Annotated in this window: 102 protein-coding genes and 3 tRNA genes (2 of these 105 only partly in view); 63 read left to right on the top strand and 42 right to left on the bottom strand. The window is 63.1% G+C overall.

Annotation, left to right across the window (positions count from 1 at the left end; translation table 11 throughout):
* Together serS and ACFZAI_RS08890 are read left to right on the top strand one after the other, a co-directional pair.
* On the top strand, nt 1-728 hold the 3' portion of the coding sequence (gene serS, locus ACFZAI_RS08885) for a serine--tRNA ligase (RefSeq protein WP_391566576.1). It extends 619 nt beyond the left edge of the window; the window shows 728 of its 1,347 coding nt (coding positions 620-1,347); the start codon falls outside the window, past its left edge; it ends in the stop codon at nt 726-728.
* 242 nt (nt 729-970) lie between these two features.
* Nucleotides 971-1,219, top strand: coding sequence for a hypothetical protein (locus tag ACFZAI_RS08890; protein WP_082387111.1), 249 nt, complete (start codon nt 971-973; stop codon nt 1,217-1,219).
* 254 nt (nt 1,220-1,473) lie between these two features.
* Here the strand turns inward: ACFZAI_RS08890 and ACFZAI_RS08895 are convergent, their stop codons facing one another.
* Nucleotides 1,474-1,815, bottom strand: coding sequence for a virulence factor (locus ACFZAI_RS08895; RefSeq protein ID WP_391566577.1), 342 nt, complete (start codon nt 1,813-1,815; stop codon nt 1,474-1,476).
* Between the two features lie 279 nt (nt 1,816-2,094).
* The gene (locus tag ACFZAI_RS08900; RefSeq protein WP_391566578.1) at nt 2,095-2,592 is read right to left on the bottom strand and encodes a hypothetical protein; all 498 of its coding nucleotides are present in this window, start codon (nt 2,590-2,592) and stop codon (nt 2,095-2,097) included.
* 191 nt (nt 2,593-2,783) lie between these two features.
* Between ACFZAI_RS08900 and ACFZAI_RS08905 the strand changes: the two genes are divergently transcribed.
* Nucleotides 2,784-2,981 (top strand): hypothetical protein, encoded by a 198-nt coding sequence (locus ACFZAI_RS08905; protein ID WP_054424350.1) that lies wholly within the window; start codon nt 2,784-2,786, stop codon nt 2,979-2,981.
* A gap of 63 nt (nt 2,982-3,044) precedes the next feature.
* Complete coding sequence (locus ACFZAI_RS08910) at nt 3,045-4,235, top strand: amidohydrolase family protein (RefSeq protein ID WP_391566579.1); 1,191 nt, start codon at nt 3,045-3,047, stop codon at nt 4,233-4,235.
* Nucleotides 4,236-4,252: 17 nt separating this feature from the next.
* Here the strand turns inward: ACFZAI_RS08910 and ACFZAI_RS08915 are convergent, their stop codons facing one another.
* Entirely contained in the window at nt 4,253-5,137 is an 885-nt protein-coding gene (locus ACFZAI_RS08915) for a LysR family transcriptional regulator (protein ID WP_391566580.1), read from the bottom strand.
* Nucleotides 5,138-5,299: 162 nt separating this feature from the next.
* Between ACFZAI_RS08915 and ACFZAI_RS08920 the strand changes: the two genes are divergently transcribed.
* Nucleotides 5,300-6,427, top strand: a complete 1,128-nt coding sequence (locus tag ACFZAI_RS08920; protein ID WP_391566581.1) for a mandelate racemase/muconate lactonizing enzyme family protein — start codon at nt 5,300-5,302, stop codon at nt 6,425-6,427.
* A gap of 138 nt (nt 6,428-6,565) precedes the next feature.
* Nucleotides 6,566-7,549, top strand: a complete 984-nt coding sequence (locus tag ACFZAI_RS08925) for a Bug family tripartite tricarboxylate transporter substrate binding protein (RefSeq protein WP_391566582.1) — start codon at nt 6,566-6,568, stop codon at nt 7,547-7,549.
* A 26-nt stretch (nt 7,550-7,575) separates the two neighbouring features.
* On the opposite strand, the gene ACFZAI_RS08930 is transcribed toward ACFZAI_RS08925, so the two are convergent.
* The gene (locus ACFZAI_RS08930) at nt 7,576-8,436 is read right to left on the bottom strand and encodes an IclR family transcriptional regulator (RefSeq protein ID WP_391566583.1); all 861 of its coding nucleotides are present in this window, start codon (nt 8,434-8,436) and stop codon (nt 7,576-7,578) included.
* Nucleotides 8,437-8,607: 171 nt separating this feature from the next.
* Between ACFZAI_RS08930 and ACFZAI_RS08935 the strand changes: the two genes are divergently transcribed.
* From ACFZAI_RS08935 to ACFZAI_RS08950, 4 genes are all read left to right on the top strand, one after another.
* Complete coding sequence (locus tag ACFZAI_RS08935; protein ID WP_391566584.1) at nt 8,608-10,260, top strand: MFS transporter; 1,653 nt, start codon at nt 8,608-8,610, stop codon at nt 10,258-10,260.
* Nucleotides 10,261-10,276: 16 nt separating this feature from the next.
* The gene (locus ACFZAI_RS08940) at nt 10,277-11,236 is read left to right on the top strand and encodes a carbon-nitrogen hydrolase family protein (protein ID WP_175171677.1); all 960 of its coding nucleotides are present in this window, start codon (nt 10,277-10,279) and stop codon (nt 11,234-11,236) included.
* 3 nt (nt 11,237-11,239) lie between these two features.
* A complete protein-coding gene (locus ACFZAI_RS08945) occupies nt 11,240-11,857 on the top strand; it encodes a flavin reductase family protein (protein ID WP_391566585.1) in 618 nt (205 codons plus the stop codon).
* A gap of 331 nt (nt 11,858-12,188) precedes the next feature.
* Nucleotides 12,189-13,808, top strand: coding sequence for a methyl-accepting chemotaxis protein (locus tag ACFZAI_RS08950; protein ID WP_391566586.1), 1,620 nt, complete (start codon nt 12,189-12,191; stop codon nt 13,806-13,808).
* Nucleotides 13,809-13,933: 125 nt separating this feature from the next.
* On the opposite strand, the gene ACFZAI_RS08955 is transcribed toward ACFZAI_RS08950, so the two are convergent.
* Nucleotides 13,934-14,024 (bottom strand) — tRNA-Ser (locus tag ACFZAI_RS08955).
* 211 nt (nt 14,025-14,235) lie between these two features.
* On the opposite strand from ACFZAI_RS08955, the gene ACFZAI_RS08960 reads away from it, so the two are divergent.
* From ACFZAI_RS08960 to yaaA, 3 genes are all read left to right on the top strand, one after another.
* On the top strand, nt 14,236-15,534 hold the full coding sequence (locus ACFZAI_RS08960) for a cation:proton antiporter (protein ID WP_391566587.1): 1,299 nt from the start codon (nt 14,236-14,238) through the stop codon (nt 15,532-15,534).
* A gap of 103 nt (nt 15,535-15,637) precedes the next feature.
* On the top strand, nt 15,638-16,420 hold the full coding sequence (locus ACFZAI_RS08965; RefSeq protein WP_391566588.1) for a 3-hydroxybutyrate dehydrogenase: 783 nt from the start codon (nt 15,638-15,640) through the stop codon (nt 16,418-16,420).
* A gap of 15 nt (nt 16,421-16,435) precedes the next feature.
* Nucleotides 16,436-17,212, top strand: a complete 777-nt coding sequence (gene yaaA, locus ACFZAI_RS08970) for a peroxide stress protein YaaA (RefSeq protein ID WP_391566589.1) — start codon at nt 16,436-16,438, stop codon at nt 17,210-17,212.
* Between the two features lie 88 nt (nt 17,213-17,300).
* Here the strand turns inward: yaaA and ACFZAI_RS08975 are convergent, their stop codons facing one another.
* Nucleotides 17,301-19,523, bottom strand: a complete 2,223-nt coding sequence (locus ACFZAI_RS08975) for an FUSC family membrane protein (protein ID WP_391566590.1) — start codon at nt 19,521-19,523, stop codon at nt 17,301-17,303.
* 532 nt (nt 19,524-20,055) lie between these two features.
* Between ACFZAI_RS08975 and ACFZAI_RS08980 the strand changes: the two genes are divergently transcribed.
* The 4 genes from ACFZAI_RS08980 to pssA all read left to right on the top strand — a co-directional run bounded on the left by ACFZAI_RS08980 (nt 20,056) and on the right by pssA (nt 24,368).
* Complete coding sequence (locus ACFZAI_RS08980; RefSeq protein WP_255221298.1) at nt 20,056-21,825, top strand: acetolactate synthase 3 catalytic subunit; 1,770 nt, start codon at nt 20,056-20,058, stop codon at nt 21,823-21,825.
* A 10-nt stretch (nt 21,826-21,835) separates the two neighbouring features.
* On the top strand, nt 21,836-22,327 hold the full coding sequence (ilvN, locus tag ACFZAI_RS08985) for an acetolactate synthase small subunit (RefSeq protein ID WP_006223608.1): 492 nt from the start codon (nt 21,836-21,838) through the stop codon (nt 22,325-22,327).
* A gap of 76 nt (nt 22,328-22,403) precedes the next feature.
* Entirely contained in the window at nt 22,404-23,420 is a 1,017-nt protein-coding gene (gene ilvC, locus ACFZAI_RS08990; RefSeq protein WP_054424317.1) for a ketol-acid reductoisomerase, read from the top strand.
* A 174-nt stretch (nt 23,421-23,594) separates the two neighbouring features.
* The gene (gene pssA, locus ACFZAI_RS08995) at nt 23,595-24,368 is read left to right on the top strand and encodes a CDP-diacylglycerol--serine O-phosphatidyltransferase (RefSeq protein ID WP_054424315.1); all 774 of its coding nucleotides are present in this window, start codon (nt 23,595-23,597) and stop codon (nt 24,366-24,368) included.
* Between the two features lie 179 nt (nt 24,369-24,547).
* On the opposite strand, the gene ACFZAI_RS09000 is transcribed toward pssA, so the two are convergent.
* Nucleotides 24,548-25,075 (bottom strand): hypothetical protein, encoded by a 528-nt coding sequence (locus ACFZAI_RS09000; protein ID WP_391566591.1) that lies wholly within the window; start codon nt 25,073-25,075, stop codon nt 24,548-24,550.
* Nucleotides 25,076-25,406: 331 nt separating this feature from the next.
* On the opposite strand from ACFZAI_RS09000, the gene rpsO reads away from it, so the two are divergent.
* The 4 genes from rpsO (at nt 25,407) to ACFZAI_RS09020 (ending at nt 30,073) form a co-directional block, all read left to right on the top strand.
* On the top strand, nt 25,407-25,676 hold the full coding sequence (rpsO, locus tag ACFZAI_RS09005) for a 30S ribosomal protein S15 (RefSeq protein WP_006223612.1): 270 nt from the start codon (nt 25,407-25,409) through the stop codon (nt 25,674-25,676).
* Nucleotides 25,677-25,770: 94 nt separating this feature from the next.
* Nucleotides 25,771-27,933 (top strand): polyribonucleotide nucleotidyltransferase, encoded by a 2,163-nt coding sequence (gene pnp / locus ACFZAI_RS09010; RefSeq protein WP_391566592.1) that lies wholly within the window; start codon nt 25,771-25,773, stop codon nt 27,931-27,933.
* Nucleotides 27,934-28,114: 181 nt separating this feature from the next.
* A complete protein-coding gene (locus tag ACFZAI_RS09015; protein ID WP_391566593.1) occupies nt 28,115-28,840 on the top strand; it encodes a hypothetical protein in 726 nt (241 codons plus the stop codon).
* Nucleotides 28,841-28,855: 15 nt separating this feature from the next.
* Nucleotides 28,856-30,073 (top strand): threonine ammonia-lyase, encoded by a 1,218-nt coding sequence (locus ACFZAI_RS09020; RefSeq protein WP_391566594.1) that lies wholly within the window; start codon nt 28,856-28,858, stop codon nt 30,071-30,073.
* Nucleotides 30,074-30,134: 61 nt separating this feature from the next.
* Here ACFZAI_RS09020 and ACFZAI_RS09025 read toward each other — a convergent pair whose 3' ends face one another.
* Nucleotides 30,135-30,692: a PIN domain-containing protein gene (locus tag ACFZAI_RS09025; RefSeq protein ID WP_391566595.1), complete on the bottom strand. Its 558-nt coding sequence runs from the start codon at nt 30,690-30,692 to the stop codon at nt 30,135-30,137.
* Nucleotides 30,693-31,219: 527 nt separating this feature from the next.
* Complete coding sequence (locus ACFZAI_RS09030; RefSeq protein ID WP_391566596.1) at nt 31,220-32,143, bottom strand: carbon-nitrogen hydrolase family protein; 924 nt, start codon at nt 32,141-32,143, stop codon at nt 31,220-31,222.
* Nucleotides 32,144-32,225: 82 nt separating this feature from the next.
* On the opposite strand from ACFZAI_RS09030, the gene ACFZAI_RS09035 reads away from it, so the two are divergent.
* On the top strand, nt 32,226-33,155 hold the full coding sequence (locus ACFZAI_RS09035) for a LysR substrate-binding domain-containing protein (RefSeq protein WP_391566597.1): 930 nt from the start codon (nt 32,226-32,228) through the stop codon (nt 33,153-33,155).
* An 85-nt stretch (nt 33,156-33,240) separates the two neighbouring features.
* Here the strand turns inward: ACFZAI_RS09035 and ACFZAI_RS09040 are convergent, their stop codons facing one another.
* The 4 genes from ACFZAI_RS09040 to ACFZAI_RS09055 form a co-directional block, all read right to left on the bottom strand.
* Nucleotides 33,241-34,776, bottom strand: coding sequence for a tetratricopeptide repeat protein (locus ACFZAI_RS09040; RefSeq protein WP_391566598.1), 1,536 nt, complete (start codon nt 34,774-34,776; stop codon nt 33,241-33,243).
* 28 nt (nt 34,777-34,804) lie between these two features.
* Complete coding sequence (locus ACFZAI_RS09045) at nt 34,805-35,818, bottom strand: RDD family protein (RefSeq protein WP_391566599.1); 1,014 nt, start codon at nt 35,816-35,818, stop codon at nt 34,805-34,807.
* A gap of 197 nt (nt 35,819-36,015) precedes the next feature.
* Nucleotides 36,016-36,453, bottom strand: coding sequence for a universal stress protein (locus ACFZAI_RS09050; RefSeq protein ID WP_391566600.1), 438 nt, complete (start codon nt 36,451-36,453; stop codon nt 36,016-36,018).
* Nucleotides 36,454-36,615: 162 nt separating this feature from the next.
* A tRNA-Ser gene (locus tag ACFZAI_RS09055) sits at nt 36,616-36,703 on the bottom strand.
* A 107-nt stretch (nt 36,704-36,810) separates the two neighbouring features.
* Between ACFZAI_RS09055 and ACFZAI_RS09060 the strand changes: the two genes are divergently transcribed.
* The 7 genes from ACFZAI_RS09060 (at nt 36,811) to ACFZAI_RS09090 (ending at nt 43,783) form a co-directional block, all read left to right on the top strand.
* Nucleotides 36,811-37,788, top strand: coding sequence for an NAD(P)H-quinone oxidoreductase (locus ACFZAI_RS09060; RefSeq protein ID WP_054424291.1), 978 nt, complete (start codon nt 36,811-36,813; stop codon nt 37,786-37,788).
* Between the two features lie 130 nt (nt 37,789-37,918).
* Complete coding sequence (gene tpiA, locus ACFZAI_RS09065) at nt 37,919-38,665, top strand: triose-phosphate isomerase (RefSeq protein ID WP_391566601.1); 747 nt, start codon at nt 37,919-37,921, stop codon at nt 38,663-38,665.
* Between the two features lie 21 nt (nt 38,666-38,686).
* Nucleotides 38,687-39,172: a preprotein translocase subunit SecG gene (gene secG, locus ACFZAI_RS09070; RefSeq protein WP_391566602.1), complete on the top strand. Its 486-nt coding sequence runs from the start codon at nt 38,687-38,689 to the stop codon at nt 39,170-39,172.
* A 254-nt stretch (nt 39,173-39,426) separates the two neighbouring features.
* Entirely contained in the window at nt 39,427-39,987 is a 561-nt protein-coding gene (locus tag ACFZAI_RS09075; RefSeq protein ID WP_391566603.1) for a sigma-70 family RNA polymerase sigma factor, read from the top strand.
* 24 nt (nt 39,988-40,011) lie between these two features.
* Nucleotides 40,012-41,034: a FecR domain-containing protein gene (locus tag ACFZAI_RS09080; RefSeq protein ID WP_391566604.1), complete on the top strand. Its 1,023-nt coding sequence runs from the start codon at nt 40,012-40,014 to the stop codon at nt 41,032-41,034.
* 96 nt (nt 41,035-41,130) lie between these two features.
* Entirely contained in the window at nt 41,131-43,587 is a 2,457-nt protein-coding gene (locus ACFZAI_RS09085) for a TonB-dependent siderophore receptor (RefSeq protein ID WP_391566605.1), read from the top strand.
* Nucleotides 43,588-43,698: 111 nt separating this feature from the next.
* A tRNA-Leu gene (locus tag ACFZAI_RS09090) sits at nt 43,699-43,783 on the top strand.
* 157 nt (nt 43,784-43,940) lie between these two features.
* On the opposite strand, the gene ACFZAI_RS09095 is transcribed toward ACFZAI_RS09090, so the two are convergent.
* The gene (locus ACFZAI_RS09095) at nt 43,941-44,246 is read right to left on the bottom strand and encodes a hypothetical protein (RefSeq protein ID WP_391566606.1); all 306 of its coding nucleotides are present in this window, start codon (nt 44,244-44,246) and stop codon (nt 43,941-43,943) included.
* A gap of 106 nt (nt 44,247-44,352) precedes the next feature.
* On the opposite strand from ACFZAI_RS09095, the gene ACFZAI_RS09100 reads away from it, so the two are divergent.
* Nucleotides 44,353-44,580 (top strand): hypothetical protein, encoded by a 228-nt coding sequence (locus ACFZAI_RS09100; protein ID WP_082387107.1) that lies wholly within the window; start codon nt 44,353-44,355, stop codon nt 44,578-44,580.
* A 28-nt stretch (nt 44,581-44,608) separates the two neighbouring features.
* On the opposite strand, the gene ACFZAI_RS09105 is transcribed toward ACFZAI_RS09100, so the two are convergent.
* On the bottom strand, nt 44,609-45,400 hold the full coding sequence (locus tag ACFZAI_RS09105) for a tyrosine-protein phosphatase (protein ID WP_391566607.1): 792 nt from the start codon (nt 45,398-45,400) through the stop codon (nt 44,609-44,611).
* Nucleotides 45,401-45,545: 145 nt separating this feature from the next.
* Complete coding sequence (locus ACFZAI_RS09110) at nt 45,546-46,040, bottom strand: MarR family winged helix-turn-helix transcriptional regulator (RefSeq protein ID WP_391566608.1); 495 nt, start codon at nt 46,038-46,040, stop codon at nt 45,546-45,548.
* Nucleotides 46,041-46,177: 137 nt separating this feature from the next.
* Here ACFZAI_RS09110 and ACFZAI_RS09115 point away from each other — a divergent pair, with 137 nt between their 5' ends.
* From ACFZAI_RS09115 to ACFZAI_RS09125, 3 genes are read left to right on the top strand one after another with little or no spacing between them, the layout of a single operon-like run.
* Nucleotides 46,178-47,443, top strand: coding sequence for a flavin-dependent oxidoreductase (locus ACFZAI_RS09115; protein WP_391566609.1), 1,266 nt, complete (start codon nt 46,178-46,180; stop codon nt 47,441-47,443).
* On the top strand, nt 47,440-47,925 hold the full coding sequence (locus tag ACFZAI_RS09120; protein ID WP_054424271.1) for a DUF3237 domain-containing protein: 486 nt from the start codon (nt 47,440-47,442) through the stop codon (nt 47,923-47,925). The genes ACFZAI_RS09115 and ACFZAI_RS09120 overlap by 4 nt, the downstream gene beginning before the upstream one ends.
* Before the next feature lie 50 nt (nt 47,926-47,975).
* On the top strand, nt 47,976-48,941 hold the full coding sequence (locus ACFZAI_RS09125; protein ID WP_391566610.1) for a Bug family tripartite tricarboxylate transporter substrate binding protein: 966 nt from the start codon (nt 47,976-47,978) through the stop codon (nt 48,939-48,941).
* A 44-nt stretch (nt 48,942-48,985) separates the two neighbouring features.
* Here ACFZAI_RS09125 and ACFZAI_RS09130 read toward each other — a convergent pair whose 3' ends face one another.
* A complete protein-coding gene (locus ACFZAI_RS09130; protein ID WP_391566611.1) occupies nt 48,986-49,801 on the bottom strand; it encodes an aminotransferase class IV family protein in 816 nt (271 codons plus the stop codon).
* 105 nt (nt 49,802-49,906) lie between these two features.
* On the opposite strand from ACFZAI_RS09130, the gene ACFZAI_RS09135 reads away from it, so the two are divergent.
* From ACFZAI_RS09135 to ACFZAI_RS09145, 3 genes are all read left to right on the top strand, one after another.
* Nucleotides 49,907-50,839, top strand: coding sequence for a LysR substrate-binding domain-containing protein (locus ACFZAI_RS09135; RefSeq protein WP_391566612.1), 933 nt, complete (start codon nt 49,907-49,909; stop codon nt 50,837-50,839).
* A gap of 159 nt (nt 50,840-50,998) precedes the next feature.
* A complete protein-coding gene (locus ACFZAI_RS09140; protein WP_391566613.1) occupies nt 50,999-51,598 on the top strand; it encodes a nitroreductase family protein in 600 nt (199 codons plus the stop codon).
* A 184-nt stretch (nt 51,599-51,782) separates the two neighbouring features.
* The gene (locus tag ACFZAI_RS09145; RefSeq protein ID WP_391566614.1) at nt 51,783-52,838 is read left to right on the top strand and encodes a diguanylate cyclase; all 1,056 of its coding nucleotides are present in this window, start codon (nt 51,783-51,785) and stop codon (nt 52,836-52,838) included.
* A 164-nt stretch (nt 52,839-53,002) separates the two neighbouring features.
* On the opposite strand, the gene ACFZAI_RS09150 is transcribed toward ACFZAI_RS09145, so the two are convergent.
* Both ACFZAI_RS09150 and ACFZAI_RS09155 read right to left on the bottom strand, forming a co-directional pair.
* Complete coding sequence (locus tag ACFZAI_RS09150; RefSeq protein WP_391566615.1) at nt 53,003-53,836, bottom strand: DUF3800 domain-containing protein; 834 nt, start codon at nt 53,834-53,836, stop codon at nt 53,003-53,005.
* A gap of 163 nt (nt 53,837-53,999) precedes the next feature.
* Nucleotides 54,000-54,911: a hypothetical protein gene (locus tag ACFZAI_RS09155; RefSeq protein WP_391566616.1), complete on the bottom strand. Its 912-nt coding sequence runs from the start codon at nt 54,909-54,911 to the stop codon at nt 54,000-54,002.
* Between the two features lie 244 nt (nt 54,912-55,155).
* On the opposite strand from ACFZAI_RS09155, the gene ACFZAI_RS09160 reads away from it, so the two are divergent.
* From ACFZAI_RS09160 to ACFZAI_RS09175, 4 genes are all read left to right on the top strand, one after another.
* Nucleotides 55,156-56,424: a hypothetical protein gene (locus ACFZAI_RS09160; protein WP_391566617.1), complete on the top strand. Its 1,269-nt coding sequence runs from the start codon at nt 55,156-55,158 to the stop codon at nt 56,422-56,424.
* A 36-nt stretch (nt 56,425-56,460) separates the two neighbouring features.
* Entirely contained in the window at nt 56,461-57,291 is an 831-nt protein-coding gene (locus tag ACFZAI_RS09165) for a lysozyme inhibitor LprI family protein (RefSeq protein ID WP_391566618.1), read from the top strand.
* A gap of 166 nt (nt 57,292-57,457) precedes the next feature.
* Complete coding sequence (locus ACFZAI_RS09170) at nt 57,458-63,574, top strand: DUF3320 domain-containing protein (RefSeq protein ID WP_391566619.1); 6,117 nt, start codon at nt 57,458-57,460, stop codon at nt 63,572-63,574.
* Nucleotides 63,575-63,828: 254 nt separating this feature from the next.
* A complete protein-coding gene (locus ACFZAI_RS09175) occupies nt 63,829-64,551 on the top strand; it encodes a DUF4377 domain-containing protein (protein WP_391566620.1) in 723 nt (240 codons plus the stop codon).
* Between the two features lie 95 nt (nt 64,552-64,646).
* Here ACFZAI_RS09175 and ACFZAI_RS09180 read toward each other — a convergent pair whose 3' ends face one another.
* Nucleotides 64,647-67,109, bottom strand: a complete 2,463-nt coding sequence (locus tag ACFZAI_RS09180; RefSeq protein WP_391566621.1) for a penicillin acylase family protein — start codon at nt 67,107-67,109, stop codon at nt 64,647-64,649.
* A 383-nt stretch (nt 67,110-67,492) separates the two neighbouring features.
* On the opposite strand from ACFZAI_RS09180, the gene ACFZAI_RS09185 reads away from it, so the two are divergent.
* Both ACFZAI_RS09185 and ACFZAI_RS09190 read left to right on the top strand, forming a co-directional pair.
* Nucleotides 67,493-69,085, top strand: a complete 1,593-nt coding sequence (locus ACFZAI_RS09185) for a sulfatase (protein WP_391566622.1) — start codon at nt 67,493-67,495, stop codon at nt 69,083-69,085.
* 49 nt (nt 69,086-69,134) lie between these two features.
* Entirely contained in the window at nt 69,135-70,118 is a 984-nt protein-coding gene (locus tag ACFZAI_RS09190) for a Bug family tripartite tricarboxylate transporter substrate binding protein (protein WP_391566623.1), read from the top strand.
* Between the two features lie 110 nt (nt 70,119-70,228).
* On the opposite strand, the gene ACFZAI_RS09195 is transcribed toward ACFZAI_RS09190, so the two are convergent.
* From ACFZAI_RS09195 to hxsB, 4 genes are all read right to left on the bottom strand, one after another.
* Nucleotides 70,229-71,761, bottom strand: coding sequence for an NCS1 family nucleobase:cation symporter-1 (locus ACFZAI_RS09195; RefSeq protein WP_391566624.1), 1,533 nt, complete (start codon nt 71,759-71,761; stop codon nt 70,229-70,231).
* Nucleotides 71,762-71,951: 190 nt separating this feature from the next.
* The gene (gene hxsA / locus ACFZAI_RS09200) at nt 71,952-72,599 is read right to left on the bottom strand and encodes a His-Xaa-Ser repeat protein HxsA (protein WP_391566625.1); all 648 of its coding nucleotides are present in this window, start codon (nt 72,597-72,599) and stop codon (nt 71,952-71,954) included.
* Entirely contained in the window at nt 72,596-73,624 is a 1,029-nt protein-coding gene (gene hxsC, locus ACFZAI_RS09205; protein ID WP_391566626.1) for a His-Xaa-Ser system radical SAM maturase HxsC, read from the bottom strand. The genes hxsA and hxsC overlap by 4 nt, the downstream gene beginning before the upstream one ends.
* A gap of 95 nt (nt 73,625-73,719) precedes the next feature.
* Nucleotides 73,720-75,174, bottom strand: a complete 1,455-nt coding sequence (gene hxsB / locus ACFZAI_RS09210; protein WP_391566627.1) for a His-Xaa-Ser system radical SAM maturase HxsB — start codon at nt 75,172-75,174, stop codon at nt 73,720-73,722.
* A 168-nt stretch (nt 75,175-75,342) separates the two neighbouring features.
* On the opposite strand from hxsB, the gene ACFZAI_RS09215 reads away from it, so the two are divergent.
* From ACFZAI_RS09215 to ACFZAI_RS09225, 3 genes are all read left to right on the top strand, one after another.
* Nucleotides 75,343-76,500: a hypothetical protein gene (locus ACFZAI_RS09215; RefSeq protein WP_391566628.1), complete on the top strand. Its 1,158-nt coding sequence runs from the start codon at nt 75,343-75,345 to the stop codon at nt 76,498-76,500.
* Between the two features lie 118 nt (nt 76,501-76,618).
* Nucleotides 76,619-78,028, top strand: a complete 1,410-nt coding sequence (locus tag ACFZAI_RS09220) for a hypothetical protein (protein WP_391566629.1) — start codon at nt 76,619-76,621, stop codon at nt 78,026-78,028.
* Nucleotides 78,029-78,191: 163 nt separating this feature from the next.
* On the top strand, nt 78,192-78,620 hold the full coding sequence (locus ACFZAI_RS09225; RefSeq protein WP_391566630.1) for a VOC family protein: 429 nt from the start codon (nt 78,192-78,194) through the stop codon (nt 78,618-78,620).
* Between the two features lie 114 nt (nt 78,621-78,734).
* On the opposite strand, the gene ACFZAI_RS09230 is transcribed toward ACFZAI_RS09225, so the two are convergent.
* From ACFZAI_RS09230 to ACFZAI_RS09255, 6 genes are all read right to left on the bottom strand, one after another.
* The gene (locus ACFZAI_RS09230; protein WP_391566631.1) at nt 78,735-79,058 is read right to left on the bottom strand and encodes a DUF4148 domain-containing protein; all 324 of its coding nucleotides are present in this window, start codon (nt 79,056-79,058) and stop codon (nt 78,735-78,737) included.
* 133 nt (nt 79,059-79,191) lie between these two features.
* A complete protein-coding gene (locus ACFZAI_RS09235) occupies nt 79,192-79,920 on the bottom strand; it encodes a LuxR C-terminal-related transcriptional regulator (RefSeq protein WP_391566632.1) in 729 nt (242 codons plus the stop codon).
* Nucleotides 79,921-80,169: 249 nt separating this feature from the next.
* A complete protein-coding gene (locus ACFZAI_RS09240; protein WP_391566633.1) occupies nt 80,170-81,870 on the bottom strand; it encodes a DUF6138 family protein in 1,701 nt (566 codons plus the stop codon).
* Between the two features lie 93 nt (nt 81,871-81,963).
* Complete coding sequence (locus ACFZAI_RS09245) at nt 81,964-83,136, bottom strand: ABC transporter substrate-binding protein (RefSeq protein WP_391566634.1); 1,173 nt, start codon at nt 83,134-83,136, stop codon at nt 81,964-81,966.
* Nucleotides 83,129-84,664: a sensor histidine kinase N-terminal domain-containing protein gene (locus ACFZAI_RS09250; RefSeq protein WP_391566635.1), complete on the bottom strand. Its 1,536-nt coding sequence runs from the start codon at nt 84,662-84,664 to the stop codon at nt 83,129-83,131. The genes ACFZAI_RS09245 and ACFZAI_RS09250 overlap by 8 nt, the downstream gene beginning before the upstream one ends.
* Nucleotides 84,621-85,349, bottom strand: coding sequence for a response regulator (locus ACFZAI_RS09255; RefSeq protein WP_391566636.1), 729 nt, complete (start codon nt 85,347-85,349; stop codon nt 84,621-84,623). Before ACFZAI_RS09255 ends, ACFZAI_RS09250 begins: the two co-directional genes overlap by 44 nt.
* Between ACFZAI_RS09255 and ACFZAI_RS09260 the strand changes: the two genes are divergently transcribed.
* Together ACFZAI_RS09260 and ACFZAI_RS09265 are read left to right on the top strand one after the other, a co-directional pair.
* Nucleotides 85,275-86,825 (top strand): CitMHS family transporter, encoded by a 1,551-nt coding sequence (locus ACFZAI_RS09260; protein ID WP_391566637.1) that lies wholly within the window; start codon nt 85,275-85,277, stop codon nt 86,823-86,825. The genes ACFZAI_RS09255 and ACFZAI_RS09260 overlap by 75 nt on opposite strands.
* Nucleotides 86,826-86,896: 71 nt before the next feature.
* Nucleotides 86,897-87,637, top strand: coding sequence for an SDR family oxidoreductase (locus ACFZAI_RS09265; RefSeq protein ID WP_391566638.1), 741 nt, complete (start codon nt 86,897-86,899; stop codon nt 87,635-87,637).
* A 78-nt stretch (nt 87,638-87,715) separates the two neighbouring features.
* On the opposite strand, the gene ACFZAI_RS09270 is transcribed toward ACFZAI_RS09265, so the two are convergent.
* The 3 genes from ACFZAI_RS09270 to ACFZAI_RS09280 all read right to left on the bottom strand — a co-directional run bounded on the left by ACFZAI_RS09270 (nt 87,716) and on the right by ACFZAI_RS09280 (nt 88,818).
* A complete protein-coding gene (locus tag ACFZAI_RS09270) occupies nt 87,716-88,120 on the bottom strand; it encodes a GCN5 family acetyltransferase (protein ID WP_391566639.1) in 405 nt (134 codons plus the stop codon).
* A gap of 61 nt (nt 88,121-88,181) precedes the next feature.
* On the bottom strand, nt 88,182-88,580 hold the full coding sequence (locus ACFZAI_RS09275; RefSeq protein WP_391566640.1) for a helix-turn-helix transcriptional regulator: 399 nt from the start codon (nt 88,578-88,580) through the stop codon (nt 88,182-88,184).
* Nucleotides 88,564-88,818, bottom strand: a complete 255-nt coding sequence (locus tag ACFZAI_RS09280) for a type II toxin-antitoxin system RelE/ParE family toxin (protein ID WP_391566641.1) — start codon at nt 88,816-88,818, stop codon at nt 88,564-88,566. Before ACFZAI_RS09280 ends, ACFZAI_RS09275 begins: the two co-directional genes overlap by 17 nt.
* Before the next feature lie 230 nt (nt 88,819-89,048).
* On the opposite strand from ACFZAI_RS09280, the gene ACFZAI_RS09285 reads away from it, so the two are divergent.
* Together ACFZAI_RS09285 and ACFZAI_RS09290 are read left to right on the top strand one after the other, a co-directional pair.
* Nucleotides 89,049-89,399, top strand: a complete 351-nt coding sequence (locus tag ACFZAI_RS09285) for a hypothetical protein (RefSeq protein WP_391566642.1) — start codon at nt 89,049-89,051, stop codon at nt 89,397-89,399.
* A gap of 7 nt (nt 89,400-89,406) precedes the next feature.
* The gene (locus tag ACFZAI_RS09290; protein ID WP_391566643.1) at nt 89,407-89,652 is read left to right on the top strand and encodes a hypothetical protein; all 246 of its coding nucleotides are present in this window, start codon (nt 89,407-89,409) and stop codon (nt 89,650-89,652) included.
* Here ACFZAI_RS09290 and ACFZAI_RS09295 read toward each other — a convergent pair.
* Nucleotides 89,595-90,962 (bottom strand): hypothetical protein, encoded by a 1,368-nt coding sequence (locus ACFZAI_RS09295; RefSeq protein WP_391566644.1) that lies wholly within the window; start codon nt 90,960-90,962, stop codon nt 89,595-89,597. The two genes, ACFZAI_RS09290 and ACFZAI_RS09295, sit on opposite strands and share 58 nt — an antisense overlap.
* Before the next feature lie 521 nt (nt 90,963-91,483).
* On the opposite strand from ACFZAI_RS09295, the gene ACFZAI_RS09300 reads away from it, so the two are divergent.
* A complete protein-coding gene (locus ACFZAI_RS09300; protein ID WP_175171720.1) occupies nt 91,484-91,645 on the top strand; it encodes an RcnB family protein in 162 nt (53 codons plus the stop codon).
* Between the two features lie 18 nt (nt 91,646-91,663).
* Here the strand turns inward: ACFZAI_RS09300 and ACFZAI_RS09305 are convergent, their stop codons facing one another.
* Nucleotides 91,664-92,101, bottom strand: coding sequence for a hypothetical protein (locus tag ACFZAI_RS09305; RefSeq protein ID WP_391566645.1), 438 nt, complete (start codon nt 92,099-92,101; stop codon nt 91,664-91,666).
* A gap of 463 nt (nt 92,102-92,564) precedes the next feature.
* On the opposite strand from ACFZAI_RS09305, the gene ACFZAI_RS09310 reads away from it, so the two are divergent.
* The 4 genes from ACFZAI_RS09310 (at nt 92,565) to ACFZAI_RS09325 (ending at nt 94,143) form a co-directional block, all read left to right on the top strand.
* Nucleotides 92,565-92,768 (top strand): cold-shock protein, encoded by a 204-nt coding sequence (locus ACFZAI_RS09310; protein ID WP_391566646.1) that lies wholly within the window; start codon nt 92,565-92,567, stop codon nt 92,766-92,768.
* Between the two features lie 41 nt (nt 92,769-92,809).
* Nucleotides 92,810-93,067 (top strand): hypothetical protein, encoded by a 258-nt coding sequence (locus ACFZAI_RS09315; protein ID WP_054424217.1) that lies wholly within the window; start codon nt 92,810-92,812, stop codon nt 93,065-93,067.
* Between the two features lie 102 nt (nt 93,068-93,169).
* On the top strand, nt 93,170-93,700 hold the full coding sequence (locus ACFZAI_RS09320) for a hypothetical protein (protein WP_391566647.1): 531 nt from the start codon (nt 93,170-93,172) through the stop codon (nt 93,698-93,700).
* A gap of 89 nt (nt 93,701-93,789) precedes the next feature.
* Nucleotides 93,790-94,143 carry a gamma-glutamylcyclotransferase family protein gene (locus tag ACFZAI_RS09325; RefSeq protein WP_391566648.1) on the top strand — a complete coding sequence of 118 codons (354 nt, stop codon included), beginning with the start codon at nt 93,790-93,792 and terminating at the stop codon, nt 94,141-94,143.
* A 34-nt stretch (nt 94,144-94,177) separates the two neighbouring features.
* On the opposite strand, the gene ACFZAI_RS09330 is transcribed toward ACFZAI_RS09325, so the two are convergent.
* Complete coding sequence (locus tag ACFZAI_RS09330) at nt 94,178-94,486, bottom strand: DUF1272 domain-containing protein (protein WP_391566649.1); 309 nt, start codon at nt 94,484-94,486, stop codon at nt 94,178-94,180.
* A gap of 168 nt (nt 94,487-94,654) precedes the next feature.
* Here ACFZAI_RS09330 and ACFZAI_RS09335 point away from each other — a divergent pair, with 168 nt between their 5' ends.
* The 7 genes from ACFZAI_RS09335 (at nt 94,655) to ACFZAI_RS09365 (ending at nt 102,591) form a co-directional block, all read left to right on the top strand.
* Complete coding sequence (locus tag ACFZAI_RS09335; protein WP_391566650.1) at nt 94,655-95,572, top strand: DUF808 domain-containing protein; 918 nt, start codon at nt 94,655-94,657, stop codon at nt 95,570-95,572.
* Nucleotides 95,573-95,778: 206 nt separating this feature from the next.
* On the top strand, nt 95,779-96,648 hold the full coding sequence (locus tag ACFZAI_RS09340; protein WP_391566651.1) for an alpha/beta hydrolase: 870 nt from the start codon (nt 95,779-95,781) through the stop codon (nt 96,646-96,648).
* A 61-nt stretch (nt 96,649-96,709) separates the two neighbouring features.
* Nucleotides 96,710-97,654, top strand: a complete 945-nt coding sequence (locus ACFZAI_RS09345) for an ABC transporter permease (protein WP_006223711.1) — start codon at nt 96,710-96,712, stop codon at nt 97,652-97,654.
* Nucleotides 97,651-98,472 (top strand): ABC transporter permease, encoded by an 822-nt coding sequence (locus ACFZAI_RS09350; protein ID WP_054424205.1) that lies wholly within the window; start codon nt 97,651-97,653, stop codon nt 98,470-98,472. The genes ACFZAI_RS09345 and ACFZAI_RS09350 overlap by 4 nt, the downstream gene beginning before the upstream one ends.
* Nucleotides 98,469-100,124, top strand: a complete 1,656-nt coding sequence (locus ACFZAI_RS09355; protein WP_391566652.1) for an ABC transporter ATP-binding protein — start codon at nt 98,469-98,471, stop codon at nt 100,122-100,124. Before ACFZAI_RS09350 ends, ACFZAI_RS09355 begins: the two co-directional genes overlap by 4 nt.
* 82 nt (nt 100,125-100,206) lie before the next feature.
* Nucleotides 100,207-100,827 (top strand): GntR family transcriptional regulator, encoded by a 621-nt coding sequence (locus tag ACFZAI_RS09360; RefSeq protein ID WP_391566653.1) that lies wholly within the window; start codon nt 100,207-100,209, stop codon nt 100,825-100,827.
* A 210-nt stretch (nt 100,828-101,037) separates the two neighbouring features.
* Nucleotides 101,038-102,591 (top strand): ABC transporter substrate-binding protein, encoded by a 1,554-nt coding sequence (locus ACFZAI_RS09365; protein ID WP_391566654.1) that lies wholly within the window; start codon nt 101,038-101,040, stop codon nt 102,589-102,591.
* An 832-nt stretch (nt 102,592-103,423) separates the two neighbouring features.
* Here ACFZAI_RS09365 and ACFZAI_RS09370 read toward each other — a convergent pair.
* From ACFZAI_RS09370 to ACFZAI_RS09390, 5 genes are all read right to left on the bottom strand, one after another.
* Nucleotides 103,424-104,986 carry an ABC transporter substrate-binding protein gene (locus ACFZAI_RS09370; protein ID WP_391566655.1) on the bottom strand — a complete coding sequence of 521 codons (1,563 nt, stop codon included), beginning with the start codon at nt 104,984-104,986 and terminating at the stop codon, nt 103,424-103,426.
* A 35-nt stretch (nt 104,987-105,021) separates the two neighbouring features.
* Nucleotides 105,022-106,158 (bottom strand): C45 family autoproteolytic acyltransferase/hydolase, encoded by a 1,137-nt coding sequence (locus tag ACFZAI_RS09375; protein WP_391566656.1) that lies wholly within the window; start codon nt 106,156-106,158, stop codon nt 105,022-105,024.
* A 294-nt stretch (nt 106,159-106,452) separates the two neighbouring features.
* On the bottom strand, nt 106,453-107,925 hold the full coding sequence (locus tag ACFZAI_RS09380; RefSeq protein ID WP_391567096.1) for an efflux transporter outer membrane subunit: 1,473 nt from the start codon (nt 107,923-107,925) through the stop codon (nt 106,453-106,455).
* Nucleotides 107,926-107,927: 2 nt separating this feature from the next.
* Nucleotides 107,928-111,092: an efflux RND transporter permease subunit gene (locus ACFZAI_RS09385; RefSeq protein ID WP_391566657.1), complete on the bottom strand. Its 3,165-nt coding sequence runs from the start codon at nt 111,090-111,092 to the stop codon at nt 107,928-107,930.
* Complete coding sequence (locus ACFZAI_RS09390) at nt 111,089-112,219, bottom strand: efflux RND transporter periplasmic adaptor subunit (protein ID WP_391566658.1); 1,131 nt, start codon at nt 112,217-112,219, stop codon at nt 111,089-111,091. Before ACFZAI_RS09390 ends, ACFZAI_RS09385 begins: the two co-directional genes overlap by 4 nt.
* 139 nt (nt 112,220-112,358) lie before the next feature.
* Between ACFZAI_RS09390 and ACFZAI_RS09395 the strand changes: the two genes are divergently transcribed.
* The gene (locus tag ACFZAI_RS09395) at nt 112,359-113,024 is read left to right on the top strand and encodes a TetR/AcrR family transcriptional regulator (RefSeq protein ID WP_391566659.1); all 666 of its coding nucleotides are present in this window, start codon (nt 112,359-112,361) and stop codon (nt 113,022-113,024) included.
* Nucleotides 113,025-113,089: 65 nt separating this feature from the next.
* Here ACFZAI_RS09395 and ACFZAI_RS09400 read toward each other — a convergent pair whose 3' ends face one another.
* Nucleotides 113,090-113,470, bottom strand: a complete 381-nt coding sequence (locus ACFZAI_RS09400) for a VOC family protein (RefSeq protein ID WP_391566660.1) — start codon at nt 113,468-113,470, stop codon at nt 113,090-113,092.
* A gap of 125 nt (nt 113,471-113,595) precedes the next feature.
* Here ACFZAI_RS09400 and betT point away from each other — a divergent pair, with 125 nt between their 5' ends.
* Nucleotides 113,596-113,765, top strand: the start of a protein-coding gene (betT, locus tag ACFZAI_RS09405) for a choline BCCT transporter BetT (RefSeq protein WP_391566661.1). It continues 1,801 nt past the right edge of the window; 170 of the gene's 1,971 nt are visible here — the first part of the coding sequence; the start codon lies at nt 113,596-113,598; the stop codon falls past the right edge of the window.

Raw genomic sequence — 113,765 nt, forward strand, 5'->3', positions numbered from 1 at the left:
ACGCGTCCACCCTGTACGGCACGGGGCAGCTGCCCAAGTTCAAGGACGACATGTTCGCCGTGTCCAAGGGCGGCGGCGACGACGATCCCAAGGTGGATGCCGCTGGCAACCCTTACGTGCGTGAAGATCAATACCTGATCTCCACGTCGGAAATCACCTTGACCAGCGTGGCGCGCGACACCATCCTGGCCGCCGCCGACCTGCCGCTGAAACTCACCGCGCATACGCCGTGCTTCCGTTCTGAAGCGGGCAGCGGCGGCCGCGACACGCGCGGCATGATCCGCCAGCATCAGTTCGACAAGGTCGAAATGGTGCAGATCACGCAGCCCGAGCAGTCGTATGAAGCGCTGGAAGACATGGTCGGCCATGCCGAACGCGTACTGCAATTGCTGGGCCTGCCGTATCGCGTGGTGCTGCTGTGCACGGGCGACATGGGCTTTGGTTCGGCCAAGACCTATGACCTGGAAGTGTGGCTGCCGGCGCAAAACACGTGGCGCGAGATTTCGTCGGTGTCCAACTGCGAAACCTTCCAGGCCCGCCGCATGCAGGCGCGCTTCCGCAACGCCCAGGGCAAGCCGGAATACGTGCACACGCTCAACGGGTCTGGCCTGGCGGTTGGCCGTGCGCTGGTGGCTGTGCTGGAAAACCACCAGCAAGCCGATGGCAGCGTGCTCATCCCCGAAGCCTTGCAGCCTTACATGGGCGGCTTGACGGTGCTGAAGCCGTAAAGAAAAGCGATAGGTATATCGCGTCTATCGGCCATTTGGCGGATAAGAAAACGGAGCCTGCGGGCTCCGTTTTTTTTTATCATGTCGACATATTCTTGTCGTTTTTGCTATTTAAGATCTCGGGGTGAGTGCTTGATTTTGATGTGAGCAATTGTGTATTTCTAATAAAAGGGCCGGATAGTTGCGGCACAATACACCCGCGTTCTACACGCTTCATTCACTTATATAACAAGGAGTTGTCCATGACTTCAAGAATGATTGGAGATTTTCGTGTGAGATGCTCTGTCGCTCGTGAAGACGAACAGGGCTACCGCGTGCAGATATGGACCCGCCGAGTCGGCGGAACCGCACCGGAAAAATGCTGGACAGTGCCGGGACAGGCGCCGTTCTCAGACTTGCACGAAGCAGAACAGGAAAGCCGTCAATTGTTCCAAGATATCAATGGTGTGCGTTTCAACGGTGAACCGGAGTTTGCTCATGCGTCCGCATAATGGTTGGTGGCGGGCGTCCAGTGCGCCTCGCCGATGGATTGATCTTGTTCAAGAATCGCCGCGTTGGGCCGATAACAAGGCCAACCCGGTTTCGCAGACGCCCGCCGTCATGGCTGGCAAACCTGTGCAGGCCCCTGCGGCCTGAATCCTTTCCAACGGGTCACCGGACAATGTCCCGGCGGAAAAAAGGCCACTCTTTCGAGTGGCCTTTGCTTTTGGCCGCGGTTTTTTACACCGCGGTTAAGGGGTAGCGTTTAGCGGCGCCAGTCACCCCGGCCGTCGCCATGTCCGTGCCCGCGGTAGTAGCCGGGGCCCGGGCCGTAGTAGCGCGGGGGCGGGCCGCCGCGCCAATGAGGGCCGCCGCGGTAATAGACCGGGGCTGGGTAGACCACCGGGGGCGCCACGTACACGGGCGCCGGGCGGTAATACACGGGCGGGGGCGGCGCCACGTAGACCGGGGCGGGGGCGACATACACCGGCGCCGGATACACCACACCGGGTACGCCAATGGAAATTCCCACATCCACACGAGCCAAGGCCACGCTAGAGATCAGCAGACCTGCGGCACCCACACCAGCGATAAGCCATTTTTTCATGTTGCACCTGCCTGCTGCGCGACACAGCAAAGTTGAGTATTCGACGCCCCTATTTTCGGGCTTTTCCGCCCGCTTTTCGTAAGCGCCGCCTCCTCAATAGCGACAATCCGCAACTGTCCCCGTGTTCGAAATCGCCTGGGTGCTGCACTGCGGCGTAGTGCGTCCGCTCTGGTAAACCCGGACTTGAAATCGATTGAAATCGAGTGGAATGAGATGAAGTTAATAGGCCGCGTTACACGTCGTCACCATCGGCGGGCGGCTTGAGGCGCATCCGCCACGTCAGTCGCCATGCGTGCGCCGGAACTCCACCACCCATACCCACGGATTGGCCGCCCACGCGTGCGCGCCGTAGCGTTCGCACCACGTCAACGCAAACGCTGTTTGAAGCGGCACCCCTGGCAGCAGCGCAGACGATTCATACAGCGCTTGCGTGCCTTCGGCGCGCGCGTCCGCTTCGGTCAGATTCTGCAAGCGCTGGATGCGCACGCCGACGACAAGCGCCGTGGCGAATGGCGTGCCGGCTTCGTCCGTCAAGATAATGCTCTCGCCAGATTTGCCATACGGACATCGCACCCAGCTTGAGGTCTTGCGTAGTTCAGTAGGGTTGTCGCGATTGGGGCCCATGGCGACCCATCTGCCGGAATCGGCAGCATCCGCATACCAAACCGTGGTCGGCTTGGTTGGCTGTGGCTTCACGATGCGGCGGCTTTGCACTTTTGAGCCGTTTAAAACGGCCTGTTTAAGCGGCTCGCTGAATTGAAGTGACTGCCTTTTCATGCGCTCGCTATTCTCCTCTCGATGAACGGCACCGCGTTGGTCGCTGAGGTGCCGAAATCGATGCGTGACAACTGCACCAGCTATTTCAGCCTAGGAGCAGGCAGTATGACTTGTCGGGTTCATGATGTCAGGCACGGTTTGTATTTGTGTTGTCTTTTTGTACTAAGCATCGATGTTTGTATACTCAGGGAATGAACACAGACCTGCACAATCTCAAGCCCGGTTACTACTGGTACACCATGGCCAACGACCCGCTGGCCGTCATCCACATCCATGAAGACGGTGGCGCTTCGCTTATGGGTTCGGACTATCGCATCGGCGCCGAAGGCGTTGCCGATATGGTCCGCCAAGGCGAACGCTTCTTCTGGATCGAACCCCCGCAAGTTTGATGCCGCAAGGCCTCTGACGGCCGGCCCACGTGGCCGGCCGCTTGCGTTTGTCCCGGACTCACCATGACTGACCTGTTGCTAAAGAATGTCCGCGTGTCCCCCAGCGATGCCGTGGACGTGTTGATGCGCGGTGGCCGCATTGCGCAAATCAGCCCGCAGATTCCCGCCACGCCCGACACGCTGACGGAAGACGGCGGCGGGGCGTTGCTGCTTCCCGGTCTGGTGGAAGGGCATACCCATTTGGACAAGACCAACTGGGAATCGCCCTGGTACGTGAACGAGGTGGGTTCGGCGCTGACCGACCGCATCGATAACGAACGCGCCTGGCGCGCCAGCACCGGGCATGACGCGGCCAGCCACGCGCGTGCGCTGGCGCTGGCTTTCCTGCGCGAAGGCGCCACCCGCATCCGCAGCCATGTCGATGTGGACACCGATGCCGGCCTGCGCCATCTGCATGGCGTTCACGCCACGCGCGCGGAACTGGCGGGCCGCGTGGAAATTCAAACGGTGGCGTTTCCGCAATCGGGTTTGCTCATCCGTCCTGGCACGGCCGAGCTGCTCGACCAGGCGTTGGCGGATGGCGCCGATGTGCTGGGCGGGCTCGACCCCTCCGCCATTGATCGTGATCCGGCGCGGTCGCTGGATGTGCTGTTCGGCCTGGCCGACAAGCACGGCAAGCCTGTGGATATCCACTTGCACGAGCCCGGCGAATTGGGCGCCTTCACGCTGGACCTGACGCTGGACCGCGTGGCGGCCTTGGGCATGAGCGGCAAGGTAGTCATCAGCCACGCGTTCTGTCTGGGCGGTGTGGACGCCAAGCGCCTGGACGGTTTGCTGAAGCGGCTGGCTGCGCTCGACGTGGCCGTGCTGACCACCGCGCCGCCGTCGCGTCCCGTGCCGGCCGTGCGCGCCTGTCGCGAAGCGGGCGTCACGATTTTCGGCGGCAACGACGGCATTCGCGATACCTGGACGCCCTACGGCAGCCCCGACATGCTGGCGCGCGCCATGATGATCGGGCTGCGCAACGATCTGCGGCGCGATGATGAAGTCGAATGGGCGTTTGATTGCGTCACGGGTGCTGCCGCCCGTGCCTGCGGTTTCGCGGACTACGGCCTGACGGCCGGCGCGCGCGCCGACCTGGTGTTGGTCGACGCCAGCTGCGTGGCCGAAGCCGTTGTTACGCGCAAGCCGCGCCGCCTGGTGGTGTCGGGCGGCGTGGTCGTGGCGCGCAATGGGCAGGACGCCATCGCCTAAGGGCGGGACGCCATCGCCTAAGGGCGGGACAGGCCGAGCTGCGACTCGGTCAACTCCACAAACGCCCGCATCAATTCCGAACGCACGCCGGCACGCAGCCAGATGGCGCCGACGGTTCGCACGGGGCAGGGCGCTGGCAACGGCCAGCGTTTGACGCGCGCCATCGCCTCGCCGGTTGTCGCCCAGTCTGGCAGCAGCGCCACCCCCAATCCTTCCGCCACCAGCTTGGCGATGGAATCGATGCCATCCAGTTCAAACCGCACGTGCGGCCGCAGATTGCGCGCCCGCAGATAGTCGTCGGCCATCTTGCCTCCGACCACGCTGCGGTCGTAGCAGATGTAGGGCTCGCGCGCGAGTACTGCCAGCGGATCGCGCACCTTCATGTCGGCAGGTGTCACCAGCACCAGCGGTTCGTGGCGCAGGTCACGCCAGTCGCAAGTCTTGGGCAGCGTAAAAAGAGGATGCACCAGCAGCGCGCCATCCAGTTCGCTCGACAGCACCTTGCTGTACAGCAGCGTCGTGGGCGCGGGTTCGATATAGATCTCGATGTGGGGATGGCGCGCCACCCAGGTGCGCAGCACGGGCGGCATGATGCCCGTCAGCGCCGTGGGCGTGGCGCCCAGCCGCAGCGGCCCGGCGGGCAGCTCGGTGTCGCTGGCGGCGGATCGCAAATCGCGCACGTCGCGCAGGATGTGGCGCGCGCGTTCCAGGATGCGGATGCCGGCAGGCGTGGGCTTGACGGTGCGGCCCGACCGGGCGATCAGCGCGCTGCCCACGTCCGCCTCCAGGGCGCGCAAGCGCTGCTGAACGGTGGCGGGCGTCAGCCCCTGGTGCCGAGCCGCCTGGGCGATGGAACCCAGCTCCACCACATGCACATAGGTTTGCAGAAAGCGCGAGTCCACGGTGGCGAGCCTTTTGGGAAGATGGTTTTTTCGTATTCTAAAGATGGATGACGATAATTGTTGTTTTCTTTGGCGGCGGGAAGAATACGTCCAGAGCGTGTAGCCCGCCGCACGTTGCGCCGGCGCCGCCTTCAGCATCTTCCCGCTACCAAGGAGCCCCCTGTGCCCATCATTGAATCCATCGACGTTTGCGCCGCTGCCGTCCCGCTGGACAAAGTCACCTCGTTTTCCAACCGTACGGTGTCCACGCGCCACTACGGTCTGGTGAAAGTCCGATCCACCGACGGCGTCGAAGGCATCGGTTTTTGCTATGTGGGCAGCGCGGGCGGGGCCATCTTCGAAGCGGCCGTGCAAAGCCTGCTGGGTCCCGTGCTGCTGGGCAAGGACTCGCATGCCGTGGAAGGGCTGTGGCAGTCCATGTACCAAGAGGCTTTGCTGCAAGGCCGCCAAGGCACGGTGATGCGCGCGCTTAGTGCGCTGGACATCGCGCTGTGGGATTTGAACGCCAAGACGGCAAACCTGCCGCTGCACAAATTCCTGGGCGCGGTTGAACTGGAAACCGTGCCGGCCTACGCCAGCGGCGGCTATTACCTGGACGGCAAGACCCCGCAGCATCTGGGCGAGGAAATGGCCAGCTATGTGGACAAGGGCTTTCGCGCCGTCAAGATGAAGACGGGCCGCCTGTCGCCGCGCGAGGAAGAGGCGCGTCTGAAGGCCGCGCGCGAGGCCGTGGGCCCCGACGTGGAACTGATGATGGACTGCAACAACGCCTGGCAGGACGTCACGCAAGCCATGCAATACATCCGCCGCTTTGAACAGTACGAGCCGTACTTCATCGAAGAGCCCTTTGGCCCGGACGATATCGACAGCCACGCCAAGCTGGCGCGCCTGACGCACTTGCCCATCGCCACCGCTGAAATTGGCTATGGCCGCTGGTATCACAAGGAACTGCTGGACAAGGGCGCGGCCGGCATCTTACAAACGGACGCCGCCGTGTGCGGCGGCATCACCGAATGGAAGCGCATTGCCGCCACCGCCGCCAGCTACGGCGTGGTGGTGTGCCCGCACTGGTTCCACGACGTGCATGCGCCGCTGGTCGCGGCGACGCCAAACGCGCGCTACGTGGAATTCTTCTGGGATGACCAGGTGCTGAATTTCCGCAAGCTGGTTGATCGCCAGCTGACGCACAAGCAAGGCCGCGTGGTGCTGCATCAAGACCCGGGCCTGGGCTTCGGTTTCGATGAGCGCATGGTGGAGCGCTACGGCAAGTGGACGCGTGTTGCCCGATAAGGGCGGGGCGGCATCCGTATGCAAGCGTAGCTAAAGGAGGGCGGCATCCCGGCCGCGTCAGATGGCCGGATGCCGTAGAAGCAGACAATGCTTCCATAACCAGCCGCCGTCCACGGACGCCGGCGCGAGGAGACAAGCATGCAACGCAGGCAATTCATGACCGGCGCCGCCGCGCTGGGCGTAGGACTCGTCCTGCCCATCGCGGCGCGGGCGCAGCAGGACCTGCCGTCAGGGCCGGTGAAGATCGTGGTGGGGTTTCCGGCGGGCGGCGGTACGGACGTGCTGGCGCGTCTGCTTGGGCAGAAGCTGGGCGTCATGTGGAACATTCCCGTCATCGTGGAAAACCGCGCGGGCGCGGCGGGAATCATCGCGGCCGAGCAGGTGGCCCGCCAGCCCAACGACGGCAACACGCTGTTGATGGCGCATGTGAATAGCCACGGCATCGCGCCGGGCTTGCAACCCAAACTGGCGTACGCGGTGGACCGCGATTTCTCGCCGATTGCGCTGGTGGGCAAGACGCCCACCATCCTGATCGGCGGCGCGTCGCAGCCCGCCAAGACCTTGCCTGATCTGGTCAAGCTATGCCGCGCACAGCCCGGCAAGATCGTGTTCGGGTCGGCGGGGGCGGGGTCGGCGCAGCATCTGGCGCTGGAAATCTTCAAGGCGCGCGCCGGAATCGATGTGCTGCACGTGCCGTACAAGGGGTCGGCGCCGTTGATGAACGATCTGCTGGGCGGCCACGTGCAGTATTGCTTTGAAGGCATGACGACGGCCACGCCCCTGCTGCAATCGGGCAAGGTGATTGCGTTGGCGCAGACGCTGCAACAGCGTTCCAAAAGCCAGCCGAATGTGCCGACCGTGGCCGAGCAGGGCTACCCCGGATTCGAGGCCAGCATCTGGTTTGGCATGGTGGGGCCGGGCAAGATGCCGGCCGCTATCGTTCAGCGCATGAACCGCGATATCGACCAGGTTCTGGCCATGGCGGACGTGCAGGAAAAGCTGGCGCAGGTGGGGGCGGAAGACGGCGGCGGCAGCGTGCAGCGTTTTGCCGACTTCATGTCGCAGGAACAGCAGAAGTACGCCAAGACCATCAAAGACGCGAAGATCGTCGTCGAAAGCTGACGCCCGCATGCGCTGGCGCGGGCAGATCAGCCCGCCTGCGCCTCTCCGTCAGGCTCCACCCAGCCCGCCATCGCCGAGATCGAGCGGGCTTTTTCACGCAGCAAGCGCGCGGTGCCGGATTCCAGTTCATCGTCAATCGCGCCTACCGGCCCCATCAGCGTGATGGCCGCGGTCATCTCGCCCAGCATGTCGAAGATGGGCGCCGACAGCGACGTGAAGTGCGGCAGCAGCGCGTGGCGGCAGCGGCTGATGTGGTGCTTTTGCACTTCATCGCGTATCGCCTGCACGTCTTTCAGCGTGTAGGAATTGCCCGGCGCGCCGCCGTGGCTTTCGGGCTGGGATGACGATAGCTCTTGCTCGAGCAGGTCGCGCGTCAGGGCCTCGGGCAGATGGGCCAGAAAGTTGCGCCCCAGCGCGGACGACAGCAGCGGCATGACGCTGCCCACGCGCAATTCCAGCAGAGGGCGGCTGCGGCTGCCTTCCACGCGGTAGACGATCGTCGGGCCCTTGTTGCCCCACACGCCCAGGAACACCGTGTGCCCGGTAACGGCGGCGACTTCGGCCATGATGGGCCGAGCGGCCGTGAAGACATCGAATTGCTCCAGCGCCGCCAAGCCCAGCCGCAGGGCGTAGGGGCCCAAGCCGTAATGGCCGGTGTCGGCATGCTGCTGCACCACGCCCACCTTCTGAAAGCTCACCAGGTAGTAGTGCACGTTAGGCACCGTCAATTCACAGGCGTCGGCGATTTCCTTCAAGGGCATCGGCCGGCCGGTCTTGCGGATCACGTCCAGTATCCGGAACCCCACTTCAATCGACTGGATGCCTCTGCGCGCAGCGGCTGGCGCCTTGTCCGTGTTCTTTTCAACCTTGCCGGCGGGCCTTGCCATCACTGCCTCCACTGTGTGTTTGGCGGCAGTGTAGCAGCGGCCCGGGCGCGTTCCAGCAGGCGGCCGCCGCCGTTTTCCGGGTTTCCCCCAGCTTTGAGACGCCCGGTTTTAAGTTTGATAATAGTTAATGCGTACAGCAGTATCAATTAAAAACACCAGGGGAAAGCAAGCATGGAAGCAAACATCGCAATGCCGCAGGCCGGGGCCGGGCCAACGCTAAGCCGCAAAGAAGAACGCCAGGTCGTCGTGGCGTCGACGCTGGGCACCTTGTTCGAGTGGTATGACTTTTTCATCTACGGAACGCTGGCTGTCTTCATGAGCCAGGTGCTGTTTCCGCAGGACAACCCCACGGTCGCGCTGCTGGCCGCCTTGGGCGCGCTGGCGGTGGGCTTCATCATCCGGCCGCTGGGCGCGGTGATGTTCGGCTATCTGGGCGACAAGTGGGGCCGCAAGTACACCTTCCTGATCACGGTGGTGATGATGGGCGGCGCCACCGTGTTGATCGGCTGCCTGCCCACCTATGAGTCGGCGGGGCACCTGTCGTGGATTCTGTTGCTGACGCTGCGCGTGGTGCAAGGCCTGGCGGTGGGCGGCGAATACGGCGGCGCCGTGATCTATGTGGCCGAACACTGCGAGCCCAAGCGCCGCGGGCTGCTGACGGGCTGGATTCAGATCACGTCATCCGCTGGGCTGATTCTGTCGCTGATCGTCATTTTGTGCACACAGGCGTCCATGAGCGCCGACGACTTCCGCCAGTGGGGCTGGCGCCTGCCGTTCATTCTGTCGATCGTGATGCTGGCCATTTCGATCTACGTGCGCGCCAAGCTGCATGAGTCGCCCGTCTTCACGCGGATGAAGCAGCAGAACCGCCTGTCGAAGAATCCCATCAAGGAAACGTTTGGCCAGTGGTCCAGCCTGCGCCTGGTGTTGCTGGCGCTGATTGGCGTGACGGCGGGCCAAGGCGCCACCTATTTCACCGGCCAGTTCTACGTGATGATCTTTCTGCAGCAAGCGGTGCAGATCGACCAGACCAGCGTCTACACGCTGATTCTGATCGGCTTCATCATCGGCGCGCCGGCCTTCGTGCTGTTTGGCTGGCTGTCTGACCGCATCGGCCGCAAGTGGATCATGATGGCGGGCCTGTTCATCGCCGCCATCGGGTATCACTCGATGTTCGACGTGCTGCTCAAGGCCGGCAACCCGGCCCTTGCGCAAGCCATGCAATCGACGCCGGTACGTGTGCATGCCGACACCAGCGGCGGCGCGTGCGACTTCGGTTTGCAAGCCGCCATGATCGGTAGCCATGCCGACCATAAGAAGGTATGCGTGCAGGCCAAGAAATTCCTGGTCGGCAAGGGCATCAACTTTGAATACGCCGCGCCCCTGCCGGGGCAGGACATCGCCATGAGCGTGGGCGGCGTCACGGTTAATGGTTTCGACCGCGCCGGCTACGCCAAGGCATTGGCCGCCGCCGGCTACCCGGACCGCGCCGACCCCGCCCGCGTGGACCGCGCCACCATCATCCTGATCCTGGTGCTGATGACGGCCGTGGTGGCCATGGTCTACGGGCCGGTTGCGTCCTATCTGGTCGAGCTGTTCCCCGCGCGCATCCGCTACACCGCGCTATCCTTCCCGTATCACATCGGCGCCGGCATCTTCGGCGGCATCGTGCCCTTTACCGCCACCTACCTGGCGCAAGCCAGCGGCAATATTTTTGGCGGCTTGATGTACCCGGTCGTCGTGATGGTGATCGTAGGCGTCATCGGCAGCCTGTTCCTGCCGAACACCCGCGCCCAGGCCATTGATGAAGACCCCACCCACTAAAACCGCGAGGAGAGACATGTCCGTGCCATCGCAATTCAAGGCTGCCGTCATCCAGGCAGCGTCCATCCCGACCGACAGCGTTGCGTGCGCCCACAAGGCGGCCTCGCTGATCCGCCAGGCGGCGGAGCAGGGCGCCCGGGTGCTGGTGTTCCCCGAGGCCTTTCTTGGCGGCTACCCCAAGGGCAATTCATTTGGCGCGCCCATCGGCATGCGCAAACCCGAAGGCCGTGACGCCTTCGCTAGCTACCACGAGCAGGCCATCCGGCTGGACGGCGAGGAAGTCGCCGTGGTGGCGCAGGCCGCAGCCGATACCGGCAGCTTCGTGGTCATGGGCTGCATCGAAGCCGACGGCGGCACGCTGTACTGCACCGTGCTGTACTTCAACGGCGACGCCGGGCTGATCGGCAAGCATCGCAAGCTGATGCCCACCGCGGGCGAACGGCTGATCTGGGGCTTTGGCGACGGCTCGACGATGCCCGTCTTCGACACCCCTTACGGCAAGATCGGCGCCGTCATCTGCTGGGAAAACTACATGCCCATGCTGCGCATGTATATGTACAGCCAGGGCGTGGCGCTGTACTGCGCGCCCACCGCAGACGACCGCGACAGCTGGATTCCCAGCATGCGCCACATCGCGCTGGAAGGCCGCTGCTACGTGCTGACCGCTTGCCAGCATCTGCGCCGCAACGCGTATCCGGAAGACTTCGAATGCGCGCTGGGTGATGCGCCCGACACCGTGCTGATGCGCGGCGGCAGCGCCATCATCGACCCCCTGGGCGAAGTGCTGGCCGGCCCGGATTTTTCGGACGAAACCATCTTGTACGCCGACATCAACCCCAACCAGATCCTGCGCGGCAAGTACGACTTTGATGTGTCGGGCCACTACGCGCGGCCGGACGTGTTCCAGCTACAGGTCGATACCCGCGAGAAGCGGGCCGTCTCCGCTATCGGCGCGGGCGGCCAGCAGGAGCCTTGAGCCATGCATTTTGATTTCAGCGCCTTGCCTTCGCAGACGGTCTACAAGCTGTTGACCTCGACCGTCACCCCCCGCCCGATCGCGTGGGTTACCACGGTGTCGGGCGACGGGTGCGTCAACGCGGCGCCGTTCAGCTTCTTCAACGTGATGGGCCATGAGCCGCCCACGGTCGCCATCGGCCTGATGCGCCGCGCCAATGGCGACTTGAAGGACACCAGCGCCAACATCATCGAGAACGGCGAGTTCGTGGTGAACCTGGTGCCGGAATCGCTGATGCAGCAAATGAACCAGACCTGCGCCGACTACCCACCGGGCGTGGACGAGCTGGCCAAGGCTGGGTTGACGGGGCTGCCGGCCGCGCATGTGCGCCCGCCGTTGATCCAGGGCAGCCCGGTGTCGCTGGAATGCGTCAGCCAGGCCACGATCGTGACCGGCCCGCATCAGGTTGTGGTCATCGGCCGGGTGCTGGGCGCGCATGTCGACGACGCCTTTGTGGAGGACGCCGAACGCGGTTACGTGAAAACCGCCGAGATGGGGCTGGTTGCCCGCATGCACGGCAGCGGTTGGTACGCCCGCAGTACAGACTTGTTCCAGCTTGCGCGGCCAACGGTCGCGGACTGAAACCCGAAGCGGCCATGCAGGCCGCTTTTTTTTGCCTTCGCATTGGCGGCAAGGCCCGGTTATGCAAACGCGGGAGCTTGTGCCAAAACACTCCCCATTTCGCCCCTTGCCGGTCAAATCCGGGCTGCTAGCATTTCCCGGACCGTTGAGAGAATCCTCGAATCCGACTTCTCGGGCGGCGCTTTTTTGACACAACGAACACCAATATTTTGGGGGCGGATCATCCAGGGGCTTACGGGCGTCTGGCTTGCACGGGGCGGCGGCTTTGGTCCGGCGCTCTCGCAACTGCCGAAGCCCGCATTCAAGCGCCTGGTTGGATGCTGGAGGCAGTATGAAGAATATGAAGCTTGGGACCCGTCTTGCGGGTGGCTTTTCCGTCTTGCTCGCCATGATCATCATCATGAGCATCGTCGGGCTGGTCAGCCTGGCGAACATCAACGACTCGGTTGAAACCGTGACCCAGCGGTCGCTGATCAAGGAACGCCTGATCAGCGATTGGGCGCGCAACATCCAGACCGGCGTCACCCGAACCACCGCCATCGCCAAAAGCGCAGACGCCAGCTTGGCGGGCTTCTTCACCGAAGAGGCCGCGACGTCCACGAAAAATTCCTCGGCGTTGCAGCAAAAGATTGAACCGCTGATCGAGTCCGACGAAGAAAAACAATTGTGGGAAGGCATCCGCAAATCCCGCGGCGACTACCTGCGTACGCGCGACGCCATCTTCAAGGCCAAGCAAGACGGCGATGTGGACGCCGCCAACCGGGTTTTCACGCAGGAATTTTTGCCCGCCACGCGCCAGTTCATAGATCAGATCACCAAGCTGACGAACTTGCAGCGCGCGGAAATCGACGCGAGCGCGGCAGATATCCAAAGCGCTTATGGCGTGGCGAATTTCTGGATGATCGCGATTGGGTCTATCGCGCTGATCAGCGGCTTGCTGCTGGCCATTCTGCTGACCCGCAGCATCACCCGGCCCTTGTCCGACGCGGTGCGTGTCGCCCGTACGGTGGCCGCCAATGACCTGACCAGCACCATCACCGTGCGCTCGCGCGACGAGATCGGCCAGCTGATGCAGGCGCTGGAATCCATGAACGCCAACCTGGCCGGCACGGTCGCCAGCATCCGCACGGGCGTGGACAGCATGGCGTCCGCCTCGGGCGAGATTGCGGCGGGCAATACCGATTTGTCGTCGCGCACCGAGCAGCAGGCGGCGTCGCTGGAAGAAACGGCGGCGTCGATGGAGCAGCTGTCATCCACCGTGAAGCAGAACGCCGACAGCGCGCGCCAGGCCAACCAGCTGGCCGCCGCCGCGTCCGATACCGCTTCCCGGGGCGGCGCCACGGTGTCTGAAGTAGTCAGCACCATGAGCGCCATCTCGTCCAGCTCGGTCAAGATCGCCGACATCGTGTCGGTGATCGACGGCATCGCTTTCCAGACCAACATCCTGGCGCTGAACGCCGCCGTTGAAGCCGCCCGCGCAGGTGAGCAGGGCAAGGGCTTCGCTGTCGTCGCGGCCGAAGTCCGCACGCTTGCGCAACGCAGCGCGCAAGCCGCCAAGGAAATCAAGACGTTGATCGAAGACACGGTGCGGAAGATCAGCCAGGGCTCGGTCAGCGCCGAACGCGCCGGCGCCACGATGCAGGAAATCGTCAGCTCGGTGCAGCGCGTGACCGACATCATGGGCGAAATCGCCGCCGCGTCCGCCGAGCAAGCCGACGGCATCGAACAAGTCAACCGCGCGGTGTCGCAGATGGATGAAGTAACCCAACAGAACGCCGCGCTGGTCGAAGAAGCCGCCGCCGCCGCCGGTTCGATGCAGGATCAGGCAGCAGAACTGACGCGCGCGGTCAGTGCGTTCAAGTTGCCGGGGGCTGTGCGGGTGACGGCCGGTGGTGCCGCCGCGCGCGCGGTGCCTATGGTGGCATCTACGCGCCAGATTGCGAGCTATTAACCAGCCAGACGATTCAGGTGGCGTTCGTTTGCGAACGCCACCCGTGGCGGGTTCCCATTGCGGAACACATCCGGCCGCACAAAGAAAAAAGCCCCTGATTTCTCAGGGGCTTCGTTCTTGAATACTGGCGGAGAGGGTGGGATTCGAACCCACGGTACGGGGATACCGTACGCCTGATTTCGAGTCAGGTACATTCGACCACTCTGCCACCTCTCCGTGGCTGGGTTCCAAAACGGCGAATTCTCTCGATTTCTTTATAAGAGACTTCGCGGAAAGATCCCTGGTCGGAAGGATCTTCGTTGTTGGAGCAGCGAAGCCCGCAATTCTACAGGAATTTTTTCGCTTGTGTAAAGGGGGTGCGAAAAAATCTTCACAAGGGCTTATCCCGATCTTCCGGCGGCATGGATCTTTGCCCAGAATCGCGTCCATGGACCTGATCCTTATCCTTCTGCTTGCCGCGGTGCTTTGCGTGCCGATCACCCAGCGCCTGGGGCTGGGCGCCATCCCTGGCTATCTGATTGCGGGGGTGCTGATCGGGCCGTCCTGCCTGAAGCTCGTGACCAATGTGGAGACCATGATCGACGTCTCACAGTGGGGCGTGGTGATGATGCTGTTCATCATCGGGCTGGAGCTGTCGCCCAAACGTTTGTGGGCCATGCGCAGCGAGGTCTTTCTGTTGGGGTCTTTGCAGATGCTCGTGTGCGGGCTGCTGCTGGGGCTGGTGTTTGGCGCCGCCCTGCGCCATTTGGCGGGGATGGAATGGCAGGCGGCGGTGTTGTGCGGGCTGTCGCTGGCCTTGTCGTCGACGGCGGTGGCGTTGCGCTTGCTGGACGAACGCACGTTGACCCGCACGCCGCTGGGCCGTTCGGCGCTAGGGGTCTTGCTGTTTCAGGACATGGCGGCGATTCCGATGCTGGTGGCGGCCGGCCTGCTGGGGGCGGACGGCACCTCCGCGCCGTCATTCAAGGAAGCGCTGATTGCCGTGGTGGTCGTGGCGGTGGCGCACCGCCTGCGCTTGCTGGGCTGGGCCGCCAAGGCGCAGTTGAATGAACTGTTTACCGCCGCCGCCTTGTTGATGGTGGTGGGGGCGGCGCAACTGTTCGACTATGCCGGCTTGTCGGCAGGCCTGGGCGGCTTTTTGGTGGGCGTGTTGATGGCCGAGTCGCGCTACCGTGACGATCTGGAAAAAGCCATCGACCCGTTCAAGGGTTTGCTGCTGGGCCTGTTCTTTTTGGCCATCGGCATGTCGATCAACCTGAAGGTCGTGGCCGATCACTGGTCGTTCATCATTGCTGGCGTCACGGCCTTGCTGGCCGTCAAGGCGCTAGTGCTGTACGGTTTCGCACGCGCCCTGGGCTTGCCGCGCTACCACCGATTGCTGTTCGCCGTGGTGCTGGCGCAAGGCGGGGAATTCAGCTTCGCGATCTTCAACGAAGCCTGGGACAACCATCTGGTGAACATCGAGCAACGCGATGTGCTGTCCGTTGTGGTCGCGGTGTCGATGGGCGTGGTGCCGGTGCTGATCAAGCTGCTGGAACGCGTGCCGGAGCGTCGGGGCGGCATGGCGGACCTGCCTGTGGCCGAGCCGGTTGCCGAGCCGCTTGCCGAGCCGCTTGCCGAGCCGGTTCGCGACCCGGTTGCCAAAGCCGTGGCCGACCGCGTTGTCGAGTCCATCGATACCCGTATTTCGCCTGCGTCCCCCGCCCAAGACAAGCCGCCCGTTTGACCCCGCGCCGCGTGGGGGCATGGCATGATTGCCGTCTTGCCGGGCGGCTACACTTGAACCCGCTTTGCTACCCGCCTACCTGCCAGATCACAGGAGAATGCTCATGCTCAAAGGAAAAGTCGCCCTTGTCACCGGTTCCACCAGCGGCATCGGTTTGGGTATCGCCACGGCCTTCGCCCAACAAGGCGCCGATATCGTCTTGAACGGTTTTGGCGATGCGGCCGAGATCGAAAAAGTGCGCGCCGGCTTGGCCGACAAGCATGGCGTGAAGGTGATCTACGATGGCGCCGACCTGTCCAAAGGCGCCGCCGTGCGCGAGCTTATCGAGAACACCGTGCGCCAGATGGGCCGCATCGACATCCTGGTCAACAACGCCGGCATTCAGCACACCGCGCTGATCGAAGACTTTCCCGCCGAGAAGTGGGACGCCATTCTGGCGCTGAACCTGTCGGCCGTGTTCCATGGCACCGCCGCCGCCTTGCCGCACATGAAGAAGCAGGGTTTCGGCCGCATCATCAATATCGCGTCGGCACACGGCCTGGTGGCGTCTGCCAACAAGTCGGCCTATGTGGCGGCCAAGCATGGCGTGGTGGGCTTCACCAAGGTGACGGCGCTGGAGACGGCCGGCCAGGGCATCACCGCCAACGCGATCTGCCCAGGCTGGGTTCGCACCCCGCTGGTGGAAAAGCAGATCACCGCGCTGGCCGAAAAGAATGGCGTTGATCAGGAAACCGCCGCGCGCGACCTGCTCAGCGAAAAACAACCGTCGCTGCAATTCGTGACGCCGGAACAACTGGGCGGCACCGCCGTGTTCCTGGCCTCGGATGCGGCGGCGCAAATCACTGGAACGTCTGTCTCCGTCGATGGCGGCTGGACGGCGCGTTAATAAAGGAATCCCCGAATGTTGTTGTTGCTTTCTCCCGCCAAGAAGCTGGACTACGACTCGCCGCTGCACATCGAGACGCACACCCAGCCGCTGTTTGTGGATCAGGCCGCCGGCCTGATCAAGGTGCTGAAGACCAAGACCGCGGAAGATATTTCCGACCTGATGAGCCTGAGCCCGGCCTTGTCCGAGCTGAACGTGCAGCGCTACGCGCACTGGAAGCGCACGTTCACGCAGACCAATTCGCGCCAGGCCGTGCTGGCCTTCAATGGGGATGTGTACGAAGGGCTGGACGCGTCGACGCTGTCGGCCAAGCAGCTGGAATGGGCGCAGGAACACGTGGCCATCCTGAGCGGCTTGTACGGCGTGTTGCGCCCGCTGGACCTGATGCAGCCGTATCGCCTGGAAATGGGCACGCGGCTGGAAACGCCCAAGGGCAAGAACCTGTACGAGTACTGGGGGTCGGCCATCGCCAATTACCTGAACGAGCGTCAGGAAGGCAAGAAGTCGCCGGTCATCGTCAACCTGGCGTCCGAAGAGTATTTCAAGTCAGTCGACCTGAAGACGCTGAAGGCGCGCGTGGTGCAGTGCGTGTTCCAGGATTGGAAGAACGGCGCGTGGAAGATCATCAGCTTTCACGCCAAGCGCGCGCGCGGCCTGATGGCCCGCTATGCGATTCAGCACAAGGTTGCGAAGCCTGAAGGCTTGCAAGGCTTTGATCTGGAAGGCTATGCGTACGACGCGTCGGCGTCGACGGAAGATAAGCTGGTGTTCCGCCGGAAATTGGCGGATTGATGACGTGATGGGTTGCGCGCGGCTGGCGTGGCTTTTTTCTCCATGCCGGCGCGCGCTGTACCCAACCTGCGCGCGCGGTGCCTGCGCGCTACGCGGTGGCGGCAACCGGCGGCGCGTGCGTCGGGTCAGCCAGCGCCTGCAATTCCTGGCGGATCATGTGTGACGCCTTCAACATCTGTTTCAGCGGATAGGCCAGCGCGGCTTGTTCGCCTTCCGTGTCGAATTGCGTGGGCAGCGTCGTGGCGATTTGCGGGCGCTTTTCGTCCAGCAGATCAACCATGCCATTCAGGGCAAGCTGCACGGCTTCGGGCGTCTTGGGCAACGCCGCCAGGATGGGAATTGCCGCCGTGATCTGCGAGGCCAGCACGTGGTTCTGGATCAGCAGGTTGTTCAGCTCGGGCACGCTCAGCTGGTGCGACTTCGGTTCGCTCATCATCCGGTAGAACGCTTCGGCAAAGTTGCTGAACGCAATGTGCACGTTCTTGCGCGCCAGGCGCCATGCCAGATCGGCGTCGATGACGGCAGGCACATCAGACGCAGGCCCCGTCGCGGCCACCCCGTTTGATTGCATCGCTTCCACATAGCGCAGGCCCGCCAGCAGGTATTCGCGATTGGCGCGCGTGGCGGCAGCCGCCAGCGGCTTCAGATAGCGCGCTTCCCACCATGGCAGGATGTAGCTGCAAACAAGCGCCAGCGCGCAGCCCAGCAGGGTGTCGATGGCGCGTTCGCCAATCACTGCCATGGACACCGTGCCGGGCGACACGAAGTGGAACACCAGCACCACGAACAGCGTGTTGAAAATGGCGCTGGCCATGTAATTCAGCTGCACCAGGCTGTTGCCCATGACGCAGGCGCCCAAGAGCACGGCGAACAGGATCTCGGGCCGGTCGGTGATGTTGAACAACAGCAGCGCGCAGATGCAGCCGATCAGCGTGCCGCCCAGACGCCAGCCGTTGCGCTGGCGCGTCAATGCAAAGCCCGGCTTCATGATGATCACGATGGTCAGCATGATCCAGTAGTTGTGCGCCGAAAACGCGGGCGACAGCCAGCGGCTGGCCAGCGTCATGGCGATGGCGGCCGCCGCCGTCACGCGCAGCGCATAACGGAAGTGCGGCGAGTCCAGCCGCAGGTTGCTGGTCAAGAGGCCAAAGCGGAATTCCTGGCGTGAGATGAATCGCGTCAAGGACTTATTGATGCGCAGGGCGTCAGTGGGCTTGGCGTCCGGCGAGGCCGCCGTGTGGTCCGCCAGCCGGTCGACGATGCGGGCCGAATTGCGCAGCCGGCGCAGCACCTGGATGATCAGCGCCAGCATTTCGGGTTCGCGTTCGCCCAGCCCTTGCTGCTTGAGCTGTTCGATCTCGTATTCGATGGCGCGCAGTTCGGCCTTGGCGCTGCTGCGGTACTGCACCTGCCGGCCGCGCGACACATCCAGCGCGATGCGGTTCAGTTCCAGCGACATCTTCACCAGCGCGTCGCGCATGAACAACAGGCAGTCGTTGCCGGCCAGCGTGCGGCGCAAGGTGGCGTAGTCGGTGTGGGTGGCGACCAGCGTGTCCAGCAACTGAAGCATGTCGACGAACATATTCCAGATCATCACGCGCTGCCGGTCGCCCAGGCCTTTGCCGCGGGGCAGGGCGCGCAACACCATGTCGCGCGCGGCCTGGTGCTTTTCCGTCATGACGGACTGGCGCTGGATCAGCGTGCGGTAGGCTTCATCCAAATCAGACGTTTCATCGTAGAAGGCGGCGCGGGCGGCCACGTAATCGGCCGTGGCGAATAGCGCTACCGACATGGCCTGCTGCTCTTCGCGCAGCCAGAACAGGCGGGAAAAGCCCAGGCTGAAGACCACGTAGAACAGGGCGCCGCCCAAGGTGGCGGCGGCGTGCGCCAGAACTTCGTGCGGTTCCAGCGGCGAATGCATCGTCAAGGTCATCAGCAGCAGGCCGGCAAAGCCGATCAGCCCGCCGCGTTTGCCGAACACCGTGAACATCGAATAGACAAAGCACTGCGCAATGACCACCAGCCAGATCAGGATGGGATGCGTGGACGCCAGGCCCGTGATGATGACGGTGATGGTTCCCAGCGCCGCGCCGCCCAGCATTTCGTTCGTGCGATGGCGCTGCGGCCCGCCCGGCTGGTCGATGATGGCCAGGCACTGCGCGCCGAAGGTGGCGACCAGGCCCGTCGTGTAGTTGCCAAAGAGGCCGCCCAGCACCAGCACGGGCAAGAGCATGCCGACCCCCTGGCGCACCCCTCCGAAGAAGTAATGGCTGTAGAGGAAACGGCGAATGCTGGCAATGCGCAAATCCATGGGGCGGTGGGCTCGTTTTCGCGATGCGGCAAGTATATAGATGTGCCCCAGGCTTAGGGCCTTTCCCGGCGGGGTTGACCCAAGGGAAAAGCGCTTTCTCCGCGGGCGGCAAGCGCCCGAAGGGCGGCGGCGTGCGGGGCGATGCATCTGGGGCCAGATGGCTGCCGGGCGTTCGCTGGCAGCGCCACTGCGTCGCCCGTGCAACGGTCCCGAAACATCGATTTGCTACCTTTGACGCAACGCGGTAAATTCCATCTCTTGCGTCGGTCTGCCTATCCGATACCGGCGCGTTGAGGCAAGTTGGCCAGGGTCACCTCCCAGCCATCCTGCCGCAGTGATACCTGCTGTTGGCCGCGCCACAAGCGTGTGTTGCCAAAGCTTCCATTTCGACCTCCAGCGTCCCCAAGGGGCGTTTGCACTGCGTTCTGTCGAGCGTGTGCCGGGTCGGCAAGGTGTCCGGGTGGCGTGGCTCCGTGAGCCGCTAAGCGCCGGATCATGTTGTCGTAGCCGGTATGGGTTCCGTTGCCGCCGTATCCGGGCGAGCAGCAGTCAGGGTTGCAGGGCCGGTACTGAAAGGAAATACAACATGGAAATGAATGGCGCCGATATCGTCGTGCGCTGCCTGGCCGATGAGGGCGTGGAACACGTTTTCGGCTATCCCGGCGGCGCAGTGCTTTACATCTACGACGCGATCTTCAAGCAAGACAAATTTCAGCATATCCTGGTTCGTCACGAGCAAGCCGCCGTGCACGCCGCCGATGCCTATTCGCGCTCGTCGCAAAAGGTTGGCGTCTGCCTCGTGACCAGCGGCCCGGGCGTGACCAATGCCGTCACCGGCATCGCCACCGCCTATATGGATTCCATCCCCATGGTCATCATCAGCGGGCAAGTGCCCACTGCGGCCATAGGCGAGGACGCCTTCCAGGAGTGCGACACCGTCGGCATCACGCGTCCCTGCGTCAAGCACAACTTCCTGGTGCGTGACGTCAAGGACCTGGCCGAAACCATGCGCCGCGCGTTCTATATTGCGCGCACGGGCCGTCCGGGCCCGGTGCTGGTGGATATCCCCAAAGACATCACCGTCGCGCAGTGCAAATACACGCCGCCCAAGGGCGAGATCTCGATGCGTTCCTACGCGCCCGTCAACAAGGGCCACCAGGGGCAAATCAAGAAAGCCGTGCAGATGCTGCTGGCCGCCGAGCGGCCGATGATCTACACGGGCGGCGGGGTCATCCTGTCGAACGCCGCGCCCGAGCTCAACAAGCTTGTGTCGCAGTTGGGCGCGCCCTGCACCAGCACCCTGATGGGTCTGGGCGGCTACCCGGCCAGCAGCGGCCAGTTCGTGGGCATGCCCGGCATGCACGGCACGTACGAAGCCAACATGGCCATGCAGCACTGCGACGTCCTGCTGGCCATTGGCGCCCGTTTCGATGACCGCGTGATTGGCAACCCCAAGCACTTCGCACAGAACGCCCGCAAGATCATCCATATTGATATTGATCCGTCGTCGATCTCCAAGCGCGTGCGCGTGGACGTCCCGATCGTGGGCAACGTCAAGGATGTGCTGGCCGACCTGTCCGCCCAATATGAAGTGGCGGCCGCCGAGCACAAGCCCGCGTCCATCACCAAGTGGTGGGAGCAGGTCGAGACCTGGCGTGGCAAGGAATGCCTGAAGTTCGCCAACTCTGACGAAGTCATCAAGCCGCAGTACGTGGTGGAAAAGCTCTGGGAAGTGACGGGCGGCGACGCCTTCGTCACGTCCGACGTGGGCCAGCACCAGATGTGGGCGGCTCAATACTACAAGTTCGACAAGCCGCGCCGCTGGATCAACTCCGGCGGTCTGGGCACCATGGGTGTGGGGCTGCCGTACGCGATGGGCGTGCAGATGGCCAACCCTGGACACGACGTTGCCGTTATCACCGGCGAAGCGTCGATCCAGATGAACATCCAGGAACTGTCGACCTGCCATCAATACCGCCTGACGCCGAAGATCGTCTGCCTGAACAACCGTTTTCTGGGCATGGTCCGGCAATGGCAGCAGATCGATTACGGCTCGCGCTATTCCGAGTCCTACATGGATTCGCTGCCGGATTTCGTCAAGGTGGCCGAGGCCTATGGCCACGTGGGTCTGCGCATCGAGCGTCCGGCGGATGTCGAACCCGCGCTGCGCGAAGCCTTCGGCAAGCACAAGGAACGCCTGGTCTTTTTGGACTTCATCACCGACCGCACGGAAAACGTGTGGCCGATGGTCAAGGCCGGCCGCGGGCTGACCGAAATGCTGCTTGGCTCTGAAGACCTGTAAGGAGGCCACCATGAAGCACGTGATTTCCGTCCTCCTCGAGAACGAACCCGGCGCGCTGTCGCGCGTGGTGGGGCTGTTTTCGGCGCGGGGCTACAACATCGAAACCCTGACCGTGGCGCCCACCGAGGACTCCACGCTGTCGCGCATGACGATCGTGACGACCGGTTCCGATGAGGTCATCGAACAGATCACCAAGCACCTGAACCGCCTGGTGGATGTCGTTAAAGTGGTGGACCTGACCGAAGGCGCCCACATCGAGCGCGAGCTGATGCTCGTGAAGGTGCGCGCCGTTGGCAAGGAACGCGAAGAGATGAAGCGCATGGCGGATATTTTCCGCGGCCGCATCATCGACGTGACCGACAAGTCCTACACCATCGAATTGACCGGGGTGCAGGAAAAAGTACAGGCCTTCCTGGAGGCCCTGGACCGCAGTGCCATCCTTGAAACCGTGCGCACCGGCGTGTCCGGCATCGGACGCGGTGAACGGATTTTGAAGATTTGACCGGCCTTCCAGGCCAAGCCGCACCCTACATCTGAATTAATCGAATATCCAAAATACTGGAATCTGGAGCACAACCATGAAAGTTTTCTACGACAAAGACTGCGATCTGTCCCTCATCAAAGGCAAGACCGTCGCCATCATCGGCTACGGTTCGCAAGGTCACGCCCACGCGCTGAACCTGCATGAGTCGGGCGTGAAGGTCATCGTCGGCCTGCGCAAGGGCGGCGCTTCGTGGAACAAGGCCGCCAACGCTGGCCTGGAAGTCAAGGAAGTGGCTGAAGCCGTCAAGTCCGCCGACATCGTCATGATGTTGCTGCCCGACGAAAACATCGCTTCGGTCTACAACAACGAAGTGCACGCCAACATCAAGGCCGGCGCTGCCCTGGCTTTCGCTCACGGCTTCAACGTTCACTATGGCCAGGTCGTGCCGCGTGAAGACATCGACGTCATCATGATCGCCCCGAAGGCCCCGGGCCACACGGTGCGCAACACGTACAAGCAAGGTGGCGGCGTGCCCCACCTGGTGGCCGTGTACCAAGACAAGTCGGGCGCCGCGCGTGACGTGGCCCTGTCGTACGCCAGCGCCAACGGCGGCGGCCGTGCCGGCATCATCGAAACCAACTTCCGCGAAGAAACCGAAACCGACCTGTTCGGCGAACAAGCCGTGCTGTGCGGCGGTACCGTCGAACTGATCAAGGCCGGTTTCGACACGCTGGTGGAAGCTGGCTACGCGCCTGAAATGGCGTACTTCGAATGCCTGCACGAACTGAAGCTGATCGTCGACCTGATCTATGAAGGCGGCATCGCCAACATGAACTACTCGATCTCGAACAACGCTGAGTTCGGCGAGTACGAAACGGGCCCGAAGATCGTCACCGACGAAACCCGCAAGGCCATGCGCCAGTGCCTGACGGACATCCAGACCGGCGAATACGCCAAGAAGTTCATCCTGGAAAACACCGCCGGCGCCCCGACGCTGACCTCGCGCCGCCGCATCAATGCGGAATCGCAGATCGAGCAAGTGGGCGGCAAGCTGCGCGCCATGATGCCCTGGATCGCCGCCAACAAGCTGGTGGACAAGTCCAAGAACTGATCGATGCGCCCAGGCGCGGGGCCATGCTCCGCGCCGCGCCGGTCAAAAGCGGCATGCCTGCGAGGGCATGCCGCTTTTTTCTTGGCCTTTTTGCGCAGGCACGCGGCTTGCTCTGTCCCGCAAGCGGGGCCAGATGGGTTAACCTTTCACAGTCCGTTGTAAGTTATTGAGACTATGCCCAATTTTTCCATGCGCGATTCCGAGAACCGCCACCGAAGCATCTACCTGCTTCCCAACGCATTCACCACCGCCGCGCTGTTCGCGGGGTTCTATGCCGTTGTGCAAGCCATGAACGACCGCTTCGAAGTCGCCGCCATCGCCATTTTCGTGGCCATGGTGCTGGACGGCATGGACGGCCGGGTCGCCCGGTTGACCAACACGCAGTCCGCTTTTGGTGAGCAATACGACTCGCTGTCCGACATGACGTCGTTTGGTGTCGCGCCTGCGCTGGTCATGTACGAATGGATTTTGAACGATCTGGGCCGCTGGGGCTGGTTGGCGGCCTTTGTGTATGTGGCGGGTGCGGCGCTGCGTCTTGCGCGCTTCAACACCAACATTGCCGTCGTCGACAAACGTTATTTCCAGGGCTTGCCCAGCCCGGCCGCAGCCGCGCTGGTGGCGGGTTTTGTGTGGCTGGCGGTGGACAACAAGCTGCCCATCCATGACAGTCTGATGGCCTGGGTGGCGTTCACGCTGACCATGTACGCAGGCATCACGATGGTGTCGAACGCGCCGTTCTTCAGCGGCAAGAGTTTCGCGCTGGGCCGCAGCGTGCCGTTCTGGGGCATCTTGCTGGTGGTGGCCGTGTTCGTGTTCGTGTCCAGCGACCCCCCAGTCGTGCTGTTCGGCCTGTTCGTGCTGTATGGCCTGTCGGGCTGGGTGATGTGGGCGTGGCGCTGGAACAAGGCGCGCCGCCTGACGCAAGAGCGCCGCGGCCATTCTTCCTGATTCAAATTTGTGATGTCGCTGCGCTGCTGCTGCTTCTACAGCAGCAGCTAAAACAAAACCCGCCTGCTGGCGGGTTTTGTGTTTTGCGGCGCCGGCCGCTCAGCTTGGCCGCAGGCGGGACCGGAATACGTGGCCGGGATACGTGGCAGGAATACGTGGCAGCAATACTTGGCAGAAACTTAACGCCACATAAACCTTTCGTCGTCGTACATGGGGTCGGGGCCGGGGTGGAAGTGCGTCAGCTTGCTGCCGTCGCGGCTCATGTAGACGTACATCAGCGAATTCCAGACGCCGTTTTCCTTGTACCGGTACGACCACACGACTTCGCGCTTTTCGCCCAGGCCCGCTTCTTCGATGCGCGCTGGCGGCCCGAATTCGCAACGCACGCGGTCCGGCCCCCATTCGCCCACTTCCAGCACCTTGAAGTGCTGGTCGGTCAGCAGCGGCACCACCGGGCCCACGCGGCCGTCGGTGCCCACATTGGTGCCCCAGGCGAATTGGCCCATGGGCTGTTGCGTCCAGATCACGCGTTGGCCGCCGCCGGCTTGCGGGCAGGTAAAGTTGGGTTTGCCGAATTGCGTCAGCACGTCCGCGTAAGGCGTGCCGGGCTGAACTTGCGCCAGATTGGCGCAGGCCGCCAGCCCGGTCAGGGCTAACGAGGTGAGGGCAATGCGAGCGATGCGGGCTGTTCTGTAATATTTAGACATGTTCTGCTCCTCGTGGACGCCCGTCGGGCGCCTGCCGGTCTCTGCCGAAAGGGCGAAACCGTCTCTGGGGTAATTCTAGCGAATCAGCTATAATCATCGAGCTTTATCAAATGTATTGATTTTGCAAGATGCTTTGCGCCGGCAGTCCGGCTGCAAAAGTGACCCCAAAAGCGGGCCCGGATTCCAAATGAATGCGTGTGCTGTGTGGGTACCTTGGCAGCTATTGAAGCAGCAGTGAGAAAGCAAAAACGCTTATCGCCGGGTCTACGCAAATTTTTTCCAAACCACGTCAGGGCACCTCGGCCCTGTCGCATGTCCGAAGAGGTCATCAATGTCTGTAGCTGACATCAAGAAATCCGATATCGTTGCGCAATTCCAACGCGCTCAAGGCGATACCGGCTCCCCCGAAGTTCAGGTAGCTCTGCTCACCGCCCGTATCAACGAACTGACCGGTCACTTCAAAGAACACATGAAGGACCATCACTCGCGTCGCGGTCTGCTGCGTATGGTCAGCCGTCGCCGCAAGCTGCTCGACTATCTCAAGGGCCGCAATCCCGATTCGTACCGCGCTCTGATCGAAAAGCTCGGTCTGCGCAAGTGATCGACGGGGCTGGCTCCCCATGACGCAATAACCGTGGTCGGTGCGACGTATTGTCGCGACGGCCACGGTTTTTCATTTGTAAGGAATAATCGTCATGTTCAACAAAGTGACAAAATCGTTCCAGTACGGCCAGCACACGGTCGTCCTGGAAACTGGCGAGATCGCTCGCCAGGCCTCCGGCGCCGTTGTGGTGTCGATCGAGGACACCGTTGTTCTGGCCACTGTTGTGGCTTCCAAGAAGGCCAAGCCGGGTCAAACGTTTTTCCCGCTGACCGTCGACTACATCGAGAAGACCTACGCTGCCGGCCGTATTCCGGGTGGGTTCTTCAAGCGTGAAGGCAAGCCGTCCGAAAAGGAAACGCTGACCTCGCGCCTGATCGACCGTCCGCTGCGTCCGCTGTTCCCCGAAGACTTCTACAACGAAGTCCAAGTGGTCATCCACACGCTGTCGGTCAACCCCGAGATCGACCCCGACATCGCCGCCATGATCGGCGCGTCGGCTGCGCTGGCTATCTCCGGTATCCCGTTCAACGGCCCGATCGGCGCCGCTCGCGTGGGCTACATCGACGGCCAATACGCGCTGAACCCGACCGCTACGCAACTGAAGTCGTCCAAGCTGGACCTGGTGGTTGCCGGTACGGAAAACGCCGTGCTGATGGTGGAATCGGAAGCGCAACAGCTGTCCGAAGAAATCATGCTGGGCGGCGTGGTCTACGGCCACGAGCAGATGCAGGCCGTCATCAACGCCATTCACGAACTGGTGAAAGACGCTGGCAAGCCCGATTGGGACTGGCAAGCACCGGCCAAGGACGAAGCCCTGATCGCCGCCGTGACCTCGGCTGCTCAAGAAGGCCTGAACGCCGCCTACCAGATCCGCGAGAAGCAAGCCCGCACCGCCAAGCTGCGTGAAGTGTCGGCTGACGTGTCGGCCAAGCTGGCTGCCGCCGCCGCCGAAAAGGGCGAACCGCTGCCCGACGCCGTGACCGTCGACAACATCATGTTCTCGCTGGAATCGGCCATTGTCCGCGGCCAGATCCTGAACGGCGAACCGCGTATCGACGGCCGCGACACCCGCACCGTGCGCCCCATCAGCGTGCGTCTGGGCGTGCTGCCCCGCGCACACGGCAGCGCGCTGTTCACCCGTGGTGAAACGCAAGCGCTGGTCGTGGCCACGCTGGGCACGAAGCAAGACGAACAAATCATCGACGCGCTCATGGGTGAATACCGCGACCGCTTCATGATGCACTACAACATGCCTCCGTTCGCCACTGGCGAAACGGGCCGCATCGGTGTGCCCAAGCGCCGCGAAATCGGCCACGGCCGTCTGGCCAAGCGCTCGCTGATCCCGCTGCTGCCGGCCCCGGAAGATTTCCAATACACGATCCGTATCGTGTCGGAAATCACCGAGTCCAACGGCTCGTCGTCGATGGCTTCGGTCTGCGGCGGCTCGCTGGCCATGATGGACGCTGGCGTGCCGGTCAAGGATCACGTGGCCGGTGTGGCCATGGGCCTGATCCTGGACGGCGGCAAGTTCGCCGTGCTGACCGACATTCTGGGTGACGAAGATCACCTGGGCGACATGGACTTCAAGGTTGCGGGCACCGAAAACGGCGTCACCGCACTGCAGATGGACATCAAGATCCAGGGCATCACCAAGGAAATCATGCAAGTGGCGCTGGCGCAAGCCCGCGAAGGCCGCCTGCACATCCTGACCAAGATGAAGGAAGCGCTGGACGGTTCGCGTGGCGAGCTCTCGGCTTTCGCCCCGCGCATGCTGACCATCAAGATCAACCCCGAGAAGATCCGCGACGTGATCGGCAAGGGCGGCGCCACCATCCGCGCGCTGACCGAAGAAACCGGCACGCAGATCGACATCTCCGACGACGGCACGATCGTGATCGCCAGCGTCGACGAAGCGCAGGCCAAAGAAGCCCAGCGCCGCATCGTCGAACTGACCGCCGACGTCGAAGTGGGCCAGATCTACGAAGGCTCGGTCCTGCGTCTGCTGGACTTCGGCGCCATCGTGCAAGTGCTGCCGGGCCGCGACGGTCTGCTGCACATCTCGGAAATCGCCAACTACCGCATCGCGAACATCAACGATGTGCTGAAGGTCGGCCAGCAAGTCCGCGTCAAGGTCATCGAGGCCGACGACAAGGGCCGCCTGCGCCTGTCCATCAAGGCAATTGGCGGTATCGAAGCGCAGCAACCCGCTGCCGCTGCCGAAGCTGCCCCCCAATCGGAACCGCAAGCTGAATAAGCTTGACGTCTGATTGAACGAAGAACGGCGCCGCAAGGCGCCGTTTTTTATTGCTGCGCCACAAAAGCGCGCGGGCGCACTGATTCATCTTCTTGCGACTTCAGGCTCCTGACGTCTCCCAACTTCGCCGACCTTGCTGTAAAGTCTTGCGCGAGGAAAGGGGGGATTGGATGAGCCAAGCATGATGAACTGGCCGGCCGTTGCGACGGCCGCGGCGCTGCTCGCCGCGCTCTTGACCGGCTGCATGAGCGGCCCCGGTCCAGGCCAGCGCGGACCCAATAGCGAAGCCATGACCGCCGACCAGTTCGGCCAGACTGACTTCAACCGCACCGTCACGCTGGAAGTGCGCGACAACCTGGCGAGCCTCTATTCCCTGCTCGACAAGCTCTACCGCCGCAACCCGCGCGAATGGCGCAAGACGGGCGTGGCCGATCAAAAAACCGCCGTCAACCGCGTCAAGCACGCCATCGAAGTCCGCATTCCGCCTAGCGACTTATCCGGCTTGCGCGACATCCAGATCCTGGCCGTGTCGCTGGACCCGAACTATTCCGGCGACCGCGTCGGCGCCTTCATCTACGGCATGGCCGACACCATCATCGCCGCGCACAACGGCAAGACCCGCCTGTACGCCACCGACGCGTTGGACGGCCAGCGGGTCTACAATGCCGCTCGGAACGTCGAGGCCGCCGCCTGGTTGCTGGCGTCGCGACGCAACAACCAGGGCGAGCTGCTTTTGCTGGCCAACGAAATATCTCCCAACGCCACGAACCTCAGCTTTGAGCGCGAGTTCGGCGCCATCATCGGCCGGCTGGACTTGATCGCCAACCTGCTCGGCGAGAATTCGCGGCGTATCGGGATCAACTATGCGCAAGGCTTGCTGCTGTTTAATTTTCTGCCTGTGCGCTAACCGGATCTACCCATCGTGATCGATATCGCCTCTATCCAGACCGCCCGCGAAAACTTGCGCGGCCAGGTGCTGAAGACCCCGTTTACGTTGTCGCGTACGCTGTCCGACATCTTTGGCGCCGAGATCTGGCTGAAGTTCGAGAACCTGCAATTCACGGCGTCGTTCAAGGAACGTGGCGCGCTGAACCGCATGCTGACCTTGTCCGACGAGGAACGCGCCAAGGGCGTGATCGCCGTGTCGGCCGGCAACCACGCGCAGGGCGTGGCCTACCATGCGCAGCGCATGGGCGTGCCGGCCGTGATCGTGATGCCGCGCTTCACGCCTACCGTCAAAGTCGCCAACACGCGTCGTTTTGGCGCGGAGGTGGTGCTGGCGGGCGACACGTTCGATGACGCCAAGGCGCACGGCTACGAGCTCGCGCAAGCGCGCGGCCTGATCATGATCCACCCGTACGACGACGAAGCCGTCATCTCGGGGCAGGGCACCGTGGCGCTGGAAATGCTGGAAGACCAGCCGCAACTGGACACGCTGGTCATCGCCATTGGCGGCGGCGGGCTGATCTCGGGGATGGCCACCGCGGCCAAGGCCTTAAAGCCCGGCATCGAAATCGTGGGCGTGCAGACCGAGCGCTTCCCGTCGATGTACGCCGCCGTCAAGGGCGTCACCATGCCGCAAGGCCAGTACACGATCGCCGAAGGCATCGCGGTGAAGTCGCCCGGCGCACTGACCCAGCCCGTCGTGACGCAGCTGGTGGACCACATCGAACTGGTCAGCGAAGCCGATATCGAACACGCCATCGTCGTGCTGCTGGAAATTGAAAAGACCGTCGTCGAAGGCGCGGGCGCTGCCGGGCTGGCCGCGCTGCTGCGCGCGCAGGAAGCGGGCAGCGACCGCTTCAAGGGCAAGCGGATTGGCCTGGTGCTGACGGGCGGCAACATCGACCCGCTGATGCTGGGCGAACTGATTGAACGCGGCATGGTGCGCGCCGGCCGGCTGGCCCGCATCCGCGTCGACTTGCGCGACTTGCCGGGCGCCTTGGCGCACGCCACCAAGCTCATTGCCGACGCCCAGGCGAACATCACCGAAGTGCATCACCAGCGCGCTTTCACGTCATTGCCGGTGCGCAATGTAGAGGTGGATTTCGTGCTGCAAACGCGCGGCCCCGAGCACATTCTGGAAGTGATCGACATCCTGAACGCAGCGGGTTTCGCGGCCAGCAATCACGATCATTAAGGATGGAAAGGCATCGCGGCGGCTGACGGCTGCCGCGGCTTTGTGATGGGCGGCTGGCGCCTCAGGCGGCCTGCGCCGCGTCGCGCGCCACCAGGCTTTTCAAGCCGTACAGACGTTCGCGGTGCAAGGTCGCGGCCAGCGGCTCGGGCTCGCGGCCCAGCGCGACGTAGTCGTCGGGAATCTGCGCAATCGCCGCGCGCATCGCATCCGCATTGGCTTGCCACCACTGCACCAACATGCGGTCCGGGTTGTACACATCCAACCCCTGGCGCCGCAATTCCGAACGATTGAAATCCTTCAGGTTCCACGTCAGCACCTGCACAACGGGCGGCTGCTGCAAGCCGCAGCGCGCACGCCGCGCAAGACCCGCGGCAATCACATGGAAATCTTTCGGATCGCTGTAGCGCAGCGAAGCCTCGTAGACCTGCGTGTCGGCCTCGTTCGCGTCGGGAAAGCGCGCATTCATCTCCGCCCAGAACTCCGCCAGCACTTCCGGCGGAATATCCCAGATGCGCGACGCATTGCGCCGCCATTCCTCGCCGATACGTTCCGTCCAGACCGGCGTGAATACGCCAGCGTCCGCCAGGCGTAACAACAGCCGGCGCAGGATGCCGGACATGAGGACGCAGGCATCCAGGACGATGAAGGGGGGCGGGGCGGCGGGGGCGGTCAAGAGGGCGAGGGGAAAGGGGGGAAGCCAGGCGCAAGGTCAGCGGCCAGAAAGGCCGATGCCTTTTGACCGCAAAAATGGTGCCCGAGACCGGAATCGAACCGGTACGACCGCGAAGTCGAGGGATTTTCTTACCACTTCGGCTTTCGCCGCCAGCACAGGGCTGTTCGTGGTCTGGAGCACGCCTTCACCATAGCCTTGCGGCCGTAGGTGCCCGCCGTCTGCTCTCTACACCTTCCCCGATTTTTCAATCGGGGCTTGGCTCGGCGTTGGCTCGGAACAGGTCCAGGGCATTCGCCGAGTTTGACGGGCTACACCTCTGGAGTTTCCCCCAAAGGGCTCAAATTAGTTTTAAGTCCCTTGTGTCTACCAATTTCACCACTCGGGCGTGCGCGGCCCATGCAGGGCCGGCAGCGGGCGAGACTATACCATCTTGCGCGCAGGGGCATTCACGCGTCCGGCGCGTATTGGGGTAATCACGAGATGAAATGCACCGGCGGGCGGGGGCGTTCGTCCACGGTCAGCGAGAAGATATCGGGCCGCGAATAATGGCCGACCACGTCAAAATCGTATCGGGCGCGCACCAATTCATCGGTATCGATCTGCGCTGTGAGCAGGCCCGTCTGGCCTTTCATCGGCCCGGCCAGCACGTCACCCAGCGGGCCGACGATGACCGAGCCGCCATTGATGAGCGGGCGCTGCGGGTCCCAGCCGGGCACGTCCTGGCCCAGGTCGCCGGGCGAGGGCTGCACCTGGCAGGCGCTGACGACAAAGCAGCGGCCTTCGTGGGCGATGTGGCGCATCGAGCATTGCCAGATGTCGCGTTCGTCGACAGTGGGTGCGCACCATATTTCGACCCCTTTGGCGTACATGGCGGTGCGCAGCAGCGGCATGTGATTTTCCCAGCAGATGGCCCCGCCGATGCGGCCTGCGGCGGCGTCGATCACGGGCAGGGTGGAGCCGTCGCCCTGGCCCCAGATCAGGCGCTCGGTGCCGGTGGGCATCAGCTTGCGGTGCTTGGCCGCCAGGCCGACGCCGGGTTCGAAGAACAGCGCCGTGCAGTACAGCGTATTGCCGCCGCGTTCGATCACGCCAACGACCAGGCTGGCGCCGGTGCGCTGCGACAGGCCGGCGAGCGCGTCGGTTTCCGGGCCGGGCACGTCGATGGCGTTGTCGTAATAGCGGGCGTAGGCGTCACGGCCTTCAGGCAGGCGGTAGCCCAGCCGGGTGCCAAAAATCTCGCCCTTGGGGTAGCCGCCCAGCACGGCTTCGGGCATGACCACGAGCGATGCGCCCGAGGCGATGATCTCGGACTCGTAGGCGAGGATCTGTTCCAGGGTCTTGGCGCGGCCTTCCGGCGCGGCGCCGATCTGCAGGGCGGCGACTGTCGTTGTGGTCATGGGAATTCCTGTTGGGGGTAGGACAGGCGCCTAGTGTCTGGCTCGCCCTAAAATCAATCAATCCCGGCCAGCGATAAATGATATGAACCCAATTGATATCGAGTCCACGGACTTGAACCTGCTCAAAGTGTTCGAAGCCATCTACGACGAGGGCGGTGCGGGCCGGGCGGCGCTGCGGCTGGGCGTCACGCAATCGGCGGTTAGCGCGGCGCTGGGCCGGCTGCGCAACCTGTATGGCGACCCCTTGTTCACGCGGACGGGGCGGGGGCTTACGCCCAGCCTGCGCGCCCGCGAACTGCGGCCCATCATCGGTGAAGCGCTGGACAAGTGCCGGCAGAGCCTGCAACTGGTGCGGCCGGGCGCGGCGGGGTTTGCGGGGCGCTCGGTCACGCTGGGGCTATCGGACGATTTCGAGATTGCGCTGGGCCGCGCCGTGATCCATGCGCTGGCCGGCAGCGCGCCGGGCCTGCGCATTATTTTCCGGCAGACGCACAGCCGCCTGGCCGCCGACATGTTGATGGCGCGCGAGGTGGATCTGGTGATTGCATCAGGCGGGCTGATTGCCCCGGCGTTGCAGCGCGTGACGGTCGGGCAGGGCGGCTATGCCTGTCTGTTGGACCCGGCATCGCTCAAGCCGGGGCAGGCGCAGTTGTCGGTGCAGGAATTCACGCAGCGCCAACATGTGCTGGTGTCGTCCGGCGGCTTTATCGGCGTGGTGGACGAAGTGCTGCATGGGTTGGGGCTGACGCGCCGGGTGCAGGCGGCCACCACGCATTTTTCGGCGTTGGCGTTCCTGCTGCAAGGCGGCGATGCGCTGGCGACGCTGCCAGCGCACGCCGCACGCGGCCTGGCTGCGGCATCCGGCTTGCGCATGCTGCCTTGCCCCGTCGCGATGCCCGGCTACGCCATCGAGGTGGGATGGCGGGCCGATGCGCTGCGGGACGAGGCCGTGGCGGCCGTCAGGCGCAGCGTGTTGGGCCTGCTGGAAGGGTATGACTGGACGGGCGGCTAAGCGGGTTGCAACGTGCATGCACCGCCCGTTTGGATCTGAACTACTTTCCTCCGAACTACTAGCCCCCGAAATACTAGCCTCCGAACTACTTGCGTCCGAACAGCCGGCTCAGAAAACCGCGCGGGGCGGCGGCGGCTTCTTCGGCGGCTTGCGCGCGGCGCAATGACAGGTCCTGGTAATTGGCCTTGCCGTTCTGCTGGTACGACGCGGCCGCCTGACGATACGCCATGGCCGATTCCGCATGGCGCTTCATATGGCCGTAAATCTCGCCCCGCGAAAACAGCGCCCAGTTGCGGTAGTCCGGGTCCAGCCCGATCAGCCGGTCACACGCCGCCAGGGCTTCTTCGAACCGCTTGGCGCCAATCAGCGCGTTGATGCGCTCGGCGTGCAGGGGGCCGCTGTCTGGCCACTTTTCCAGCGCGCGGTCGGCATCGGCCACGGCTTCGGCGCCGCGGCCCAGGTGCGTCAAGGCATCGATGCGCACGCGGCGCCATTTCAACCAGTCGGGGTCCAGCGAAATCGCCACTTCCGACAAGGGCAGCGCTTCGTCGTAGCGCTCAAGGCGGGTCAGTGCATCGGCGGCATTGCCCGGCAGAAAGTCGTTGTTGGGGGCAATTTCGTAGCCGCGCAGGTAGTACGCAAGCGCCTGTTCCCAGTTGCTTTGATCGCGTTGGGCGTTGCCGGCCACGAACAGCAATTGCGCATCGCCGCTGGTCATCGGGTCCAGCCCTTGCAGCGCCTGTTCGGCGAGTTCAGGGTCGCCGCTACGGACAAATTCGCGCGCCTGTTCCTTGCGGCCTTCCCAGCCCGAATCCGACAGCGCGTCCAGGTGCCGCCATATCGGCGCCGCTTCGTCGGCGCGCCCCAAACGGTGCAGGGACCGCGCCTTGCCCTCCAGCGGCCAGTCCCAGTCGGGCTCGCGGCGCAGCAGGCTGGTCCATTCTTCCACGGCGTCGGCGTGACGCTCCAGCGCTTGCAGGCAAGACGCGCGGTTGTGCTGGATGGCGTTCTGCTCACCCAGGATGGCGCGGGCGCGGTCGAACATCGCGATGGCGTTTTGCAGATCGCCCAGGCGGCGGTAGTTATTGCCGGCGTCGTACAGAAAGCCGCCATTGTTGGGCGCCAGTGCGACGGCGCGCTGGTGGTAGGGCCGCGCGTCTTCGTAGCGGCCGGCGTTGTGCAGGTTCGAGCCAATGTAGCAATGAGGCGCTGCGGCGGACGGGCGCATCTGCGCGGCGCGCGTCCAGCTGGCGATGGCGTCTTCCAGCCGGCGGTCATTGATCAGCAAGTAGCCTTCGGCCATCAACAGCCCATAGTGCGCGGGTGCGCGCTGGCGGGCTTCGCGCAGCAGCGACCACGCTTCTTGCTTCTCGTCGGCGTCATACAGCGCGATGGCGCGCACGCTCAGCGCTTCGCTGCATTGGGGGTCAAGCGACAGCGCGCGGGCCAGGTCGGCGTCGCGCGCCGCGTAGGCGTCGCGCCGGGCGTGATAGCGGGCGCGCAACGCCCACATGACGGATGACGCGGGCTGTTCGCGCAGCCCTTGTTCGCACAGGGACTGCATTTGCGTCAGGTCGCTGCCGTCGTCGGCGCGGAGAATGGCTTCAATCAGTTGAGACATGCGGGTGTTCCGGATTCAGCAGGGCGGGCTAGCGCGCAAAGGCGCTGGTGTCGTGGCGGCAGCGGTAGATGCGGTCGTCGGGCGCAATGTCGTCGCTGCCGCAATCCCAACGGCGGATGCCGCCGCCTTTCTTTTCCGATCGCATCTCGGGCACATAGGCCAGGTGCTTGCCGGCCAGGCTGGGCGAGCCATCGGTGGGGGGCGTGCCAGCAATGGTGAATCGCAGCACGCCGTTCACCGGGTTCATCTCCAGCTTGGAAAAACCGCTGCCCAGCAACGATTCCTGAGTCACGCCAAGATCCGCAAGCGTTGCGGGAAACGCCCGCGTGCGCTGGTAATGGTTTTCCGCCAGCCGGCGCACGGGGTCCGACACGAGGTCCAGGCGCGTGATCTCGGCGTGCAGCGGGTTGTCGGGCTTGTCTGAATCTTTGATGGTCAGGCCGATGATCACGCCGCCCACGATCAACGTCAGCACGCCGAACACGATGAACAAAAATTTCCCCGCGCTGGTGACGGCGCGCGCCTTGGCCACCGCAGGCGCGATGGCGCGGGCGTCTGCCGTGCTGGACACCACATGCGTGCCGGCCAGCGAATTGTGCATGGCGCGTTCGCCGAAAATCATCTGCTGGATGTGATGGAAGATGCCGGGCAGCACGACGTTCAGCGTGTACTTCAGCTGATGGCGCCAGATTGACCGCAGCAGCCCGGGCGCTTGGCCCTGGCCATTCACGACGCGCATTTTCAGCAGCCGCTTGCCGGGCGAGCCATTGCCCCAGGCGTCCATGAAGGCGGGCAGCAGCCAGCCCAGCAGCCCCGCGGCGATGGTCAGCAGAATGGGGCTGGGCGTACCCGCCAGCCCTTCATAGGTGTACGAGGCCGCGTTGATCAGCACGATGATCGCCACCGCCATGAACATGCCATCAATCGCGGTGGCGCCCAACCGCGCCCAGATGCTGGGAAAGAGTGAAGCTTGTTGCGCGTGGGAGGGGGCCGTCTTGGCTTTGGCGGCAGCGGGTTTGGCCGCCGCGGGTTTGACGGGCAAGGCCGCCTGGCAGCTGAAACAACGCGTATTGGACGCCGGGTTCTGCCAATTACATTTCGGGCACTGCATGGTTGATGTCTTGTTCTGGATGCTGCCGCCCCGCGATGCCGGTGCGGCTGAAGTGCGGCAGTGTATCGAAAACCCGCCGCTTCACCCGCAAGACGTCGTGCTGTTGGGTCGTGCCCGAATGACAAAGGCTAGCGGTACACCAGCACCGGCAACGTGGAATGGGCCAGCACTTTTTGGGTTTGGCTGCCCAGCAGCAGGGCCGCCATGCCGCTGCGCCCATGGGACGACATTGCGATCAGATCGCAGCCTTGCGTCATCGCAATGTCGATGATCACCTGATACGGGGTATCGCTTTCGCGCATTTCGGTGCTGCATGGCACGCCAGCCGCTTTGGCTTTGGCCTCGGCGTCGGCCAGATAGGAACGGGCCAATTCGCTGGCCTGTTTCTCGTAGGAGGCGCGCACGCCTTCCAGTTGCACGGTTTCCATGGACGGCGCGTGAAAGGTGGCGTAGGCCGTCACGACCGTCACGCGGGCGCCCAGTGCGTGGGCCAGGCCCAGCCCGAGCTCCAGGCCGGCGTTGGACAGGCTGGAACCGTCGATAGGAATGAGTATGTGCTTGTACATGGCAACCTCCAGTAGGGGCGGAGGGCGGCCGTGTGTCGTGGCCGCCAGTCAAGGGCGAGAACAACACTGGACATACTACGCTTGCCGCGCGCAGCGGGAACGGCGCGGGGGAGGGGGGCCTGCTGATCCGCGGGCGATTAGCCGGCGGTTGCCATGGATATCTGGCGGAAGCGGTGAGATTCGAACTCACGAACGGTTGCCCGTTGCCGGTTTTCAAGACCGGTGCAATCGACCACTCTGCCACGCTTCCGGAAAGGTCTGGCGATTCGGCCGTCAGGCAAACATTCTGCCCGAACGGAAACGCGATATGCCGTAAAGGGCGCAATAATAATCGATTTGCTGCAAAGGAGGCACGCGATGCACGCTGTAGAAATCTCCCGCCCCGGCGGCCCCGAGGTTCTGGTCCCCGTAGAACGCCCCACGCCCGAGCCCGGCGCGGGTGAAGTTTTGATCAAAGTCAGCGCCGCGGGCATCAACCGCCCCGACGTTTTTCAGCGCAAAGGCAACTACGCGCCGCCAAAGGGCGCATCCGATCTGCCGGGCCTGGAAGTGGCCGGTGAAATCGTCGGCGGCGACGTCGCTGGCAGCGGTTTTGCCGTGGGCGACAAGGTCTGCGCGCTGGTGGCAGGCGGGGGTTACGCCGAATACTGCGTCGCACCCGTGGCGCAATGCCTGCCGATCCCCAAGGGCTTGTCCGACATCGAAGCGGCCGGCTTGCCGGAAACGTACTTCACCGTCTGGAGCAACGTGTTCGACCGCGGCCAGTTGTCCGGCGACGAAATTCTGCTGGTGCACGGCGGCGCAAGCGGCATCGGCACCACCGCCATCCAGCTGGCTCGCGCCATGGGCCACAAGGTCTACGCGACCGTCGGCAGTGACGACCGGGCTCGCGCCGTCGAAGCGCTGGGCGCTGAAAAAGGCATCAACTACAAGACGCAGGACTTCGTGAAGGAAGTCATGGACGCCACCGGCGGGCGTGGCGTGGACGTGATCCTGGACATGGTGGCAGGCGACTACATCGCCCGCGACATGCAGTGCCTGGCCGATGACGGCCGCATCGTCATCATTGCGCAACTGGGCGGATCGACGGCCAGCGTGGATACCTCGCAAGTCATGCGCCGCCGCCTGACCATCACGGGTTCCACCCTGCGTCCCCGTTCGGTCGAGTTCAAGGGCGCCATCGCGCGCGCCCTGCGCAACCACGCCTGGCCCCTGTTGGAAAAAGGGGACATCAAGCCGATCGTGCACGCGACCTTCCCGCTGGCCGAGGCCTCCAAGGCGCACGCCATGATGGAAGGCGGCGAAAATATCGGCAAAATTGTGCTGACGATGTAAGAAACGCGCGGCGTTCGGCGTATCGCCGCGCAACAGGATACAATCTCGGGTTTCGCCTGGAATTTTTTCCAGGCAGGCCCGTGGGCGGTTGCCGCATCCCTCGGGGCTCACCCCACTCTGACACCTCGCCATGACTTCAGTCGAAAACCGCGCCCGCCTCGTGCTGGGCAACTGGAAGATGCACGGCAACCTGGCCGAGAACGCCGCGTTGCTGACCGAGCTGCGCGCCGCGGATGCTGCGAGCCACTGCGAAATCGGCATCTGTGTTCCGTTTCCCTATCTGGCGCAAGCCGGCTCGGCCCTGACCGGAAGCAGCGTGTCCTGGGGCGCGCAAGATGTCAGCGCGCACGAAAAGGGCGCGTACACCGGTGAAGTCTCCGGCGCCATGTTGAAAGAATTCGGCTGCCGCTGGGCGCTGGCCGGCCACTCCGAGCGCCGTGTGCTGCACGGTGAAACCGACGAAATCGTCGCCGCCAAGGCGCAAGCGGCGCTGGCTGCCGGCCTGACGCCGGTGGTGTGCGTAGGCGAATCGCTGGCCGATCGCGAAGCCGGCAATACGCTGGCCGTTATCGAACGCCAGTTGAAACCTGTGCTGGCGCTGGGCGCTGAAGCCGTCTCGCGCATGGTTCTGGCCTATGAGCCCGTGTGGGCCATCGGCACCGGCCGCACCGCCAGCCCCGAGCAGGCGCAGGAAGTTCACGGCGCCATCCGCGCCGCCTTGCGCGCGCTGGGCGCGGCGCAGGTGCAAGTTTTGTACGGCGGCAGCGTGAAAGCTGCCAACGCCGCCAGTTTGTTCGCCATGACTGATATCGACGGAGCCCTGGTCGGCGGCGCGTCGCTTGTGGCTGAAGAATTTTTGCGTATTGCCGCCATCTAAGTTTCCGTTCCGGAGTCTGTAATGCCCTTGATGCTTAAACTTTTGCTGGCCGTCCAAGTTATTTCGGCGCTGGCTATCATCGTTCTGGTCCTGCTGCAGCAGGGCAAGGGCGCCGACATGGGGTCCGCTTTCGGTAGCGGCTCGTCCGGCAGCCTGTTCGGTGCCACCGGCGCCGCGAACTTCCTGTCGCGCGCCACGAAGTGGGCCGCCGTCGTCTTCTTCGCGTCCACCGCTGGCCTGGCATATGTCAGCCATAAGGGCACCAGCGGCCCGGCCGTGGATTCCGGCGTGATGCAAAGCTTCCCGTCCGACCGTTCCGTGCCGCAAGTGCCGGGCGCCGCTCCGGCCGCCCCGGGCGCTGGCAGCTCGTCCGTGCCGGGCGCGGCTTCGGTTCCGGCAGCGCCTGCTGCGCCGGCCAAGCCTGACGCATCGGTGCCGTCGGCCCCGGCTCCGGCCGCTGCCGCACCGGCTGCTGGTGACAAGCCGGCCGAGACGCCCGCCAAGTAAGCAGTCAGCTCGAGTCAGTGCAAGAAGGCCGGCGTCATGCCGGCCTTTTTCTTTTTGCGTGGCAAGCGGGGCAGGGCTGGGGGTTTGGGCTGGGGAATAGGACCAGGAGCTGGGACAAGAGGCCAGGATTAGGGGCCAGGACTAGGGGCGAAGGCCAGCGGCTAGCGGAAAAGATATTGAGAATGGTTCTCATGATTGATATAATCCGCCCGCTTCTTCCCCCGCCCAACTGACCTTTCCCGCGCCCGCCTCTCATGCCCCTTCTGACTGACGACGCTCAAGCCGCCCGTCCGGCCATCGCGCCCACGCGTGCAATGGCCGTGCTGGAAAGCTGGTTCCGGGGGCATCACGGCTGGTTGCTGGATCGGGTGCAGCGGCATTTGCGCAATCGGGCGGAAGCCGAAGATGTGGCCGCCGAAACGTTTTCGCAGGCGGTCGCCATCCAGGCACACAACCAGGGCTTGAACGCGGTGCGCGAGCCGCGCGCCTTTCTCACCACCATCGCCAAACGGCAGATCTTCCAGCTGTGGCGCAGGCGCGATCTGGAGCAGGCTTACCTGGAAGCGCTGGCTCTGCAAGGCGAGGGGGTTGCGCCATCAGCCGAACAGCATCAGTTGGTGATCGAAGCCCTGGAGTGCGTGGCGGCGGCGCTGGAAGGCCTGTCCGCCAAGACGCAGCAGGCCTTTCTATATAGCCAGCTGGACGGCCTGACCTATGCCGAAATCGCCGACAAGTTGGGCGTGTCGGCCAGCATGGTGCGCCAGTACATGGCGCAAGCGTTTCGGCGGATGGCAGGTCTGAATGTTATCCGCTAGGCCATCAGTGCGGAGCGTGCGTTCGTGAATGCGCGCGCTGCCCAAGAGTCCGAGATTAATGACGCCGCGCTCAGTTGGCTGGTCGTCATGCGTTCAGGCGAAGCGACCGCGCAAGAGCGCCAGGCCCATGAAGCGTGGCTGCGCACGCACCCCGCGCACGCGCAGGCCTGGAGCCGCTTGGTCGACGCCGTCGACCGGCCGTTGGGCGCGGTGCGCCAGACTCAGGCGGTTCAGGCAGCACGCAGTCAGGCAGACCTGTTGTCTCAAACCCTGTTACGCGCTCAGGCTGCGGGACGCGGGCGCCGTCAATGGCTCAAGGGCGCGCTAAGCGTGGCGGGCGTGGGCTCTTTGGCCGCGCTGGCGTTGGCCGAGCGCACGATGCCATTGACTCAATTGCTGGCCGATCACGTCACCGGCACCGGAGAACGCCGCGCCGTGGCCTTGCCCGATGGCAGCCTGCTTCAGCTGAATGCGCGCACCGCGGTAGATGTGGTGTATTCCGATGCGCTGCGCTTACTGATCCTGCGCGAAGGTGAACTGATCATTGATGTGGCGCCGTCTGGAACCGGCTCGGCGGCGCGGCCGCCGTTTGTCGTGCGCACGGCGCAGGGAGCGATCCGCGCGCTGGGCACCCGTATCGCGGTGCGGCAGAACCCGGACAGCACGCGGGTCGCCATGTTGCAGCACCGCGTGGCGTTGATTCCCTTGGATGGCCGCCCGGCCACATTGGAAGAAGGCGAAACCGCAATCATGACCGAGCACGGCGTGGAGCTGCTGTCGGTTCCCGCCGCAACTGCCGGCGCGTGGGAGCAGGGCGAAGTCCAGCTGCATGATCAGCCGCTGGCCGATCTGATTGCGGCCCTGCGGCCGTATCGCCGAGGCTATGTGCGCATCAGCCCCGCCGCGGGCAGGCTGCGCGTGTACGGCACTTATCCGCTGGACGACACCGACCGCACGCTGGCCATCGTGGCCGAAACGCTGCCCGTGCGCGTGCGCCGCTATGCCGGCGGCATGTTGGTGCGGATCGATACCCCCGCCGAAGGGTGAAAAGAAAAACTCGCGCCCACTGTCACTTTTGCGTCGTCGCGCCACATCCCTCTTGAAGCTAGTTCGATTCACGACGTTCTTGAGGGAAATTTCGTCATGTCTACCGTTACCGATCTGCGGCTGTCGCTGCTGGCCGCGGCCCTGGTCGCCTTGTTCTCGACGCCGCTCGTCCGGGCGCAGCCTGCGGTGAGCCAGATAGCCGCGCCTGCCGCTACGGTCATCCGCGACTCTGCCCCTGCCGGCTTGGCCAGCACGCTGCGCGCCTACGACATTCCGGCGCAGGCGCTGGGCAGCAGCCTGGCCCGCATCGCCAGCGAAAGCGGTGAAGCCATTTCGGTAGATGCCGAAATGGTGCGCGGCCTGGCTGCGCCCGCCGTGCGCGGCCGCTACACGGCCGAGCAAGCCGCCCATGCGGCGATGTCAGGCAGCGGGCTTGAACTGCTGCGCACAGGCAGCGGCAGTTGGGCATTGCGCCGTCCGCCGTCACCTGCGGCTGGCGTCGTGACGTTAGGCGCGGTCCAGGTCACGGGCGAACGAGACCCCGCCGTCACCGAGAACACCGGCTCGTACACGTCAACCGGGCCCAGCGCCACGGGCACGCCGCTGGTGTTAACACTGAAAGAGACGCCGCAGTCTGTCACCGTCATCACCCGCCAGCGGCTGGACGATCAAAAACTGGAAAGCGTCATCGATGCGCTGGAAAGCACCACCGGGGTCACCGCGTTCCGTCAGGGCATGGGCACTGACCTGAGCGGCCTGTGGTCACGCGGCTTCACGATTTCGAATTTCCTGGTCGATGGCATTCCCAGCTCGCTGGGCGCGTCCAGCTACTGGCGCAACACCGCGATGTACGACCGCATCGAAGTTGTGCGCGGCGCCACCGGCCTGATGAGCGGCATGGGCACGCCGGCCGCCAGCATCAACCTGGTGCGCAAACGTCCGACCGCGGATTGGCAGGCAAGCATCAGTGCCGAGGCCGGCAGTTGGGACCGCTATGGCCTGGGCGCGGATTTGTCCGGCCCCTTATCGGATAACGGCAAACTGCGCGGCCGCCTGGTCGTCGACGAAGAAAACCAGCATTCGTGGATTGACCGCTACGAAAAACAAAGCCGGCTGATCTATGGCATCACCGAGCTGGACCTGGGCAGCGCCACCTTGCTCACGCTGGGCTTCAGCTACGAAACCAACAACAACGATTCACCCCTGCGCACGGGCCTGCCATTTGCCTACAGCAACGGCGTTCCCACGCACTTCAAGCGGTCGACCAACCCCGCGCCCGACTGGAGCTTTTACGACAGCGAACTGAGCAACGTGTTCGCCTCCGTCAAACACGACTTCGGCAAAGGCTGGAACGGCAAGGTCGAAGTCACGCACACGCGCTACAACTACGACAGCGCTTTGTACTTCCTGACCGGTTCCATTGATCAGGCAACGGGGCAGGGCGCGGCGTTGTGGCCCGTGCGTTGGAAAAGCAACGACAAGCAGACCACGCTGGACGCTCAGGTCAGCGGCCCCTTTGACCTGTTGGGCCGCCAACACGAAGTCGTTGCCGGGCTGTCGCTGTCCCAACTGCGTTCCGACACGCCCAGCTATGGCGGGTGGCTGGGTCCGTGGACGGGTTATGACGGCACGATCGCCGACTTTCGTCACTGGGACGGCGCGTCCAACGCGCCCAACTTCGTCAAGGCCGGCGACACCCAGACCAAAGAAACGCAGTACAGCGCGTACCTGACGTCACGCTTCAAGCTGGCAGACCCCACCAGCTTGATCGCCGGCGCCCGCGTCATCAACTGGGAACGCAAGGCCGACACCAGCGTCGTTGGCGTACCCGGCAGCACGCGCGCCGACACGCGCGAGACCGGCGTCATCGTTCCCTATGCCGGCCTGGTCCATGAGCTGAACGAAAACTGGTCCGTCTATGGCAGCTACACCCGCATCTTCAGCCCGCAATCGGCCGCCACCCGCGACGTCAACAACAACGTCCTGGACCCCGAGCGCGGCACAAGTTATGAGCTGGGCGTCAAATCCAGCTTCTTCGACGAGCGCCTGAACGCGGGCCTGGCGCTATTCAAAACTCGTCAGAGCAACCTGGCGAACTACGATGCCGGCACGTCGTCGTACGTAGCACTGCAAGGCATCACGACCAAGGGCGCCGAACTGGAACTGACGGGCGAACTCAGCCGCGGCTGGAATGTGGCGGCGGGCTACACGTACTCGCTCAGCGAAGACGCCAAGGGCCAACGCGCCATCGCCCAGATTCCCCGCCACAGCATCAAGCTCTTCACGACCTACCGTTTGCCGGACGCGCTGAATCGGCTGACGGTCGGCGGCGGCGTCAATTGGCAAAGCACGTCGGGCTATGTGGGCGAAGCGCAGCAATCCAGCTACGCCGTCGTCAACGCCATGGCCCGCTACGAATTCAGCAAGCAATTCAGCGCCACCCTGAACGTCAATAACCTGTTCGACAAGGCGTACTACAGCGGCCTGAGCGCCTATGGCGGCGTCTACGGCGCACCCCGCAACGTCATGCTGAGCGCGAAGTACGCGTTTTAAGCGGGCGAGGTGCTCCCCATTTTCCTGGGGGGTTCTGTGATTAACAAATTCCGTGCTAGAATGCTCGACTTTCTGGCATTGCCTATGGGCAGCGTCAGAAATCTGGTGAAAGCCGACGTGGTGAAATTGGTAGACACGCTATCTTGAGGGGGTAGTGGCGAAAGCTGTGCGAGTTCGAGTCTCGCCGTCGGCACCAAGAATTCCTCGTAAAAAGCCCGCTGAAACGCAAGTTTCAGCGGGCTTTTTGCTTGTCGGCTGTGCAGCAGAAACGCCTGGCCGACGAATGGTGCAGCCAAGCGAATGGCGCAGCCAAGCAACGCATAACGAATTAACGCTGCGAAGCCTCTCAGGCTTCAATGCAGATTGCCCCCAAACGCAATCGCCGACACCACGAAAGTTACCGCGCCGATCGCCGCCAAGGTGTTCGCGCGCTTGGCCGCATGCGGGTTGCGTCGGCTCATCCCCACGATCACCGCAATCAATGTCCACAGCCCCGTGAACGCCAGCAACGCCAGCGTGTAGACCCAATCAGACAGATCGTAGCCACCGCCTCCAATCGACGGCGTGCCGCTGCTTTTCGGCCATAGCAACGCAATCAGCCATCCAGCGATGACGGCAAACACGGCAAGCCAAATCTGGAATCCGCGGTCTTTCAGCATGTTTGGTCCTGGAGTGTCTTTGCGTTAGCAGATGTCAGCCGCCCCTCGGAAGGGCAAAGGCCGGCTGGTATAAAGGGGGACTGATGTTTCAACGTAGGGCGAGCATATGTCGATTCAAATGTTGATCCGTTGCGGTGCGGCGCTGTCTCTTATCGCGATGGGTTCGGGATGTTCCATGGTCGGACTTGGAGATTCACGCAGTAGCGAGTGCCAGTGGTATCGCAGCAGTTGCATGCACGAAGGTTCATACGAACCGGGTGAAGAAGATTACGCGGAAGAGGAAGCCAAGCGCCTGAACAAGCAGTCCTCGGACAGGTTGCGGCGTAGCAATTGATGCCGTGTCTGGCGGGAAGGCCGCGGGTTCAACCCTCCAGGTAATGTTCCCGCAAGACCTCCGCGTCCACCTTCAACACGTCGCGCAGATACCGGTCCATGCCGCCGAAGTCCTGCTCGATCGCCTGCACCGACGCATCCAGGTAGGCCGGCGCCACTTCCAGCAGCGGCATCATCACATCGTCTTTGACGCCGCGCGCGGCGGACTTGGAAAGGATCTCCTGGAAGAACCCGGCATTCCAATGGTTCGATTCCAGGTAGTTCGCGACGATGTCGTCGTGCGCCACACCCAGCGCCGACAGCAGCAGCAGCGAGGCGAAACCGGTGCGGTCCTTGCCCGCCGTGCAATGGAATAGCAGCGTCTTGCCAGTCATTGCAGTTTGCAGAAATCCGCCGAAGGGCTGCTGATAGCGCGATGGGAATTCGCGATAAATGTCCACCATCATCGAGGTGCTGAAGTCTTGCGTGGCGTCGCGCAAGCGCGGCAGCAGCACGGCCATGGCCATATTGCCGTCCAGCACCGGCGATGCAATCCAGTGAAAGCGTTGGCCGAACAGCGGTTCATCATGCGCCTTCTCGGGTTCGGCGCGGAAATCGATAACGGCCTCCAATCCCAATGCGCTTAACTGTTCCAGATCCGCGGCGCTGGCCCGGCCGGGGCTCCCGCTGCGGAAAAGTTTGCCCGTACGCACGCGGCGGCCGTCGGCGCCGGTCAGCCCGCCAAGGTCGCGCGCGTTGTGCACGTTCTCAAGAACCAGGCGGCGTGGGATGGCGTCGGGCGTTGTCTGGAAAGCGTCTGTGTGGCGGGCGGTGGCGGGCATGTGTTCCTGGCGTTCGGCTAAGCGGTCGGATGATCGTATCACCGCAATCAGGGCCGTACCTGGGCGTTCCCAGTCAGCCCCCCATCAGCCCCCAACAAAGCCCCCACTAGCATCCCCTAGCATTCCCCTAGCCCCCAGCGCCTGCCTAGCCGCCGAGTTTCCCCAACAGCTTGATCAGCCGCTGCTTGTCCGCCGCGCTGAGTTGATGGCTGATGCGCGCGTCGTGTGTCTGTACCGCCTGCGTGATCTCGGCCAACGCCACGCTGCCCGCCGCCGTCATCGTCAGCGAATAGGCGCGCTTGTCGTGTTCGGCATCAAGCCGTTCCACGTAGCCCAGGTCTTGCAACTGGTTCACGATCTGCACCGCGCCCGACCGCGCAATGCCCAGGATGCGGGCCAGGTCGGTGAGCTTTAAGCGGGCGTTGGCCGAGATCAGCGTCAGGGCTGAGAAGCGCTGGGGGGTGATGTCCCACGGGGCAAGCGCGGCCAGGAAGTCTTCGTAGATCACGATCTGTGCGCGCCGGATGGCGTAGCCGATCAGACCGTCGAGCGCACCGTATTGGATACCGGGAACGTGCGGGTCGAAATGTTCGCCACGCGCGGCGGGGCGCCGGGGGCGTTGGGATGCAGCTCGGGACATGGAGGGGCAATCGCGATTCGGGGCCTCAACACTAATGCAGTCAATGCCGCCGCGCTACCGCATTACGGGAAATCCCCGGGGTGCGAAACCTTCCTGGATTTTGTTATGTTGCATAACAAATAAAACCAGGAGTAGACATGCAAATCGTCATCGCCGGCGCAGGCATCGGCGGGCTGACGCTCGCCTTGATGCTGCATCGCCGCGGCATCGATTGCCGCGTATATGAAAGCGCGCAGGAACTGCGGCCCTTGGGCGTTGGCATCAACCTGCTGCCGCACGCCGTGGCTGAATTGGAACAGCTGGGCCTGATGGCCGCTTTGGCCGAACGCGCGATCGAGACCTCGCAGCTGCATTACTACAACAAGCTGGGGCAGCCGATCTGGCGTGAGCCGCGTGGCCTGGAAGCCGGTTATCCGTTGCCGCAGTTCTCGGTGCATCGCGGTGAATTCCAGATGCTGCTCGCGCAAGCGGTGCGTGAACGCTTGGGTGAAGGCGCGATCGTTACCGGCATGGTGCTGGAATCCGCCGAGCAGGACGCCGCTGGCGCAACCGCGATTTTTCGCCGGCGCGCGGATGGCAGCGCGCATCGCGTGCGGGGCGACATTCTGGTGGGCGCGGACGGCATTCATTCCGCGTTGCGCCGCCAGCTGCATCCCGTGGGCGACGAACCGCGCTTCTCCGGCCGCATGTTGTGGCGCGCCGTAACCGAAGCCGCGCCCTATCTGGACGGCCGCAGCATGTTCATGGCAGGGCATCAGGATCAAAAATTCGTCTGCTATCCCATTTCCGAGCCGTTGCGAAAACAGGGCCGATCGCTCATCAACTGGATCGCGGAACTGTCGATACCGGGCGCGGAGTTGCCCGCCACCGATTGGAACCGCCAGGTCGACAAGTCGGTCTTTGCGGATCGGTTCGCCGACTGGCGCTGGGACTGGATCGATATTCCCGCCATCATCGACGGCGCGCAGGCCATCTACGAATTCCCATTGGTTGACCGCGACCCCTTGCCGCGTTGGACGCGGGGGCGCGTGACGCTGCTGGGCGACGCCGCGCATCCCATGTACCCCATTGGTTCGAACGGATCGGCCCAAGCGATTCTGGACGCGCGTTGCTTGTCGGACTGGCTGGCGCAAGCGGCCAAGGGCGGCGTACGCACGCTTGAAACCGCCTTGTTGGAATATGAGGCGGATCGTCTGCCGCGCACGGCAGGCATCGTGCTGCGCAACCGCTTGAACGGCCCCGAGCAAGTCATGCAGATGGCCGAAGAGCGCGCGCCGCAAGGCTTTGCAGACATACATGATGTGATCGCGCAGCAAGAGCTGGCGGCGGTATCGTTGCGCTACAAACAACTCGCGGGCTTCGACCCCGCGGCTTTGCAGAAGAATAGGGGAACCGCGCCATGAGCACACACGACGCATTGATGGACCCGTTGGCGCCGCAGCTGGAACATGTGGCGACCGTTGTCGTCGAGGTCGGCGTGCCGCAAGAAGTGGGCGACACGCCGCAAGGCTGCCGCCGCGTCATTCCCATTACGGGCGGCACGGTGGAAGGGCCGCGCCTGCGCGGCAAAGTGTTGCCGGGCGGGGCGGATTTCCAGGTGATTCGCTCGGCCACCTACACCGACATCCATGCGCGGTACGTCATCGAAACGCCGGATGGCGAACGCATCTATGTCGAGAACACCGGCATCCGTACCGGCCACGCGGACGACATCGCGCGGCTTGTGCGGGGCGAACCGGTTGACCCCGCCCGCATTTATTTCCGCAGCTATCCGCGTTTTGAAACGGCGTCGCCCGCCTTGGGCTGGATGAATGAAAGCCTCTTCATCGGCACGGGCGCGCGATACCCGGATCGCGTCGAATTGCGCTTCTACCGCATTTGCTGAACCCGCGGCACCCGCCGCGGCATGAATATAAAAACGACTCGGAGACAACCATGACATCAATGCTGCGCCGCCTGTTTGGCGGTTTCCTGCTGTGCCTGCCGATTGCGGCGATGGCGCAGTTTCCCAATGGGCCCGTGCGCCTGAACGTAGGCTTTCCGCCGGGTACCGGGCCGGACATTGTGGCTCGCACCTTGTCGCAACACATGGGGCCGCTGCTGGGCGAAAGCGTGGTGGTGGAAAACAAGGTGGGCGCGGGCGGGCAGATCGCCGCGCAGACGGTGGCGCGCAGTCCGGCCGACGGCCAGACGTTGCTGCTGGGCGAAGTCGGCTCCATCAGCATATCGCCCGCCACCTATCGCAACTTGAACTACAACCCGCCGCGCGACTTTGCCCCGATCTCTGAAGTGGTGCGCGCCGATTTTGTGCTGGTCGTGCCGGCCGATTCGCCGTATCAGGACTTGGCCGCGTTCGTTGACGGGGCCAAGAAAGCGTCAGACCGCATCAATTTCGCGACCTTCGGCGCAGGCACGCCGGGCCATTTCGGCGCGGAGCTGTTCGCACGCGAAGCGGGCATGAAGATCGAAGCCATCCACTACCGGTCCACGGGAGATGCCGTGTCGGGCCTGGTATCCGGGGCGGTGCAGGCCGCGTTCGTGACCACAGCGCTGGCCGTGCCGCAGGTGCAAGGCGGCAAGCTGCGCGCGCTGGCCATCACCGGCGCGCAACGCTCGCCCGCGCTGGCCGCCGTGCCGACCTTTGCGGAACGGGGGTTGCCGGCCATCAACTTCGGCGCATGGTTTGCGCTGTTCGCACCCGCCGGCACGCCGGACGCCGTGCTGAACCGTTTGCAGAAAGACAGCGCTGCCGCATTGCGCCAGCCTGCCGCGGTGCGCAGCTTGGGTGAGGCCGGCTTCGTCGTCGTGGGGTCCGACCGCCAAGCGCTGCAAGCTTTGCTGACGACGGAATCCAAACGCTGGTCCGATGTGGTGAAAGCCACGGGCTTCCGGGCGGACTGATCCGCGTCACGTGCCGGGGGGCGCATGTCCGGCGCCCGGCACGATCAGGGCGATACCGTTTCCTCGGCCTGATACGCCGCATGCAGCAACGCCATGAATGGCGGCGCGTCGGGCATCACCGTGTCACCGATCCGGGTCACGGCAATGCCCGGCGTCCAGGAGTTCATGACCACCGCGCCCGCCAGAGTTGGCAGCGTGTCCCGCGTGATGGCCTGCACCCGTTGCGGCACGCCCATTTTTTCCAACTGCCGTTGCACGATGCCCATCGTGGTGCCTGTCAGCATCGCGGCATCGGGCCATACCACGGCACGCCCGTCCCAGAACGCCAGGTTCCAGATCGACGCTTCGCTTATACGCCCATGGCGATCCATGAATGCCGCGTCGTCGAACCCTTGCGCGACGGCTTGGCGCAGCAGATAGGTCTTGGCGACTTCGCCCACGTGCTTCACCGACGGCAGCATGCGCTCATGCTCAACCACCGCCAGCGACAAGGGGCCTGCTGGACCAGACGATGGCGGACCGGTACGCACCAACACATCCAGCGGCGTGTGCGTATCCGCCACCGTGAACTCACCCGCGGGGGAATACACGGTGGCCATCAGCGATACGTCGGCGGGCCCGGCCTGGATCGCGGTGCGCAGCGCGTTCAAGATCACCGCGTCCGGTAGCGCCTGACCGAACATGTCCAACGAGGCGGCGCGCAATCGCTCGCGATGCAAATCCAGCCCGCGTACCTGGCCGCCGCGCACTTGCATCGCGGTGAAGTGCGCGTAGCCGGCGAAAGCCAGCGGGGCCAGGTCGAAGGCGGTAGCCGGTTGGCCATTGCGCTGCGTGACAAAGGAAAGGGCGGGGGCGGACATCTGAAAAACTCCGGGATGATCATCAAGTTCCGCCACTATCCTGAATTGCCATCGCTGGGGGAAACGAGTAATTTTCATCCGATCATTAAATTTGGCTTGAAGATCATGAACCGAATGCTGCCCGGCACCCGCGCGTTACGCACCTTCGAAGCCGCCGCCCGCCATCTGAATTTCACCCGGGCCGCCGACGAAGTCGGGCTGACACCCGCCGCCGTCAGCTACCAGATCAAAGAGATTGAAGCGCAACTGGACATCGTGCTGTTCACGCGCACCAGCCGAAGCATCCAGTTGACGCCTGCTGGCAGGGTGCTGTTTGACGCGGCGGCAGACGCGCTGGACACCCTGCACCGCGCCGCCGCCAAAGCCCGGCGCATGAGCCGAGGAACCCGGCATCTGCGCGTGTCCGTCGGCGCGCGTTTCGCCACGAACTGGCTGCTGCCGCGCTTGCCGGCGTTTCGCGCCGCGCACCCGGGGCTTGAGCTGACCTTCGATATCAGCGACGCCGTGCGCGACTTCGACGCGGATGATGTGGACGTCGCCATCCGGTTCGGCGCGGGCCACTACCCCGGCGCCATCTCGCATCGCTTGTTTGATACCGTCGTCGTGCCCGTGTGCAGCCCCGCGTTGCTCCAACATGGCCCCGCGCTGGTTTCGCCGCGCGACTTGTTCCGCCACACCTTGTGCTTTGTGGACTGCAAACCCGGCGGCATCATCTGGCCGAATTGGCCGATGTGGATGGCGGCGGCCGGTATCGACGATTTCGACGACAGCCGCAGCGTTGCGTTTACGGAATCCAGTCACGTCGTGCAAGCCGTGATCGATGGCGGGGTGGTGGGGCTGGTGGAATGGGAACTGGTCGAACGCGATGTGCAGGCCGGCCGCCTGGTCCGCTTATTCGACGTGGGCGTGCGCGTGGCGCCGCAATACGCCTATCACCTCGTCTACCCCGACCATAGCGATACCGATCCCCGCGTGTCCGTGCTTCGGGACTGGATGGTGTCGCTTGCCAGGGAAGTGGCGACGGATATTGCCTCGTAGACAGATAGGTTCGCCGCACATTGGTGTCATGAATAGAACAGTTTGTTCCGTCCCAATTTGTCCATTTTTGGGCAAAGGCTAGTGCGTCCGTCATGGGCCTGCCGGTAGAATTCCTCCGCATATCACCCCCTATCTACCAGTCGAAAGGTCCATATTCTTATGAGCAACGCATATCTCGACGCACTCAAGAAGCGCCGCACGCAGTATTCGCTGGGCCGCAACCTGTCGGCCTCCAAGGAAGAACTGGCCACGCTGATCCAAGACGCGATCAAGCACAGCCCCTCGTCGTTCAACTCGCAAAGCTCGCGCGCCGTCATCCTGTTTGGCGCCGAAAGCGTGAAGCTCTGGGATCTGGCCATCGAAGAAGTGCGCAAGGTTGCGCCGGCCGAAGGGTTCGACAAGACCGAAGCCAAGCTCAAGAGCTTTGCCGCTGGCGTGGGCACCGTGCTGTTCTTCGAAGACCAGGACGTCGTGCGCAGCTTGCAAGAAAAGTTTGCGCTGTACGCTGACAACTTCCCCGTGTGGTCGGAACAAGCGGGCGGCATGGCCCAGCTGTCGGTCTGGACCGCGCTGGCCAACGCCGATGTGGGCGCAAGCCTGCAACACTACAACCCGCTGATCGACGGCGTGGTTGCGCGTGAATGGAAGGTGCCGGCGTCGTGGAAGCTGCGCGCGCAAATGCCGTTCGGCTCGAATGAAAACGGCTTTGGCGACAAGCCCTTCATGGACGACGCCGAGCGTTTCCGCGTGGTCGGCTAAATCAAATCGTCGGGACGCCGCCAGGCGTCTGCATGACGGCAGTATGCAAACCCGCATTGCCCATCAAGGGCGATGCGGGTTTTTTCATCAGTGCATAATGTCCGCTGACCCGCCCGCCTTCTGACTGGAATCGGGCTTGCATCATCGCGCCGCTGTACGCGCGCCCGCTTCGAGGAGATTGCCGTTGGACCCGATACTGGCAGGACTGTCTACATCATTGCCGCAGGCTAAGACCGTCGAGCAACTGACCCGCCCGCTGTTGGACATGTTGGGCAGCGTCACCGGATTGGAATCCACGTATCTCACGTCCATTGATCTGGCCGCCGACGTGCAGCATGTGCGCTATGCGCGCAATGTGGGCGACATGCAGATTCCCGAAGGCTTGTCGGTGCCGTGGTCCGACACGTTATGCAAGCGGGCACTGGAAGAAGGCCGCCTGTGCACAAGCGACGTCGCCACGTGCTGGCCGGATTCCGAAGCCGCCCGCCAGCTGGGCATCCAGACTTACGTGAGCGCACCGGTTCGCACGGACGAAGGCGCGCTGCTGGGCACGCTCTGCGCCGCTAGCGCAAAGCAACACCAGATTCCGCCGCAGGCCGAAGCCGTGCTGAAGCTGTTCTCCAACGTGATCGCCAATTTTCTGGAACGCGAACTCCTGATGGAACAGTTGCAGGCCGCGAACGTGCAGCTGATGTCCTACGCGCTGACCGATCCGCTGACGGGCCTGCCCAATCGCCGCGCCTTGTATGAAGAACTGGAACGTCTGGAAAAGCGCGCGCTGCGCGAAGGCGGCAGCGTCCTGGTCGGCGTGATTGACCTGGACGGCTTCAAGAGCATCAACGACACGTACGGCCATCAGCAGGGCGACGTGTTCCTGCAAGAGATCGCCCGCCGCTTGGCCAGCACCTTGCGCACGTCCGATATGCTGGGCCGCATCGGCGGCGACGAGTTCGTGCTGATCGGCCCCGGCCCGGCCATCGAACGCGGCAACATCGGCCCCGGCGGCGAGGCCCAACGCGGCGAAGCCGAAGACGCCGCCCGCGCGCTGGAAGAACGCGCCACGGCGGCCACCATCGGCCGCTATCAATTGGGCGACACGGTCCTGCCCTACGAGGGCGCCAGCGTCGGCGTGGTCGCGGTGGACCCGCGCGGCTTGGACGCCGAGGCCGCCGTCCGCCTGGCAGACGCCCGCATGTACGAAATCAAGCGGGCGCGCAAAGGGGCGCGGACGATTCATTAAGGGGGCGCCTTGCCGGGAAACAGTCCTAGAATTCCGCCTTTCGCCTTTCTGGGCTTCCCGCGCCTTGATGCCCACGACGCGTTCAAGTAAATTTGGCCTAGCCCTTCGTTAAGCGAACGCCCAAGTTCCACTTGGGACTCTGATGTAGCTGACGCGGGGCTTTTTCATTTCCTTTTCGCGAACTCGGGGCGAATCTTCAGGTCAAGCGGCTTGAAGAGCCAATGCCGATAAGGTTGATGCCAGCGTAGTTCCTCGTGGCCCCCCGTGCTGACGCCGACGTTGAAGTTGGGGTGAAGCTGGCGAATTCGGCTATTGATGTGCCGGTACACCCTTTCCTTGGCGAGTGTGCGCCTGCCCTTTGACTGCGCTCCCGCGGGTAGCGTTTTGTGTTTTTCGTTCAGGCGAAATTGCATCGAACCCAGGACGACGTCAAGGCATTGAAGAATCACGTGGTTCTTCGAATCAACTTCTGCGATTTGATCCCTGGCTATGGTGACGCGCGCGCGTTCGAACGCCGGACTTTGACTAAGCCCGGACACAACGGCCTTAAAGGCCAGGCATTTGGCATCGGTATCCGGCAGTTTGTCGAAGTAGATTCGGAGTCGGGCGGGGCCTAGCTCCTGGGTGCAGAATTGCAGGCCGAAAGCATGTTTGACGAACTGGTAGTAAAGAAGAAAGAAGCCGTTTTCACGTTGCGCCGCAGAAAGCTGGGACACGCCAAAGTAGTTCTGCGTAAACATGATGCGCAACTTCAGCTTGCCAGCAGCGACCAAAGAGAACGTCGTGTCCATCAGTTCGATATACTTGCCTGCGTAATTTTGCGAAATTTTCTGCCATTTGATTTCGGCGCCAAGGTGTAGCTGCTTCTTCGACGCCAGCAGCGTCTCTATGACCTCATTGAGATGCATGGATTCAACCAACGCTCCGCCATAGAAGTTGGCAAAGTGCTTGCCTGATATGTCGGATTCGTCGCAATAAAGAATTAACTCTCGAGTCATCAGGGAGGCTTCGGCAGAGAGGAAACGGCGTTAAGGAAAATGCGTCCGACCGATGCGGAAGCTGCGCAGAACTCTCTGGTCAGTGTCTCATGGGAGCGAGCGAATGAAAGCCGGTATTGGTCCGACTTTTTTTGAGCACTCAGCTGTTCGTCGTAGCACCTTCTTACCGATACCCCCGCTCCGCCGCCGACCACTTCAGCGTCTTTTTCCACTTGCCGCCTTGCTGGCGCAGTTGCAGGTCAAAGTACCCGTCTGTCTTCTCCGGCAGCACGACCAGGATGTTGCTGGCGTCGGAAATGTCGTGGTCGCGTGTGCCGTCGGGGTGCCAATCCCCCGCGATGGATTTGAAGAACGACATGGGCTGCGCGAAGACTACGCGCAGCGTCGGGCCGTCGATGTGGAACAGGTACAGGGCTTCGAAGTTGGCGCCGCCGCCTGAATAGCCTTCGCTCCATCCGGCGCGCACGCCGAAGGCCACGGCGCCGGGGGCGATTTTGTAGGCGGCCAGGTCGAAGCGCTTCCATTCGGTGGGTACCGACAGCAGCGGGGCTTTCGCGGCTTCCGTGTCCAGGTCTTGAGGCAAGTCGATGTCGGTGTCGCTCCAGTCGGTGGGCGTCTTGACGGGGCCGTCGGTGCGCGCAAGCAGGGTGGGAGGCGCGCCGGGCGTCGTGCCGAACACGCCAAACCAGACGCCGTTCTTCTCATCGTCGCTGGACAGGTCGGCGCATTCTCCGCCGCCGAATTTGATCAATTGCGCTGCGCGTTCGGGCGTCGATGCCAGGCACACCATCGCGACGAACGTGCCGGCGCGTTGCCCCCACGGCTTTGCGCCCGCTACCAACAGCCGCTTGGGATCTTGGCCGGGGGCCAATTGCTGCACCAGGAATTCGCGCGTGAAGCCGGGCGGTAAGGCCACGCCAAGCCAATCGGGCTGGGGCGCGCCGCTCATCTGGCTGTCGTACATTCTGCGGGCGTCTTCCGTCTGGAGGGCGCCGCGGGCCTTGTCCAGCGATGGCACGGTCGTGTCGGCCAGCGCGTAATGGCTGGGCAGGGCGGCGCCTAACAGGGAAGACACCAATAGCGATGCGAGTCGAAGGCGCATGGGAAGGAAGGGTCTCGGTAGGGGAGGCCGGCGCAGGATAGCCCGGGCGCACGTTTCAGAACGTTGAACTCTGTTTCTATTTTGTAAGTTGATTTCATGCAAAATGGCGCGCTGCTGGCGCCAACGGGCACGACGCTTCGGCGATGCCTGATAAATTTGCGCCTTCCCCGGCGATAGAACAGATCCGATGCTTACAAGAACACTAACGGCTTTTGGAATGAGCGCGGCGATGTCCGTGGCGGGCATGGCGGCGTCTTACGCACAGGCCCCGCAGCAGGCGCCCGCGCAAGCGCCCCAGCTGTCGGAACCGTCCGAGCGTTACGGCCCCTTTGTCTACTTTCCCAGCGCGCCCAACCTGCTCGTCTACAACACGGGCGTGGGCGCCAACGACATGCTGCATCTGAAGAAGGTGCTGCGCGAGCACCCGTCCATTGCCACCTTGGTATTGCAGAACAATGGCGGCGGGCTGGTGCATATGGGGCTGATCATTGGCGAAGAGGTCTACGAGCGTGGGCTGAATACCTATATTCCCAAAGACAGCTATTGCGCATCCGCATGTGCATTCGTGTTCTTTGCGGGGCGCCAGCGCGTGGCGGACGGGCGCTTGGGCGTGCATCAGATCACCTCGCCCGAGATGACGAGCGAACAGGCGCAGTTGGGCGTGTCGGACATTGTGGCGACCTTGCCAAAGTACGGCGTGTCGGCGGATGTGCTGGGCATCATGTTCAGCACGCCCTCGAAAGAGATGTACTTCTTCTCGCCGCAGGAGATCGCCAAGTACGGGATCAATCGCAGGGGGAATACGCAGACAGCGCAACGCCCTGCAACGCAAGGCGGCCACGTGTATGCGCCAGCGGTGGCCACGGCGCAGTCGCAGGCTCAGCCACAGCCACAGCCACAACCGCAGCCGCAGCCACAATCGCAACCGCAGCCACAGCCACAATCGCAACCGCAGCCACAGCCACAATCGCAACCGCAGCCACAGCCGCAATCGCAACCGCAATCCCCGACTCAGCCTCCATCCCCCGTTCAATCCGCGCATTCAGGCCCCGCACCCGCCGCCAACCCCTATCTTCAGAAGGACGCCGCGCCTGCCCCGCTGACCGATGAGCAGCGGGCGATCAACGCGGCGGCCCTGATGATTCAGACGGGCGCGGGCAACAACGAAGACGCGCTGAAATTCACGCGTGAGTTCTACGCGGACACGGTCGACTACTTCAAGAAGCGGCGTCCGAAGTCGGAAATCCTGGCGGATAAGGAAGCGTACTTTGCGCGTTGGCCGATTCGCCGGTTTACCGTGGACCAGACCTCGTTGGTGGCGCGCTGCACCGATGGCCGCTGCTTGGTGGCCGGCATCTACGACTACAAGGTTTCCAGCCCGAAGCGCGGTAAAACCGCTTCCGGCACCTCGAACTTCACCTACGTGCTGGACTTGCGCAACAACTATCGCATCGTGATGGAAGACAGCGAAGTCATCAGCCGCTAAGCCGATCCGGCAGGCCTTTGCAAAGAGAAGAACGCAATGAAATTGGCATGTTCCGCAGTAAAGGGCGTATTCCTGGCCGGCGTGTTTGCGCTGTCCGCGCCCGCCATGGCGATCAATTGCGCCAAGGCGGGCACCGCCGTCGAAAAGCTGATCTGCTCGGACAAGAAAACCGTGGCGGCCGATGCCAGGCTGAATCGCGCCTACCAGGCGATCTTGAAGCTGGCGCCGGACGACAGCATCCGCGCGATGCTGGTGGCCAGCCAGAAGCGCTGGCTCGACGCGCGTGACCGGGCGCTGGACCGTCTGCTCTCGGACCCCGAGGCCGTGCCTGACGACAAGAGCATGGGTGAGATCGCGCGTGACCTGATCGAGAACCGCATCGGGCAGTTCCAGGAATCCGGCAAGGGTACCGTCGCGCCCACCATGATTCGCCGCGCGCAACAGCAGCAGACGTTCCAGTCGCGATTCACGGGCGGCGCGTTTGCGGGCTATTGGACGTCGTGCGACGTGCTGCCCGGTGACGACCTTGACTACGCCTGCTTTGCCATTCGCCACTACCAGAACAATGATCGCGTGTGCTCGGTGGACGAGTCCTGGGCGTCGGGGGCGGTCTACACCAAGCGCTACGTCGCCAACGTGGTGGATGGCAAGCCGCATGTCATTGCGTCGTGCTCGTTCAGCAGCGCGGATGAAGCGTGCGCCACGGTCGGCGACACGAAAGCCAACTGGAACCGGCAACCCGAAGCGCCCCAGTACGTGTATGCCGACAAGCCGTTGCCGAAACTGGATGGCGAGATCGACGCGTCGGACGATACCGAATGGGTGCAGGCCTGCCTGACGGACCCCGCGTATCCGCCGCCGCAATAGTTCTAGAGGCCGCAGGCCGGTTTACCGCGCGGGCCTGTCGATATTTGCGCGGATCAGCAAAACTTTCTGTTTCCAGAGGGCAGAGGCTTCATCGCGTCTTAAAATCCGGCATTGCAGATTTTCGTGGCCCGAATGAATGGCCTCGAAACCGAACCGAGAGATATCGATGGATAAGCGACAAGACCTGGAACCGCTGGCGATCCAGGACGGCGCGGCGCAGGCTGGCGCAGCGCACAGCGGCGCATTGCACACGGACACGGTGCAGACCGATGCTGTGCCTGCCCCCGCGTTGCCCACGGCCTCGGTGAACACGGCCGACGCCATCGCCATCGATATCGACGCCGATCCCACCTTGGGCTACGCCTCGATTCAAAACGCGGTTCCCATCGTACGCACGTTGCGCGTGACGAACCGGTCGGCGCAGACCTTCGAGAACATTGAAGTCCGGCTGCGCTGCAATCCCGCCTTCGCCCAACCGGTGACGCTGCGCTTTGACGTGCTGGTGCCGGGCGAAATCCGCCGCATCTCCCCGCTGGACCTGACGCCCGACCACGCCTACGTGGCCGACTTGCAGGAAGCCGTGCGCGCCAGCATCAATGTGGTGGTGCAGTCAGGCACGCAGGAATTGGGCCGGGCATCGCAACCTATTTCCGTGCTGGCGTATGACCAATGGGCCGGCACGCGTGCCTTGCCGGAATTGTTGGCTGCGTTCTCCATGCCGAACAATCCGGCTGTGGATGTGCTGATCGGCAAGGCGTCCAAGCTGCTGCGCGCGCAGCACGCCGATCTGCAAATGAACGGCTACCAGTCCAAAAGCCGCGATGTGGTGTGGAAGCAGGTGTCCGCCATCTACAGCACGCTGGCCGCGGAATCGCTGCATTACGCCGAACCGCCCGCGTCGTTTGGTGTGGACGGGCAGAAGGTACGCACGCCGGATCGCATCATGGACGCCCGGGTGGCGACGTGCCTGGATCTGGCGATGCTGTTCTCGTCCTGCCTGGAGCAGGCGGGCTTGCGCCCGGTCATTCTGATGAAGGACGGGCACGCGTGGGTGGGCGTGTGGCTGCATCAGGCCTCTTTTGCAGACCCGTTGACGGACGACGTGCAAGCCGTCAGAAAGCGCGTGGATAGCGGCGAATTCCTGGTGTTTGAAACCACCGGCATCGCGCAGCATCCGAACTTTCGCCCGTCGTTGCGGCGCGCGTTGGAGCAGGGCGCGGCCCATCTGCGCGAAGAGAACACCTTCCGCTACGCCATCGATGTGCATCGCGCGCGTGAATTGCAGATCAAGCCGCTGCCGTCTCGGGTGGTGTCGGTAACGCCCACGGACGCTGACGACACCGAACGTCCCGCCGCTATCGAGCCCACGCCCGATCTGCCGCCGCTGGACCCGGAATTCGTGATCAGCCTGGAGCCCGCCGACGACACGCCCGAAGGCCGGCTGGCCAAGTGGAAGTCGCGCCTGCTCGACCTGACGCTGCGCAACCGTCTGCTGAACTTCAAGCTGACCAAATCTACTCTGCCGCTGGTTGTGCCGGATCTGGCGCAGCTTGAAGACGCCATCGTCGACGGCAGCGAATTTCGTGTTCGGCCGTTGCCCGCCGCACTGATGGATGGCAGCGACCCGCGCGTGGCCGATGTGCATGTCAGCCGGGGCGGCCGCGCGCCGCTGGACGACATGGCGCTGGATGCGTTGGGCAACAAGGAACTGATCGCGCGCGTGACGCAAGAAGCGCTGGACGCCAACCTGTTGACCATCTTCAGCGCGGCGCGCACCGGGCTGGAAGAGGGCGGCGCGAACACGCTGTACCTGGCGATGGGCATGCTGCGCTGGACCGAAAGCCCCGGCGCGGAAAGCGCGCATCTGGCGCCGCTGATCCTGGTGCCGGTGTCGCTGCAACGGCAGTCGGTGCGCAGCGGTTTCCGGCTGGTGCGCCACGACGACGAGACCATCATCAACCCCACGTTGTTGCAGATGCTGCGCAACAACTACGAGCTGCGCATTCCGGGCCTGGACGTCCTGCCCGCTGATGACAAGGGCGTCGATGTGGCTCGTGTGTTGCAGGCCTTCCGGCTGGCCGTGCGGGAAATCGCCGGCTGGGAGGTGCTGGAACAGGTGCACTTGGGGATCTTCTCGTTCACCAAGTACCTGATGTGGAAAGATCTGCAAGACCGTACCGAGCAGCTGAAAGCCAACCGCGTCGTCAGGCATCTGATTGATCACCCCGGGCAGGCGTTTGCCAAGGAACCGTTTGATCAGCGCTTTGATCGCCTGGACGACAGCTACAAGCCCGAAGACCTGATGACGCCGCTGCTGTCTGATTCCTCGCAGCTGAAGGCGATCTGCGCGGTGGACGCGGGACGCGATCTGGTGCTGGAAGGGCCGCCGGGAACGGGCAAGAGCCAGACCATCACGAACCTGATCGCGCATCTGCTCGCGCGCGGCAAGACGGTGTTGTTCGTGTCGGAAAAGATGGCCGCGCTGGAAGTCGTGCATCGCCGTCTGGCCAGTATCGGCCTGGGCCCGTTCTGCCTGGAACTGCATTCGTCCAAGGCGCGTAAATCCGAGGTGCTGCAACAGCTGGGCCGCGCGCTGGACCATAGCGGCCAGCGCACAAGCGACGATTGGGCGCGCGAAGCCGAGCGCCTGACGGTGCTGCGCCAGGACTTGAACGGGCTGGTCGATGCGCTGCATCACACGCATCCCAACGGCCTGACGGTGTACGACGCCATTGGCACCTGCATTCAGAACGCGGGCAAGGAGCCGTCGCCCATGTTCTGGGCGGATGCGCACGCGCACCAATACAAAGACCTTGCGCAACTGCGCGAGGCGGCGCGCCGCATGTCGACCTTGTCCAAAGAGCTTGGCGTGCTGCATGGCCATCCGCTGGCGCATATCGGCATGGCCGAATGGAGCCCCAGCTGGCAAGACGCGCTGCTGGCCGCGGCGCAGGCGCTGGAGCAAGCCGTGGCAGGCTTGCAGGCGCAGGCCGTGGCGGCGGGCGACGGTATTGGCGTGCCGGCGCAAGGCTTGAGCCTGGACGCCTACGCGCATCTGGATCAGTTGATCGACGTGCTGCTCGCCGCGCCCTCCGTGCCTGCGGGCCTGGCCACGCAAGCGCACGACCCGGCCGCCCGCTTTCAGGTGCAGGCGCTGGCTGGCCACGGTCTGGCGCGCAACGCCCATTGGGCGCAGGTGGGGGCGCAATGGAACGCGCAATTGGCCGAGCTTGATGCCAATACGCTGAAGGCCGAATGGCTGTCGGCATGTGCGGCATGGTGGCCGAAGTCTGTCTTCGCCAAGGGCGGCATCCGCAAGCGTCTTGCCGTGTATCGCACGGATGGCCAGCGGCCAGATGAGGCGTCAATTACCGCCATGCTGGCGCCGCTGGCGCTGGTGAATACCGAAGACCGCGAGCTGGCCGTCTTGAAGGCGGACGCGCAGCGCTTGCTGCAAGACAGCTACACGGGTTTGTCTACCGATTGGGAACAGGTGCAGCGGCATGAGCAATGGGCCGAGCGCTTTGCCGATGCCGTCACGCGGGTTGCCGGCGATCCGATCACGGCGGCGGACTTGCGCACGCGCCTGCAAGCGCTGGTGGGCGAAAACCGCGCCTTTCTGCAACCGGGTTCGCCGCTGGGCAAATCGTTGCTGGCCTATCGGGATGCGTGGCGCGCCATGCAAGACCGATTGGCGGAAGTGGATGCGCGGGCCCAACCCACCGAAGCACTGGCGGGCGCATCGGATGCCAACGGCGCGCTGGAACGCATTCAGGGCGTGCTGGCGGGCTGGCGTCATCACAAGCAGTTCTTGATGCCGTGGTGCGTGTGGCGTCAGGCGCGCGAGCAGGCCATTGCATCGCAGCTGCAAGGCCTGGTTGCGTCGCTGGAACAGGGCCGCGTGCCATTGGAACAAGTCGAAGCGCACTTTGAATACAGCTATCGCAACTGGTGGGTGAAGAAAATCATCGACCATACGCCCGTGTTGCGCACGTTTTCCAGTGCCGACCACGAGCGCAAGATCCGCGAATTCCGCGATGCCGACGACCGCTTCCAGACGCTGACGTCCGCCTACATCGCCGCCGTGCTGGCCGGCAAAGTGCCTGATGGCAACGGTGTTCTGGTCAGCCCGGATAGCGAGCTGGGCCTGCTGCGCCGCGAACTGCAAAAAAAGACACGCCACGTTCCCGTGCGCCAATTGATGCAGCGCTTGCCGTCGCTCTTGCCCAAGCTCAAGCCCTGCCTGCTGATGTCGCCCTTATCGGTGGCGCAATATCTGGACGCCGGCCATTCGCAGTTTGATGTGGTGGTGTTTGACGAAGCGTCGCAGATTCCGGTGTGGGATTCGGTGGGCGCCATTGCGCGCGGCCAGCAAGTGGTGGTGGTGGGCGACACCAAGCAGTTGCCGCCCACAAGCTTCTTCAGCAAGTCCACGCCGGAAGAGGATGGCGCGGGCGATGACGGCCAGGTCGAAGACCTGGAGAGCATTCTGGACGAGTGCCTGGGCGCCGACATGAACCGGCTGCGCTTGCAATGGCACTACCGCAGCAAGCACGAAAGCCTGATCACGTTCAGCAATGTCACGTATTACGACTCGCAGCTGATCACCTTCCCGTCGCCCGTCACGGACGACGTGGCCGTGCGGCTGGAGAAGGTTGCGGGCCTCTACGACCGGGGCGGCAGCCGCACCAACCGCCGCGAAGCCGAAGCCATCGTGCAAGGCATCGAACAGCACTATCTGGACAAGACCCGCCGCCGCCAGACGTTGGGCGTGGTGACGTTCAACCAGCCGCAGCAATCCCTGATCGAAACGCTGCTGGATGCGCGCCGCCGCGCCAACGCGGAACTCGACAAGGCGATCTCTGCGCAGTCGCGTGAGCCGCTGTTCATCAAGAACCTGGAGAACGTGCAGGGCGACGAGCGTGACGTGATTTATTTCTCGATCACGTTTGGCCCGGATTCCGCCGGCAAGATGACGATGAACTTCGGGCCGCTGAACGGCGAAGGCGGCCACCGCCGCCTGAACGTGGCGATTTCGCGTGCGCGCGAAGGCGTGGTCATTTACAGCACGCTGATGCCGGAACAGATCGATTTGTCACGCGTGCGGGCCACGGGCGTGCGCGACCTGAAGCACTACCTGGAGTTTGCGCTGAAAGGGCCGCGCGCCTTGGTGGAACAATCGCTGCCGACCGGCCGCGAGCCGGACAGCCCGTTCGAAACGCAAGTCATCAAGGTGCTGCGCAACCATGGCTGGGTCGTGCATCCGCAAGTGGGCTGCTCGGGCTACCGCATCGACATGGGCGTGGTGGACCCGCGCGCGCCAGGCCGCTATCTGATGGGCATCGAATGCGACGGCCGCGCGTATCACTCGGGCGCCACCGCGCGCGATCGCGACCGCTTGCGTCAGGTCGTGCTTGAAGGGCTGGGCTGGCAGCTGCATCGCGTGTGGTCCACCGATTGGTGGATCAACCCCGAACGCGAAGTGGAAAAAATCCTGGCGCGATTGCAAGCAGAGCTGGAACGCAAGGTCGAGGACGAACCCGAGGTGGCAGACCCGGAGTCCGAAGCCGAATCCACTGTTGAATCCTCTGCCGAATCCTCTGCTGAATCCGCTGCTGAATCCGCGGCCGCGCGCGAGTTCGTGATCACGACGGAAGAAGGCGAAGCCGCGTGGGCGTCGAAGGACAGCGCGGTAGACAGAACGACAAGCCGCGTATTCACGGGTGGCGTCGCGCCCTATCAACTGGCCGACCTGAGCGGGGCCGGCGGTGATTCAGACGCCTTCTACAGCCGCGCCAACAACGCGCAATTGGCGGAACAATTACGGCTGGTCATTGACACCGAAGGGCCCATCGCCGAGACCGTGCTGCACCGTAAAGTCGCCCGCGCCTGGGGCCTGGAACGCACCGGCGTCCGAATTGTTGAACGGTTGCGGACGTTAACGCCGATGGAAGTGGGCCAAACGGACGAAGGCGACGCCACGTTCTATTGGCCCGCTGGGGTCGCGCCCGACACCTGGAACGGATTCCGCGGCGCAAGCGACGACGAAGCCACCCGCCGCCGCGTCGACGATGTGTGCATTCAGGAACTGGCAAACGGCGTGCTGCACGTGCTGGCCATGACGGGCAACGCGCCGAAAGCGGATGTGATCAAGTCGGTGTGCCGAATGTTAGGCATGTCGCGCACGTTGGCGGATGCGGAAGCACGCATCGCACACGCGATCGCCGCGCTGGCGCAGCGCGGCGTGGTGCGGGAAGAGATGGGGATGTTGCGGGTGGGGTAGGTGGGATCAACGCAGATCTCGGGGCGTAAGGTTTCAGACTGTAATCGCGCGCCGGGCTTGGCAAGATTTTGAAACCCTCTGACCCGCCGCTCGTCCGATTCGTCCACACCACGGACGTAGAATGCCGCTTTTGATCAGTGCCATACGGCTCATAGGAACGAACCATGAAAAAAATAATCCTACTTGCGTCCGCATGCGCCGCGCTGCTTCAGGCTTGCGCGCCGGTTTCCTCTCCCAGCGAAGGATCGTCCTCGATGCCCACTACTACCGCGACGTCGCCCGCAAGCTCCTTGACCTTGCCCGCCTATTACTGGCGTCTGGTCTCTGCCACCGATGCGTCGGGCAAGTCGATTCCGGCGTTGCAGCCGGGTGTTGAGCATCAGCTGCGTTTGGCCTTCACGAAGGATGCGTTGAATATCCGTGGCGGGTGCAACACGCAGTTTGGCGGTTATCGCTATCAGAATGGCGTGCTGCAAGTGGCGAACCTGGCGTCCACGATGAAGGCGTGCGAGCAGAGCTTGATGCAGCTGGATGCCGAGATCAACGAGCGCCTGAAAGGGGATCTGCGCGCCACGCTGTCAGGCGATACGCATGAACCCGCGCTGGAACTGGCGGCCAAGGACGGCACGGTGCTGAAGTTCGTGGGTGAACCCACGCCGGAAACGCTGTACGGCAGCGCCGGTGAAATCATGTTCCTGGAAGTGGCGGCGAAGAAAGCGGAATGCAGCCATCCGATGATTCCTAATTACCAATGCCTGATGGTGCGCGAGCGCCGTTATAACGAGGCGGGCGTGCAGCAGCCGGCGCAAGATAAATGGCATCCGCTGTATCAGTCCATCGAAGGGTTCGAGCACCAGGACGGCGTGCGCACCGTGTTGCGCGTGAAGCGTTACGACTGGAAGAATCCGCCGGCGGATGCGCCGTCCAAGGTGTATGTGCTGGATATGGTGGTGGAGCAGGACGCGTCGAAGCGGTAATTCAATACCGCTGATTGAAAATGCCGGGCTGCTTATCGCAGCCCGGCATTTTTTTTGCGCCGTTTTCAGTTACGGCATTTTTTGATGCGCCGTCTTCAGTTGCCCGAGGGCCGCAGCGTCAGCGTGTCCGAGCGTTCGCTGTCCACCTTGGCGCGGCTGAACGCCATGGGGAAGTATTCCCCGGTGGCCCAGCCCTTCAGCAGGTCTTGATAATGCGGGCTGCGCGGGTCGGCGGATTGGCCCGGCACGTTCTGGATGCGCGAGTTGTCCCAGTCCGACACATCAATCACCTGTCGATACGACGAGCCACTGATCTGACGGAAATCGCTCTTGCGGAACGTGCCGCGATGCACGGTGTCGTTGTCGCCACCCACCGGATAGCGCGGCGTGCCGTAGGCTTTCGCGGTGTCCGGCGGCAGCAGGCTGGCCAGGCTGTGTTCGAACTGAATGTGATGCAGCTTGCCCCATTGCCATTGGGTGGCGTCCGTTCCCAGCTTGGCGCGCAGTTTCTGCGTGCCGTCTGCCAGCGCTTGCAGCAGCAAGGCGTCGCGTCCTTGTTCCGGGCGGGGGCCGAAGGCGGCGTCTGGCGTGGCAAGTTTTTCAAGCGTCTTGCGGGTGGACAGCTCGCCGAATGCCGCGCGTCCGTTTGCCGGGATGTAGAGGTCCGACACGCGCTTGACGACCTCGGGCAGCCAGAATGCGTAGACCGACGCGGCGCGCGAATCGGTGTTCATCCGGTAGTCCCAGTCTTTGAGCAGGCCCAAGGCTTCGTTCAACGCCGGGTCGGCGGCATTCAGGGACTTGGCGTAGCCGCCCAACGTGCGGGCGGGAATCGACAGGTTGTCGTACTGCAAGTCTTGCGACTGCTGCACCGTCAGGCCCTTGCCTTCAGCCACCACTTCGCGGATACGTTGCACGCGGTACGGTTCGGCCCAGGTGCGTGCAGACATGTCCTTGTATGGAAAGTCGGCGGGCAGGTTGTATTCGTTGGCGGTGGCGACATAGCCTTCGGGCGGGTTGTATACCCTTGGCAGTGCGCTGCCGGCCAGGAAGCCGCGCCATTCGAAATCACCGTTGCCTGGCACGGGCAGCATGCCCGACCAGTCGCCGCGCGGGCGAATCGGCGCGATGCTGCCGCCGAACCAGCCGATGTTGCCGTCGACATCCGCGTACACCATGTTTTCGCTGGGCGTGTAGTGCTTTTCCATGCCGGCCACGAACTCGTTCCAGTTCTGCGCCTGGTTCAACCGCAGGCTGGCCAGGTAGGCGGCGGTGCCGGGAAATTCCAGGTAGGCCGCGCGCAGCGCATAAGCCTTGTGACGCACCGGGTCTTCATGGATTACCGGGCCATGGCGCGTGAATTTCAATTCGCGCATGGCGGGGGCGGCGCCGCGTACGGGAATTGATTCACTGGTCTGGCGCATTTTTTCCCAGCCGCCCTGGTAGCGGTATTCGTTGGGGTTGGCCGGATTGGTGTCGTAGACGTAGAGGTCTTCTTCGTCGCCGAAGGCGAAGATCGTCAAGCCGAAGGCGATGCGGTCGTTGTGCCCCATGGACACGCCAGGCAGCGCGGGTTCGCCTGCGCCGATCACGTTCCAGCCCGGTGCATTCAGGTGAACCATGTAGCGCAGCGACGGCATGGTGATGGAACGGTGCGGATCGCCCGCCAGGATGGGCTTGCCGGTGGCGGTGTGTTGGCCGCCTATCGTCCAATTGTTGCTTTCATAACGGGTCGCCATGGGGTCGAAGTTCGGGTCCAGCGACGCCAGACGGCCTTCTGATAATGCGCTGGCCAGCGCCTCGCGCTGATCGGCCGCAAGCGGGCTGCGCGGGAAGTCGGCCGCAACGAACTTCTGGCCATCGCGCGCCAGCGTGTAATTGGCCAGCACGCTCTTGTCGATCTGGCGCACGTCCAGGCCGGCCGGCACTTGCAGCGCCAAGGGCGGCTCGAATGTGCTTAAGCCTTGCACGGCGTTCAAGCCCAGGCTGGCCACCTGCTGCGCTATTTTGACTTCTTCATTGACGTTACGCGTCAGCGCATAGATGCGGATGAGCGACGTCTCCGGGCTCCAATAGCCGGGCTCCGTGCCGGTCAGTTTGAATTCGGGAGGCAGTTGCTCGGGGTTGGCTTTGACCCAATTCACGTAAGCGTTGATGCCGGCTGCGAACGAGGTCAGGATGGCGCGGCCTTCGGGGTGGTAGCTGGCGAACTCGGCCTGCATGTCGCCCCGGAACAGGAACAGCCGCGCGGCGCGGTCTTGTTCGATGAAGCGCGGGCCGAATTGTTCGGCCATCTTGCCTTCGCCTTGCCGGCGCCACAAGTCCAGTTGCCACAAGCGGTCGCGCGCCGCGCTGAAGCCCTGGGCGAAGAACAGATCATTCTGGTTCTGCGCATAGATATGCGACACGCCGTGCTTGTCGCGCACAATCTCCACGGGCTGGGTCAGCCCCGCCATGTTGATGGTGTCTTTCTTGCCTCCGGGCGCGGCGCACCCCGCCGTCAAGGCAACCAGCCCGCTCGCCAGCAATGCGGCGATCCTGCGATTCAGTAAACGCATGGCTCCTCCTCCGATTTGTTGCTTTTTTATCTGCCTGCAGACCCCGAGGCCTCATGCCGCCGGGTGTGTCCCCAAGCAAGCCATACAACTAAATCAGTTGCGGCGTGAAAGGTGTTTTATTTGTTGAAATTTGGGATGGCTTGTAACGCCGGCAGGGGGTGCGCCTATTGGCTCGGGATCAAGCGCGCGCCGATCTTTCCGAACCATTGATGGGTCAAAGAATTGGCCCCTCGCGGAATTCAATGGATACATGTATGGGCGGCGATGACAGGCGCGTCACTTGGTCTGATATTGCGGGCGGCAGGACAAATCCTCCCCGATCGCTGCCCATAATGGCCTCACGACAAAGCCAAGCCGGCAGACGCCGAAGGCAAGGAGACCTGATGCAGCCGAATTTCCTGTTGTTCATTACGGACCAACAGCGTGCGGATCACGTGGGCAGCTACGGCAACGCCATGCTGCGCACGCCGGCGCTTGACGCCTTGGCGGCGCAAGGGTGGTCTGCTGACCGCTTCTACGTGGCGTCACCCATCTGCATGCCCAACCGCGCCACGTTGATGACGGGCCGCATGCCGTCTGTACATGGGGTGCGGCATAACGGCATTCCGTTATCGCAGCGCGCCACCACGTTCGTTGAACGTCTGCGCGGCGCGGGGTATGCCACGGCATTGATCGGCAAGTCGCATTTGCAGAACATGACGGGCAAGGGGCCGGTGTGGCCGCCTCCTTCGCCGCACGGCGTCCAATCTGAAGGCGAAGCCTGGGCGGCCGAGCCTGGCAACTACGACCAAGAGTGGGGGCCGCTGTGGCGTTCCGACCCTGGCCACGATCTGCATACGCCGTTCTATGGTTTCGGCCGCGTGGCGTTGGCGGTGGACCATGGCGATCAGGTCTGGGGCCACTACGGGCGCTGGCTGGCGCGCGAGCATCCAGAAGCGCGTCGACTTTGGGGCCCCGATCACGCACTGCCCGCGCCCGGCTTTGTGTTGACGCAACATCGTCAAGCGTGGCGAACGCGGGTGCCCGAGGAATGTTCGTCCACCGCCTACATCGGGGACCAAACCGTCGCGCAGCTGCACGAGCATGCCGCAAGCGGTGAGCCGTTTTTCATACAGTGCTCTTTTCCTGATCCGCACCATCCCTACACCCCGCATGGCAAGTACTGGGACCTGTACCGGCCAGAGGATGTGGTGCTGCCGGCTTCTTTTCACGCGAGCGCGGCGGCCGGCCACGCGCCGCCGCCGCACGTGGCATGGCTGTATCAGCAGCGCGATCAAGGCAAGGCAGTCAAGCACACGCCCGCCGTCTTCGCCTGCACGGAACGCGAAGCGCGGGAAGCCATCGCGTTGAACTACGGGTCCATCAGCCATATCGACGCCACGATCGGCCGCGTCATGCAGACGCTGCGGGACACGGGGCTGGATGACAACACCGTCGTCATCTTCACCAGTGACCACGGCGACTACTTCGGCGATCACCAGTTGCTGTTCAAGGGGCCTATCCATTATCAAGGCCTGATCCGCACGCCGTTCATCTGGCGCGACCCGAAAGTCAAGCCCGCCGCTGCGCGCAGTCAGGCGTTGTGCTCCACCGCCGATATCGCCGCAACCATTCTGGCGCGAGCAGAACTGCCTGACTACAACGGCATGCAGGGCATGTCGTTGTTGCCGCTGATGTCAGGCGCCGTCGACACCGTACGCGATGCCGTGCTGATCGAAGAGGAAGGCCAACGCACGATGTTCGGCTTTCCCAGCCGCACGCGCATGCGAACGCTGCAAACACCGCGCCACCGTTTAAGCGTCTACGCCGACGCGGGCTGGGGCGAACTCTATGACTTGCAGGAAGACCCCGACGAATTGCGCAACTTATGGGATGCGCCGGCCGTCGCCGCCACGCGGGGCGAACTGTTGTTCGCCTTGTCGAAGGCCATGATCCGCCACGCGGAAACAAGCCCCCATCCCACCGCTATCGCCTGAAGGCAGCCCAGGCCGCGGCTTGCATGCGGCCATCACCCCGGAGAGAAAAATGTTCAAGCCTACGCTGTTCTGCATGGCGCTGTTTTGCGCGCCGCTGATGGGGGCTGGCGCGTCGGCCGCCTCGCCGACTGATTATCCGACACGTCCTATCCGGCTCATCGTCAACTTTTCGCCTGCTGGTCCGCTGGATATTGGCGCGCGCGCCATCGCGATGGCCGCTGGTGAATTGCTGGGCCAGACCATCGTCGTTGAAAACCGTCCCGGCGCCTCGGGCAATATCGGCGCAAAGGCCGTCGCCAAAGCCGAGCCTGACGGCTACACGTTGCTGATGACGCTGGATACGTTGATGACCGTCAACCCGCACGTCTTCAAAGACTTGGCCGACGACGTCACCCGGTATCTGGAGCCGCTAAGCATCGCCGGCAGCTTCGGCTTGGCGCTGACGGTGCGCGCTGACCTGGGCGTGGCGACATTCGAGGATTTTGTCCAATACGCCAAGGCGAATGCCGTGACCTATTCATCGGCGGGCTACGGCAGCCCGGGCAATCTCGCCTTTGAAAAACTGAACCTGGCGCTGGGCATGGACGTCGCGCACGCGCCATTCCGTGGCAGCGCGGGCGCCGTCAACGCTTTGCTCGGCAATCAAATCCAGGCAGGGTTTCTGGCCGCTTCCGCCGTGCAGCCGCATGTGCGGGCAGGGACGATGCGCGCGTTGGCAATTTCATCACGCGAGCCGGACCCGGATCTTCCCGGTGTGCCCGCCATGGCGAATCTGGGCTTGGAGCCGTTGAAAGATTTTGAAGCGGCCTTCGCCTTTCTGATCATGGCGCCCAAGGGCCTGCCGCCCCACATCGCGCAAAAATGGGACGAGACCTTGGCGGCGGTGTACGCGCGGCCCGCGTTCCAGAAGAGCATCGCCAGCTTGGGGATGCGCGCGCCGTTTGCGGGGCGCGTGGAAGCAAAAGAATGGGTGGAAACACGAGCGGGAAGCTGGGGCGAGGTCATTGCAAAGGCGGGGATTAAAGGGGAGTAGGGCCGCAGGGTTGTTTGCATTGCGGTATCAGGCTGGGCTGCTTTTTCCCGCTTAGGAAATCGCAGCCCCGCCTTTTTACGCGGGCGGCTCTGAAGATGTGCGGTCAGTGTTCAATGCCGGCCGCTTTCCACCGCGATGGCTTCACCCGAGCAAGGAACATATTGCCGCGCGCGGTCGGCGATCAGCCAATAAAGGCAGGCGCTGAGCACTGCGCTCAAGATCCAGGAGTAGGGCGCTACCGATTCCAGGCCGGGCACGAGCACAATGGTGACGGCCAAGGTCGCGGACGGCGCCAGCGCAATTAGAGCGCAGGGATTGACGCCGCGCGTGTAGAAGTACGTGCCGGTATCGGCGTCGGTGTATAGGTCTGGCACGTGTACGCGGGATTTTCTGATCAGCCAGTAATCCACCATGATGATGCCGTACAGCGGCCCCAGCAGTGCGCCCAGGCCTGACAGGAAGTAGACGATCACGATGGGGTTGCCATAGATCTTCCAAGGCAGGATCAACACGGCCAGCGTGGCGCTGATGAGGCCCGCGCGATGAAAGTTCAGATAGCGCGGCGCCAGATTGGTCAGCACAAATGCCGGCGCGACAAAGTTCGCCATGATGTTGACCGCCAACGTCACGATCAACAGCGCCACGCAGCCCAGCACCAGCAAGCCTGTGTGCGGGATGGCGGCAACGATATCGGCAATGCTGGTGATGACGCGGCCATCAATGCTGAACTGCGCACCCGCCAGCACCGCGCTGATTGCCGCGAACACCAGAATGTTGAAGGGCAGCCCCCAGAAATTGCCAGACCGAATGCACTTTTCGCTGGGCGCGGAGCGGGCGAAGTCGCAGAAGTTCAGCAACAGCGTGCCGTAGATGGCCAGCCATAACGATGCGGCGGACAGTACCCGGTTCCAGGATGCCAAGCCGACGGACACCGCACCGGCGGACCACGCCACGCGACCATCGACACGCCAGACCATCCAGACCGCCAGCGCTAAGACTGTTGCCAGAATGACCGGGCCAGCAAAGCCTTCGAACTTTCGGATCATCTCCATGCCATAGGCCAGGATGATCAATTGCGCCACCCACAGCGCCACAAAGCTGGCCCAGCCCAAACTCGACAAGCCCAGCGCGCCGCCGCGGTCGTAGCGGGCCAGATCGGGCGCAACCGCAATCAGCAATACGCGCAACACCACGGACGCCAGATAGGTTTGAATGCCGAACCACGCGATGGCGATCACCGCGCGAATAATGGCGGGAATCTGTGCACCACGTATGCCGAAGCTGATGCGGCTCATGACCGGAAAGGGTACGCCCGTGCGCTGTCCCATATACCCCGACAGGTTCATCAAGACGTATAGGATCGCAGCGCCCAGGGCCATGGCGGCCACGATCTGCGCCGCGGAATAGCCCATCGCAAACAGCCCAATCGCAAACGTGTAATTGGCGATGTTGTGCACATCATTCGTCCATAGCGCGAAGATGCTGTAAGCGCCCCAGCGCCTTCCAGCGATCTTGGCGGGCGCCAAGTCTGCATTGTGCAGTTTGGGACTTAGCGGATGCTGCGCCTGGCCAGATGAAGAATCGGAACCAGCAAGACTGCGCCTTTGCCGAATGGCCGGATGCGTGTGTGCGTCCGAATACATAGTCGGAACCCCTTGTTGTGCGTATCGGGCGGGCATGAAGCAACCGCGCGCCGATGGTCGTGGAACTGCGGGACGAACGGTGAGCGCTACTGGCCAGTAGGTAGCGTCACATTAACGTCCGCTAAGGGGCGGGCTGTGTAGGACGAGACTGATTTTGGAGTTGGGGTTTTCTCGGGGGGGAGCTAACCGTTCAACGTGACGCCGTTATTCCAAGTGCGTTCATTGTGTCTGTAGTCATCTGGCCGCTGGAGGGAAGAGACTTGAGCGTTTGAAAATGCTTAAGCGCCGTGGTGGTCGCCGCTCCCATTACCCCGTTTATTGGACCGTCATACAGATGGAGGGATGTCAGTTTGATCTGCACGCGCATGATCTGCAGTTTCAACTTCTCGGCGCGGCTGAGGTCAACTTGGTCGTTAGCTGCATTGCCACTTTTGGAATTCGATCCCGTTGTCGCAGGCTTCTGACCCGATGTAATCGGGGCAACCGGGTTTGCGGGAGCTCCAGTCACTCCACTTTTGCTTTCTGGTGAGGCGGACGGTGTATACGGCGGGTTGGGAGTGATGGGAGCGCGTGCGGGGGCTGTATATGTGGAACCGCGGCCGCTTGCGCCGGAGTAGTGCGAGCTGTGGCTGGAGTGCGACCGATGGCTGGAATGCGACCGATGACCGGCAAACAGATTGTCATAGGCGAAGTTAAGTGGTCTTAATGGGACCGCTTTCGGTTCATTGAGTGCATCCAGCGCAAGCTTCTCGGCAGGCGGCGTGGCACCGGCTGGTTTTCCAGAGAATGCCGTTAGGCCAGCAACAAACATGCTGATACTTCTAATGAAGCGACTCATGCCACGTATTCCTCATGAATTATTTGAATAGTCTTAGCCGGCTTCCAACCACGCTCATGCCACGCGAAGAACCCAGAGCAGCTTGCTTTTACTTGGCACGATTCACAGATTGGAGCATAGACATTTTTCCAGTCTGAGATGCTTCGATGAGCAAAAGCGTGCAAATTTTTTGGCAGCGCGCAAAGAGGCGCATTCATGAACAGAAAAGGCACTGAATGTCGAGAAAGTTGACGAGCGGCCAACTGCAGAGTGTCTTGCCAATCAAGCAGATCGACTTCGCAAAGCTCCCGATTGGCAAGCGCAAAGCCGATTGGTTCACAGGCCATCAATGCGACCTCTTTCACGAATGGCAGATTGCGCCCGATAAAAGTACACAATGCAGGAAGTACTTCCAATACCGGGCGGATCAACACTATCCGCAGCTGAACTGGTTGGCGATATGACTGAAGGTTCAAAAGTCCACCGAGGGTTTGTTCGAACGCACCGGGGGCCTGAACCACAAAGTCGTGAATAAAATCGGCGTGACCATATAGCGGTACAAGCCAAGTGACACGAGTTGCCAAGTTCTCCAGCAATGGTCGTGCCTGATCCATGTTGGCCAGTAGACGTCCATTCGTCAGCACTTCAATGCGGGTCTCAGGATGTTTGTTGCCTATTGCATCCAGGACGGTCCTGAGGTGCGGACCCAGCAGCAACGGCTCCCCTCCGCTTAAACCCAGTACCTGTGGTGAAACCGCAAGATGACGAATCGCTTCCAATGACTCGTGGATCATCCACTCGTCATCCTGTGCCGTGGGTGGCTGTGAACACATCAGGCAATTGCTGTTGCAGCGATTAGTCAACTGCAGACTGTGGTGCATATCCGACTCGCGATAAAGCACCTCGACTTCAGATCGTTCAGCGTTCACGGCAACGACATCGCCGACTTCAAGCTTGTCGCTGTCTATCCAATCGACATTTGCCAAGCCAGCAGCGCGGTATTGTGCGACGGATTGACGTTGCTGCATGGTGGTGGCGAGCGTCAAGAAGCGGATATCAGGTTGCCAGTGGCTTGCAAGGCAATCGATGTCGACGACCCTCCACACGCGTGCATCATGGACTGTCTGTCCAAAGTGGGCTTTTACTCTCCGCATTGCATAATCTCCGAGTCTGCGACGGGGCGGGCCCAGGCGTGGAACAGATCTAAACGGTCGGGTTCGGCATGTTTGAGTGCGGAAAAGAAATAGTCGAACAGCCATAGATGGCGCTGACAATGTTCTGTACGCAGCGCAGGAATATCCATGCTCTCGAACTGGGCCTGCGCATCAACTGGGTTCGGCGCGCAAAAATTCTGGTACGCGCAATTGCGGCAGTCGTCCATCTCATCGACGAGGCTGGAAGCGATGAGTTGTTGATGTACCGGGGACTGCCGCAGTGTGGCTAGACTCGAGCCTATTGGTCCTAGCCGCAGCGACACGTCGCCCGTCTCAGCCAGCATTCGAGCTTCGTCGCTGGGGTATACATAGCCGTCATAGTTGTAGACGAGCACACTCTGGCCAGCGCCAGTCGGGCTTTGGAGATCGACGTAGCCCGCGTCAAATGGCGATAGGATTTTGTTGAGAATGATGGACGCGTATACCTCTCGGAGTTCGACGCCTTGTGCATTCCAGTGCAGTACACGATTCAGCGCACGAGCATAAAAGCCATAGAACTGTTCGGGCCGGTAACCGAGCAGGGATTGATTGCGTTTTGCAAAACCATAACTGCTCAGCGGTCGAATGAAGATCTCGCCGAACCCAAGTTTGACGTACTCATCAACGATGGCTTCGGGATCGGCTAAAGATGCCTTTGTTGTGGTCATCAGGGCCGACACGAATTCTCGTCCCAGTCTATTCCGAGCTAGCTCAATGCCAGCAACCGTCCGTTCATAAGAATTTCGCCCGGGAATAGGGCGATTGCGATTATGCAGGTGTGCGGGGCCATCAATACTGGTCGACAGGTATACGCCATGTTGCGCGAGGAAATCGCACATCTCTGAATTCAGCTGATGAAGCGTGGAGGCAATTACGAAACGTATGTGGCGCTTTTCAGCACGGTTGCGCTCCTGGATGTGCGTGATCGCGGACTTCACCAAATCGAAACGCAAGAGGGGATCTCCCCCTTGAAATTCAATCGTTAAGGCCTGGGCTTCGCTTTCGAAGACACCGTCGCAAGCAGCCAACAGTGCCGAGTGACTGATCGTGTGCTTCGTATCTGTGAGAGAACGACTCACCTGGCAGTACTGACAGGAATGAGCGCATTGAAGCGTCGGCACAAAGATGTGGAGACTGGGGCCGCTCGAGAGCGTTTCGCGTCTAGCCGCCTTACGTGAGGCTAACAACCTGCTAGAGCCAGAGGGGGCGCAGCTCGTAGTGAAAAAGCCGGCTTTCAGATCAGCTTGTAGTAATAGCGGGAGTTCCGATACGTGCCCTTGTGCTAGGGACTTGGCTTGATCTTCGCTAAGGAAGACATGATCGCCGGTGCTGCTGACGGCAAGCCAGTCCTTTTGAATTGCCCTGAGTTGAAAGGGCAGCATTTTCACGGCGTACTCATCCACGCGCTTCTCCTCGCGCGGCACTCATGGCCGGCATTTCTCTTTGGATATTTGGCAACATAATTACACAAATTTGTTGCGAAATCTAATTGAAGAGCGGGCTGCGGCACGACGGTTGATCTTAAGTTCTACCGGCCTTCGCTGTTATTTCTCGCGTCGCGTGCGAGATACTTGCGTCGCAATTCCTTGGTTAAACTCGTCGTGAATTTGCGTCGCAAAGATCTTCGTTTTGTGATTAGTAGTTCACATAGTCTTCTTAAATCCTTCATTCCAATGACGAAGCCATTCGCCGACCTCTCCGCCGCGCTATCCCTTCCCGTGCATTCCCCCGACCACCTGGATTCCCTGGAGCAGTTCTTCAACCGCCCCGAGGTCCGTGCCTTCTACCTGGAATCCCAGGACGACGCCCACACCTCAGCCAACCTCCAGGCTTGCGCCGCGTTGCTGCCCGATCTGCACCCCAGCCGCGCGTCGGCGCTGGCATTGATGTGCGGCTCGCTGGTGGAAGACGACGCCGACCCAACCATTCTCTTTTCGACCCTTCAAGCGCTGCTTAAACAATGGCTGCATACGCTGCGCCCTTACTGCGCGCAGGAAGTCGAAGAAGACGATGACGAAGTCGAAGCCGTAGACCGCCAAGCCTGGGCCGACGCGCGAGCCAGATTGGCCGCCGTGCCCGAAGACAAGCGCTGGGAAGTTGAGTCGTTGCAAGAAGCCGTGGACGTGCTGGTGCTGCCGATGATGACAATGCTCATGCGAAGTCAGTTCAATCACCAGGCCTTTATCGCAGACCGGGATTTGATGGCGTTGCTGGACCCGATGGCGACCAACAATGACAGTCTGCCGTTTGAGCAGCTGCATTATCTGTGGATGGCGTCGCAGGTCAGTTACGAGGATGAATTGATCGTGGTGTTGCCCACTTCAAAGACGGGTTTCGTGGCTCGGGCGCATGCCATCAACAATACCTTCCATGCGTTTACCTTGTTGCAGATCTTGATTGGCGAGCATGCGCAAGCGTTGGGCGTGAAGCGTGAGATTCCCGCGCGTCAGCCGGACATGGACCGGGATACCGCCGACTTCCAATGGCTGCAAGCCGGCGCCTTCACCAACGGCGAACTGACCCAGCCGATGTTGTGGGCCTGGGGCGAAGCCGCGTTGCGCCACAACATGGCCAAGCTCGGCAAGCGGGTCTTGATTGCATTGGAAACGGACGAAGGCGCGACGCGAAACTGGTCGGGATTCAACGGCATCATTCACGATGCGCAGGAACCGTCGATGACTTTCAAGCGCTATCTGACGGTGGAGGAAGTGGCGTCTTACCTTTCCTGAGGTTGGCAGTTCGGGAACCCACTTCGCCCACTCGGCCGTTGCGGTTTAGGACAAAGGCCAGGACGGTGTGGACGCGCCATGCCTGCCACGAAAGCTCGGTAGAGGTCGTGGTTAATAAATGATCTATGCTGCCGTAACCATAGATATGCGCTATTTATTATCGATTAGGATTGCGGAGCAAATGACTGGCAGAGAGATCGGAGCATCAAAGAAAGGGGCGCGGACGGCATATTTTGATATCGCTAATCGATGCATCGATTTCATCCTGAAAATGACGCCGATATATATGCTGTTCGCAGGCCTCATGCTGTGGTTTCATTTGCGGGAGCTACGCTGGGTTTCCTTGCTGCTTGCATCTGCAACGTCGCCAAGCGGCTTGGCTTTCCTGGCGATGAGCGCATTAACGTTCTTAGGCGCGGTTATCATCGTTTTGTTGCTGCCGTCCTTCTTGCTGCTTTGCTGTTCGGATGTTTATAGGCCCGATAAGCCCATGCCAAAAAGGGTGAAATGGATTTTGTTGGCGATTGCCTTTGCTTGGGCTGTGTCTTTCAGCCTGATTGGTGTATCGGATGAAATGGGAAGTGTCCTTACCTTTCCTCGTCTCTTCGCGGGAGGCTTTGCGCTGGGAATGTTGGGCTACGCCCTTCCGGGGACATGGGCTATGTTGTGGCGTGGTGATGGCTCTTGCATCGACGCGCGAACAAAATTCTTGGCAAGTTGGAATCTGTCTCTGGCCTCCCAAGGGCCGGCCAGGCCAGCGTCGCCACGCAACGCCACCAGAATGAATGCAGCCGCGCGGGGCGGCTTGGTACTGCCGAACTTGGAGAGGTCGGCCGAGGCTGCGGTCGCCAACGGACCGGTACGTCGATTCTTGGGAGGAATATTCCTGCCCGCCATTTTGATACTCGTGATCATGGTGGCCACCTTTCTGACGAGCTTACCCATTCTCGTCTACGCAATGGCTTTCGGCACCGCGATCGAATCGTCGGTCGGAACATTGACGGGCTGGATCTTGCTGGTGGCTGGGGGAATGCTGACGATGCTGCCAGCGTTTGCGTATTTGCATGAGCGTGGCAAGAATCAAGATCCTGGTGCATCCGCGAGGCAGGCGTTCATCACCGCTGGGCTACTGGCCTTACTTACGCTTTTATTCTTGCAGTACGCGCCAATAAAGGATCGCGTATTCTCTATTTTGGAAATCCAAAGTACTCGGAAGGATTTCTTTCAGATTTCTTCTCCTGCGGCGTCGGCGGCACTGGGGAAACTTGGATTCCCCGTGTTTGAAATCGTTGATGAGGAGAAGATGAGCGCGGCGCGGATTAGGCGGGGGAGCGCTGCCCCGCTGACCATAGTGCAGGCTTGGGTGGGCTATGCGTTTGGCGACACGGTATTGCTGTGCAAAAGGCAAGTCAGTGAGAGACGGCATATTGATCCTCTCTATCTGGTTGTCAAAGAGCCCGAAAACGTTTGCTTACCGTTGCTGAGGGCCGAGTTGCGCCGGATGCCCGACGCGTGGATAAGCCCCTAGCAGTTCCAAAGTTGAGAACATCGATTCTGGGTGGTGTCCGCATCCCGGTGTCGCATCTCTGTGTCAGACGGCTATTTTTGGAGGCTGTAATTGCAGTCTGACACCGCTGCAGAATACTGCTCCGTAATCGCCGTCTCATTGTTTACCTGACTGGAGACCCAACATGCAGACCAACGAAATTCATCGCGGACGGCTAATCGACCACATTCAACTCGTGGTGCGCGATCTGCCCGCCAGCCAACGGTTTTACCAAGCCGTGTTTGACGCGCTGAAGGTGCCCATGGGCGGCACTGCGGAGGATTATTTCTGGGCGGATGAACTGTTTGTGTCGACCGCGTCAAGCCAGGCCGCGCAGGGCGAACTAACGGGGCGTCATCATCTGGCGTTTCAGGCCGAAGACCAGGCGATGGTGGATGCGTTCTATCAAGCGGCGCTGGCGAACGGCGGCAAGGACAATGGCGCGCCGGGTTTTCGGAACTACCACCCCGGATATTACGGCGCGTTCGTCCTGGACCCGGACGGCAACAACATCGAAGCGGTGTTCCATGGCAAGGCGCAGCGCAGTGCGCCGTCAGTCAAGGTGACCTTCTAGACGCGTTTGGCATCAAGACGCTCTGAAAGCAGCCATCTCGGGACGCGCGGAAATTCTGCGATTTCCACTTCGTCCCGATTCAAGGCTACAAGGCGACAACGCTTCATTCCTGCATCACCACTTGCCTTGATTCTGCGATTGCGTCTGCATGGGCGGCGCCGCGCTGCCGGGCCGGACCGTGTCCACGTACTTTCTATAGCTCGCGACATACTCCGGGCTGTTGATGTCTGGCGTGTTGTCGCTGTTCCAGTTGCGTTCTACGCCTGATTGCTTCCAGGCGGCCAGGTCGCGCATGACGTCGTCGCGGCTCAGGGCAATGTTGGGTTCCGGCGCGGCGGTGGTGGGGGCAACCGCGGTTTGCGCGAGGGCGCTGCCCGATAGCAGGGCGGCGCCAAGGGCAATGGGCACGAGACCGCGCCACATTAGGACTGTCTTCATGAGGAACTCCTTGATGACGAGAGTGACCCCTCCCTCTCATGGCTTCGGCCTCATCGTAGGGCCGCATGGGTGGGCGCCGCATACCCCAAATTGAGTACGTTCCTGCCTTCGGCGGATGGTATCCGGTGCTCCGTTACAGCAAGGAGGCCAGCCGGACGAGCTCTGATTGCCGGTGGCATTCCATTTTGCTGAGCAAGGATGCCACCTGCTTGCGCACCGTCAGCACCGATGCCTGGCGCAACGTAGCCACTTCTTCCACGCTATGGCCGGCGGCCAGGCCCGCCAGCACGGCGGCTTCGGCGCGGGTAATGGCGAATACGGATTCCAGCTTGCCCACATCGGGCATGGCGAAGGCGCTTTTGCGGCGCATGCGCACGAGCATCATGCGTCCTCCGGCGGGGCTGAGCGTCTCGGGCGCCGGGCTGATGTCGATCCAGAACACCTCGCCCCAACTGGCGGTGGTGGCAAGGGACCGCATTTGGCGGTCGCGGCTGATGGCGGCGCAATAGCCTTCGAACAAGCGCTGTAATTTGGCATTGGCGTGGCGCAGCTTGCCGCCCCGCACGGTCCAGCCGTGGCCGTCGTCCAGGTAGCGCAGCGCCAGCGCGGACATCTTGTTGACCAGGAATTCCTTGCTGATCAGCAGCACGGCTTCGCCGACGCTTGAGAAGGCGTTGTCGATGGATTGCCAGCCGACTGCCACCGCCTGCTGCCGTTGCAGCCGCCGGCTGTGCCGCGTGCCGCCGCGCGCATCGACGAGCGCATGCGCGTTGCGCAAGATGTCTTGCCAGGGCGAGGCGGGGTCGCTAAGGGGCGGGGCGCCTTCGAATGGGCGCTGCAAGGCAATCTGATGCTCGGCCATGATGTGCCTCCAACGCTGGTTCGGACGTAATTGCGATTACGTGTCACACGGGGTGGGAAGGTCCGGCGAATGGGGCCGGATCGGCGCTCGGCTGCTGCGAATCAGAGCGAATGGGAACGGGCTTACCGTCACTTGCTGGCAGCCTGTCCCCGAAGCGCAAATTATGCGCGTGAAATCGTCGTCGCGCCCTGATGCACGCGCACCGGGATATTCCGATCAGCGGCTAGGGCGCGCTTGGAAACGCTTTGTTTACGCGCCGTTTTGTCCTAGCAAGCGCAGCAATCGCGCCCGGCGCTCGGGATCGGCCTTGCGGGCTTCGGCGGCCAGCTTTTTGTCTGGGCCGCACAAGCGTTCGCGCACCAGCGGCGCTTCGTGTTCGGGCAAACCGGCCAGGGTCTGGATCAGGCGGTCCAGCGTGGCGTCGTCGTCCAGGGCGGGTTTGCCCGGCAGTTTGAAGTTGTCGGTGCAGCGGCGTACGCACGCGACGACGGTGTCGACCGACATGGGCGTCAACCCGTGCTGCTGGATGAACAAGGGCGTGAACCGGTCTTGCGCGGACTGATGCTCGTCATCCACCAAGTCCATGTAGTGCGCGACCAGCGCAAAGTGGCGGGCATCGGCCAGGCCCAGCGCGAAGGTGGCGTACGTGCCTGCCAGGCAGGCTTTTTCGTCATCGGCGTCGGTGTACCACTCGTACGGCTTGATCGCTGCGCGGGCGTAGGCGGCAAGCGCCTCATGCGCGTCCGGGTACTGCGCGGCGTTGGCAAAAAAGCGGTGCGTGTCGGACTTTGCCAGCCCCTTTACGGGCAAGTAATTTCTGGCTTTGCTTTTGACGCTTAACTGGTAGCCCGGCGGAAATCCGGTTTGCAGCAGGCGCGTGATGAAGGCCAGGGCTTGTTGGTAGGCGGCGGCGGATTCCTGGCGGATGTGCACGGTGATGGTCGACAGCACGTCGTTGGCCGCGCCGTCGAATTCGGGCGTGGAGATGCGCAGGTGTTCGGGCGGATGTGCGCCGCTGCCCTCGGTGAGCATGCGGGCGGCGCGTTCGCTGCCCAGTTGTTGCGCCAGTTCCAGAAAGCCTAGGCCCGTGGGCCGGCTGTAGCCCGGCTCGTGGCGCAGAATCAGCATGGCGGTGTACAGCAACAGATCGACGTCGCGGTCAGCCGGGTCCAGCATGGCGCCGGGTTTGGCGTGATAGACGTTTTGGCGGAACGCGTTTTGCTCAATGCTGAAATAGCGCGGCAGGTACTGCGTTTCAGCCCAGCTGCGTAGCGCATGGATGATGCTGTGGCGTTGCTCATCCAGCGACGGCTGGCCCGCGTTCAGCTCCAGCACGCGCTGAAAGATGCGGATGAGCCAGGCGGGGTCCGGCGCGGGAAACAGGTGTTGGTCCAGCAGATGCCGCGTCAGGAAAAAAACGTCCAGCCGTTGGGTCGGATGGCTGCCGTGGAAAAGAGTTTGATCCACATACGCCTGCACGCGCTCGCGCAGCAGTTGGCGCTTGGCCTCATCCACGTGTTCCACCAAGGTCAGCCGCAGCCGGCCGCCCGTGGTGGGAAACTGGGCCCGGAAACGGAACGTATGGTTCAGCAGCATGGAACCGCCCAGCTTCGCAATCCGTTCGCGCACGGCGTCGGCTAACGGGGGCGCCAGATACTCCTGCACCTGTTCGGGGCTAAGCGGACCATTGCGGCCTTGCGCACGCAGGCCATCTTCGCCATTCGGCGACCAATCAGGCGACAGGTCGAACACAATGCGCGACGGGTCGTATTCCAGCAGGATTTCGTCGTGGATGCCCAGTTGCAATGCCGTGCGGTGCACGATGCCATCGATGTCGTCGCGCGCTTCCTGTTTGTTGAACCAGTCGTGAATGGCGGCAAGCGACTCGTCAAGCATTTGGTGGCCGGTCTTGTGATGCAGGCCGATCGCGCCTTGTGTGTCTAGCGTCATGTTGCGTGGGCGCCGAGTCTGGGGCGCGGTGATCAATGAAGGGGAGTGATGCTACGGGGCAATGCGATGGACGGCAATGCTATCGGGTCGATGCTACTGCGGCAATGCGACCGGATCAGCGGGGCGGGCGTGGCTTCCCGGCGGCAGGATCGCCGCCCGCCATAGATCCAGGAAGTGCCGCTTTTTCAACGGGTCCAGATACACCAGCAGCCCCACGCCCAACGCCATGGGGCGCACGCCAGCGGCCGGCACAACGGACGCATCGACGCGGCGCATGCCGGACTGCTTGGCCAGCATCTCTTGCCCGCGCGGCGACAACAGATAGTCCAGCAGCAGCGCGCCCAGATCCGCGCGCGGCGCCTGTTTGGGGATGATCGCCGAGCGCGACAGCATCAGCGTGTAGTCCTGCGGGTAGATGATGGCAAGCGGCGCGCCCTGGTCGATACGATGCCGGGTGTAGGACTCCAGCAGGTTGTATGCCAGCGTGACCTCGCCACGCTCGAGCTTGTCCAGCGCGTCTTCGGTGGATTCATGGATGGTGACGCCGTTGCGGCCAAACGCGGCCAGCAGCGCGCCCGCCATGCTGTCCAGCCGCGTGTCCTGCGTGGCGGCCAGATAACCGATGCCGCTGCCTTGCACGTCATAGGTCGAGATGCGGTTTGCCAGCGGCTGATCCGGCGCTTGCAGCAACGACAGCAATTCGCGCCGCGTGTGTGGCACACGCGTGGCGGCGAGCTTGCCGGTGTTGTAGACCATGACGATGGGGTCGGTGCCGATGCTGAACACCTCGTCGCGCCAATTGGCCCAGGCGGGCAGGGCGCGCGTCTCGGGCGACACATGAACGCGCGCGTAGCCGTCATTGACGAGCTTCGTCTGCAAGTCCATGGCGCTGCTGATGATCAGGTCGGGGCCTTGCAGGGCAGTGGGGTTGGCCCGGGCGCGGCCGATTGTGTCGCCATACAGCTGCTGGGTGGACAGCTCGGTGTATTCCAGGCGGATACCCGGATTCAACTGGCTGAAGTCTTCCAGCACGCCCTTGAACACCTGCACGCTGTTGGAGGCATGCAGGATCAGCACGTTCTTGCTGTCGGCAGGGCCTAGTGTCAGGCCGCTGCCGCTGACCTCGGCGGCGTGGCTGCCTGTGGCGACCAGCAACAGGGCGCAAGCAATAGCGCCCTGAGCGAAGACGTCGCGAATGCGCAGCAGGGCGCAAGCGATAGCGCCACGAGCGAAGACGCCGCGAATGCAGAGCAGGACGTTACGCATGACGGTCATCCTGAAATTTCCCCGGCAAGAGGATGACCGCCGCCAGCCCCCCGCCCACCCGGTTGCTCAGGCTGAACGTGCCTTGATGGATATCGACGACGCGCTTGATGATGGACAGGCCCAGCCCCGCGCCCGGTGTGCGGGGATTGGGGCCGCGCGCAAAGCGTTCAAAGGCCGTGTGGGCCATCGCGGGCGGGATGCCCGGCCCCTGGTCGGCGACGGTGATACGCCAGCCGCCGTCATGGGCGTCAAGCGTGACGTCGATGTGGCCGTCGTCGTTGGCGCCGTGGCGCAAAGCGTTGTCGATCAGGTTCTTGAAGGCTTCGCGCAGCATCAGGCTGTCGCCCAGCACGTGGGGCGCTTGCGTGGGCGTTCTGGGGGGCGTATCGCCGGGCACATCGTCGGGGGCATCGTCGGGCGCATCGTCGGGCGAAACGTCCGGCGAATCGGCTGGCAGATGCAGGCGCACGTCGGGTTGCGGATCGGCTTGCGGCACGGTGTCGTACACGGCCTGGCTCAGCAGCTCGGCCAGGTTCACGGGCTGGAATTGTTTGACGTTGCTGCGGTGAATGACGCTGGCGTCGCTAAGCAGCTGGTTGACCAGCCGGGACAATTTCTCGGCGTTGCGCAACACGGCGACCAGGCTGCGGCGCTGTTCGGCGGGGTCGTCTTCGTCAAGCGCAACTTCCATTTGCGCGTGCAGCGCCGCCAGCGGCGTGCGCAACTGATGCGCGGCTTCGGCGATGAACAGGCGCAGCGTGTCCAGGTTCTCGGACAGCCGTGCCATGAAGCCATCCAGCGAATGCACTAGCGTGTCCAGTTCTTCCGGCACGGGCGCGGCAATGGGGTGCAGGTCTGACGCGCTGCGCGTGGCCAGCTCGCGTTCGATGCGTTGGATGGGCGACAGCGACCGCCGCAAGCCCCAATACGCCAGCGCCAGCGCGGCGGCCGCGAAGGCGATCAGCGTCAGCGCGCCTTGCCACAGAATGCTGTCCGCCAAGGCATTGCGGGCTTCGCGCGTTTGCGCCACCTGGATGATGGCCGCCTCGGCGTTGCGCGGGCCGGCGATCTTGCGTTCCATCCACGCGACGCGGACGGGCGCGCCCTGGTAAGTGGCGGTGTAAAGCTGGGGCGTATCGGCGGCCTCTGCTTGCGCGCGCGCCGGGGGCGGCAGGTCGGCGTAGCCGGAAATCTCTGCGCCGTTGGCAGCGGCGACGCGGTAGAACACGCGGTCGCGCGGCGCTTGTTCCAGCAGCGCCAAGGCGGCGTAGGGCATGTCCATCTGCCATTCGCCCTGCACCAGTTGCAGGCTGTCGGCCATGGACAGAACGGATGCGCGCAGCAACTGGTCGTAGGTCGTGTCGGCGGTTTGCTGGGCGTAACCGCGCACCAGCAGGAAGACGGCCCCCAGCCCCACGGCGAACAGCGCCAGCAGCATGGTGAGCAGACGGCGGCGGACGGAGATGCGGCCCCACTGCACGGGCTTAGTCCGGCGCCTTGACGGGCGCGCTGTCGTCCGCCCGGTCATCGGTGCGGTGATCGGCGCGGTCGGTGGACGTCAGCAGGTAACCCGTGCCGCGCTGCGTTTCGATGCGCAGCGGGGAGCCTTCCAGCTTGCGGCGCAGCCGGGCGATGTAGACCTCAATCGCGTTGGGCGCGGCGTCGTCATCGAAGGCGAACAGCTTGTGGGCGATCTCGGTCTTGCTGACGGCGCGGTTCATGCCGGCCAGCAGAATTTCCAGCAGGCTGTATTCGCGCTTGGGCAGGTCGATGCGTTGACCCGCCAGCGACACATGCCGCGCGGCGCTGTCGATGACCAGGTCTCCAAAGCGCTGCACGCCGGTGGCTTGCGCGATCGGCCGGCGCAGCAGGGCGCGGCAGCGCGCCTCAAGTTCGCGAAAGTCAAAAGGTTTGGCCAGGTAGTCGTCGGCGCCGGTGTCCAAGGCGTGCACGCGGTCTTCGATGTCGATGCGGGCGGTCAGCGCCAGCACAGGCGTCTTGCTGCCGCGGTCGCGCAGGCGGTGCAGGATGTCAAAGCCCGACATGCGCGGCAGCCCGATGTCCAGGATGACGAGATCAAAGGTCTCGTATTGCAGCACGCCGTCGGCGCTCAGGCCGTCGTTTTGAAGATCCACCGCGTGGCCAAGACGGCGCAGCCGGCGGACGAGGGCGTCGGCCAGATCCTCGTCGTCTTCGATTACCAGGATGCGCATCTGGCGATTGTAGCTGCGTCCAAATCCGGAAAAAACGACAGGTTCCAGACAGCTTTTATTTCTAGTCTTCGGCACCAGCCTTCCTTGCTGAAGGCGGCGCCACACATAACAACGACTAGTCGGAGATACCCCCTCATGCTACTGACCCTGCTTGGCTTCGGCATGGTGATCACGTTCATGACGCTGATCATGACCAAGCGCCTGTCGCCGTTGGTCGCCCTTATCCTTGTCCCCATTATTTTTGCGCTGCTGGGCGGCTTTGGCGCCGGCATCGACAAGATGATGCTGGACGGCATCCGCAAGATTGCGCCCACGGGCGTGATGCTGATGTTCGCCATCCTGTACTTCGGGGTGATGATCGACGCCGGCCTGTTTGACCCCATCGTGGGCCGCATCCTGCGCGCGGTGAAGGGCGATCCCCTGAAAATCGTGGTGGGCACGACCGTGCTGGCCCTGGTGATTTCCCTGGACGGCGACGGCTCCACCACCTACATGATCGTGGTGGCTTCGATGCTGCCGCTCTATCACCGCCTGAAGATGAACGCGCTGTCGATGACCTGCCTGGCGATGCTGGCCAGCGGCATCATGAACCTGACGCCGTGGGGCGGGCCGACGGCGCGCGCCGCCAGCGCGCTGCACGTGGATGCGGGCGATATCTTCATTCCGCTGGTGCCGGTGATGGGCGTGGCCATCGTGTCCCTGCTGATCCTGGCGTTCTTCCTGGGCTTGCGTGAACGCCGCCGCTTGGGCGTGCTGTCGCTGCCGGATGGCGCATCGCTGCATGCGGGCTACGACGAAGACGGCCCGAAGAACCTGCCCGAGATCGAAGTCGACCACGACCTGCGCCGCCCCAAGCTGCTGTGGGTGAACGCCGGCCTGACGCTGGCGCTGATGGTCAGCCTGGTGATGGGCATTCTGCCGCTGCCGGTGCTGTTCATGATTGCGTTTGCCGTCGCGCTGATCATCAACTATCCGAACCTGGCCGAACAACGCCGCCGCGTCGCGCAGCATGCGGGCAACGTGTTGTCGGTGGTGTCGCTGATTTTCGCGGCGGGCATCTTCACGGGCATCTTGTCCGGCACGGGCATGGTGGAAGCCATGTCGCGCAGCCTGCTTGCGGTGATTCCGGACGCGATGGGCCCGTATCTGGCCGGCATCACCGCGCTGGTCAGCCTGCCGTTCACGTTCTTCATGTCGAACGACGCCTTCTACTTCGGCGTGCTGCCGATCTTGAGCGAAGCCGCACAGGGCTACGGTATTTCGCCGGTGGAAATGGCGCGCGCATCGCTGATCGGGCAGCCGGTGCACCTGCTCAGCCCGCTGGTGCCGTCCACGTATCTGCTGGTGGGTCTGGCAGGGGTGGAGTTCGGCGACCACCAGCGCTATGCGCTGAAGTGGGCCACCATGGTCTGCATGGTGATGCTGGTGGCCGCGCTGGCGTTTGGCCTGTTTCCGCTTGTGGGGGCGGTGGGTTGATGGCCCCTTGGATTGATGGGTTCGGTGGGTTGATCCGCGGCGCGTGCCGCACATCTGAATAAGGAATGGTCATGGCTTTGCGTATCGCTTACGTCACCAGCGGAATGGGCCACACGGGCACCGCGATCTGCCAGGCGCTGCATCACACCGGCCACCGCGTGGTGGCGGGCTGCGGCCCGCGCTCATCGCGCCGCGACAACTGGCTGAAGGAACAGAAATCGCTGGGCTACGACTTCGTGGCGTCCGAAGGCGACGCCACCGATTGGGCGTCGACCGAGGCCGCGTTCGCCAAGGTGCGCCGTGAAGTGGGCGACATCGATGTGCTGGTCAACAACGCCGGCTCGATGCTGGACATGCGCTTTCGCCAGATGGCCTATGCCGACTGGTCGGCCGTGCTGCGCAGCAACCTGGACACGCTGTTCAACAGCACCAAGCAAGTCGTCGACAGCATGACCGACCGCGGCTGGGGCCGCATCATCAATATCGGTTCCGTGGCCGCTGAAAAAGGCCAGATCGGCCAGATCAACTACGCGACAGCCAAGGGTGCGGTGATCGGTTTCACGCGGTCATTGGCGCAGGAAGTGGCGGCGCGCGGCGTGACGGTGAACCTGGTGTCGCCCGGCTTTATCGCCGATGACACCGTGAAGGCGTTCCCGCCCGCGCTGCTTGACCGCATCATCGAAAGCGTGCCAGTTGGCCGCTTAGGCACGGCAAAGGACTTGGCTGGCCTGTGCGCGTGGCTTGCATCGGACGATGCGGCATTTGTGACGGGCGCCAACTACGCCATCAACGGCGGCGTGTACATGAGCTGAACGCATGGGCTGCCGCGGATTCCCTGAATGGAACTTCTGCGCTAAGCCCTTGCCTTCGCCCTTGACCGGCCTGCGCGCCTAGTGCGCGCGGCTTTTCAGAAAATCCGGAATGGACGTGGCGGTGCGCTTGCAATCGGCCAGCCACTCCACGCGCCATTCGGTGATGCGTTCGGCAATGACGTGTTCGAAGACGCCCGGCGTGGGCTCGTTGATGGATTCAAACTGCCGGACCAGTACAAGCGGCTGCTCGGCCCCCGGGGTTTCTTCGGCGCATTCGGCAGCTTCTTCGAAGGTGGCGAAGGCGTAGTAATAGTCATCACCTTCGTGCAAGTCTTCGCCGCCCGCGTGGGGATGCACCCACACGCGGTATTCCAGCACGTCGTCATAGAAATACCCGCCGCCGGATTTGGTCAGGGCGGGGTATTCGCCAACCAGGGCGGGGTCGATGGCGATGGGGTGGGAGGAGGCAGGGGCGGCGGTCATTGGCGGTTCGTGCGGGAAGCTGATTGGGCTGCGATTGTATCCATGCGGATTGCAGTCGGGCCTATATATCGATTTGGTCGAACTGCACGCCAAGCGCGACGGCAATACGTTCTCGGGTGATTTTCTTGGTCTTGGCGCCAGGCGCCTCCATGGCCGCGTAGCTGGGTTGGCGGATGCCCAGACGCGAAGCCATCTCGACCTGCGTGACGCCCAAATACTCGCGCCATGCGCGAACAATGCTCCAGTCGTTGCCGGCCATCAATGACACAACTTCGTGCGGAATCGTGCCATCCGCGGGGACTCGGGGCGGCCGCTTGGCAACTGCCATAGGCGGGCTGCCGGTCAGGGCAAGATATTCGGCATAGGGCAATACGACGAACGCCGGCTTCCCGTCGGCCTCCAGAACGGTGGGATGGAGCTCAGGTCTTGCCTGCGGAGTGACTTCAGTAGGTGCTGTCATCGCGCTTCTTCACTTCTTGAATATCGATGATTCGAATTTCTGATCTGACATCGAACAACACCCGGTACTGACCCACCCGGAGCCGGTACCCAAATTGGTGGTTCGTCAAGGCCCTGATATTCGACGCTTCTGGAAAACGTTCCAGCGTGGAAATCTCAGCGGCAATGCGGAGCCGATCAGTGGTGGGAAGCCTGAGCCATTGCTTGACGGCCTTTTTGGCCCAGTTGATGGAGAACATGGCGAGGGCGTTTTGTCCTTATAGCCTAAGCTATATCGGTTTTCAAGTTCGCCAACGGCATGACAGTTCTTGGGTCTTGCGCGCAGGCGAGGCTTCGGAGTTCTAACCCGGCCCCGATCGACTCAGCAATCGAACGCGCGGTTTCTAGGACTGAATTCCCCGCGGCATCAACCATGCCAGCGCTGCTATGCAAAAATGCCCCCGTTTTCGAATTTCAACAGGAGCGGTTCATGCAGATGACGTGGCGGGCGGTGGCGGGGGTGATCGCAGGGGTGGCCTTGGCGGGGCTTGCCGGCTGCGGGAAGAAAAATGAGTACCCCGAGAGCATTCGCCTTGTGACGTATAGCTCGTGCGTGGAAGGCTTCAAGAAAAGCGCGGGTGCGCGGCCGGACGTGGACACGCGCTCGGCCATGTACTGCCGCTGCGTGCTGGACGGCTTGCAGAAGACGGTGGCGTTGAAGGACTACACCGCCTATGACCGCATGCTGGTCACCAACGAAAAAGGCCCGGAGCGTGACCGCATCGAAGCGCAGGTCAACGGCGTCGTCAATATGTGCGTGGCGGAGCAGATAAAAAAATAGGGTTACGTTGCCCGAGCCCGAGCCCGAGCCCGAGCCCGAGCCCGAGCCCGAGCCCGAGCCCGAGCCCGAGCCCGAGCCCGAGCCCGAGCCCGAGCCCGAGCCGGAGCCGGAGCCGGAGCTGGAACTGGAACTGGAGCTGGAACTGGAACTGGAACTGGAACTGGAACTGAAACTGGAGCTGGAACCTGCCGTAGCTCAGGTGCATTGCCATAGATGCCCGCTGACTCGGCAGCCGGCGCACCAGAACGTGTAGTTGCAGCCGCCGCTGCCCCATAGCCATTGCCCGCCATCGGCTTGCGGCAATCCGGAATCCAGCTGCATGACGAAGTTCATGTCTTGCTGGCAGTCGGGGCAGGCGGGATAGTCGGCGGACTGCACCCAGCTTGGCGCGCCGCCCACGCGGTTCAAGTTTTGCGTGGCGTTCGATTGGCCCCAATCCTGCCAGGCCCAACGGGATGGGGCGGTGAATAGCTGAACGTCGGCGTCCAGCAGCGCATCGGCAACATAGTCCGGGGCCGACGCGGCTTGTTGCCGCTGACTGGGGTGAGCATGGGGCGCGCCTTCCGCATCATGGCGATAGAACATCGCGCCATCGATATGCCAGCCTTGGCATGACAGGCACGTAGCGAAATCAAGCGGGGTGGCGCTGGCTATGCCGGCCACGGCGGGATCATTCATGGATAGCAAACGGTGCAATGGCGCGTGGCAATGTCCGCAGATGCTGGGCAGTAGTCCACCCATGCGCGCCTGGCTGACCGGCGTGGCGCTCGCGTTCCAAGTCGGGTGCGCCTTTTGCACGTCACGGCGCCAAGCAGGCTGATCGGCCAGCATGAGTTTGCGCTGGCTGGCGCTGAATCCGATATGCAGGGGCCGCTCTGAATGCAGAGCACGCAGGCCGCCATCATGTGACGCGTAGCCGGCAAGGTGCAGCCATGACTGGGCCAGCGCGTCGGGGGTGGGGAACAGGCGCAGCCACGCCTGCTGCACCGCCTGGGGCCGGCGCGACCGCAACAGCGCAATCGCGCGCGTGCGGCCCAGCGCGCCGTCGCTGACGTCGTCTTCCAAGGTAGCGCACCAATCCGCCGACGTCGTGGCGTCGAGCGCGCGCCACGCCTGATCCGCCAAGTACTCGGGGCCACCTTCGCCGGCGTGCACGGCATGCAGATAGGCGTTCCAGTCGCTGGCGAAGACGTCGGGGTATTGCAAGGCGGCGGAATCCAGGACTTCGCAAAGCATGTCTGACCGGGCGCCTTGTAGGGCGCGTTGCCACGCGGCGTGGACGGCTGCGAAGTAGCTGTCGTCGTCCATCAGGTCGAGCGCAGCGTCGATGAACGTCGCGTGCTTCAGCTCGCGGTCCAAGGCTTGCACCACCAGGCCGCCCAATGCCTTCGGATCGTGCGCGCGCAGTTGCAGCGTTTGCGCCATGGGATCGTTGGCCTTCCAACCCAGGCTTTCGAAGGTGTCCAGAATGTCGGTGGCGGTTTGCATGGGCGGGGTCTGCATGAAGTGGGTTTGCAAGAACTGGGTTTGCAAGCACTGGGTTTGCACGAGCGGGCGTTGCATGCATGGGCGCTGCATGACCGGACCCTGAATATTTACAGGCGAGAGAATATCCGATCGAGTCAGGCGCCCGCTAAACCGGGCGCCGCGACGATACCTGTCACAGTGGATTTCGAAACCGGCGTAGCCTTAACACGCGGTAACGCTTCGTCCTGATTGCGTTAAACCTGATCCCTAGAATGCGTGGCGTAGGCATGTGCCGTGCATTGAGAAGGTCTAACGTGAAAAAGCAAATCGTCTCTACTCTTTTGGTTGCCGTGATTGCAGCAAGCAGCGGTTTGGCCCATGCGCAACCCGACCGTGGTCCCGGGGGCCCCGGCGGTCCTGGTGGTCCTGGCAATGGCCCTGGCAACAGCCATGGCAACGGCCATGGCAACGCGCCGGGCAAGGGACCAAACAACGGACCAAACAACGGACCTGGCCACGGGCCGGGCCATGACGCTGGCCGCGGCCCGGGGCCGAATCACGGCCATGGCTATGACCGCCCCGATCCTGCACCGGCGCGCTGGTCCAAAGGCGAACGCGTGCCGCAGCCGTATCGTGGCCCGCAGTACGTCATCAATGATTGGCGCGGCTACCACCTGAAGCAGCCGCCGCGCGGCTATCAGTGGATCAGCGTGGGCGCCGACTACTTCCTGATCGGCGTGGCGACAGGCATCGTGTTGGAATCCGTGTTTGATCGTTGATCGCGCTGATTGCGCTGCCTAACGCCCCAGCTTCATCGACACATCGGTATGGGTTCCGCGGTCAAGATCTGCGCCTAGCGGTTGATCCCAATCGGGCAGGCTGAGCAGTTCTTTACTGACTTCGCCCGCTTCGATGCGGCGGGCGATATCGTCCAGCAGCAGCGTGCGCGTGGCGAAACCCTTGCCTTGCAGGTCGCGGGCAAAGAGGCGGTAGGTCAGGTTGGGTTCCACGCCTTTCATGACGCCCAGGTCCAGGATGCGGCCTTGTTCATTGCGCATCAGCAAGTGGCCAGGCCGCGCGTAGATGCGGTAGATGCGCCACGGAGATGAGATGGCGGCATGGCTGCGTTGCGGGTCGCGACGCGGCTCGCCGCTGGCGGGCGGCGGGGAGGCTGACGGAAGCAGTTTGACGCAGGCGTTGGCGAATTTGGCGATCGACCTTCTGATCGCGCTCACGCCGGATCTGCGATGAAAATGACGGGGGCGGGGCAAGAAACTCGCGCGAGGCGAGTGTTGCGATGATGCATGGCCATACTCCTGTATGGCGATACGGCGAGGTGACGCGCGTTCAAGCACCATTGCGCGAGCATACGCCTTTTATTGTTCGGGTATACGCTTATGCAGCGTTGGTTACGTAATAAGTAAACCCGGCGCAAATCTGAGAAAACCCCGCTGCACGCCCCGTATTGCTTGGTTTTGCCATTTATTAAGCCCAATCAGCCGCGAAAATAATACATGCGTGGTAATTGGAAACGCTGATTGACTTTAAGAACCTATGCACCCATAGTGGATTAGAAGCTTTTCGAGCATCGTGATTTTCGTCCGGTCTTGCGCCCCTAGGGGCGCTACATTGTTCGCAGTCCTTTCCTTGACTGGCTCACCTTCGCGGGCGGTGCCCGCTATTAAAAGGAATGAGATTATGGAAACCGGAATCGTCAAATGGTTTAACGATGCGAAAGGATTTGGCTTCATCATGCCCGAGAACGGCGGCAAAGATTTATTTGCTCACTTTTCAGAAATTGTCAGCGAAGGCCATAAGGTCCTGATGGAAAACCAACGCGTCAGTTACGTGACCGCGCAAGGCGCCAAAGGCCCCCACGCCACGCAAATCCGCGCTTTGTGAATGAAGGCCCATTGGGGCCTTTTTAACAAATAGGGGGGTTCATGTTTCACAACAATATGGTCTATAAGGGCTATCGGCTTACCGCCAGTGTTTCCCGGATTACAGTCGGGGGCAGCAGCCGGCCCGCCTTCACCGCAACCGTCGCGGTGGAGTTGGCAGCAGATCAGGACAAGCTCAATGAACATCACGCCGTACCGTTGTTCGAGTCGGGCGGCTTTGTTTCCAGTCCGGGCATGGCGGTAGACGCCGCGATCAATCATGGTCGCCTTGTGGTCGACGCGCATGCCAGGCCTTCTTGAAATGCCGCAGCTTGACGCTGCATGCCTGCCAGACAGGGCCGCCCGCTTGGGCGGCCTTTTCGTTGGCGGAAGTTGGGGAGAGTCTTAGTTCGGGAGAATCTCATGAAGAATGCTGACGACAGAATCCCATCGGCGCCCGGCAATGGCGACACGAATGCAACGGCCGGCCCGTGCGCGCCGCGTTTTCCGTTTGAACAATTGGATGCCCCTCAACAGCGCACGCTGGCCGAGCTGGGCGTCGCCGTGCTGGACTTATGGAGCGATTTGTCGTCCGACACGCGTCAGCGATTCGTGAGCCGGCTGGCGATGCCGGCTGATCCGGATGTGCCTGCGCTTCAGGCCCGCATTACGCGCTTCGTGGCGAACGCCACGACGTTGCGCGCCAGGTTGGCGACGCCGCTGCGGCCAGGCGTATCCCGCGCCGGGCGTGATGACGAAGACTTCGTCGACCGCGCCAAGCTGGCCTACAAGCTGGACGGCGGTGTGTCCGAGCCCGCACACTACAGTCACATCAACGAGTTCGAAGGCAAGCGCGTTGTGGTCTTGCGCAACAAGCGCGGCGTGCTGGCGGTGTATGAAGATGTAGGAGGCCTGGCGACGCGGCTGGCGCATTGGCCGGTGTCATGGGTGTGAAAAGAAGTGTGCATGTGGCGTCGTGTTTGTACGCCTGGACGCCGATGTAAAGTCTTTGGAATCCAATCATTTTCCTTAAGGACAAGACGGTGCCTGAAATCCCTGAGACGTCGATCCTGCTGTTTTCGTACGGAACCTTGCAAGACAAGGCCGTGCAACTGGCCAACTTCGGCCGTGAACTTACCGGCCGGCCCGATGCCATGACCGGCTATGTCCAGCATTGGGTCGACATCACTGACCCCGATGTGTTGAAGACCAGCGGGAAGGCTCAGCACCCGATCGTCTACGCCAGCTACAACCCCAAGGACGAAGTGCGCGGCACGGTGTTCGAGGTCACTCAACAGGAGCTGCACGCGGCCGACACCTACGAGGTGTCCGACTACAAGCGGGTGTCGGTGTTGTTGAAGTCCGGCGTACACGCCTGGGTCTATATCAAGGCCTGACTCAGCGTTTTGACCGGGGGGCGCAGGCGCTCAATCAGCGGTCCTGCGGCGCCACGCCTTCCAGGCTGCGCCGCAGCGCCGCATGCGCCGCCTGATCCACCGGCCGGTGTTTGCGCTCGGTGCTGGCGGGATATTTTTCCAGGCAGTTTCCGCCTTTGTGGTCTTGCGATGGGCGGATCGGGCGCGGCGTGAAGCCGCCGCCACAGTTCGGGCAGACGTTGCCCAGCACCTCGTCCACGCAGCGCGCGCAGAATGTGCATTCAAAGCTACAGATGCGCGCGTCGGCGGCGTCAGGGGGCAGGGCGGTGTCGCAGTGTTCGCAGGTGGGGCGCAGGGCGAGCATCAGGCATCCTTAACGTCGATTAGGCAACCCGCAGCGTAGAGCCTGCGACGGTTTTTCGCTACGTCCGATCCAGACACAAAAAGGAATGAAAACGGTCAGCCGCGTTGCATCTGGACGCGGCCGCCGCCTGTACACTCGGATCACCTTTTCGGGCACAGGGGATGCTTGATGGCCGGCAGCAGTTTCTTCGCATTGTTCGACGACATCGCCACGATTCTGGACGACGTCTCTGTCATGACCAAAGTGGCGGCCAAGAAGACGGCCGGCGTGTTGGGCGACGACCTGGCGCTGAATGCGCAGCAGGTGACCGGCGTGCCCGTCAACCGCGAGCTGCCCGTGGTGTGGGCGGTGGCCAAGGGATCGTTCATCAACAAGCTGATCCTGGTGCCGGCGGCGCTCTTGATCAGCGCGTTTGCGCCGTGGGCGATCACGCCCTTGCTGATGCTGGGCGGCGCGTTCCTGTGCTTTGAGGGCGTGGAAAAACTGGCGCATAAATTCTTGCCGCATGGCGAGTCGGCTGAAGGCAATCACGCCGCGCGCGCCGAGGCCTTGCAGGATGCGTCGGTGGACATGGTGGCGTTTGAGCGCAGCAAGATCAAAGGCGCCGTGCGGACGGACTTCATCCTGTCGGCAGAAATCATCGTCATCAGCCTGGGGGCTGTGGCCGGCGCGGACTTCACGCGCCAAGTCGCCGTGCTGTCGATCATTGCGATTGCGATGACGGTGGGCGTGTACGGGCTGGTGGCCGGCATCGTCAAGCTGGACGACCTGGGGCTCTACCTGAGCCAGAAGCGGTCGCAGGGCGTGGCCTGGCTGGGCAAGCGCATCGTGGGGGCGGCGCCTTATCTGATGAAGACCTTGTCGGTCGTTGGCACCGCCGCGATGTTCATGGTGGGCGGCGCCATCCTGACCCACGGCATCGCGCCGGTGCATGCCGCCATCGAGCACGCCGCCGCCGCGGTGGGCGGGGGCAGCGTGGTGCAAGCGTTGACGTCCACCGTGCTCAACGCCTTGTTTGGCATCGTGGCGGGCGCCGTGGTGCTGGGCGTGGTCAGCGTGGCCAAGCGGCTGTTCAAGAAAAGCTGACCCCGGGCAGGGCCATCCCTTCCGGGTGGCCTCGCCGTCAAACAATTATCTGCGTCCCGTTGGCCTGTTCTGCCAGCCTAGGGAATCCCCTGCCTTGTTGTGTCGAAACCGCTGCGCCTAAAATTGGCGCCAATTTATGTGATTATTGTTTCGACCACCGGCATCCGCCGTGCGTCCGCCCACGCGGCCACGGCAAAGAGGAAATCATGCAGTCCAACGCAGCTATCGCTCTTCAACCCGACGCCGCCCTGGCGCGCGCCATGTACGACCTGGGCCACAGCACGGTCTTCGCCGCCCGCACCGATCCGCGCTTTTCGTATTGCATGTATGTGCCGCCGCACATCGATACCGCCCGCCACCCGATGGAGCTGGTCGTGATCATGCACGGCACCGGCCGCGCTTTTGTGGAATACCGTGACGCGTTCGCCGAATTCGCGCGCTGGAACGATTGCATCGTGCTGTGCCCGCTGTTCCCCGTAGGCCCGCTGGGCGACGGCAACCGCGACGGCTTCAAGCAGCTGCGCGAAGGCGACATCCGCTATGACCACATTCTGCTCGACATGGTCGCCGAGGTAGGCGAAAAGTTTGGCTTGGAATTCAAGAAGTTCGGCCTGTTCGGCTATTCCGGCGGCGGCCAGTTCGTGAACCGCTTTGCCTACTTGCACCCTGAAAGCCTGTGGGCCGTGTCGATTGGCGCGCCGGGTTCGGTGACCTTGCTGGACCCGAGCCAGGACTGGTGGGTGGGCGTGCGCGATGCCGAAACCCGTTTCGGCAAGGGCGTGGACATTGAAGCCCTCAAACAAGTGGCCGTGCACATGATTGTGGGCAAGGCCGACCTGGAAACCTGGGAAATCACCCACCGCGAAGGCGGCAAGTTCTTCATGCCGGGCGCCAATGACGCCGGCAAGACCCGCCCCGAACGCCTGGAGTCGCTGCGCCGTTCGTTCGAAGCGGCAGGCGTGAAGGCGGTGCTGGACGTCGTGGATAACGTGCCGCACGACGGTCTGAAATGCGTGGGCCAGGTGCAGGACTTCCTGGCGGACGCGCTGCGCAAGTTGCGACATGCAAAAAATTGATATCGCTGAAGGCGGACGCCACGCGTTGCCGTGCGTCCGCGTTCAGGAATAGGAGAGGGCCATGCTGCGTTTTGCGCTATCCCGAATTGTCATGGCCGTGCCGACGCTGCTGATTGTGGCGGTGGCGGTGTTCGTGATGATCCGGCTGATTCCGGGCGATCCCGCCCAACTGCTGCTGGGCGACCTGGCCACGCCGGCCGCGCTGGCCGACCTGCGTGCGCGCCTGGGGCTGGACCAGACCTGGCTGACCCAGTTCGGCATCTGGTTCGGCAACATGCTGCACGGCGATCTGGGATCGTCCATCAACACCGGCCAGCCCGTGCTGCCGCTGGTGTGGGACCGCTTCCTGATCAGCGGGCGCGTGGTGCTGGTGGCGGTGCTGTTCGCCGCGCTGGTCGCCGTGCCGGCCGGCATGATCGCCGCCTGGAAGCAGAACAAATGGCCCGACCTGTTCTTGGTCGGATCGGCCACGCTGCTGGTGTCCATCCCGACCTTCTGGCTGGGGTTGCTGCTGCTGATCTTCTTCGGCTTGAAGCTGCAATGGCTGCCTGTCGTGGGCTACGTGTCGATTGGGGAGGACTGGAAGGCCGGCCTGCTCTACCTGGCCATGCCGATCCTGACGCTGTTCCTGCATGAAATCGGCGTGCTGATGCGCATGGCGCGCGCCAGCACGCTGGAAGTGCTGCGGCTGGACTACATCACCCATGCGCGCGCCAAGGGGCTGTCGGAATCCGCCGTGCTGATGCGCCACGCGTTTCGCAACGCTTTCGGCCCGACCTGGACGCTGATCGGCCTGGTGCTGGGCAACTTGCTGGGCGGCATCGCCGTGGTGGAAACCGTGTTCACGATTCCCGGGCTGGGGCGCTTGCTGGTGGATTCGATCTTCGCCCGCGACTATCCCGTCATCCAGGGCTGCCTGCTGTTCGTGGGCGTGGTCTATGTGATCGTGAACCTGCTCATCGACCTGTGCTATCCCATCTTCGACCCGAGAGTGACCGCCGAATGAAAAAGCGAATCGCAGCTAACGCGCTCCTGGGCGGCCTGATCGTGGGGGCGATGCTCATCGCGGCGATCATGGGCGCCTTCTGGACGCCGCATGACCCGCTCAAGATCAACTTCATCGCGCGCTTGAAACCGCCCGGCGGAGACTTCCTGCTGGGCACCGACGAGTTCGGCCGCGACGAGTTGTCGCGCCTGTTGGCGGGGGCGTCCAGCAGCGTCTGGATCAGCCTGTTGACGGTGACGTTCGCCATCGTCGCCGGCACCGCCATTGGCACGCTCACCGGCTTTGTGCGCGGCTGGACTGACCGCATCATCATGGCGTTCAACAACGCGCTGCTGGCCTTTCCCGGCCTGCTGCTGGCCTTGGGCCTGCTGGCGGTGGTGGGCGCTAACAAGTACGGCATCATCCTGGCGCTGGGCCTGGCCTACACGCCGTCGGTGACGCGCATCGTGCGGGGCACGGTGCTGTCCTTGCGTGAAAAAGAGTTCATCGAATCGTCCCGCGTGCTGGGCAATTCCGAGCTCTACACCATGTTCCGGCACGTGCTGCCCAACTGCGTGGCGCCGCTCACGGTGCTGGCCACGTCGATGTTCGGCTGGGTGATCCTGGCGGAAAGCGCGCTGTCGTTCCTGGGCCTGGGCGTGCCGCCACCCGCACCGACGTGGGGCAACATGCTGGCCGCCGCGCGCCCGTTCATGGCGCAGGCGTCGTACCTATCCATTCTTCCCGGCCTGGCCATTGCGCTCGCGCTGCTGGGGATCAACCTGCTGGGCGACGCGGTCCGAGACCGGCTCGATCCCCGCATGAGGGGCGTGCAATGAGCGCACTGGTATCCGTATCGAACCTGAGCCTGACGGTGGGCGCAGGCGGCCGAGAGATTGTCAGCGGCGTGTCGTTTAACGTGGCGCCGGGCGAAATGGTTGGCATCGTGGGCGAATCCGGCAGCGGCAAGACGCAGGCCGCCCGCGCCATCATGGGCCTGACCCCAGCGCCGCTGGTCGTTGCGGGCGGGGCCATTCTGTTCGAGGGCGTCGACGTGACGAAGGCCGAGCCGGCCGTGCTGCGCAAGCTGCGCGGCGCGCGCATCGGCATGGTGTTCCAGGAGCCCATGACGTCGTTGAACCCTTCCATGCCGATTGGCCGCCAGCTGGACGAAGGCCTGAAGCTGCACCGCAAGGACCTGTCCACGGCACAGCGCCGCGAACGCATTCTTGAGATGCTGCGCCGCGTGGGTATCCGCGATCCGAAGGGAGCGATGGACGCCTGGCCGCACGAGTTCTCGGGCGGCATGCGCCAGCGCATGATGCTGGCCTCGGTGATGCTGCTGGAACCCGCGCTGTTGATTGCCGATGAACCCACCACCGCGCTCGACGCCGTCGTGCAGCGCGACGTGCTGGAACTGATGGTGGACCTGACGCGTGAACACCACACGGCCGTGCTGATGATCAGCCACGACTTGCCGATGGTGGCGCGCTACACCGAGCGCATGGTGGTGATGCAGCATGGCAAGGTGCTGGAAACCGGCACCACCGCCGGCATTCTGGAACGGCCGCAGCATCCCTACACGCGCAAGCTGCTGGACGCGATGCCGCGCCGCCTGCCCGCCCGCAAGCTGACGCAGGACGCGCCCATTGTCGAAGTCAAGAACCTGGTGGTGGACTACGCCGGCCACCAGCGGCTGTTTTCGCGCACCGGCGCCAAGCGCGCGTTGAACGGTATCGACCTGCACGTCAAACCGCGCGAGGTGGTGGCGGTGGTGGGCGGATCGGGTTCGGGCAAGACCACACTCGGCCGCGCCATTGCCGGCCTGCTGGCGCCCACGTCCGGCCAGATTCTGTTCCGTGGGCAGCCTGTCAGCCGCAAGTCGGCCGCATGGCGCGATTACCGCCTGAACTGCCAGATGGTGTTCCAGGACCCGTACTCGTCGCTCGACCCGCGCATGACGATTGGCCAACTCGTGGGCGAAGGCCTGCGGATGATCGAAGACATGTCATCGGCGGACAAGCGCCGCCGCGTGGACGAGGTGCTGGCGGAAGTGGGTCTGGGCTCGGAATACGCCAAGCGTTTTCCGCATGAGATGTCTGGCGGGCAGCGTCAGCGCGTGGCGATTGCGCGCGCCATCGTGCGCCGGCCGGCGTTCGTGATTGCCGATGAGCCGGTGTCCGCGTTGGATGTGACCGTGCGGGCGCAGGTGCTGGACCTGTTCGCTGACTTGCAGGAACGGCACGGCTTTTCGTGCCTGTTCATCAGCCACGACCTGGGCGTGGTGGAGCAGGTGGCTGACCGCGTCGTCGTGATGCGTGACGGCGGCATCGTCGAGCAAGGGTCGCGCGACGCGGTGTTCGACCGCCCGCAAGAGGACTACACGCGCAGCCTGTTGTCGGCGATTCCGGCCTTGGAATCCACAGAAACCGGAGGCGTGCGCTTGCGTTGGCGTTTGGACGGCATGGAACCCCTGCGGGCCACGGCATGAGGGCAGGGGGGAACCCCCTGCATTCGGCGCAGGAAGTTATGCCTAAAATACGCGCTTTGGAATTGATTGATGGGAGTGGTCCATGCCGAAACCGGCAGCGACGCAACCTGGCCTGGTTGACCGCATTGCCCATGATATTCAGTCGGGCGTGTATGGTCCCGGCGCCTGGTTGAAACAGATCGACCTGCAAGAGCGCTACGACGCCAAGCGTCTGGACGTCAGGCGGGCGCTAGACCAGCTGGCCGCCAAACGGCTGATTGCGCACATCCCGAACCGGGGCTATCACGTATACGCGATGGACCCGGATCAGCATTTGCAGATCCGGGATATCCGCATCCTGCTTGAAACGGGCGCGGCGGCCGACCTGATGCCCAACGTTACGGCGGCCAAGGTCCGTGCGCTGCGCACGCTGGCGGAACGCTTTGCCAAGCTGCTGCAAGACGGCACCTTGCTGGAGCAATACGAGGTCAACCTCGCCTTTCATGCAAGCATGTACGACCTGTGCGGCAACCGCGAGCTGGCGGCGCTGATCCAGGAAATGCGTGCGCGCGGCCCGGCGGCCCCGGCCAAGGAATGGGTGACCCGGTCGCGCATCGAGATTTCGGCGCGCGAACACTTCGACATGGTCGATGCGCTGGAGGCGCGCGATGTGAAGCAGCTGCAAAAAATCATCGCGCAACACGTCGGGCAAGACATTTCATGACGATGACGATGACGATGACGTTGACGTTCTGACCACGCCATTCGCATCGCCCGCGCGGCGGCCTTCTGCAAAGAGGCCGCCGCGATGCATTTGGGCGTCGGTTTCAGGGATACCCCGGATGGCGGCTGGCGATGGAGCCGCCATAATTAGCAGCTTATTTTGGCGCCAATATATGCGTGAAATCTGCGCCGCACGCCGGGGAGTCTTTCCATGCACCACCACTTTGTTCCCAGAGCGCTTGCGCTCTCCCTGGCGCTTGCCGCCGTCGCCGCGCCCGTTCATGCCGCGGTGCTGACGGTGGCCCAACCGGCCGACATCCGCTCGACCAACCCCGGCGTCAACCGCGACAACACAACCGATGGCGTGGTGCTGAACATTGTCGAAGGCCTGGTCGGCTACCGCGAGAACGGTACCGTCGGCCCCTTGCTGGCCAAGTCGGTCGCCCTGTCGGACGACGGCCTGACCTATACCTTCACCCTGCGCGACGGCGTGAAGTTTCACAACGGCGCCACGCTGACGTCTGCCGATGTGCTGTGGAACTGGCAGCGCTACATGGACCCGAAAACCGATTGGCGTTGCCGCAGTGACTTCGACGGCCGCAATGGCTTGAAGGTGACCGACGTGTCGGCGCCGGACGCCAAGACCGTGGTGATGAAGGTGGACCGCAAGTCGGCGGTGTTCCTGGATTCACTGGCGCGCACCGACTGCGGCATGACGGCCATCATCGCGAAGGACTCGGTCGCGGCGGACGGTTCGTGGATCAAGCCGATTGGCACAGGCCCGTACCAATTCAAGGACTGGAAGCGCGGCGAATACACGCTGCTGTCGGCGTTCAAGGATTATGTGTCTCCCGAAGGCGACAAGCCGGACGGTTACGTAGGCTCGAAGCGCCCGCTGGTGGACGAGGTGAAGTTCCTGGTGGTGCCGGACCCGTCGACGTCCAAGGCCGGCCTGATGTCGGGCGCCATCGACGCCAGCCAGATCACCAACACGGATGTGGGCGAACTGAAAAGCGCGAAGAACCTGACCGTCTTCAGCCCGCATGACGCCGTCAAGCATGTGCTGTTGTTCCAGACGCAAGACCCGGTGCTGAAGAACGTGAAGGTGCGCCAGGCCATCGCCGCGGCATTGGACATCCCGCAAGTGGTGGCCGCTGCGTCCGAAGGCCTGGGCCAGCTGAACAACTCTGCCGTCCACGCGGGCTCGGCCTATTACAAGGACGCCGAAAAGCGCGGCTACAAATATGATCCGGCCCGCGCGCAGCAGTTGCTGAAGGAAGCCGGCTACAAGGGCGAACCCATCGTCATCTACGCAAACAAGCGCGCGCATGTGCCGAGCTACCAGGTCGCCGTGATTGCGCAGGCGATGATGCAGTCGGTGGGCATCAACGCGAAGATCGAAGTGCTGGAATGGGCGACGCAGCTGGACCGCTACAACACTGGCAAGTACCAGATCAGCTCGTTCTCTTTCTCGTCCCGCCTGGACCCGTCGCTGAGCTTTGAACAGTTTTCTGGCGACAAGGAAAAGCAGCCGCGCAAGGTTTGGGATGATCCGGCCGCGCAGAAGCTGATCGATGAAAGCTTCCTGGAGTCAGATCCGGTGAAGCGTCAGGCGCTGTTTGATCAACTGCACGCGTTGATGCTGGAACAGGCGCCGATGCTGATGCTGTACAACGGCGCAGACGCATGGGCGAGTAATAAGCGAGTGAAGGGGTTTTCAGTGTGGGAAGGGAAGCCGAGAGTTTGGGAGACTGAAGTTCGGTAGGGGGTTTGCTGTTTTGTGAGTGGGTGCTGTTGTGTGAGTGGGTGCTGTTGTGTAAGTGGGTGCGGTTGTGTGAGTGGGTGCGGTTGACGCCTGTGGGGTCGGTGGCCTGGGGTGCGCGGGGCAACGATTGCGGTCCGGAGCCTTCGCTCCGGACTGCCCCCTTGTCATCCTCGTACGCCTTCGGCTCCCTACGGATTCCCTCGGGCTTATCGACGCCCCGCGCCCCCCAGGCCACCGACCCCACAGGCTGCGTCAGTTGAATGCGACGTCAGCGGGGGCGAGCGGTTTTCTTAGGGTTCTACTCGCCGGCAGAGGGGTGGGAATGATCTTGCGGGGCCCGCTCCATGCCGGCCGCGCGGGCGGCCTTATGGAGCTTACGCGCGCCGGTGCGTCGCCGCGGTGTGCGCTTCGCGTGTGGGGACGTTGATTGGGTGTTTTTTTGCGTGGGTCTGGTGATTGTCGGGTGTCTTTGCGTGGGTCCGGTAATCGTCGGGTGTCTTCGCGAAAGCGACCACCGCCCAAACGCCCACTGATGCGTAAGCCGAGTAAGGCCGCCCGCGCGGCCGGCACTCGGCGGGCCCCGCAGCACTCGTGAATAAGGCACGTCCTAGCTGCGCGTCATGCCAAGACGGCGGCAGCCCGTCGGCGCGGTGGCCCTGACTGCGCGCAACCTCGATGCGCCCGAGGGAATCCGAAGGGAGCCGAAGGCGGACGAGGATGACGAAGGGGGAGTCCGGAGCGAAGGCTCCGGACCGCAATCGTGGGCGCGCGCAGTCAGGGCCACTGCGCCGATGGGCGGCCTACACCGCCCACCCCCGTCAATAGCAAACCACTACCCCCCGACCCGCTCCACTTCCCACGCCCGCGGCTTCTTCACCGCCCATGGCTGATAGCCCTTTACGTCGCTGCGATACGCTCCAATATCCAGCCCGTTATAAAGCGGAATACTCGGCACGTCCGCCAGGAACAGCTTATGCAGCTGATCAAACGACGCCTGCCGCTTCGCATGATCCGTATCGACGGACGCCGCTTCCACCAGCTTCAACGCTTCCGCACTGTCCCAGACCTTGCGCGGCTGCTTGGTTTTGTCGCCTGTCACCATCTCGTAATTCAGCGCCGCGTCCAGGCGGGCGGAATAGGGGAACGTCATCATCTGGTACGTGCCCGCGTTATAGCGGTCCAGTTGCGTCGCCCATTCCACCACCGACAACTGCGCATTGATGCCCACCGATTGCAGCATCGCCTGCACAATCACCGCCGAGTTATACGACTGCGGGTAGCGCTTCGTTGTCAGGATCGTCAGCGCCTGGCCCTTGTAGCCCGCCTCCTTCAGCAACGCCTGCGTGCGGGCGGGGTCGTACTCCCAGCCTTGCTTCTGCGCGGCGTCATGGTAGGGCGACACCAGCGGCACGATGGAATTGTTGGGCTGCGCCAGGCCTTCGGTGACGGCCGCGGCCAGCTGCTTGTAGTCGATGGCGTGGGCCAGGGCCTGGCGCATCTTCGGGCTGGACAGCACCGGGTCTTTCGTTTGCAGCAACAGCGCCGTCATGCTCATCACCGGCGCATACGCCACCTTCACGTTCGGCGTGCCTTGCAACACCGGCACGTCGTTGTTCGAGACGTCTTCGATGATGTCGATGTTTCCGCGCTGCAACGCCGCCTTGGCGGTAGAGTCGTCCGGCACGATCATGAATCGCACTTCATCCACCAGCGGGCGCTTGGAGCCTGTGTAGCCGTCGCGCTTGCCGTCCAGGTTGGAATAGCCCGCGTACTTCGTCAGGCGGATGTATTCGCCGCGTTTCCACTCGGCCAGTTCAAACGGGCCGGTGCCGATGGGTTTGATCCACGCGCCGTCCGCGCCCACGGAATCCCTGGACAGAATGCCCGTGCCGCCGCAATCCGTGCGCGCCAACGACGCCAGGAACAGGCTGCTGGGTTTTTCCAGGTGATAGACGACCGTGTGCGCATCAGGTGCTTCCACGCCGGTGACCTTGACCGTCCCGCGGCCGTCGAACTCGCTCGCGCAGCGCCAGCCGGAGTTGGCGGCGGTGTAGTGTTGCCACGTCCACAGGACATCGGCGGAGGTCATCGGCTTGCCGTTGTGGAACTTGATGCCGTCGCGCAAGGTGAACGTGTAGGTCTTGCCGTCTGCGCTGATGTCGATGGACTTGGCCAGCAGCGGGCGCACTTCGGCGTCTTCGCCGTAGGCGACCAGCCCTTCCACAATGTGCAGCACCACCGCGTCGCTGTTGCTGTCGCGGTTGACGCCGGGCTCGGTCGAGCGGATGTCGGCGGTAAGCGAAATGCGCAGCGGCGGGGCCGATTGCGCATAAGCCGCGCCGGCCATGCCGGCAAGCGCCAGCGCAACCGCGGCGCTCAATTGATGGACTTTCATTGATACTTCCTTGGGTTGCGCGGACGCGTTGCCGATCAGGCGGCGGTCAGCAGTTCAGGTTCGGCAGTCAGGCTGTAGCGCGTGAACGTGCGGTTAAGCGCCGGCAGCGGCGCCACTTCCATCAAGCCGGCGGCGGGTTCCATCACGACCATGGCAACGGTGGCCGACAGATTGTCGTGGCTGCCGGGGCGCGGCGGGCGGCAGACGGAATAGGGGGTGCCGAAGTCATCGAACAGGGCGTGCTTCAAGTCTTCGCGCGTCAGCTGCTTTTTGTCGTTCAGCAGGCGGCGCACGCGCCAGTCGCGGTAGGCGCTTTCCGGCGTGCTGGCGCGGCCCGTGTCGCGCAGCTTGCTCAACGCCACTTCACTGACCCAGTGGTTGGCGTGCACGATCAGGTCGTCGTTGCCCGGGTAGATCGGGAAGGCTTCGTCGGTGGTGCACTCGTAGTCCACGCCGAAGCCCGCAGCCATGCCCAGCATGATGTTGTTTGAGCAGGACTTGGGCGTCGTCGCCACCGCCTTGATGGCCAGTGCGAAATGCTGCTGCTCAAGCACCTTGCGGCGGATCAGCGACAGCGGCACGCCCAGTTGGCGGAAGTCGCGGTCAGACTCCAGGTAGTTGGCGGTGATGGACACGCCCGCGCTGTTCAACCCGCTGCGGGCCAGGCCGCCGGCTTCCACAAACGTCAGGATGTCGGGGCCGTTGTCGTTGCGCACGCGCAGCACGATGGCGGTCTCGGCGCACTCGGCGCGCCAGTCCCAGTTCTGGCCATGGATCAGGTTGCCGTTGGCCGAGCGCGTGGGCAGGATCAAGGCGCCGGTGCAGCCGTCGCCAGGTTCCAGTTCGGCGGCCTTTTTCTTTTCAGCGCGGGCCTTGGCGACCACTTCGGTGCGGGCGTTCACCATCACAATGTCTTCGAACGGCACGTCGGCGCCGGCCGCGATGCCGCGCATTTCTTCCAGATAGTGCGGGGCGAAGTTTTCGATCTCGCGGGCGAAGTGGGCGATCAGCTGGGTGCGCGCCATGGCGTCGTAACCCAGGTCGACCAGCGTCTGGCCATACATCGCCGCGCTTTTGCGCACGCGGCCGGCGGCTTGCTGGCCATAGGAACGGCCGCGGGCTTCGGGCGTGCCGGAAACCGATACGAAGGGGAATTGCGTGATCTGGGTCATGGACGGGAAAGCGGCGCCGCGCGCCGTGTAGTCGGAAGGGGAATCAAACTTTCAAAAATGTTAGCTTATTTTGGCGCCAATATTGCTCAGGGTTTACCCAGAGGCTTGTGCTGGACCGCCGTGTCAGCCCCCGGCAATGGAACTCATCCCCTCGTGCAAGACAAGATAAAGGGTCATCGCAAGCGGCCGCACGCCGCATCGAATCCCTGGCCCGGGCTACCCGCAACAAAGAACAGGCCCCCGCACCGTAAGCGCGGGGGCCTGAGTTCCAGACGACGAATCGATCAGGACGCGTCAGGGTTGCTGCGCGGCAACCTCCGGCGCACGGGTGGGCGACCCCATGGCTTGAAACAGCGCTGCCGTTTCGGTCAGGCGCGCATTCGCGTATTCCAGTTCGCGCAAGCGCGCCGCCACGTAATGCTGTTCCGCTGCGTACTCGGTATAGGGCGCCAGCGCGCCCAGGCGCACGCGGCTGGCCGTGTTGCGATACGACTGCTCGGCCGCGCGCCGCGACGCTTCGGCTGACGCCAGCGCTTGTCCGTCGGCATCCAGTCGCGCCAGCGTATCGGCCACATCCTTGAACGCGGTCAGCACGGTTTGCTTGTATTGCAGCACCGAGGCCTCGTAGCGTTCCTTCGCCGCGCGCCGTTCCGCCAGCAACGCGCCGCCATGGAAGATGGGTTGGGTGAGCGATGCGCCGATCGCCCAAATGGAGCCCGCGCCCGATAGCGCAGCGGGCCAACTGAATCCCCCTTTGCCCATCGAGGCTGACAGCGACAGGCTCGGAAAGAGCTGCGCGGTGGCCACGCCCACGTCGGCCGCAGCCGCCTGCACCACGGCGTCGGCGACCAGCACATCCGGGCGCGACGCCAGCAATTCAGACGGCACCACCACCGGCACCTGCGCCGGCGTGGCCAGCATGCTGAAGGGCAGATCGTCTGGCGCTTGATCGGGGCTGCGGCCCAGCAGCACGGCCAGCGCATGGCGCGTGGCTTGCCATTGCGCGCGCAAGCCGGGCAGCGATGCCTCGAGCGTGGCGGCATCCTGGTCTGCGCTCAGCGCATCGTTTTGCGAGGCGGACCCCAACTCGTACCGCCGCTGGGTATCACGCGCTACCTGCCGCAACAGCACTACCTGTTTTTCCGTCAGCGCCACGCGTTCGGCAAGCGACGCCGAGGTGATGGCGCCTGTGACGATATTGCCGGCCAGCGAACGCCGTGCGGACTCCAGCTGGAATGCCTGCTGCTCCACCTGCGCCGCCAGCGACGCATTGGCAAAGCGCGCCGCGCCGAACAAGTCCAGGTCATAGCTGGCCTGGATCTGGCCGGTGAACACGTTGTAAAGCGCGGTGGGCTGCGGCAGGTTAGGCATGGTCAGCGCGCGATTGCGCTTGGCGTTCGCGCCCGCATCCACCGACGGCAGCAGCGACGAATTCACCTGCCCGCGCAATTGTTCACGCGCGCCTGCCAGGTTATGTTCGGCCGCCGCCAGGTTGGGGCTGTTGGCCAAGCCTTCTTCCACCAGCGCGTTCAGCGCATCAGAGCCATAGCGCTTCCACCATTCGGGCACCGGCCGCGCGCCGCGCTCAAAGCGTTGCGCCACGCCGCCTGCCGACGCGCTGGCCTCGGGCGTGGGTTGCGCGCCGTATTGGGCGGGGGGCGCTACCGCAGGCGGTTTGCTGTCGGGGGCGAACGCGCAAGCGCTTAGCGCCAGCAGCAGGGGCAATACCAGCGGCAGCTTCGCTGCGCGGATCGGAAGGGTCTTCATCATCAGGCTCCTCGCTCCAGCGTGTCGCCCGCGTTGGCGCCGGGCGGCACGCCTTCGGGTTCGTCGCGCTCGTCATGGCGCACGCGGAACCAGGCGGCATACAGGGCGGGCAGGAAGAACAGCGTCAGCACCGTGGCGCTGGTGATGCCGCCCATCAGTGCGGTGGCCATGGGGCCGAAGAAGTTGCTGCGCAACAGCGGAATCAGCGCCAGCACGGCGGCGGCGGCCGTCAGCACGATGGGGCGGAAGCGCCGCGCCGTGGCGCCAACAATCGCGTCCACGCGCTTGTGGCCGTTCTGGATGTCTTGCTCGATCTGGTCCACCAGAATCACCGAGTTGCGCATGATGATGCCGAACATCGCAATCACCCCCAGCATGGCGACAAAGCCGAACGGTTTGCCAAACAGCAGCAGCGCAGCCACCACCCCGATCAGACCCAGCGGCGCGGTCAGCACCACCATCATCACGCGGGCGAAGCTTTGCAGCTGCACCATCAGCAAGGTCAGCACCGCCACGGCCATCAATGGCATTTGCGCGTTGATCGACGCCTGACCCTTGCCGCTTTCTTCCACCGGGCCGCCCACTTCAATGCGATACCCCACCGGCAATTCGGCGCGTAGGGCGTTCAACTTCTTGTCGATGGCGTGCGTGACGTCGATGCCTTGCGAGCCGCTGGTCACATCCGCCTGCACCGTGATGGTCGGCTGGCGGTCGCGTTCCCAGATGACGCCGTACTCCAGGCCATAGCGCACATGCCCCAGGCTGCCCAGCGGTACCGAGCCGTTGGCCGTGGGCATGGACAGCGTCGCCACGCGCGCGGGGTCGATGCGTTCGTCTTGCGGCGCACGCAGGCTGACGTTGATCAGCTTGTCGCGCTCGCGGTATTGCGTCACGGTGTAGCCCGACAGCGTCATCGCCAGAAAATCCGAGATGTCGCTGGTGCTGATGCCTTGCTCGCGCGCCTTTTGCTGGTCGATCTCAAAGCGCACCGACCGCTCGGAAGGTTCATCCCAGTCGAACTGCACGTTCACCGAACGGGTATCGGCGCGGACTTCGGCGGCCACTTTCTCCGCCACCGCGCGCACGTCGGATATCTTGTCGCCGCTGACGCGGAACTGCACCTGATAGCCCACAGGCGGCCCGTTTTCCAGGCGCGACAAGCGGGTGCGCACGGCGGGGAATTGCTCGCGCAGCATCGGCGTCAGCCACTGCGCGAGCTTTTCGCGGTCTTCCACGGAATGGGCGGTGATGACCAGTTGCGCGAAGTTCGGCGTGGCCAGTTGCTGGTCCAGCGGCAGATAAAAACGCGGTGCGCCGGTGCCGACGAAGCTGACCGAATGATCGATTTCGGGCCGACCTTCCAGCGCCTTCTCCAGACGTTCCACCTGACGCAGCGTGGCGGCGAAGGACGCGCCTTCCTGCAAGCGCACATCCACCAGCAGTTCGGTGCGGTCCGAGCTGGGGAAGAATTGCTGCGGCACCAGCTTGAAGCCGGCCATCGACACCACAAAGATAAGCACCGTGCCCGCCAGCACCCAGTAGCGGCGGTCCACGCACCACGACACCCAGCCGCGCAGGCGCTGATAGAACCGGGTGTTGTAGATATCGTGTTCGTGGTCGTCGGGCAGATGCGCTTCGCGCTTGCGTTCGGGCAGCAGGCGGTAACCCAGCAGCGGGATCAGCACCACGGCGGCAAACCAGGACGTAATCAGCGCAATGGCCGACACCTGGAAAATGGAACGCGTGTATTCCCCGGTGCTGGACTTGGCCAGCGCAATCGGCAGGAAACCCGCCACGGTGACGAGCGTGCCGGTCAGCATGGGGAAGGCGGTGCTGGTGTAGGCGTAGGCCGCCGCGCGGGCGCGGCTCCAGCCTTGTTCCAGCTTCACCGACATCATTTCCACGGCGATGATGGCGTCATCCACCAACAGGCCCAGCGCCAGCACCAAGGTGCCTAGCGACACCTTGTGCAAGCCGATGCCGAACATATCCATGAACAGCGCCGTGACGGCCAGCACCACGGGAATGGAGATCACCACCACCATGCCGGTGCGCAAGCCCAACGACACCAGGCTCACGATCAGCACGATGGCAACCGCTTCGGCCACCGAACGCAGGAAATCATCCACCGAATGCGACACCGCCTGCGGCATGCTGGACACTTCCGTCAGCGTGAGCCCGGCCGGCAATTGCGCCTTCAGTGTTTCGAACGTCGTGCCCAATGACTTGCCCAGCCGCACCACGTCCTGGCCCGGCTGCATGGTGATGCCGATGCCCAGCACGGGCTTGCCGCCCACGCGCATCTGGTCCACAGGCGGGTCTTCGTAGCCCCGATGGATCGTTGCAATATCGCCCAGCCGGATCGACTTGCCGTTCACGCGGATCAAGGTATCCGCCAGCGCGCGGCTGTTCTCGTATTGCCCGGTGGGGCGCACGAAGATGCGGTCATCAGCGGTGGTCAGTGTGCCCGCGGCGGACACGGTGTTCTGCGTGTTGATTGCCTGCGCGATCTGCTGCGGCGTCACGCCCAGCCCGGCCAGCTGCGTATTGGAAATTTCAATGTAGATGTGCTCGGCCTGGTCGGCAAAGTAGTCGACCTTGGCGACGCCCGGCACGCGCAGCAGCACGGTGCGCAGCTTGTCCGCGTAGTCATGCAGCTGCGCCGGCGAAAAGCCGTCGCCGTGCAAGGTGTAGATGTTGGTGTAGACGTCGCCGAATTCGTCATTGAAGAACGGGCCTTGCACGCCTTGCGGCAGGGTGGCCTGGATGTCGCCCACTTTTTTGCGGATCTGATACCACTGCTCAGCCACGGTGCTGGCGGGCGCCGAATCCTTCATGGTGTAGAAGATCAGCGACTCACCCGGCCGTGAATAGCTGCGCAGGAAATCCGTGTTGGCGGTTTCCTGCAGCTTCTTGCCGATGCGGTCGGTGACCTGCTCTTGCACCTGTTGCGCGGTGGCGCCGGGCCACAGCGTCTTCACGACCATCACGCGGAAGGTGAAGGGCGGGTCTTCCGACTGCGCCAGCTTGGAATACGACAGCACGCCGAACAGCGTTACCAACGTGATGATGAAGATCACCAGCGGCTGGTGCCGCAGCGCCCACGCCGACAGGTTGAACTTGCCTTCGTCGTGGTGCTGGCCCGGCCCTTGATCCGCGGCGCTCATGACGCGAAGTCCTCGGGGTGCAGGGGCGCTACGGGCCGGACCTTTTCGCCAGCCGACACGGTGTGCACGCCTTGCCAGACCACGCGTTCGCCGGCCTTGACGCCGCCGGACAAGGTGACGGTGCGCGCGTCGTAGCGAAGGATTTGCACGCGGCGCAGTTCCAGCGTGTTGGCGTCCGGCTTGACGATCCAGACGGCCGGTTCCTTGGCGTCATGGAACAAAGCGGTGGCCGGCAGGGTGTAGGTCTGAACGTCGGCGGCGCTGCGGTTATCGAAACTGATGTTGGCCGTCATGCCCAGCCGCACGTCAGGCGACGGCGACTCCAGCGTGAGCTTGACGCGGTAAGTGCGGCTTTGCGGGTCGGCTGCGGGGGCGATTTCGCGCAGCACGGCGGTGAAGGTCTTGCCGCGCAGCGGACCCAGCGTGACGCTGGCGCGTTGGCCCACGCTGAGCCCCGCCAGCACGCTTTCAGGCACGTCGCAAATGGCGTCGATGTCACCCGACCAGGCCAATTGATAGACGGGCGTGCCGGCGGCCACGTTCTGGCCGGTGTCGGCTTGTTCGGCCGTGATCAGGCCCGCGTGATCGGCATGCAGCGTGGTGTATTTGAGCTGGTCGGCGGATAGCGCGGCCTCTTGGGCCGCCTGGTCACGCTGCGCCAGCGCCGAGGCGTAAGCGTTGCGAGTCTGCTCCAGCTGGTTTGCCGCGATCAGGTTTTCGCGCGCCTGGGCGCGGTCGCGGTCCAGTTGTTGGCGGGCATAGTCCAGCTGATGCTGGGCCGCGCTTAATTGCGCTTTTGCGGCGGCGGCGTTCTTGGTGGCGTCGGCCGGGTCCAGCTTGGCCACAACTTGCCCTGGCGTAACGGTGTCGCCCAGCCGGACGAGCCGTTCGGTGATCTTGCCGCCCACGCGGAATGACAGGGGGGTGCTGTAGCGCGCCTGCACCTCGCCGGGCAAGGTCCAGGCCGGCAGGCGTTCATCGGCTTTGGCGGGCATGGCGACGACGGGCCGGGGCGCGGGCGGGGGCGCTTCCTTGCGGCCGCAGGCGGAAACCGCCAATGCCAAGGCCAACGCGGCGGGCAGCGCCAGACGGCGCGTCCAGCCGGGCTTGGAAGTAGAACAATTCACGAAACACCTCGCGGCGCGGAAAGGGCAATGGAAGGAGGAGCCAACGCAAGTCAGACTCAATACGGCCTGGATTCTAATGCGTAACTGTATTCGGATACAACCTTGTATTTGAAATGGGAGCCAGTGCTAAACTCGCGCCATGTCGAAAATCCGCCTTACCCGCGAGCAAAGCCGAGACCAGACGCGCCAGCGTCTGCTCGACGCTGCGCAATCGGTTTTTCTCAGCAAGGGCTTTGTGGCCGCCAGCGTCGAAGACATCGCCGAACTGGCGGGCTATACACGCGGCGCCTTCTATTCCAACTTCGGCAGCAAGTCCGAACTGTTCCTGCAATTGCTCCGGCGCGATCACGAAAAAGTGATGGGCGATATGCGCGCCATTTTCGAAATTGGCGAATCGCGGCCCGAAATGGAAGCGCGCGTGCTGGCGTACTACAGCACGCACCATCGCGAAAACGACTGTTTCTTGCTCTGGATGGAAGGCAAGCTGCAAGCGGCGCGCGACCCTGAATTCCGGGTGGGCTTTACCGACTGCCTGCGTGAACTGCGCGCCGCCACCACCGAGTACGTGCGCCAGTTTTCCGCCCAAGTCGGCACGCCGCTGCCGCTGCCCGCGGAGCAACTGGCGGTGGGGCTGCTGGCGCTATCGGACGGCATGCAGTTCAGCTATGCCTTTGATCCGCAAGGCGTCAGCCTGGAAATGACCGAGGCGGTGCTGGCGGGCTTTTTCCGCCGTGTGGTGTTTGGCGACCCGGCGCCTGACGCGCCGCCCGCCTTGCCCAAAGCCGCCAATACTGCCGGCCAATAGCGCCGGCCAATAGCGCCGGCCAATAAGGCTGGCAATAAGGCCGGCAATAAGGCCGGCCCTGGCGTCTAGCCCAGCAATTCCGAAATCTCAATCAGGTTCAGATCCGGGTCCCGCAAATACACCGAGCGGATCTTCCCCGTGGCGCCCGTGCGCGCAACCGGGCCTTCGATGATCGTTGCGCCCGCCTGATTCAACTGCGTAATCACGTCGTCCAGGGGCCGGTCGGCGATAAAGCACAAGTCCAGCGCGCCCGGCACCGGCAGGTGCGCCTTGGGCTCGAACTCATGGCCGCGCACATGCAGGTTGATCTTCTGATTGCCAAAGCGCAGCGCCTGCCGGCCTGCGCCGAAGGCTTCCAGCCGCATGCCCAGAATGCGGGTATAGAAATCCACCGTGGCGTCGGGGTTGGTGCAGGTCAAAACCAGATGGTCCAGGTGATCGATCATGCGCATCTCCACGTAATCAGATTGTCAGCTGTGCGTTGGCCGTGATAGTAATACCCGCGGCGTGCAGCCAGACTAAGGGGGGCCTGCGCCGCATTTCTCAACCCTTGGGCGAAAGGAGAGGCTGCATGTCTTCAGAAACCCGGCCATCGACCATCAATCGGCCTGTATTTTTTCCGGCCGCCATCTTCACGCTGCTGCTCGTGGGATTTGCCATTCTTGCGCCCAAGTCGGCGCAGAGCCTGTTCGAATCCATGCAAGGCTGGATTCTGGGCAATGCCAGCTGGTTCTACATTCT

Source organism: Achromobacter sp. NPDC008082 (assembly GCF_042957345.1).
Classification (GTDB): Bacteria; Pseudomonadota; Gammaproteobacteria; order Burkholderiales; family Burkholderiaceae_B; genus Achromobacter; species Achromobacter kerstersii_A.

Bases quoted from the DNA above. Each gene is read 5' to 3' on its own strand.
- ACFZAI_RS08890 (WP_082387111.1), top strand. From the start codon at position 971: ATGACTTCAAGAATGATTGGAGATTTTCGTGTGAGATGCTCTGTCGCT.
- ACFZAI_RS08895 (WP_391566577.1), bottom strand. From the start codon at position 1,815: ATGAAAAAATGGCTTATCGCTGGTGTGGGTGCCGCAGGTCTGCTGATC.
- ACFZAI_RS08900 (WP_391566578.1), bottom strand. From the start codon at position 2,592: ATGAAAAGGCAGTCACTTCAATTCAGCGAGCCGCTTAAACAGGCCGTT.
- ACFZAI_RS08905 (WP_054424350.1), top strand. From the start codon at position 2,784: ATGAACACAGACCTGCACAATCTCAAGCCCGGTTACTACTGGTACACC.
- ACFZAI_RS08910 (WP_391566579.1), top strand. From the start codon at position 3,045: ATGACTGACCTGTTGCTAAAGAATGTCCGCGTGTCCCCCAGCGATGCC.
- ACFZAI_RS08925 (WP_391566582.1), top strand. From the start codon at position 6,566: ATGCAACGCAGGCAATTCATGACCGGCGCCGCCGCGCTGGGCGTAGGA.
- ACFZAI_RS08930 (WP_391566583.1), bottom strand. From the start codon at position 8,436: ATGGCAAGGCCCGCCGGCAAGGTTGAAAAGAACACGGACAAGGCGCCA.
- ACFZAI_RS08935 (WP_391566584.1), top strand. From the start codon at position 8,608: ATGGAAGCAAACATCGCAATGCCGCAGGCCGGGGCCGGGCCAACGCTA.
- ACFZAI_RS08940 (WP_175171677.1), top strand. From the start codon at position 10,277: ATGTCCGTGCCATCGCAATTCAAGGCTGCCGTCATCCAGGCAGCGTCC.
- ACFZAI_RS08945 (WP_391566585.1), top strand. From the start codon at position 11,240: ATGCATTTTGATTTCAGCGCCTTGCCTTCGCAGACGGTCTACAAGCTG.
- ACFZAI_RS08950 (WP_391566586.1), top strand. From the start codon at position 12,189: ATGAAGAATATGAAGCTTGGGACCCGTCTTGCGGGTGGCTTTTCCGTC.
- ACFZAI_RS08960 (WP_391566587.1), top strand. From the start codon at position 14,236: ATGGACCTGATCCTTATCCTTCTGCTTGCCGCGGTGCTTTGCGTGCCG.
- ACFZAI_RS08965 (WP_391566588.1), top strand. From the start codon at position 15,638: ATGCTCAAAGGAAAAGTCGCCCTTGTCACCGGTTCCACCAGCGGCATC.
- yaaA (WP_391566589.1), top strand. From the start codon at position 16,436: ATGTTGTTGTTGCTTTCTCCCGCCAAGAAGCTGGACTACGACTCGCCG.
- ACFZAI_RS08975 (WP_391566590.1), bottom strand. From the start codon at position 19,523: ATGGATTTGCGCATTGCCAGCATTCGCCGTTTCCTCTACAGCCATTAC.
- ilvN (WP_006223608.1), top strand. From the start codon at position 21,836: ATGAAGCACGTGATTTCCGTCCTCCTCGAGAACGAACCCGGCGCGCTG.
- ilvC (WP_054424317.1), top strand. From the start codon at position 22,404: ATGAAAGTTTTCTACGACAAAGACTGCGATCTGTCCCTCATCAAAGGC.
- pssA (WP_054424315.1), top strand. From the start codon at position 23,595: ATGCCCAATTTTTCCATGCGCGATTCCGAGAACCGCCACCGAAGCATC.
- ACFZAI_RS09000 (WP_391566591.1), bottom strand. From the start codon at position 25,075: ATGTCTAAATATTACAGAACAGCCCGCATCGCTCGCATTGCCCTCACC.
- rpsO (WP_006223612.1), top strand. From the start codon at position 25,407: ATGTCTGTAGCTGACATCAAGAAATCCGATATCGTTGCGCAATTCCAA.
- pnp (WP_391566592.1), top strand. From the start codon at position 25,771: ATGTTCAACAAAGTGACAAAATCGTTCCAGTACGGCCAGCACACGGTC.
- ACFZAI_RS09015 (WP_391566593.1), top strand. From the start codon at position 28,115: ATGATGAACTGGCCGGCCGTTGCGACGGCCGCGGCGCTGCTCGCCGCG.
- ACFZAI_RS09025 (WP_391566595.1), bottom strand. From the start codon at position 30,692: ATGTCCGGCATCCTGCGCCGGCTGTTGTTACGCCTGGCGGACGCTGGC.
- ACFZAI_RS09030 (WP_391566596.1), bottom strand. From the start codon at position 32,143: ATGACCACAACGACAGTCGCCGCCCTGCAGATCGGCGCCGCGCCGGAA.
- ACFZAI_RS09035 (WP_391566597.1), top strand. From the start codon at position 32,226: ATGAACCCAATTGATATCGAGTCCACGGACTTGAACCTGCTCAAAGTG.
- ACFZAI_RS09040 (WP_391566598.1), bottom strand. From the start codon at position 34,776: ATGTCTCAACTGATTGAAGCCATTCTCCGCGCCGACGACGGCAGCGAC.
- ACFZAI_RS09050 (WP_391566600.1), bottom strand. From the start codon at position 36,453: ATGTACAAGCACATACTCATTCCTATCGACGGTTCCAGCCTGTCCAAC.
- ACFZAI_RS09060 (WP_054424291.1), top strand. From the start codon at position 36,811: ATGCACGCTGTAGAAATCTCCCGCCCCGGCGGCCCCGAGGTTCTGGTC.
- tpiA (WP_391566601.1), top strand. From the start codon at position 37,919: ATGACTTCAGTCGAAAACCGCGCCCGCCTCGTGCTGGGCAACTGGAAG.
- secG (WP_391566602.1), top strand. From the start codon at position 38,687: ATGCCCTTGATGCTTAAACTTTTGCTGGCCGTCCAAGTTATTTCGGCG.
- ACFZAI_RS09075 (WP_391566603.1), top strand. From the start codon at position 39,427: ATGCCCCTTCTGACTGACGACGCTCAAGCCGCCCGTCCGGCCATCGCG.
- ACFZAI_RS09085 (WP_391566605.1), top strand. From the start codon at position 41,131: ATGTCTACCGTTACCGATCTGCGGCTGTCGCTGCTGGCCGCGGCCCTG.
- ACFZAI_RS09095 (WP_391566606.1), bottom strand. From the start codon at position 44,246: ATGCTGAAAGACCGCGGATTCCAGATTTGGCTTGCCGTGTTTGCCGTC.
- ACFZAI_RS09100 (WP_082387107.1), top strand. From the start codon at position 44,353: ATGTCGATTCAAATGTTGATCCGTTGCGGTGCGGCGCTGTCTCTTATC.
- ACFZAI_RS09105 (WP_391566607.1), bottom strand. From the start codon at position 45,400: ATGCCCGCCACCGCCCGCCACACAGACGCTTTCCAGACAACGCCCGAC.
- ACFZAI_RS09110 (WP_391566608.1), bottom strand. From the start codon at position 46,040: ATGTCCCGAGCTGCATCCCAACGCCCCCGGCGCCCCGCCGCGCGTGGC.
- ACFZAI_RS09115 (WP_391566609.1), top strand. From the start codon at position 46,178: ATGCAAATCGTCATCGCCGGCGCAGGCATCGGCGGGCTGACGCTCGCC.
- ACFZAI_RS09120 (WP_054424271.1), top strand. From the start codon at position 47,440: ATGAGCACACACGACGCATTGATGGACCCGTTGGCGCCGCAGCTGGAA.
- ACFZAI_RS09125 (WP_391566610.1), top strand. From the start codon at position 47,976: ATGACATCAATGCTGCGCCGCCTGTTTGGCGGTTTCCTGCTGTGCCTG.
- ACFZAI_RS09130 (WP_391566611.1), bottom strand. From the start codon at position 49,801: ATGTCCGCCCCCGCCCTTTCCTTTGTCACGCAGCGCAATGGCCAACCG.
- ACFZAI_RS09135 (WP_391566612.1), top strand. From the start codon at position 49,907: ATGAACCGAATGCTGCCCGGCACCCGCGCGTTACGCACCTTCGAAGCC.
- ACFZAI_RS09140 (WP_391566613.1), top strand. From the start codon at position 50,999: ATGAGCAACGCATATCTCGACGCACTCAAGAAGCGCCGCACGCAGTAT.
- ACFZAI_RS09150 (WP_391566615.1), bottom strand. From the start codon at position 53,836: ATGACTCGAGAGTTAATTCTTTATTGCGACGAATCCGACATATCAGGC.
- ACFZAI_RS09160 (WP_391566617.1), top strand. From the start codon at position 55,156: ATGAGCGCGGCGATGTCCGTGGCGGGCATGGCGGCGTCTTACGCACAG.
- ACFZAI_RS09165 (WP_391566618.1), top strand. From the start codon at position 56,461: ATGAAATTGGCATGTTCCGCAGTAAAGGGCGTATTCCTGGCCGGCGTG.
- ACFZAI_RS09170 (WP_391566619.1), top strand. From the start codon at position 57,458: ATGGATAAGCGACAAGACCTGGAACCGCTGGCGATCCAGGACGGCGCG.
- ACFZAI_RS09175 (WP_391566620.1), top strand. From the start codon at position 63,829: ATGCCCACTACTACCGCGACGTCGCCCGCAAGCTCCTTGACCTTGCCC.
- ACFZAI_RS09180 (WP_391566621.1), bottom strand. From the start codon at position 67,109: ATGCGTTTACTGAATCGCAGGATCGCCGCATTGCTGGCGAGCGGGCTG.
- ACFZAI_RS09185 (WP_391566622.1), top strand. From the start codon at position 67,493: ATGCAGCCGAATTTCCTGTTGTTCATTACGGACCAACAGCGTGCGGAT.
- ACFZAI_RS09190 (WP_391566623.1), top strand. From the start codon at position 69,135: ATGTTCAAGCCTACGCTGTTCTGCATGGCGCTGTTTTGCGCGCCGCTG.
- ACFZAI_RS09195 (WP_391566624.1), bottom strand. From the start codon at position 71,761: ATGTATTCGGACGCACACACGCATCCGGCCATTCGGCAAAGGCGCAGT.
- hxsA (WP_391566625.1), bottom strand. From the start codon at position 72,599: ATGAGTCGCTTCATTAGAAGTATCAGCATGTTTGTTGCTGGCCTAACG.
- ACFZAI_RS09220 (WP_391566629.1), top strand. From the start codon at position 76,619: ATGATCTATGCTGCCGTAACCATAGATATGCGCTATTTATTATCGATT.
- ACFZAI_RS09225 (WP_391566630.1), top strand. From the start codon at position 78,192: ATGCAGACCAACGAAATTCATCGCGGACGGCTAATCGACCACATTCAA.
- ACFZAI_RS09230 (WP_391566631.1), bottom strand. From the start codon at position 79,058: ATGAAGACAGTCCTAATGTGGCGCGGTCTCGTGCCCATTGCCCTTGGC.
- ACFZAI_RS09235 (WP_391566632.1), bottom strand. From the start codon at position 79,920: ATGGCCGAGCATCAGATTGCCTTGCAGCGCCCATTCGAAGGCGCCCCG.
- ACFZAI_RS09240 (WP_391566633.1), bottom strand. From the start codon at position 81,870: ATGACGCTAGACACACAAGGCGCGATCGGCCTGCATCACAAGACCGGC.
- ACFZAI_RS09245 (WP_391566634.1), bottom strand. From the start codon at position 83,136: ATGCGTAACGTCCTGCTCTGCATTCGCGGCGTCTTCGCTCGTGGCGCT.
- ACFZAI_RS09250 (WP_391566635.1), bottom strand. From the start codon at position 84,664: ATGACCGGGCGGACGACAGCGCGCCCGTCAAGGCGCCGGACTAAGCCC.
- ACFZAI_RS09255 (WP_391566636.1), bottom strand. From the start codon at position 85,349: ATGCGCATCCTGGTAATCGAAGACGACGAGGATCTGGCCGACGCCCTC.
- ACFZAI_RS09265 (WP_391566638.1), top strand. From the start codon at position 86,897: ATGGCTTTGCGTATCGCTTACGTCACCAGCGGAATGGGCCACACGGGC.
- ACFZAI_RS09270 (WP_391566639.1), bottom strand. From the start codon at position 88,120: ATGACCGCCGCCCCTGCCTCCTCCCACCCCATCGCCATCGACCCCGCC.
- ACFZAI_RS09275 (WP_391566640.1), bottom strand. From the start codon at position 88,580: ATGACAGCACCTACTGAAGTCACTCCGCAGGCAAGACCTGAGCTCCAT.
- ACFZAI_RS09280 (WP_391566641.1), bottom strand. From the start codon at position 88,818: ATGTTCTCCATCAACTGGGCCAAAAAGGCCGTCAAGCAATGGCTCAGG.
- ACFZAI_RS09285 (WP_391566642.1), top strand. From the start codon at position 89,049: ATGCAGATGACGTGGCGGGCGGTGGCGGGGGTGATCGCAGGGGTGGCC.
- ACFZAI_RS09295 (WP_391566644.1), bottom strand. From the start codon at position 90,962: ATGCAACGCCCGCTCGTGCAAACCCAGTGCTTGCAAACCCAGTTCTTG.
- ACFZAI_RS09310 (WP_391566646.1), top strand. From the start codon at position 92,565: ATGGAAACCGGAATCGTCAAATGGTTTAACGATGCGAAAGGATTTGGC.
- ACFZAI_RS09315 (WP_054424217.1), top strand. From the start codon at position 92,810: ATGTTTCACAACAATATGGTCTATAAGGGCTATCGGCTTACCGCCAGT.
- ACFZAI_RS09320 (WP_391566647.1), top strand. From the start codon at position 93,170: ATGAAGAATGCTGACGACAGAATCCCATCGGCGCCCGGCAATGGCGAC.
- ACFZAI_RS09330 (WP_391566649.1), bottom strand. From the start codon at position 94,486: ATGCTCGCCCTGCGCCCCACCTGCGAACACTGCGACACCGCCCTGCCC.
- ACFZAI_RS09335 (WP_391566650.1), top strand. From the start codon at position 94,655: ATGGCCGGCAGCAGTTTCTTCGCATTGTTCGACGACATCGCCACGATT.
- ACFZAI_RS09340 (WP_391566651.1), top strand. From the start codon at position 95,779: ATGCAGTCCAACGCAGCTATCGCTCTTCAACCCGACGCCGCCCTGGCG.
- ACFZAI_RS09345 (WP_006223711.1), top strand. From the start codon at position 96,710: ATGCTGCGTTTTGCGCTATCCCGAATTGTCATGGCCGTGCCGACGCTG.
- ACFZAI_RS09350 (WP_054424205.1), top strand. From the start codon at position 97,651: ATGAAAAAGCGAATCGCAGCTAACGCGCTCCTGGGCGGCCTGATCGTG.
- ACFZAI_RS09355 (WP_391566652.1), top strand. From the start codon at position 98,469: ATGAGCGCACTGGTATCCGTATCGAACCTGAGCCTGACGGTGGGCGCA.
- ACFZAI_RS09360 (WP_391566653.1), top strand. From the start codon at position 100,207: ATGCCGAAACCGGCAGCGACGCAACCTGGCCTGGTTGACCGCATTGCC.
- ACFZAI_RS09365 (WP_391566654.1), top strand. From the start codon at position 101,038: ATGCACCACCACTTTGTTCCCAGAGCGCTTGCGCTCTCCCTGGCGCTT.
- ACFZAI_RS09370 (WP_391566655.1), bottom strand. From the start codon at position 104,986: ATGAAAGTCCATCAATTGAGCGCCGCGGTTGCGCTGGCGCTTGCCGGC.
- ACFZAI_RS09375 (WP_391566656.1), bottom strand. From the start codon at position 106,158: ATGACCCAGATCACGCAATTCCCCTTCGTATCGGTTTCCGGCACGCCC.
- ACFZAI_RS09380 (WP_391567096.1), bottom strand. From the start codon at position 107,925: ATGAAGACCCTTCCGATCCGCGCAGCGAAGCTGCCGCTGGTATTGCCC.
- ACFZAI_RS09385 (WP_391566657.1), bottom strand. From the start codon at position 111,092: ATGAGCGCCGCGGATCAAGGGCCGGGCCAGCACCACGACGAAGGCAAG.
- ACFZAI_RS09395 (WP_391566659.1), top strand. From the start codon at position 112,359: ATGTCGAAAATCCGCCTTACCCGCGAGCAAAGCCGAGACCAGACGCGC.
- ACFZAI_RS09400 (WP_391566660.1), bottom strand. From the start codon at position 113,470: ATGATCGATCACCTGGACCATCTGGTTTTGACCTGCACCAACCCCGAC.